Source organism: Microbacterium barkeri, assembly GCF_027921765.1.
Classification (GTDB): Bacteria; Actinomycetota; Actinomycetes; order Actinomycetales; family Microbacteriaceae; genus Microbacterium; species Microbacterium barkeri.
Genome location: NZ_BSEJ01000011.1, coordinates 1 through 110676, shown reverse-complemented (window position 1 = coordinate 110676; position 110676 = coordinate 1). Strand labels below are relative to the sequence as shown.

Here is a 110676-nt window from a genome sequence, read left to right as displayed (position 1 = left end):
CCCCTCGGCGACCCGGTCGCGGCGACGTGGGCGCAGCGCGACGACCTCGCCGTCATCGAGATGGCGACGGCCTCGGGCCTCGAGCTCGTGCCCGATGCCGAGCGCGACGCGCTGAGGGCGTCGTCGCGCGGCACGGGCGACCTGATCCGGGCCGCCCTCGGCCGCGGTGCACGCCGGCTCGTGCTCGCGGTCGGGGGATCGGCCTCCACCGACGGGGGAGCGGGCATGCTCGCGGCCCTCGGTGCGCGCCTCCTCGACGAGGAGGGGCGCGAGGTGCCGGATGGCGGTGCAGCGCTCGCGCGCGTCCGCCGCGTCGACCTGTCGGGGCTCGATCCCCGGCTCGTCGGCGCGGAGGTCGTCCTCGCGAGCGATGTCGACCATCCGCTGCTCGGGGCGCGCGGTGCGGCGCGCGTCTTCGGGCCGCAGAAGGGCGCATCGCCCGCCGACGTCGAGACCCTCGACGCCGCGCTCGCGGTGTTCGCCGACGCCCTCGAGGCCGCATCGGGCGTCGCTGCCCGCGACCTGCCCGGTGCGGGCGCGGCCGGCGGCGTCGGCTTCGGCGCTCTCGCGGCGCTGCGCGCTCGACGCCGTGCGGGCGTCGACGTCGTGCTCGACCTCACCCGTCTCGCCGACCGTCTGCGGGGGGCGGACCTCGTCGTGACGGGTGAGGGCTCGCTCGACGAGCAGAGCCTCGGGGGGAAGACGCCGCTGGGCGTCGCGCGCACGGCGGCGGCCGCGGGGGTGCCCGCCGTCGCCGTGTGCGGCCGGTCGCTCCTCGGCGAGGAGCGCTGGCGGGAGGCGGGGTTCGCCGCGTGCTACGCGACGAGCGACCGCGCCGTCGACGCGGCGGCGAGCATCCGCGACGCCGCCATCCACCTGCGCGCGATCGGCCGCGACATCGCCGCGCAGCATCTCGCGGCCGTTCCGCGAAACTGATGAGAGACCATTCGAAAGGAGCGACGATGTCGTCGCAGACCGAACACAGTGCAGAGTCGACAGCCGCCTCGACGCTTCCCCGCGAGCGCTACGACCTCGTGATCCGGGGCGAGCGGGTGCTCACGACCTCGGGCGTGCGCCCGCGCGAGGTGGGCGTGCGGGATGGCCGGATCGTGGCGCTCCAGCCGCTCGGGAACGCGCTCGAGGGCGACGAGGTCGTCGAGCTGGCAGCGGGGGAGACCCTCATCCCGGGCCTCGTCGACACCCACGTGCACGTCAACGAGCCCGGCCGGACCGAGTGGGAGGGCTTCGCATCCGCGACCCGCGCCGCGGCCGCAGGAGGCGTGACGACGATCATCGACATGCCGCTCAACAGCATCCCGCCGACGATCGACGTGCCGGCCCTCGAGGAGAAGCGCGCCGTCGCGCGCGACCAGGTGCACGTCGACGTGGGCTTCTGGGGCGGCGCCGTGCCCGGCAACACGTCGTCCCTGCGCGACCTCCACGACGACGGCGTCTTCGGGTTCAAGTGCTTCCTGCTGCACTCGGGCGTCGACGAGTTCCCGCCGCTGGACGCCGACGAGATGGAGCACGACATGCGCGAGCTCGCGTCGTTCGACTCCGTCATGCTCGTGCACGCCGAGGACTCGCGCGCCATCGACCGCGCGCCCTCGCCCGAGGGCGACGACTACGCGAAGTTCCTCGCCTCGCGCCCCCGCGGCGCCGAGAACATCGCGATCGCCGAGGTCATCGAGCGCGCCCGCTGGACGGGGGCGCGTGCGCACATCCTGCACCTGTCGTCGTCCGACGCGCTGCCGATGATCCGCTCGGCGAAGCGCGACGGCGTGCGGCTCACGGTCGAGACCTGCCCGCACTACCTGACCCTCACCGCCGAGGAGATCCCGACGGGCGGCACGCAGTACAAGTGCTGCCCGCCGATCCGCGAGGCCGGCAACCGCGAGCTGCTCTGGGAGGGCCTGCAGGACGGCACGATCGACTTCATCGTCTCGGACCACTCCCCGTCGACGCTCGACCTGAAGGACCTCGAGAACGGCGACTTCGCGGTGGCATGGGGCGGCGTCTCCTCGCTGCAGCTGGGGCTGTCGCTCGTGTGGACCGAGGCGCGTCACCGCGGCATCGACTTCGAGACCGTGGTGTCGTGGATGAGCGACCGGCCGGCGCAGTTCGCGGGACTCACCGGCAAGGGCCGCATCGCGCCCGGCTACGACGCCGACTTCGCGGTGTTCGCCGACGACGACGCGTACGTCGTCGACGTCGCGAAGCTCCACCACAAGAACCCGATCACGCCGTACGCGGGTCGCGCGCTCTCGGGTCTCGTGCGCCGCACGTACCTGCGCGGTCAGGTCGTCGACGGCAGCACCCCGCGGGGCCAGCTCCTCCGCCGCGGCATGATCGACTGACGCACGGCCGCCGGATGGCGGCTGCGGCTAACATGGCTCGACGTGCCCGTGAACCCCGCAGCCGCCATCCGACCCTCCTCGGCGACGGCGTCGTCCGCCCCGCGGATCACCGTCGCCGCGATCGCCTTCCTACGAGCGGATGGCGCGGTGCTGACCGTGCGCAAGCGCGGCACGCGCGCGTTCATGCTGCCGGGCGGGAAGCCGGAGGCGGGGGAGAGCGCGGTCGACACGGCCATCCGCGAGGTGCGCGAGGAGCTCGGGCTGGAGATCGCGCCCGCCGAACTGCGCCTGCTGGGCACCTTCGCGACCCGTGCGGCCAACGAAGCCGATCACGCGCTGCTCGCGACCGTGTTCACCACCAGGACTCCGGTCGAGCCGGTCGTGCAGGCCGAGATCGACGAGCTCCGGTGGGTCGTCCCGGTCGAGGCGGTCGACGATCCGTCGCAGGCGCCGCTCAACCGCGAGCACGTGTTCGCCCGCCTCGCCGTGCTCTGACCGCCCACCTCCTTCGCGAGACTAGCGTCGGTCGTCGAGACTGGCGTTCCCCGCACTGGTCTCGGCGACGGGCGCTGGTCTGGATGGCGGGAGGCCGCCGCGCGGGGCGGCAGCCCGCCGAACAGGGCGCCGGCAGCCCGCCGAGCGAGGCTCTGACCGCCCGCCGACTACACTCGTCCGGTGGCCAAACTCTACTTCCGCTACGGGGCGATGAACTCGGGCAAGTCCACCGCCCTCCTGCAGGCCGCGTACAACTACGAGGAGCGCGGGCAGGCCGTCCTCCTCGCCAAGCCCGCGATCGACACGAAGGGCGCCGACCAGATCGAGTCGCGCCTCGGCGTCACCCGCACGGTCGACTTCCTCATCGATGCGGATGACGATGCCGGCGAGCTCTTCGCGCGTCACCGCGAGCACGTCCGCCGCGAGGCGAGCCGCGCCCTGTTCGCAGGAGACCGTCCGCGCGACGTCGCGTGCCTGCTCATCGACGAGGCGCAGTTCCTCACGCCCGCGCAGGTCGACCAGGTGTTCCGCATCGCGGTGCTCGAGGACATCCCGGTGATGGCGTACGGCATCCGCACCGACTTCCGCACCCAGGCGTTCCCTGGCTCGCGGCGACTCCTCGAGATCGCCCACGCCCTCGAGGAGCTGAAGACGATCTGCCGCTGCGGCCGGAAGGCGCTCTTCAACGGCCGCAAGGTCGCAGGACGGTTCGTTTTCGACGGGGACCAGGTGGCCATCGACGCCGAGGGCGCCGCCGTGCGCGACGAGCACTTCGTGACCTACGAGTCGCTGTGCGGCGTCTGCTACCTCGAGGAGTCCGGCGGCGTGCTCACGCCTGCATGATGCATGTTGACGTCAACATGGCCGGAGCCGTAGCCTGAGGGCATGCGAGTACTCCTTGCCGGCGGAGCCGGATACATCGGTGCGCACACTGCGGTGGCGCTCGTCGAAGCCGGCCACGAGGTCGTGCTGCTCGACAACCTCGACAACACGAGCGACGTCGTCGCCTCGCGCATCGAGCAGATCACGGGGACGCCCGTGGCGCTCGTCGTGGGCGACGCGGCCGACGACGAGGTCGTGGGGGCGGCGTTCGCCGAGCACGGGCCGTTCGAGGCGATCATCCACTTCGCCGCGCACAAGGCGGTCGGCGAGTCGACCCAGAAGCCGCTCGAGTACTACGCGAACAACCTCGACTCGACGTTCGCGCTGCTCCGCGTGGGGCTCGCCAACGGCATCCGCTCGTTCGTCTTCTCCTCCACGGGGACCGTCTACTCGAACCCGGCCGACCTGCCGTTCCGCGAGACGGGCACGCGCGACCTCGTCGAGCTCTCGAACCCGTACTCGAAGAGCAAGCTCATCAACGAGGTCATCCTCGCTGACGTGCAGAAGGTGAACCCCGAGCTCAACGTCACGCTGCTGCGCTACTTCAACCCGGTCGGCGCGCACGAGTCCGGTCTCATCGGCGAGGACCCGCAGGGCATCCCCAACAACCTCATGCCGTTCGTCGCACGCGTGGCCGTCGGCTCGCTGCCCGAGATCAACGTCTTCGGCGACGACTACGACACCCCGGATGGCACGGGCCTGCGCGACTACATCCACGTCGTCGACCTCGCCGAGGGGCACGTCGCGGCGCTCGAGAAGGCGCAGCCCGGGCTCGCGAGCTACAACCTCGGCACGGGCCGCCCCGTGAGCGTGCTCGAGCTCATCGCGTCGTTCGAGAAGGCCGTCGGCCGCGAGCTGCCCAAGGTGATCGCGCCGCGACGCCCGGGCGACATGGCCGCGACGTACTGCGACCCGGCGAAGGCCGAGTCGGAGCTCGGATGGAAGGCGCGCTTCGGCATCGACGACATGACGTCGAGCGTCTGGAACTGGCAGCAGAAGAACCCGCGCGGCTACGCCAGCTGACGCGCCAGACGACGAAACGGCCTCCGGATGATCCGGAGGCCGTTTCGTCGTATGGCGGGCGCTCAGACGCGCACGGGGAGCGCCGGGATGAGCTCCTCGAGCTTCTCGACGGTGTCCTCCCAGCCCGTCACCGAGACGCACGCGACGCCCATCGCGAGGACGGGGTAGTCGTTGCCGTCGGCGTCGAGCCGGTCGCCGTAGAAGAGCATGTCGTCGAGGTCGATGCCGGTCTCCTCGGCGAGCTGGCGCATGCCGTAGGCCTTGTCGATGCCCTTGCGGGTGATGTCGACCGAGGTCGAGCCGCCCGAGCGCACCTCGAGGTCGGGCACGCGCGCGGCGACGGCGTCGCGCAGCGCGGACTTCTTCTCGCTCGTCGGGTCCCACGCCTTCTTGGCGTCGACGGGCGCCTCCTGGCCGAGGGCCGAGAACGTGATCTGCGAGCCGCGGTCCTCGAGGATCGGGCCCCAGGTCTGCGTCTCCCAGAAGCCGAGGCGCTTGGCCTCCTCCTCGACCGCGGCGAGGGCGCGGCGCTTCTCGTCGTCGGTGAGCTCGCGCGCGTACACCGCCGAGAAGTCGTCGCCCGTGTGGCGGAAGTACTGGGTGCCGCACGTCGGCAGGAGGTGGATGTGCGAGAGCGCCTCGGGAGCCTCGGGGAGTCGGTCGACGACCTGCATGCGGAACTGCTGGATCTGCCCGCCCGAGATGATCGCGACCTCGACACGCTCCGCGAGCGCGATGAGCAACTCGCCGATCCGCGGCTCGATGGGCGACTTCGAGGGAGCGAGGGTGTCGTCGAGGTCGAAGGCGACGAGGCGGGGCGTGGCAGGCATGTCTCTCCGGATGTCGGATGGGGCACGAACCGGACAAGCCTACGCGACACGCCCTGAGAACGCGGGGAGGGATGGTCCCGGTCGACCCGCGTAATGAAACGGCCGCTCGCGCGTCTCATGAGCAGGGGAGGGATCCGCGGACGGAAGGGGAGAGGCATGAGTGCCGATGAGATGGCCCACATCGCGTCGATCGTCGCGCTCGCCGCGTCGGCCGCCGGGGGTCTGCTCGTGCTGATCAGCGCCTTCGTCGTCGGCCGCACGCGCCGGCGCACGGCGGTGCCGCGGCGCCCGGGCGGTCGGCGCGCCTGACGCGCCACCCGAGGCCGATGGGACAGCAGAAGGGCCGGTTCCGATGGAACCGGCCCTTCTCGTGTGGTCGGGGTGACAGGATTTGAACCTGCGGCCTCGTCGTCCCGAACGACGCGCGCTACCAAGCTGCGCCACACCCCGTGGCAACCCGTCTACTCTACCCGATCCGACGCGGTGAGCCGAATCCGGCGTGTCCCCGGGAGTGCCGCGGCTTCGGCGCCGCCCCGAGGAGGACCGGGGTGCGGATGGCGGCGGTCCTGTGCCTCGGGCCGGGCGGGTGTCGACGCTGGTCGTCGCGATTCGCGGCGACTGCTGGCCCGTTCGCCCCGATCCGCGGCAGATGCCGACGGCACCTGCCGCGTTCTGCGTCCAAGCCGGCCCGATTCGCCGCGAAACGCGGGAACCGCGCACCTGCCCCCTCCACATCGTCTTCCCGGCTCTCGCCCTCGTCGATTGGCTCGTCGCGCCGGATCGTCCGAGGCTCTCGTGGCGCGAGCTGTGGGTCGTCTTCCCGTACCCGGTACTCTGGCTCGCCGTCGTCCTCGTGCGCGGTGCGGTCGACGGATGGGTTCCGTACGGGTTCCTGCTGCCGGAGCGCGGCGCGGGCTCCCTCGTGGCGCACGTCGTCGGGCTGCTGGTCGCGCTGACAGCCGCGGGCGCGCTCGTGTGGGGGATGAGCCGGATCCCTCGCGGAACCGACTCAGGCGCGCGCCGCGCGGGCTGATCAGCGGGCGCGCGGCGCGAGCGTGAGCAGCGAGACCTCCGGCGGGCACGCGAAGCGCACGGGGGAGTAGATCGAGTGCCCGAGGCCCGCGCTCACGTTGAGCGGCACGGTCCGGCCGTCGTGCGTCCAGCTCGACAGCCCCCGCGCCTGCTTCGGCGGAAGGTCGCAGTTGGAGACGAGGGCGCCGTAGAACGGCACGCGCACCTGGCCGCCGTGCGTGTGACCCGCGATGAGGACGTCGGCGCCGAGCTCCGTGAAAGCATCGAGGACGCGTCGGTACGGGGCGTGGGTCACGCCGATCGAGACCGGAGCGGATGGCAGCGCCGCGACATGCGCAGGGAGCGCATCGAGGTCATCGAGGTCGTGATGCGCGTCGCTCACACCGAACAGCTTCACGGCCGTGCCGCGCACGTCCAGAGTGGCGGCCGCGTTGTTGAGGCTCGTCCAGCCGAGCTCGTCGGCGAAGAACGCGTCGAGGGCCGCGGTGTCGAGCTTCGGCGCGGTCGTGGCCCGCTCGGATGGCCCGAGGACGTAGCGCAGGGGGTTGCGCGGAGACGGCTCGTACAGGTCGTTGGACCCGTGCACGAAGACACCGGGGACGCCGGCGAACGGCTCGAACGCCCGGCGGATGCCGGCCAGGCCTTCGCGGTGCCCGAGATTGTCACCGGTGTTGACGACGAGATCGGGGCGCAGCGATGCGAGCTTAGCCATCCACTCCTGCTTGCCCCGCTGCCACGGCGCCATGTGGGCGTCCGAGACGTGCAGGACCCGCAGGGGAGTCGCCCCCGGCTCGAGCACGCGCACGGTGTGGTGGCGCACGGTGAAGAGGTGCCGCTCGATGCCGATGCCCCAGACGGCGGCCGCGGCCCCCGCGCCCGCGAGGGCGCCGAGGGCCGCGACACCAGGACGCGACGCCACTAGTCGTCGTCCTTGTCGTTCTTCTTGTCGTCGCCTCCGCCGCCGCAGCTCTTGGCCTCGTAGTTCACGCGGATCACGGTGTTCGGATCGGCGACCGTTCCTGCTTCGGGGTCGGTCCCGGTTACCTTGCCGCTGCCGGCGTCGGAGTTCTCGGAGCAGCTGCCACGCTCGACGTTGTCGAAGCCTGCGCCGGTGATCGCCGCGAATGCGGCCTGCACCGACATGCCCGATACATCGGGAACAGACGACGCCTTGCCATCGCTCGGGAAGATCGTGACGTTGGTGCCGCCAGCGGCCTGACCCGCGCCCGGGTCCTGACGCTGGATCGTGCCCTCGGGCTGGTCGCCCGGGACGGTCTCGCCGACCGTGACACCGAAGCCGGCACCGCGGAGGATGCTCGTGGCCTCGTCGATCGACTTGCCCGTGACGTCCGGGAGGTCGACGAGCACGCGACGCGTCAGGTTCGGGTCCGGCGTCGGGAACGCGCCGCCGGGGTAATGCGCGTTGGCCGCGGCCTGGATCGGGCGGGCGAGCTCATAGCGGACGTTGTTGCCGTTGATCCCGTTGCTCCAGATCGTGCGGAGATCCGTGAGCCCCCGGGTGTTGCCGACCCAGACGGCCGTCGTGGCGGCCGTGGACGACTCGATCATCATTGTCGAGACGTTCTCGTGCGTTCCGGTCTTGCCGATGAGCTCGGTGCCGTCGCCGGGGTTCGCTGCCGCACCCGTTCCGCCGTTCATGACCGACTTGAGCGCCTCGGCCGCCGTCGCGGCGATATTGGGCTCGATGACCGGCTCGCAGCCTGTCTCGGGGACCGGCACTTCCTTGTCGTCGATGTCGGTGATCCGATCGATCGCGTGCGGCTCGCAGCGCACGCCGTTGTTGGCGATCGTCGCGTAGGCCGACGCCATGTCGATGGGCGCGATGGCCTTCGAGCCGAGGACGTCGTAGAGCACGTTCTCGTCGGTGACCGATCCGCCGTTGCCCAGGGTCACTCCGAAGCGCTCGGCGACGCGGTTGATCTCGCAGACGTCGAGCTGCTCGGCCATCGCGAGGAAGCCCGAGTTGAGCGAGTCCCTCGTGAAGCGGGTGACCGTCCCCGTGTAGCCGTTGCCGTTGGCGAAGTTGCCGATCTTCGACGTGTTGTACTGCTGGACGCCGTCGCACTTGTACTGGAAGACGCGGTTGTTGCCGTTCAGCACCTCGTTGATCGAACGGCCCTTCTCGAGCCAGTCGATGAGCGTGAAGAGCTTGTATGTCGATCCGACCGGGAATCCGTTGGCGGAGCCGTGCGCGCTGTCTGCCGCGTAGACGAGCGAGGAGTAACCCGGCTGCGTCGAGACGACCTTCTCGTCCTCGGAGAAGTTCGTGTTCTGGGCCATCGCCAGGATCCTGCCCGTGCTCGGCTCGACCGTCACGGCCGCGGCGCCGAACTCGATCCCGTCGATGTGCGACGCAGCAGTGGCCTTCATCGCCGCCTCGGCGGGCATCTGGATGTTGAAGTCGAGGGTCGTGTAGACCTTGAGCCCGCCGCGTCGCAGCGTCTCCCAGCGCTCCTCGTCGGTCTCGCCGAAGGCTGGGTCGGTGAGGATCGTCTGCTGCACGTACTTGCAGAAGTACGCGGAACCGCCGGCGGCGCTGCATCCGGTCTCACGCGGGTTGATGTTCGGTTCGATCGGCTCTTCGAGCGTTGTGTCGTACTGCTCCTGCGTGATCTTGCCATCCTGGAGGAGACGCCAGAGCACGTAGTCGCGCCGGTCACGGGTCGACTTGTAGCCGTCCTCCGCTGAATTTCGGGCGACGCCTTCCTTGTCCGTGTAGGAGCCCTCCGGCAGATCGATGCGGTAGCGGTTGGGGTTCTGCACCATCCCGGCGAGCGTTGCGGCCTGGTTCAGCGTCAGCTTCGCGGCCGTCGTGTTGAAGTAGTACTGCGCAGCGGCCTCGATGCCGTACGTCTGACCGCCGAAGTTGGCGATGTTGAGGTACCCGATGAGGATGTCGTCCTTCGAGTACTCCTGCTCGATCGAGATCGCGTAGCGCATCTCCTGGAGCTTGCGCTCGTAGCCCTCGACGCCCGTCGCGGTGATCGCGTCGTTGTAGCAGTCGAGCTGCTCCTGCGAGTTGAAGGGCGCTTCCTGCTCGCACTTCTGGATGAGCACGTTCTTGACGTACTGCTGGCTGATCGAGGAGCCGCCCTGGGTGTCGCCGCCCTGGAAGTTGTTGAGCAGGGCCCGCGTCGTGCCGATGAGGTCGATGCCGCCGTGCTCGTAGTAGCGCGGGTCCTCACTGGAGAGGAGCGCGTCGTACATCGTCTGCGAGACCTCGTCGTACGCGACCGGGATGCGGTTCTGGTCGTAGAACGACGTCAGGACGAAGTCCTTGCCGTCATTTCCCTTCGCGTAGATCGTGGTCGGCAGCATCGGCGTATCCACCTCGAGATACGCGGGCAGCTTGTCGAACATCGTGATCGCGCTCGACGCGGCCGAGCCGGCGACGGCGATCGCGGGGGTGACGGTGGCGGTGACGAGCACTCCGGCGATCGCGCTCAGGCCGACGAGGCCGAGCACACCGCCGAGAACACCGCTCGCAGTCCTTTTCGCTCCGGGCATAGGCTTGATCGTAGGGGAGTTCCCTGAACATCCCCGCCTTCGGCCATGGTCCTCGGACCGCATTCCCAGCGCCGCACACGCTCGAACGACAGGAGTTCCATGACCACGTGGGAGTACCTCACCACGCCGCTGCTCATCCACAACACGGCGGCCATCCTCAACAACTGGGGCAAGCAGGGCTGGGAGCTCGTGCAGGTCGTGCAGGGCCCCGAGGGCGGCCTCGTCGCCTACCTGAAGCGGCCGCTGACCGAGGCGGGGCCGTCGAACGCGGGCCTCGGCGCCGCGGCCGAGGCGGCGAAGCAGTTCGAGGGCGGCGCCCAGTGACGGTCAGCGCGCGGCTCGCCGAGCTCGGCATCGAGCTCCCGGGCGTCGTCGCCCCCGTGGCCGCCTACATCCCCGCGAAGGTGCACGGCGACGTCGTCCAGACGTCGGGTCAGCTGCCGATGGTCTCGGGCTCGCTCCCGCACACGGGCAAGGTCGGCGACGGCGAGGGCCTCGTCGCCGCCGACGACGCGAAGGCGCTCGCCCGCATCTGCGCGCTGAACGCGCTCGCCGCCGCGGCGGACGCGGTCGGGGGACTCGACCGCATCACCGGCGTGCTCAAGGTGACCGGGTTCGTCGCATCGGCGCCGGCCTTCACCGGCCAGCCCGGTGTCATCAACGGCGCGAGCGAGGTGCTGGGCGAGATCTTCGGTGAGGCCGGACGGCACTCGCGCTCCGCGGTCGGCGTCTCGGTGCTGCCGCTCGACGCTCCCGTCGAGGTCGAGGTGGCGTTCCTCTTCGCCTGACAGGACGACGACAGAGGCCGGGCCCCGCGGGGCCCGGCCTCTGTCGTCGTCCTACCGCACCTGGGCGGAGATCACGCTCATCACGGCGGTGTCGGCCAGTGTCGTCGTGTCGCCGACCTCGCGTCCCTCGGCCACGTCGCGCAGCAGACGGCGCATGATCTTGCCCGAGCGGGTCTTCGGCAGCTCGCCGACGATGTACACGTCGCGCGGACGCGCGATCGGGCCGATCTGCTCGCCGACCCATGCGCGCAGCTGCTGCGCGAGACCATCCGGGCCGTGCTCCTTGAGGTAGCTCTCCTTCAGGATCACGAACGCGACGACCGCCTGGCGCGTGGTTGACAAATCATGCATTACGATGTGGATGCATGGATGCGAGCCAGGAAACCGTGCCCCGCGAACAGCTCTGCGCGATCTACACCCGGATCAGCGATGACCGCGAAGGCGACGAGCTGGGCGTCCAGCGCCAGGAGGATGACTGCAGAGCGCTCGCGAAGCAGCTCGGGCTGACGATCTACCACATCTACTCCGACAATGACATCGGCGCCTCGGATCAGTCCTCGAAGCGCAAGGTCCGTGAGGACTATCTGAAGATGCTGGCTGAGGCCCGCGCTGGAACCTTTGGTCGCATCCTGGCCTACTCCAACTCCAGGATCACCCGGCGACCCCGCGAGCTTGAAGAGCTCATCGACCTCTTCAAGGAGACCGAGGCAAAGTTCGGCAAGGGCAAAGGAGTAATCGTCAATACCGTCGTCTCGGGCAATGACGATCTGTCTACGGCAGATGGCCGAATGACGGCTCGGCTCAAGGCCGGAGTGGATGCGGGCGAGGTTGAGCGGCTCGCTGAGCGGCTACAGCGGAAGAACCTTCAAAAGGCGATGCGAGGGGAGCCAGCGAAGCAACACCGTCGGCCCTTCGGCTTCGAGGATGACCAGGTGACCCATCGGACCGAGGAAGCCGCCGCGATCCGGGAAGCCGTCCAAGAGATCATCGGCGGAGCCTCGATCACCGCCATCTGCCGCAAGTGGAACCAGCAGGGGATCAAGACGACGGATGGAAAGGAATGGAAGTGGACGCCCCTCCGGCGAGTGCTCCTCGGATGGCGGAGCGCCGGAGTCCGGGTCTACCAGGGGCAACCCCTCTACGATCCCGACGGCCAACTGGTCATGGGGAGCTGGGAACCCATCATCAGCCTGGAGGAGCGTGAGGCCGCAATAGCGAAGCTTGAGGAGCGCAGTAGGAGGGGTCAGCGCGAGGGTAAGTGGCTCCTCCAAGGCCTCCTCCAGTGCGGGCTCTGTGGCCGGCGGCTCTACGGGGCCATGCAGGACAAGACGGGGAAACGGCCCAGCAGCTATACCTGCACCGGCAGCGGCACAACCCACATGGGGATTTCGGCTGAGCGAGTCGAGCACTACATCGAGCGTGTGGTGCTCCGCTATCTCCTCGATAAGGCGATCTACGGCGTTCCCAATGAGCAGCCTCAGGAGAAGAAGGTCTGGCCGCAGGAGGCACGGCTTCGGGCGGTCACCGACAAGATCGCTGAGCTGATGGCTGCCTACAACCGCGACGAGCTCGACCGTCGGTTGGTCTTCCCCGAGGTGCAACGGCTCATCAAGGAGCGAGACGAGCTGGAGCGAGATCGCGCAGCGTTCCGCGCCGAACAGCTCGCACGACCGAATCGAGTAGCCACCATCGAAGATGCTGTCGGCTGGTTCACCGGCAAGCTGGAGCGGAGCTTTGAGGAACGGCAGCAGTCGCTCCGGGAGGAGATCGACTTCGTAGTGATCTCGAAGGGGACCAAGGCCTACGGCGGGAACACTCCAGAGGTAGCCCGACAGGCCGCCGTCGAGAAGCGCGTCTCTATCGTGTGGAAGGAACCCCACTACGAATACAACGGACTGACGGCAGAGGAAGCCGTCGAGACGCCCTTCGAGCTTCCGGGTCATCTCCTCGACAGGAGCCTGTCCTAGCCCGCCTCCTCGCCCCATGCACACACTGTCGAAGGCTGGCTAGGACGGGCTGAGATCGCAGCCTAGGCGCGCTCACGGCACCAAGAGAGCCGCCACCGTGGCTCCTCGTTCGGCACCCCCGGCGGTGATTTAGTCGCGGCCAGGTGGGCCCGCTATCGATGTCGGGCCTCCCGATAGACTCGGAGCCGTGGACGATGCAGCGATGTGGACGGCGGCGTGAACGCGAACGCGCCGAAGGGGAAGAACAGCAGCCTGGCAGCTGCAAAGAAGGCCAAGGCGGATGAGTTCTACACTCAGCTGAGCGACATCGAGCGTGAGCTTCGCCACTACAAGAAGCACTTCAAGGGCAAGACGGTCTATCTAAACTGCGACGACCCTCGGGTGAGCAACTTCTTCCACTACTTCAGCTACAACTTCGAAACGCTCGGGCTCAAGAAGCTGATCGCCGCTTGTTACAAGAGCCAGGAAGTTGACCTCTTTAGCGAGAATGCCGATCCACAGGCTATCTACCTCGTCTATGAAGGCGACAAAAATGGCAGCGGTATGCCGGAGCTGGACGAGATCGGAGTCAAGCAGTTCAAGGGCGACGGCGACTTCCGGAGCGAAGAGAGCATCGAGCTGCTGAAGGAAGCAGACATCGTGGTGTCGAACCCGCCTTTCTCGCTCTTCCGCGAGTATGTGGCGCAGCTCATGGAGTATGACAAGAAGTTCGTCATCCTGGGCAACCAGAACACCCTCACAACCAAGGAGATCTTCGAGCTGGTGAGGGCCAACAAGCTCTGGCTCGGCTACAACAACGGCGACATGTCGTTCAGGGTCCCTGCTCACTATCCGCCCCGCGAAACTCGGTTCTGGATCGATGAGAATGGTCAGAAGTGGCGCAGCTTCGGCACCATGTGTTGGCTCACTAACCTGGACATCGCTAAGCGCCACGAAGATCTGCTGGTGTGGAAGAGCTACGATCCCGAGCTCTATCCGTCCTATGACAACTTCGACGGGATCGATGTGGGGAAGACTGCTGACATCCCAGCGGATTATGACGGCGTGATGGGAGTCCCTGTTGGCTTCCTGACGAAGCACAATCCGGATCAGTTCGAGATCGTCGGAATCACCAAGAGCTGGGCCAAGCTCGCCACTAAGAAGTATCCGACGCAGATCCAGGTCAGTGCCACGGGCAAACGGAGCGAGGTTGGCAAGCTCAACGATGGCGCCGTGCTTCAGGTCGACACGCCTCCCGCTCGTAAGACCCACTACATTGTGGATGGCAAGACCTACATCCAGACCTATCCTCGTATTCTTATCCGCCGCAGGAGCAATGGAGTCTCATGAAGATCACGCCGTATGAGCTGACCGTGGGCGAGCTCGCAGAAGGCTACCTGGACAACGCCGAAGGCGGCGTGGTTGCCCTCGATGGGAAGCTGGACATCCGTCCTCCCTACCAGCGCGAGTTCGTCTACAACGAGAAGCAGCGGCGTGCTGTGGTCGAGACTGCCTCCAAGGGCTTTCCGCTCAATGTGATGTATTGGGCCGTTCAGGAGGACGGAACCTTCGAGGTCATCGACGGCCAGCAGCGCACGATCTCCCTCTGTCAGTATGTGGACGGCGAGTTCGCCATGCCGCTGTTCGGCAAGCCTGAGCAGCGCTACTTCAACAACCTTCAGGTGGATGAGAAGAAGAAGCTCCTCGACTACAAGATCACCGTCTACCTCTGCGAGGGTGAGCCGAGCGAGAAGCTGGACTGGTTCAAGGTCATCAATACCGCTGGCGAGAAGCTGACCAACCAGGAGCTGCTGAACGCGATCTACAGCGGTCCCTGGGTTTCGAGCGCGAAGCAGTATTTCTCCAAGACCAACTGCCCGGCCTATCAGCTCGGCAGCAACTACATGAGCGGGACGCCCATTCGCCAGGACTACCTGGAGGATGTGATCCAGTGGATCAACGATGGCGATGTGGAAGGCTACATGGGCCTCCACAAGGACGACCCCAACGCCAGCAAGCTGTGGATCTACTTCCAGACCGTCATCGAGTGGGTGAAGGCTACCTTCCCGCACTACCGCAGCAACATGAAGGGCGTGAAGTGGGGACCGCTCTACAACAAGTTCAAGGACGAGATCATCGATGCGAACGCCCTGGAGGAGCGCGTCAGCACGCTGATTCTCGATGACGAGATCCAGAAGAAGTCCGGGATCTACGCGTATGTCCTGGACGGGGACGAGCGGCACCTCAACCTCCGATCCTTCTCGGAGAAGCAGAAGCGCGAAGCCTACGAGCGTCAGAAGGGTATCTGCCCCGCCTGCGGCAAGCACTTCGCCTTCGAGGAGATGGCTGGCGACCACATCGTGCCCTGGAGCAAGGGCGGGAAGACGGTCGCAGAGAACTGCCAGATGCTCTGCGCCTTCGACAACGGCAGCAAGGGAAACCGCTGACCGGACAGCACTCATGGATGATCTCGAAGAACAGCGGCGCAAGCGGAGACTGCGGGACGAGGTTCTGAACACACCCAACTGCCGCGAGTGTCTGCACCCGATGGCCCCCGAGCTGATCGAGGGTGAACCTGTCTGGCAGTGTGCGAACTGCGGGGCCATTCGCGAAGAGGACTGAGCCCCGCCGACCGTTCAGCTGTCGAGATTGTCCCAATCGTCGCCCAGAACCCAGCGAACCGCTGAGATCTTGCCCGAGAGGTAGCCCCAGGCCCAGTCGGACTCGACATCCTTGTCGAGGGATTCCACCCCATACTCTTGCTCGACCCGGCGCTTCTCAGCGAGCATCCCGGCTTTGATGTCCTCGGGCCAATCCAGACCGGGCACATCTTCATCTGCGGGCTTGCGGCCATACCAAAGCCGGTCAGACAGCTCCGACTCAATCGCCAGGATCTCCGACACTCTCCTCAGAGTGCTGGTGCCCACATCGTGCTTGAAGGCTAGATCGAGGTTACTCTCCACCAGCTTGAGGAGCTGCGGTTTCTCCCAGACCCTGATCCGAAAGGGTGGCCTGTTAGTCCGCGCGTAGTCGGCGATCCAGTCCTTCGCTCCGTTGGTCAAGTAGCCGGAAGCGATGAACAGAACCACCGAGGGGCGCTCGGCGTTGGCCCAGGCGATTGTGCCCTGGAGCGCGTCGGGCGGAACTCCCCGCTTGTAGTGCTTGCAGTCGATGAACCACCGTTCCTCATACTCGTGGCCATCGATGTCGCTCATCGCCTTCCGCGCCACGATGTCTCGGCCTCGGTCTGAGGGCGAGGAGGAAAGCGGGGTGCCCTTCCGCCAGTCCACATTCGAAAACCCGCTCTCGGAGACGAGATCGAAGCAGAACTCCTCGAAGTCGGTCGGAGACAGCCCCTCGAAGTCGAGCGAACCGAGAGCGAAGTCCTCGGCCTCATTCCGCTCCAGCCCGTCTCCCTCGGAATGCTCCGTGGTCTCATTCCCCATACGCCGAGTATATGGATGCCCTACCAGGCATCTGCGGCCGGTCAGCCGACGAGGAAGGCCGGGGATCGAATCGTGATCCCCGGCCTCCCAGTTGGGTCGCACACCGGCTCAAGCGGCTTCGGCGTCGATGCTCCGAGCGGCGACGAGCCCCGAGATCAGCAGTGAGGCTGTTCCCCGGGTGAGCGTGCCGAAGGTCTGCCAGAGCGCGCCGTGGCTCAGCTCCAGGAGGTCAGAGAGATAGCGGATCTGGTCGGCGGTTGCTGGCAGGTCGTAGCCCGTCTCGGCGTGCTCGACCATGAGATCCCGCTGGGCTTGGATCTCTTCAGCGGTCATGGGCTCACTCATCGCCATCACCGCCCAGGATGCTCCGGGCCGCCATTCTCTGACGCGCCGCCAGATCCCGCTGCTCGTAGGCTTCCCTGCTTTCGTATTGTCCCTCCAGAACCTTCTTCACGGTTCGTGGGGCCGTGGCGATGAGTGCTCCATCCTTCTTGCGGACAGTCCGCACAGCCTTACCGATGGCTGTGTAGCCTAAGCCGAGCTTGTGAAGCTCCTTGATCTGCTTGATCTGCTTCTCAGTGAGAGACGGCTTTCGCCCAAGCGGCACCTCCGCTTCCTTCAGGGCGTCCAGGGCGCGCTGAGTCTTCTTGACAACTTCCTCGCGGTAGTTCTCATCAACCATCGAGCGGAAGGTGATCTCGATAGACTGCGACGCTTCCCGAGCGTGGGTGAAAGTCTTGTTCTCGCGGATCACATGGAGAGTGCCGCCAGGATCGAGGATGTCCTCTACCTCAGAGAGCACCTTGCCCTTCTTGCGGCCGATGCGGTCATAGGTGTAGACCACGATCTGAGTGTTCGCAGGGTCCTGCTGGAAGAGCGGGCGAACCTTCTTCGACCACGCGCTCTCTGGATCAGTCAGGTTGGTGGAGCCAGATACACCCTTGTCCACGAAGATGGTCATCTTCGGGTCGTAGGCGAGGAGTGCCTTCCTCTGGTTCTCCACGCTCATGCTTTTGCCGTCATCTCGGCTGAGCCGGATGTAGCCGATTCTCTTGGTCATTTTCTCTTACCTCCGCGACCGTCTTTCGCTGTCCGAGGCGTTCTCGGTTTTAGTCGCAGAAGGCAATATCAAAATGGGGTGATCCAGAGGTGGTGCTCGATCTGGGGGAATAAGTCGCATTAGCCGGTATGCGACACCACCATAAGACGAAGGGCCACGATCCGCTTTGGATCGTGGCCCTGTGGTGTCGCACACCAGCTCAGCTCGCAAAGTCGGTGTCCCGGGATAGCATTCACGAACATAGACAGAGAGCAGCCGGAGGCCGAGCATGGCGCTGACCCACCACCTGAAGAACACGCAGTCGCCGGTTCGCCAGTTCCTCTACGACAGCGCTCCCCACTTCTTGCTCGCTGGCAGCCGAGGGCACCTTGGCAAAGACATCGCCCGCGAGTTCCGCTTCGATGAGCTGACTGCTCGCAAGCTCGACCTGCCCATCCCTGAGGCTGTCAAGGACAAGCGGAGCCACGCCGGCCCCATCGGAACTGCCTTCGACTACCGAGTGCGGATGATGCTCGGCGGCTTCGCCGTGGGCAACACGGTCGCTCTCAGGGGTCTCGAGCATTTCCAGCTCCACACCGAGGGCATCCGGCGCGGCAAGCACATGGCGCGGGTCCTCGATGAGGCACTGCTGATCGCTGATCAGGCGGCGCAGAGCGGGACAGACGAGGATCAGGACCGGCTCGCCATCGTTCTGGCATGGTGCGAGAGCTTCTACCGTGCAGGGATCTACGCCGTGGTCGAGGGGACCCTCGGGAAGCAGCTTCGCAAAGCAAAGAACGGCGCTGACCTCCTCGCGCTGATCGATCCGCTCATGCTTGCCGATCTCGCCGCGCTTCGAACGGGTGCGGCTGAGCAGGTCGCGGAGTGGAATAGGGCCATAGATGCGGGAGGGCGCTTCGAGCCCAACCCCGTCTTCGCTGGTAGCGCGATGGTGGGAGGCGCTGACGCCGACTGGATGATCGGCGACACTCTGATCGACTGCAAGGCAACTGAGCGGCTGACCAATCCTTGGATCAGAGACACCCTGTTCCAGCTGCTGGGCTACACGCTCCTCGACTTCGAGGATGCGCTGCGAATCCGCTGGCTCGGGATCTGGCTACCCCGCCGCCGAGCGTTCCAGAGCTGGAGCCTCGGTGAGATCCTGGAACGCCCCGCCGATGAGGCGTTGCCGGATCTTCGAGCGAGGTTCCAGCAAACGCTTCGGGAATGGCACGAGCAGATGGCGGCGGAAGCGAAGGCGCGCCGGGAGGCCTGGGCGAAGTGGCGTGAGGAGTTCGAGGCGGAGATGCAGCGCCGCGAGGAAGAGGAAGCTGCGAAGGCCGAAGAGCGAAGGGCAAAGAGGCGAGAAGCCGACCGGAAGCGCCGGGAGGCCAAGAAGGCGGAAGCCCCAGCCGGGTGAACGACAGACAGAAGGGCCACGATCCGCTGTTGATCGTGGCCCTGTGGTGTCGCACAGCTCTCAGGGGAGCGAGATCATGCCCGCCCACTCCCTCCGGTAGCTGTAGCGGCTCATTGCCGATGAGCGCTGGCTTCCGATGAGCGAGTAGCGGTCCTCGCCTCGGGGAGCGTGGCTCAGGCTGTAGAGCCGGTTGCGGATGATGATGAGTTCCAGTGGTTCGGTGATGTGCTCCACGGCTCAGCCCTCAGTAGCTAATCCGCGCTTCGCGCATGAAGCGCTCCAGCTCTGCGAGTTCCCTCAAGACCTTGTAGAGATCTGGGTATCCACTCTTGAAGTGAGGCTGCTTGAAGAGCCAGCGACAATAGGCCCGGTCCCGGGCTACCTCCTCAAGAAGGTGGCCCTTGTGCTTCCCGAAGGGCATGGTTCCAGCGGTTGAGTTTACGATTTCCATTGCTCATGAGTTCCTTGCTTCCTCCCGCCTCAGCGGGGTTGGGGTGATTACCTGGTCTACGCGTCGGCGGGCGTCAGGTCGTCCACGGCTTCCTCGTCAGGGATGGTGATGATGCCGGGAAGCTGCGAGAGTGCCTGAGCTTTCTCCTCTGCTTCCTGCGCAGCGGCTTCCTTGTCGAAGTCCTCATCAGTCTTGAACCGGATGCCCTTCACGAAGGAGGCAACGGCCTTAGCCCTGCGGATTCGCTTCTCAGGCTCATCCCAGTGATCCTGCTTCTCGGGCGTCCAAAGCGACTGTTTTCCGCTCAGAGCCTTCGGGACTCGCTTGTTCTGAAAGTGCTCAGCCCCGGCAGCCTTGAAGTTGTCGTGGGATTTCAGCATCTCCATGAACTGGCGCTGTGCCTCAGGTCGCTGATTCGATCCTCCAGCGAGCACTGAACGCTCGTAGCTCTCGTGGAGATCGAGGACCAGGCAGAAGGAGTCCTCATCCTCGATGATGAACTCGTCCCACCAGAGGCTGATGCGATCCTGGCTCGACAGCCATTCCCGCTTGGCCGCTTTCATCGCGGGAGTCTCAGGCAGGATGCGCTTGCCGTTGGCGTAGAACTTGCGGGCGCCTTCGAGCGCCCAAGCGAGAGCCGCCTTCAGGATCTCCGGGTTGTCTTCCGCTCCGTCGAGCCGAGGATCCTGCGGCTTGATGGTCAGCTCCTCGCGGCGTCCCTCACGGTGCCAGCGCGCTACCTGCTCGTCATACTCGTCCTGCGGCAGGAAGGTGTAGGGCATGGGGATGAGCTTGAGCCGCTTCCGCGTGCCTCGATCCGTTTCGCTGACCTTGAGCTTGTAGTTCGTGTTGATCAGGAAGGTTGCCTGCACATCGAAGGTTTCCTCATCCACGCCCTTGTGAGCTCCGGTCAGGCTCTTGGTCCCGGCGAGGCCCTTGGAAGCCTTCGAGTCGAGCTGGCCGTTCTTGGGAAGCTCCTCGATGGGAATGAAGCGCTTCCCCTTGACCCGGATGTTGGCGAAGGTCTTACTGTTCTGGCTGTTGAGCAGAATGTCGGAATCGATCTGCTCGGAGTAGCCGCCGAGCAACGCCTTGAACACATCCGCGAAGGTGCTCTTACCGTTATCACCATCGGCCTGGAGGAAGAATAGACCCGCAGGGTTGGGCTGGTGGCCCGTCAGAGCTGAGCCTATGAGCACCTGCATATACTCGCGAGTCTCCGGAAGGAACGCTCCCAGGATGAGTTCGAAGAGTTCGGACTTGAAAGAGGGATCAACCTCGTCGACCAGCCGGCTACCGCTCGCAGTGAAGTAGTCCTCGGGCGTGGCGGGCCGAATGGCCGTCGTCCGCAGATCAATGGCTGTGCCGTTGATGTGGAGCACATCCTTGTCAGCGTCGAAGAGATCCGCCGACCTCATCAGCCGCCCGAATGCTACGCCCGTGGCGTTCCTGCACGGCGTGAGGTTGAGGTAGCCTCCGGCCTTCGCCAGGAGTTTCTTCGCGCGCTTCTCCTGCTCCTCCTTCTCCGTCGGATCATCCTTGACGGCCTCGGCTTCAGCTCGAAGCTGTTCCTTCAATGCCGGGTAGACCTCAGCGCGATACCAGTCGAGAAGATCGCTCACGATCTCGCTTGAGTTCGTCTTCTTCCACACGCCATGCTGGGGGGAGAACCGCGCCCAGCTATTCCACTCGTTCACCGAGACCAGCTCGCCCTTCCGGGCATCCTGATAGGCGCTGGCTACCCCTCCGTCGTTGAAGAACTCGCCGGTGAGTGGCGGCAGTTCCTGCTTCTCGTTCTGGGGCACGGTCGGATCGTCCTCTCTCTGCCGGTTAGGCTTTCGTTCCAGTTCTCTCTGGATTCGGTTCTGTTCGCGGTAGTCAACGAAGAGGGCCGCGCCAGCGTTGTAGCCGTTGCGAGCATCCTTCTCAGCACAGTCGGCCTCATGGCCGGAGAGCCATGCGGCTTCGAGGACCTGGGGCAGCACATAGTCTTCCTGGTCCCAGCCAGTGATCTTCCCGATGCTGTGGGCAAGGGAAAAGATGCCAGCGTGCCGCTGTCCGTCCGGCAGGCTGCTCATCTCAGAGAGGAGCTGATCAACCATTCGGCGCTGACCATCGCTCAAGGTGGTGTCGGGATACTCCTCGGGATGCTCGCGCCTATGCTTACGGCGCGCCTCTGCCTCTCGGCGCTGCTCCTCCTGCCGAGCCTTCTCTTCGGGATCGACGATCTTGTTGGCGGCGCGGAGCTTGTCCACGAGCGCGTCCACCAGAGGCTGTGGCATCTCTGCGATCGGTAGATCTCGGCTGACCTCGTAGCGAGCGATCGAGCCGTCCGGCATCGTCCGAGTGGTCCCGGGGCCGACGACGAACTGGCCGCTGGGGAAGACATCGATGCCGGGAAGAAGGTCTGTCGCCTTGCGGATCTCCGTCTCCTGGAAGATCCGGGGTAGCTGGAAGTAGTAATGAAAGCCGCCCGTGCCAGTGGCAACGGTGAAGGTCTGGAAGTCGTTGGGGATACCGAGCTCGCTGAGCCAGTTGGCGAAGGTCTCGTTTCCATCTACTCCGTGGTGAGTGTCGATGTCCAGGACGAAGAAACCGGAACGAGTGAGGCAAACTCCGTAGCGGCCCTTGGCCTGCTTCTTGACGCCGCCTTCCCACTCACCCCAGCCGATGTAGTAGGTCTCGATCTTCTCGCCACGCTTGCGCTTCGCCGCCTTCTCTTCCGGGGTGAGCTTCACCCACTTGGGATTCCTCTCCCAGGTGCAGGGGTTCTTCTCCGCGGACTTGGCCTTACCACTCCTCTCATCGATTCGAGTGGATCCGAGGCTGTTGAGTCCGAAGAGGTGTGCTCCGTGGAGCTGCCAGGGAACGAAGGAAAGATCGCTGTTGTCGTGGGCACCGCCGTTGAAGTTCGGGCAGTTGCTGAGAGTGATGTTAGCCACAGTGGCCTCCTGTAAATGCTTGATCTGAAACGCCCCATGGTCAGCGGGGCAAAGACTCATATCAAAGCGGTCAGCGGAGGGAGCAGACATACATCGGAATGTATGTTCTGGGCAAACGAACGGCCCGGATGTGAGAGAGGATCAAGGCCTTACAGGAAGCCACTCGATCTCACATCCGGGCCGTAGAGTCTTGGGCGACCAAACCCAGACCTCTCCCCGCAGGAGCACAACTTGTATATCAAAGCGGAAGCGGTAGGGGTGGTGTCGCACACGAGCAGCAGAACTCAACGCTGTGGTGTCACACTCCGGCCAGGAATCCAGGAATGTTGAGCCAAATGTTGAGGAATGTTGAGCCATAGGCCATATGGCTCAACATCGCCAGAGCCGCGATGAGAGTGCGGCTGTAGCCCGCTCAGAAGAAGAATGTTGAGCATGTTGAGCCGAAAGCGTTGGCAAGGCTCCTACATGGGAGAGATCTGTTTGGATCTTCTCTTACTAGTCAGGTTTTGAGATATGGCTCAACATGCTCAACATTCAACCAACCAATCCTGCCAGAGCATCGATGAGATCGGGGCTGTAGCTGTGTTGAGCCATAACGGCTGCGGCTCAACATTGCTCAACTATGGCTCAACATTCTTAGCCGTGGTGTCGCACATGAGCAGCAAGGAGCCAGCCAGACACAGCGCTACCCGCCTCAGCCCGTAGATGGGAGAGGCGGGCAGGTTGTGCGATGGGCTGTTGGTAGCGCCTCAGAGGGCAGGAGCTGGCGAGTCAGAGCGGTATCTTCGTCAAGCCCAGCTCTTCGATGATGGGATCGAGCTTGCCTGTGTCCTTCATCCGGGATCGGGTAGGCACCTTGCCGTTGATCTCCCAGTTCTCCAGCCGCGTGTGGCAGACCATCCAGCCTTGGCCCGCAGACCCCTTATCCATGCAGAGAGCGATAGCATCCCGCCTGCTCATGGCAAAGAGCGCCTTCGGCCTTCTGCTGATGGACTTGTAAGCCAGGAAGATCACCGAGAGTCGGCCACCGTCCTCCAGCCATTCCTCGTAGGCCGCGTCCTCCTCTGGAGTGGTCTCTCTGGCGATCATGCTCCTGTTCCTTCGAGCCAGGCATCGTAGAGCGAGCCGTAGTCGATGCCGAGAACATGGGCGGCAAGCTCGAAGAGCGCTTCTCTGGAAGTGGAATCGTCCAGCCAACCTCTCGCGGCCATTGCGTCATAGATCCTGTGGGCGTTGGCCTGTGTCCACAGCGCGAGCGACTGGGGAGTTTCCTGCTCCACTGATTCGGCGCTGGCTTCTGCGAAGTGCAGGAATCGGAACCACAGCCGCTCCGTGGTCTCCTGGTCAGTGATCTGCATACTCATCTCGTTCTCCTCCTGTCGAAGAATCCGCCCATCTGAACGGATCTGCTGTTCTTCTACCGAGATTCCGAGCGAGTGTGCGCGCACCGACGAAAAAAGATGGGCTGATGCCGAAGCACCAGCCCATCTGCCGCGGAATCACCCGCTTTTCAGCGCGTGAGGAAATCCTGCGCGTAGGTAGTATCCGTGAGGTGAATCGCGTTGATCTTCTTCGCGACGCTCTTTCCGGCCTTGGAGATGTTGCCGTTCTTGCCGAAGAGGTCGCCGCCGAAGAAGACGAAGAGCGCGGCGAGCACGGCCATGGCCGCGAAGGTCAGGAAGCCAGCGAACTGCCGCTTCCAGAGTAGGACGAGCGCGACCACAGCGATGATGCCCACGAGCACGGGGCCGATCCAATCGCTGATGGCAGTGTTGACAAGATCGCCGAGGGCGAGGGTAGTGATTTCCATGATTCCTCCAGATGAGCCGTGCCCCTTGGGGGCACAGCTCATATCGAGGCGATAGCTGCCCGTCTCAGCCCGTCTCTCCTTCAGATCGTCGGGATGTGCGGCTCTGGGCTGTTGGCGTCGGAGATCGCAGTCTCGGGCGAGTCAACAGCGGTTGCTGCCCGTGCCGCCAGCCGCTGCGCCTTGACGGCCATGAAAGTGTCGTAGCCCTGGAGGGCACGGGCGAACTTCTCCGACTGCTTGCGCCTGTTCCAGGTCATCCTCTGCTCGTGCTCCCTCCAGCCGGGCATCCTGCGCCTCCGCTCAGCGTTGATCTCGGCTGCGTGGCTTGCTGCAGCCCGGGCCTTTGCCTGCCTGTCCATGGGTCCTCCCTTGATCGATGGAGGTTCTATCAGCGGGCGCCTGCCGATGTGTCGCACACCTGTGGGCGAGGACGGTCAACTCTGACGAGGAAAGCAGCCCCCGTGTATCGACATGCGCGCTGCACGGTTTCTGCCCGAGGTTGCGGACTACGGGCTGAGGCGCCCGCTACAGCGTCGACGAGGCCGATGCTCTGGCCTACGCGCTCGGACTGCCCTCTGGGCATCTGGAGAGGGCACAGAAAAGCCCCCGGACGAAGGGGGGTCCGGGGGCTTTCGCGGTGGTGCCGTGGAGCTGTTATATCAACGGGTGGCTACATCAGCCCGGCGTAGACGCAGGTGGAGATCCCGCCGACCAGCGACCGCTGAGTCTTGTAGAGCACCCACTTGGAAGCGTGCTCGCCGCTGGCAAAGCGGACGGCGTAGGTCGCTGAGCTTCCGAGAGGGATGACGCTTGAGCCGGTGAAGTCTGTCGTGTAGCCGCTCGGCCCCCCTGTTGTGGTTGCTGTGATCGAGCCAGGCAGCTCCTGAATCTTCCCGTCTACGAGCACCCCGTGCTCTGCGGCGCCATTGAGGCTAGTGTCAACGCTCCATCTGAACCGGATGTGCGAAGCGGAGGAGAGGGAGCAAGCGCTGGAGGCGACTATCGGCTCGGGGATCTCCGGCTCCTCCGGCTGTTCCGCCGTGCCACAGCTCTTGGCTCCGGCCATGCCCGTGAACTCTCCTTGGAAGCCCTTGGCCTGGATACAGAAGCCTCCGTCATCCAGCGCGGCATTCGCACCGTTGCCGATGAGGGGGGCGGCGATGAGGGAAAGGCCGAGAGCCACTGCACTGACGACGAGTAGGTTCCGGCGGTTGGTGTTCTTTCTCATGGTGATCTTCCTCCTGGTGTTGAGATCAGGAGGCCATATCAAAACGAGTGGTTCAGCGCAGTTAGACGAACTGCCCCGGGAAAGAGAAAGGGCACAATCCGAGAAACCGGACTGTGCCCTTCCCCCCCCAGGAGGCAAATCAAGCTGAGAATCACACAACAACCCTCAGCGCCCCATATCGCTACGGATCACCAGCCAAACCCCAAGGTGCGCGCGACCCGCTTCTGCGCTTTGGCGTCTCCAGCGCTGGCGGCGAACAGCGCGAAGAGGAAGCCCAGCACCTCCCGAGCGGACTTCTGAACGAGCCGATGGGGAAGCCGCACCAGCTGAGCGCCATCTTTGCCCGTCAGGTGCTTGACGAGCTTGTTGCCAGTCCAGCCAGCGAGCTTCAGCCCGACCCTCAGCGCCTTTGCGGTCTCTTCGAGAGCTGCCCTCACGATAGAGCGCCGCGCCTCGGCGGGCTTGCGCTGCCAGCGCGCGTTGGGTATCTCACTCAGAATCCAGCTGTTGGGCTTGTCTTCGAGCCACTTCCTACGCTTCGGATCCTTCGCCATCCGCTCGTGTGCGGCCAGCTCCTCCGCGTCCCGCTCATCCTGATAGCGGTGCCCCAGCTCAGCCCGAACAGCGCTGCGGTAGAGATGAGCATGCTTGTCCGTCGCGAGAGCCAAATGCTCGAGGGTATCCGTGGCAGTCGCCGGATTGCGAGCGACGAGGAGCCGCACATTCCAATCCGGAGAGTGCGCGAGCTGGGCGAGGATACCCGCATCGTCGGTGCTCTCCGCCAGGAAGAGATCCTTGGGGTTCGTCTGGCGTGGAGCCGGCTTCGCTCGAACAGGGGCCGAGCCCCAGCCGAGCGCGGGAAGCAGCATAGGCTCTATCCGCGTTTCGATGGCGGCTTCTTCGGGGCGCTTGGAGAGAGAGGCGCGCCAGCGCTCAGCTTCGTAGGGGGTGAGCTTGATCAGCTCGTCGCCCTTGCGCTTCCAGGTCTGGCGTCTGTGCTCAGTCCCGACCGAGAACACTCCGTCGACGACCGGGCTGACGATCTTCACCGAGCTGTGGCCGTGGTCCGACAGTTCCCCTCCACCTGCCTCAGCGATCCCGACGATGGAGGTGTGCGCGCCACCGTAGGGGCACTGCACCTGGGCCACGCACTTCATGTAGCGCTGGCGGCTCGGGGACCAGTGCAGATTAGCTTTCGCCACTGTGCTCATCACCAGCCCTCCTCTCTCAGCTCGATGATCGACTTACCCGTTCTCAGGCTTTCGCGGAGCATCGGCAGGTCAGCTTTGGTGAAGGCGGGCCAGCGCCATTCCGTAGCCTTGGGCTTCTGCTCCCTCAGCCGCTCAGCGGCCTCGATCCCCTTGGCGTGGGGGCCGAGGGAGCAAGTAGACGGGTGCGCGCATACCTCTGGCTCGGCTGCGCCTGGCCGTAGATGGAAGCTGAGGCCTTCGAGGTCTTCCGGCTTCAATGTGGTCATGGTGATCTCCTCCTTCGAGTCAGGAGGAAATATCAATCACAGTGCATCGGCGCAGATAGACGACCACTTGCGGAGGAGCGCGAGGACCTTCTCGGCTACCTCCTCATCCTCGTAGCGATACTCACCCGCCGCGCAGTAGGAGCACCGGCCCCAGCACGGATCGGGCCGCTCCCACTCCAGGAAAGCGTGGAAGCCTACCTTCTCGCCCAGGAGCGGCTGCTGTTCCATGTGCCCTCACCTCGAAGCGCACTATCGGCGGACACCATGCAACCATCGGCGCAGTTAGCGACTCGGTGAGCGCGATCCTCCTAGTCCGAGGCTGACTCCTTCCATCAACTGCTGTTGACTCGCGCTTAGGATCAAGGAGGAGACGCAACCTAAGCGTCAGCAAAAAATAAAGACCACTGGATACTGGCCGCCGCTGCTGCTCCCGCTTCTGCCGCCTTGGAAGCTCAGATTCTGGTTAGTCAGCTCATCGCCTGGAGCTGGGTAGGGCTGTTGCGTAAAGGTGCCAGTCCTTGATGGCAGCTTTCAGCACTCCACGGGCTGTAGTAGTGGAACTGGTCTCGACAGTTGGGAATGCGTCGAGCGCTGGATGAAGGTGTGCGCACACTTCCGTAGCCCACTGGGCGGGTTCGCAGTGGCAGGAGCGAAGACTGCTGTTGCAGCCTTCGGCGGGGTCTCGGAGGCCTACGGCCCGAGGGCTGGTTGGAAGCGTGCCAACAGCTTCCAGCGGGAGACCAGAGAGTGCTTACGGCCTCTGGCGAGGAGCACCGCTCCTCGGCCCGCGCAGCGCAGTCGGGATACCGAAGATGGCCAAGGTCTTCGGCTGGGAGCATCGCTCCCAGGGCACTGCCCACGGCAGGGCCTGCTTGCAGCGAAGCTGCAATGACGACGAGCGGAGCTCGGCGTCTGCTTTTCCCCCCCCCTGGAGGTCAGCGAAGCTGCCCTCCTCAACTGCCGTCTTGAACGGGAGTGGGGCGAAATATGCCCGCTCAAGAGGAGTTTGCAGCAGTATTTGCAGTTCGTTTCCTCCCGTATTGATATCCGGCGTGTGTAGTTCGCGATTTCTCTGTGATCAGTCGCAGGAGCGCGATCCTAAGCCGAATCTCACCAGGAGGAGAACGAGAAGATGACCACTACCAGCACCCACAGCACCCCCTCAAGCGTCCCAAACTTCATGGAGGACGACGAATACGAGAGCGGCGTAGCGATACAGCCCGGGACTGTAGAACAGCCTGAGAACAGCGCTCAGCCATCGGCTCAAACCGCGGAAGCGGCTCAGAAGCCCGCTGAAAGCGTAAGCATCGGCGCAGTTAGCGACTCGTCTTCCGCCGATTTCAACCCGATCTTGGCTGGCGATCTGGACGAGTTCGACGGTGAAACCACGGCTGAGTCAGAGCCGAAGGCGCCCGCTGCACCCACCGGCAAGGAGTGGAAGCAGCGTGTGGCAGCCGGTGAAGTGAAGGGCTACGAGCATCCGAATCGGGGCAAGTCCGAGGACTCTCCGACCAAGAAGAAGGCCTCGACCTACCGTAGAAAGCGGCTCGGTGAGAAGGACTTCACGGTGCTTGCGGTCCTCCTCATCCACGAGTTCCTTACCACCAAGCAGGTAGCCATCATCCGTGGCATCACCGGTTCGAGCGCTCGGAGGCTGATGCTCGGCCTCCAGGAGATCGGTGTAGTCGATCAAGAGAAGTTCCCCTACGGCCCTCAGCTCTGGTATCTCACTGGCCGTGGGCTGACCTATCTCCAGGGCGTCATGGAGATCCCCGAGGCGGCTCAGCCGCTTCACCGCAAGGGCCACTTCGACATCTCGAAGATCCGCCCCAACTTGCTCGCAGCGCAGGTGAGTGCGCAGCTCGTGGCTGGGACTGACACGATCCGACAGCACATCGCCCTGCCGCTCAGCACGGGAATCGACCTGATTCCTCATCTCATCCCCGAGTCCTACATCCGCAGCGAGTTCACGAAAGCCATTCAGAAGTCCGCTGGAAAGGGTGTCTTCGGAAACAAGGAAAAGCGAGCGAAGGCGATCCAGAAGCACTGGATGGAGCTCCGTAAGGAGACCACTGAGGACAAGGAAGCTCAGCTCCGAGAGCACCCAGAGCTGTGGATGCTCACTGGTCGCTCGGTGGTCTTCGGCGGGGAGAGCAAGCACTTCCATCCTGCCGATCTGATCCTGAATCTCCTTCCCGCCGGTCAGCTCCCGATCCATCTGGAGATCGAAACAAGCATCAAGAACGAGCACGAGATCAGAAAGATCATCACCACCTACATGGACCCGAACACCCCCAACGCTCTGGGCTCGGTGATCTACCTCACCCATGAGAAGACCATCGCGAAGCGGGTGCTGGAGATCGCTCAGGAGGTCTACGAGAAGCTGACCGACATGAAGAGCAAGCCGAAGGACCAGTGGAGGAAGCAGGCTCTCATCAAGGTTGCGCTGCTTAAGGACGCTGAGGGCAACCTCTTCTCCGGCAAAGTCTGGGATCTCTGAGAGCAAACGAACTGCACACGCTTGCGACTGAGCAGGTGCGCGCATACCAACGGCGGCGAGGAACTACCACCCTCGCCGCCGTTCTATTCTGTCTGCCTGGGTTCGCCATGTTCCTCCAGGAATCGCGACCGCTCGCATCATCATCCAGGATGGCCACTCTCAGCCCGCGGTTGCCCGTCTGAGGCTGGAGCACAGCCCAGAGGGTCAATGCCGTCGGGGCTGTAGCAGGCGCGCTCAGAACAGCCTTTCAGCGCCCTGCCGATCGGCAGATTCAGCGTGGCTTGAAGGCGTTGCCCCGGTAGAGGTCGCCCTCGACATAGGAGATCATCTCGCCCGTTCTGGAGGTTCCGAGCCAGAGATAGTCTCCCTCGCGCCAGTCAATGTGCCAGCCAGCCTTCGCGAGCGAGTCGCCGAGCGTTTCATCGGCGCCTCCAGGGAAGAAGGCCTCCCCGGAGGAGGGCGGTTCGAAGAGATCAAGGATGGCTTTCACCCCATCGAAGGTCTGCGGCTTCTCTTCCTCGATGCGGTCGAGCGTGCGCTGGTAGTGCTTCCAGTAGGCGTCCATGCGGCGACGATACGCGGACGCTAGCCAGACTCAAAACAGCAGGTCAGAACTAGTTTCCAGGAGGAGTTGACTCCTACCAGGAGTCCAATCATTGTTGGCCATGCCACACCACAACCACCGCTCGAAAGGCACCGATCATGGCAAACGCAACCGCTCCCCAGACCACCGCCGCCAAGGCCGGCGGGTTCGACCGCAAGGACATCACTCGCATGTTCGCTCGGCTCAAGCACGAGGTCGGCGGCCTCGTGGATGACGCGAACCGCTCGCGTCCCTTCTACGCCAAGAGCAAGGAGGAGGCCGTCGCCAAGCGGGACGCTGCCATCAAGGTGCTCAACGAGCTGGCCGACCGGATCGATGTGCTGAAGAAGGACTGATCGGACAGCAGGGCCGGGGATCATCCCGGCCCTTCCTACTTTCCACTCCCACCAGAAAGCAGCTCATGGAAACCCGCATCCTTCTCAACATCTCCGACAACGGCGGCTACGCCCCTGACCAGATCAACACGAGCTTCACCCTCGGCAAGCTCCTCGAAGGGCTGAACCAGGCCATCGAGACCTTCGGCGAGGATGCCGTCATCGTCCTCAGCAACGGCCAGCGCTACGGGGCTGGCTACGGCTCAATCATCGACCCCGGCTACGGGGACCTGTTCTACACCGCAGAGGACGGGGAAGACGACTGATGGGCGCGAGAGAGCGGATCCTCGCAGCGAGCTTCGCCTACCCGGCGAACTGGGACGAGATGGGGTCCTCCGAGAAAGATCTCTGGGAAGAGAACATCCTCGCCTATCTCGACCGGCGCGAGGCGGAGGAGAACTGATGGCGACCTACGACGCCACCGAAGCCCACAAGCACATCAAGCCCGAGCTGATGGACGAGTTCAAGAAGACCCTGGCCGATGCTGAAGCCCAGGGGCAAGAGGTCTACTCGGTCATCGTCGGCAACGGCGTGCCGCTCCTCTATTCGGTGAGGGACAAGGGCTGATGGACCTCCACGAGCTGCTGGAGCTGTTGAAGCAGGCCACCGATATCGCGGCCAGCTCAGCGAGCGACGGCTACGAGATCGTCCGGCCCCATCTCCACACCGCCGCCCAAGCGCTGGCGGACTTCCTCGCGGAGGGACACTGAGCCCTTTGCGCGGACCAACGCAAAGAGCCCCCGGCCATTTGGCCGGGGGCTCTTGCTCTGTCAGAGCGCTTCGCGCAGATAGTCGAAGATGATCGAGGACAACTCCCCGTGAAGTGATCCTTCCTGTTCCAGTGTTTCCACCGCTGAGACCCAGCGCTCTGCATCGATCTCCAGGCCGAGCGCCGCTTCGGCATGGGCACGGGTGATCTCCTGTCCGATTGCGGGCTCAGTCATGGAGCTGATCCGCGAACCTAGGAGCAAGCTCGTAATCGCCGTCCGCGATCTGCGCGGCGGTGAGCCCGAAGAGTTCAGCCGCTCGCGGCACTTTCTTGAAGTAGGCGCAGTCGCAGGTGTGATCGCAGTGAGCGCGCTCGGTGTCGGCAGGTTCAGCTCGAAACCCACCCATGAGAATGTCCGGGTCTTCGAGCGGGACTGTGATCTCGCAGAGGAGCGCGTGCCAGCATCCATCGATGTTCTGCTCCACTTCGGGCAGGCCGAAGTTCTCCTCGAAGAACTCGATGATCTCCTCATCTGTTGCTGCTGTAGTCATGGTGATTCCCTTTCGGCTGTCGGTTTCAGACTTCAACTGCGCCGTGAATCTCACGGTCGCCCCAATACATGACTGCCTGATCGGCAGCACGGCGAAGGTGATCCGCAGCGGCGCAGCGTAGATCCGCGGTGAGCGCTGGAGAGTCGTCCTCGAACCCAGCAAGGAACTCCCCGACGAGCCGTTCAGGCTCCTCGGTCCAGAACTTCTTGAACTTCGCTGCGCCGCCGGTCTCGTCGATCAGACGAAGCTTGCGGAAGCGCTCGCCTGCTGCACGAGCACTGCGCTTCTGTGCCTTCTTTCCCGCGCGCTTCGCGCTCTTGAGTTGCTTCTCCATCGCCGCAAGCTGCTGTCCCAGGGAGTCCTCGCCGAGTTGGTTGGCGAAGCGACCCCCGAGACCTTCCAGGAGCATCATCACAGCGAACTTGTCGTCCCTCGTTTCGGCGCCTCCGAAAATGGACTCGAGGAGGTCGAACATGAAGGCGACCGGGGATTCGGACGCCCAGGCCTGCTGGACGACGGAGTTGATCAGAGCGGTGTTCCTTGTGTTCATCATCACTTCCAATCTGTGGTCATGGGAGGGGCCGCTACTCGGTGTGAGTAGCGGCCCCGGTTCTTGCTCGCGGTTAGGCCGCTGCCTTGACTGCTGAGCCATGATGCTGCTGACACTCGCTGCCATGGACCTCTTCCCAGGTGACTTCGCCGGAGTCGAGGAGCGCCTGGACGGTAGTCGCCCGCCTCATGAGCTGCTTGAGCGTGTGAAGGATGCTCGCTTTGTAGTTGAGAAAGGCGTTCTCGGAGAAGAAGGTGTGGGCCAGGACGAGGAGGTAGCCAGGTGCATCTGCCGCATCTGGATCGTCACTGGGAACCGGAGACAAGTAGGCATCGATGAAATCCCCGGGATCGTCCTCGCTCAGGAGTCGGCGCTCTTCGCAGAGAACGAAGTAGGGCTCCAGCAGCGGGGTGGCAATCTCACAGATTGCCGAGCCGACTGCCGAGTCATAGTCGAGCGATCCATCGTGGAAGAGTTCGAGAATCCGCTCCTGGAACTCATCAGAGATCTCCTCCGGGTGAGCCCCCATGAGGTGGCGGAGCCGCTCGCAGGGAGTCGTAGCCAACCAGATCCCCTTGCGGAGCGCTCGGATCTTCCGGCTCTCTTCGGCGGTAAGTCCTTCGAGAGCAGGCCGGTTCGCGTTCTTCTTGCTCTTGCTGTTCTTCTTGTTGCGTGCTGCTTTGCCCATGGGGGCCTCCTTATTGGTTAGTGGCTCGATCGAGCCGGATTTCTGTGGGCCGGACGGAGCGTGCGCCCCGCCGAGGTCTGTGGGTAGCGAGCGCAATGCTCGCCGGGTTGTTCGCACCAACTGGTGCGGTAGTTCAAACTCTGAAGTTGTGAAAGTTCGTATCTGCCCGGATCCGTGTTTCCTCCCCGGGCGTCTGTCCGTTCCCGGCCTGACGAGAACTAATCTACGGGAACGAGTTCGAACTCTGCAAGTCTAACTTGTCAGGAACTCGCGCTGAACTCGGATTCCGAATGCCGCGAACCCCGAAAAATCAAGGAAAAACGGGGCCCGGAAGAAATTGGAGAAATATTTGGCGCTCGGCGTGTCGCGTGTTTGAACAAGGTTCTGGTGCGGGTTCAAACTCCGGTGTAGGATGGGTTCATGGCAATCGAAAAGATCATTGTGATGCGAGACGATCTCGATTCGAGCGAGATCCCCGAAGGGGGCGGCGGCGAAGTTTCCTTCGCGTTCAAGGGGCAGCGCTACGAGATGCACCTGACCACCGAGAACGAGCAGAAGCTTGCCGATGCACTTCGACCGTTCATCGAGAAGGCCCGGAAGGTGGACAGCACCAAGGAGGAAGCAAGCCACAGCGAGGGTGGGGATGAGAAGCCCTACGATCTGCGCGATGCACGCCGCTGGCTTCGCGAGCAGGGCTACGAGTTGAACCAGGTCGGCCCGCTCAAGGCAGAGTTCCGGAAGATCTACGAGGAGGCCCACGGCCTGCCGCCGTGGAAATGACCACAGGAGGCGATCTCAGCGTCGAGCACAGGAGATCGGTGTGATTGCTCGATCTCGGGATAGTGGGCGCAGGAGCGGGCAGCTACGACGAAGGGCCACGCACTCCGATGAGTGCGTGGCCCCTTTTGTGTGCCTGGCGGCGGTGGCTACTTCTTGCCCACCTTCGACTGGATCGTGCTCATGACCATCGTGTCGGCCAGAGTCGTGGTGTCACCCACCTCTCGGCCCTCCGCCACATCGCGGAGCAGCCGCCGCATGATCTTCCCCGAGCGGGTCTTCGGGAGCTCGGTCACGATGTAGATCTCCCGGGGGCGGGCAATCGCGCCGATCTGGGACGCGACCCAGGATCGCAGCTCCTGCGCCAGATCCTCGATGTTCTCGTGGGATGACAGGTAGCTTTCCTTCAACACACAATAGGCAACCACCGCCTGCCCCGTCGTCTCGTCCGAGGCGCCCACGACCGCGGCCTCCGCGGTCGCCTCGTGGGCGACGAGGGCCGACTCGATCTCCGCGGTGGAGAGGCGGTGCCCCGAGACGTTCATGACGTCGTCGACGCGGCCGAGTAGCCAGATGTCGCCGTCCTCGTCGAGGCGCGCGCCATCCCCCGCGAAGTAGTAGCCCTGCTCGGCGAACTTGTCCCAGTAGGTCTCCTTGTAGCGCTCGGGGTCGCCCCAGATGCCGCGGAGCATGCTCGGCCACGGCTCGGTGATGACGAGCAGGCCTCCGTTGCCGTTGCCGACATGCTCGGCCTTCTCGTCGACGACGTCGATCGAGATGCCGGGGAGGGGCACCTGAGCCGAGCCGGGCTTCGCCTCCGTCACGCCGGGCAGCGCTGACACCATGATCGCGCCCGTCTCGGTCTGCCACCACGTGTCCACGATGGGGGTCTTCCCGCCGCCGATGACGTCGCGGTACCAGACCCACGCCTCGGGGTTGATCGGCTCGCCGACCGAGCCGAGGACGCGCAGACTCGACAGGTCGCGCTGCTGCGGGATGACCCTGCCCTGCTTCATGAATCCCCGGATGGCCGTCGGGGCGGTGTAGAGGATGGTCACGCCGTACTTCTCGACGATGTCCCACCACCGGCCGGGTGCGGGGAACTCGGGCGTGCCCTCGTACAGCACCTGCGTCGCGCCGTTGGCGAGCGGGCCGTACGCGACGTACGTGTGCCCGGTGACCCATCCGATGTCGGCCGTGCACCAGTACACGTCGGACTCGGGGCGGAGGTCGAACACGTTCCGGTGCGTGAACGCGGCCTGCGTGAGGTAGCCGCCCGACGTGTGCAGGATGCCCTTCGGCTTCCCCGTCGTGCCCGACGTGTACAGGATGTACAGCGGGTTCTCCGACGGGAAGGCCTGCGCGGTGTGCTCGGCCGGCGCCTGCGGGACGACGTCGTGCCACCACAGGTCGCGGCCCTCGGTCCATTCGACCTCGTTCTCACCGCGCTTGACGACGAGAACGTGCTCAACGGTGAGCTGCGCGCCGTCGCCGCGGTCGGAGAGCGCCTGATCGACGGCCGGCTTGAGCGGCGACACCTTGCCCTTGCGGTAGCCGCCGTCGGCTGTGATGACGAGCTTCGCGCCGGCGTCGTCGATGCGCGAGCGCAGGCTGTCGGCGCTGAACCCGCCGAACACGACCGAGTGGATGGCGCCGATCCGCGCGACCGCGAGCATCGAGGCGATGGCCTCGGGGATCATGGGCAGGTAGATCGCGACGCGGTCGCCTGCTCCGACACCGAGGTCGGTGAGCACGTTCGCGAGGCGCTTGACCTCGTCGGTGAGCTCGGCGTAGGTGACCGTGCGGGAGTCGCCCGGCTCGCCCTCCCACAGCAGGGCCACGCGGTCGCCGTTGCCCGCCTCGACGTGGCGGTCGAGGCAGTTGTACGCGACGTTCAGCTCGCCGTCGGCGAACCACTTCGCGAACGGCGGCGTCGACCAGTCGAGCACCTGGGTGAACGGCTTCTCCCAGTGCAGCAGCTCGCGGGACTGCTCGGCCCAGAACCCCTCGCGATCCGCGGCGGCGCGCTCGTACAGGTCGGCCTTCGCGACGGCGTCCGCGGCGAACTCGGGCGACGGCGCGAATCGGCGCGTCTCGGTGAGCAGGTGGTCGATCTGGCTGGACATTCGATCGCTCCTTCGCGTGCAGGTCCTGAAGCCGCGACGCCGCGGCGCCGGCTGACGAAGCCGACCATCCGAACCTACGCCGCCGCCGGACGGGTCGGGTACCTCCGAAAGTCGGGGGTGCGCCTCAGGCCGCCCGACGCCGTGTGCCCAGGCGGCGTGTCTCGTCATGGTTCTCCACGGATGGCGCGAGTGCCCGTTCTCGAGGGCGCGGGCTCCCTAGCGTCGAGGCATGGCCGTCCCCTTCATCGTCCAGCCGCGTGGAAACCCCCGCCGCGCGCCCGGAGATGACGACGCGCAGGCCGCGCGGCGGGACGACCTGGCGGCGCGGGCGGACCTGGGGCCGCTCGCGCCGTACCTCGCCGACGACGCCGTGACCGACCTCTTCGTCAACGGGACCGCGGGGCTCTTCGTCGACCGCGGGGAGGGGCCGCGGCACGATCCGAGCTGGCGGGCGTCGGAGCGCGAGGTGCGCGACCTGGCCACCGAGCTCATCGCACGGGGCGGACGCCACATCGACGACGCGACGCCGTGCGTCGACGTGCGCCTGCCGGGCGGCATGCGCATCCACGCGGTCCTGCCGCCGGTGAGCTCGAGCGGAACGTCGCTGTCGATCCGCGTGCCCCGGCTGACCCGCGCCGACCTCGGCGACCTGTGCCGCGGCGGCGCCTTCGCCGACGACGTCCGCGCCTGGCTGGTCGAGATCGTCCGTCGGCGCGAGAACGTGCTCGTGACGGGAGCCGCGGGCACCGGCAAGACGACGCTGCTCGCGGCCATGCTCTCGCACACTCCGCCCAACGAGCGGATCGTGACGATCGAGGACGTCGCCGAGCTGCGCATCGCGCATCCGCATCACGTGTCGCTCGAGGCGCGGCAGCCGAACCTCGAGGGCGCCGGCGCGATCGGCCTCGCCCGGCTCGTGAGGGAGTCGCTGCGGATGCGCCCCGACCGGATCGTCGTGGGGGAGTGCCGCGGCGAGGAGGTCCGCGAGCTCCTCACGGCGCTCAACACGGGTCACGACGGCGGTGCGGGCACCCTGCATGCATCGGGTCTCGACGACGTGCCGGCGCGTCTCGAGGCCCTCGGCGCGCTTGCGGGCATGGACGACCACGCCGTCGCGCGCCAGGTCACGAGCGCGATCGGCTTCGTGCTGCACCTCGAGCGCGACCGCGCCGGGCAGCGTCGGCTGGCCCGCGTCGGGCGATTCGCGGATGGGCGGGGTCGGCTGGCGATCGAGGAGGTCGAGCCGTGGCGCTGAGGAGAAGGCGCCGCGACGAGCCGACCGGTCCGGTCGCGGAGACCGTCCTGCGTCTGGCCGTACTGTTGCAGGCGGGTGCATCGCCGACGACGGCATGGCGCCACCTCAGTGAGTCGGGCGACGCGGCTGCCGAGCGGATCGTCGCGCGCTCGGCCGCCGGCATGCCCCTCGTCGAGGCGATCGAGGCGGAGGCGGCGGCCGTCGAGCGCCCGCGCGATCCGGCGGCCATCCGCCTCGCCGCCGCCTGGCGCGACGTCGCAGCCGCGTGGCATGTGTCGATCGCGGTGGGCGCGCCGCTCGCCGAGAGTCTCCGCGCGATGGCAGCCGCACTTCGCGATGCGCAGGAGAGCGGCGACGATGTGCGGGTCGCGCTCGCGGAGCCCGCCGGCACCGCGCGTCTCATGGCCTGGCTGCCGCTGTTCGGCCTGCTCATCGGCGGGGCGCTCGGCTTCGACACGCTCTCCGTTCTCGTGGGCGACGCGATCGGCCTCGTCTGCCTGGGGAGCGGGCTCGCCCTCCTCCTCCTGGCTCGCATCTGGACCGGTCGCCTCGTCCGCGCGGCTCAGCCTCCGGCCGGGACACCGGGCATGACCGCCGAGCTGATGGCCATCGGACTCGCGGGCGGCGTGTCGATCGACCGCGCGACGCGGCTCGTCGACGAGGCCGCGGGCGGCCCCCGTGCTGTCGATCGCATCGAGCCCGTGCTCGCTCTGTCGCGTTCGGCAGGGGTGCCAGCGGTCGAGCTGCTCCGCGCCGCCGCCGCGCACGACCGGCACGACGCGCGCACGCAGGGCCGGATGCGCGCGGCGCGCCTCGGTTCGCGTCTGCTGCTGCCGCTCGGCGTGTGCACCCTGCCGGCGTTCCTGTGCCTCGGTGTCGCGCCGATGATGCTCAGCGTCATCCGCGCGACCCCTCTGCCCGCACTCGGCGGCTGAGCCATCGACCCCGGGAATCCATCCAGAGAGAAAGAAGGAGCACATGTCAGAGAAGCCCACCCTCCGACTCGTCGAGCTGCTCGACGACGAGACCGGAGCGTCGACGGCGGAGTACGCGATCGTCACCATGGCGGCCGTCGCGTTCGCCGGTCTGCTCGTGATGATCATGCGGTCGGGCGAGGTGCAGCAGATCCTCACCGATCTCGTGCGCCGCGCGCTCACGGTTCCGTGATGCGACGGGCGGTGCGGCGGCGACGCGGATGGCCGTGCCGCGCGAGCGAGCGCGGCTCGGTCACGGCCGAGCTCGCCGTCGCGCTGCCCGCCGTCGTGCTCGTCGCCGCGCTCGGCATCGCCGGGCTCGGTGCGGCCTCGCGCCAGGTGCAGCTCCAGGACGCCGCGGCCGACGCGGCGCGGCTCATCGCGAGGGGAGAGGAGGAGGGGCGCGCCGCCGGCATCGTCGCGGCGGTCGGCGGCGCGCTCTCGATCGCGCACCACGGCGACCTCGTGTGCGCGACGGCCGAGGCCGAGGCCCGCATCGGAGCGCTCGCCGTCCCGCTGTCCGCGTCGAGCTGCGCGCTCGCCGGAGGATGGTGATGTCGGGCACCGCGGTCGGGGCGGGCGTGGTCGCGGCAGCATGCGCGCTCGTCGTCGGGCTCGCCGCTGCGGGAGGGGCGGCGGCCGAGAGCCAGCGCATCGCGAGCGTGGCCGACGCGGCCGCGCTCGCCGCGGCCGATGCGGCGAGCGGCGCGGTCGCCGGCGACCCCTGCGGGCTTGCGGGCCAGGTGGCGGGTGCGGGCCGGGCATCCCTGGCGTCCTGTACCGTGGAGGGTCTCATCGCAACCGTCTCCGTCCAGTCCCGATACGGCGGATTCCCGGTGGCGGCCGCTGCCCGAGCGGGCCCGCCTCCCTCATGAGCCGAGGCGCTCCCCTGTGAGCGTCCGGTCGGCGCGCGATGTGTATGGTGTGCTTCGAGGAAAGGACGCCCCTTGGCATCAGGCAAGACGGCATCAGGCAAGACCGCTGCCGGCAAGACGCTCGTCATCGTCGAGTCCCCGACGAAGATGCGCTCGATCCAGAGCTATCTCGGCGACGGCTACGAGGTGCTCAGCTCGGTCGGCCACATCCGCGACCTCGCCGACAAGCGCGACATCCCCGAAAAGGACCGCGAGGCCTACGGCAAGTACTCGATCGACATCGAGCACGGCTTCGAGCCGTACTACGTCGTCAGCGATCGGAAGACGAAGACCGTCTCCGAGCTCAAGCGCGCGCTCAAGGACGCCTCCGAGCTCCTGCTCGCCACCGATGAGGACCGCGAGGGCGAGGCCATCGCGTGGCACCTCCTCGAGACGCTCAAGCCGAAGATCCCGGTCAAGCGCATGGTGTTCCACGAGATCACCAAGGACGCCATCCAGGCCGCCGTCGAGAAGACGCGCGAGCTCGATCTCGCCCTCGTCGACGCCCAGGAGACCCGGCGCATCCTCGACCGCCTCTACGGCTGGGACGTCTCCCCGGTCCTGTGGCGCAAGATCGGCAGCGGCAGCTCCGGCGCCGCGCTCAGCGCAGGACGCGTGCAGTCCGCCGCCACGCGGATGGTCGTGGACCGCGAGCGCGAGCGGATGGCGTTCGTGTCGGCCTCGTACTGGGGCATCGAGGCGACCGCGGCGCGCGCCGCCGAGAGCTTCTCGGTGCGTCTCGTGCGCGTCGACGGCGCGCCCCTCGCGGTCGGCCGCGACTTCGACGACAAGGGCCAGCTCAAGCGCGCGGTCGTCGTGCTCGACGAGGCGGGCGCACGGCAGCTCTCGACCGCGATCGACGAGACGGGAACGGCGCGCGTCACGAAGGTCGAGGCGAAGCCCGGCACACGGCGCCCCTCCGCGCCGTTCACGACGTCGACCCTCCAGCAGGAGGCCGGCCGCAAGCTCGGCATGACCGCGAAGGTCACGATGTCGGTCGCCCAGAGCCTGTACGAGCGCGGATACATCACCTATATGCGCACCGACTCGACCAACCTCAGCGCGCAGGCGATCAGCGCCGCGCGCGAGCAGGCGGTCGCGCTGTACGGCGAGAGCGCCGTGCCGCTCAAGCCGCGGTCGTACGCGTCGAAGAGCAAGAACGCGCAGGAGGCGCACGAGGCGATCCGCCCGTCGGGCGACCGCTTCCGCACCCCCAAGGAGGTCGCGGGGCAGCTCGGGCGCGACGAGCAGCGGATGTACGACCTCATCTGGAAGCGCACCATCGCGAGCCAGATGTCCGACGCGAAGTTCGAGACGACGACGGTCACGCTCGAGACCGAGGCGGATGGCCGGAAGGTCGAGTTCACGGCGTCGGGCACCGTCTACACGTTCAAGGGCTTCCTCGAGGCGTACGAGGAAGGGCGCGACGAGAAGCGCGGCGACGCCGACGAGGCGAAGGAGCAGTCGCTCCCGCGCGTCGCGGAGGGCGACGAGCTCGCGCTCTCCGACGCGACCGCGAAGGGGCACGAGACGACCCCGAAGCCGCGCTACACCGAGGCGAGCCTCGTCAAGGCGCTCGAGGAGCGCGGCATCGGGCGGCCCTCGACGTTCGCGAGCATCATCGGCGTCATCCTCGACCGCGGGTACGTCGTCAAGCGCGGTCAGGCGCTCGTCCCGACCTGGATCGCGTTCAGCGTGATCCGCCTGCTCGAAGACCACTTCTCCGAGCTCGTCGACTACGACTTCACGGCAGAGCTCGAGGACGACCTCGACGCCATCGCGCGCGGCGAGCAGCGCCGCGTCGACTGGCTGAAGTCGTTCTACTTCGGCGGGGAGGGGCATCCCGGCCTCCGCAACATCGTCGACAACCTCGGCGAGATCGACGCGCGTGCCATCAACTCCATGCCGATCACCGAGACGGCGACGCTACGGGTCGGCAAGTACGGCCCGTACCTCGAGGTCGTCGACCCTGCGAAGCCCGACGAGAAGCCGCGCATCGTGAACGTGCCGGAGGATCTCGCGCCCGACGAGCTGACGCCCGAGAAGGCACAGGAGCTCATCGATGCTCCGGTCGTGAGCGACCGGGTGCTCGGCGAGAACCCGGAGAACGGCAAGATCGTCGTCGTGAAGGACGGCCGGTACGGTCCGTATGTGCAGGAGCAGGAGCCGCCGTCGGCCGATGAGGTCGACGAGGCGACGGGCGAGGTGGCCGAGGAGCCGAAGAAGCGCGGCGCCAAGAAGGCCGCTGCGCCGAAGCCGCGCACGGCGTCGCTCTTCAAGAGCATGACGCCCGAGACGGTCGACCTCGACACCGCGCTGCGCCTGCTGTCGCTCCCGCGCGTCGTCGGCGAGGACCCGGAGAGCGGCGAGCAGATCACCGCGCAGAACGGCCGCTTCGGCCCCTATCTGAAGAAGGGCTCCGACTCGCGCTCGCTCGAGAGCGAGAGCCAGATCTTCGACATCACGCTCGAGCAGGCGCTCGAGCTCTACAAGCAGCCGAAGTACGGCGCGCGACGGGCGTCGAGCGCGCTCAAGGAGTTCGACAACGACCCCGTGAGCGGCAAGCCGATCCGCGTGCGCGACGGCCGCTTCGGGCCGTACGTGACCGACGGCGAGACGAACGCGACGATCCCGCGCGGCGAGACGGTCGACGAGATCGACTTCGAGCGCGCCAAGCAGCTGCTCGCCGACAAGCGCGCCAAGGGGCCGGTCAAGAAGCGCACGACGACGCGCAAGACGACCACGACGCGCAAGCCGGCCGCGAAGAAGAAGTGACGGTGGCGCGCGGGGTCTGGATCACGTTCGAGGGCGGCGACGGCGTCGGCAAGACGACGCAGGCGCGTCTGCTCGAGGACTGGCTCGCCGCCGAGGGGCGCACGGTCGTGCGCACGCGCGAGCCGGGCGGCAGCGACGTGGGCCAGCTCATCCGCGACATCGTCCTGCACCACCGCGGCGACATCGCGCCGCGCGCGGAGGCTCTCCTCTACGCGGCCGACCGCGCCCACCATGTGCGCGCGGTCGTCCGCCCCGCCCTCGAGCGCGGCGAGGTCGTCATCCAGGACCGCTACCTCGACTCGTCGGTCGCCTATCAGGGTGCCGGTCGCGTGCTCGACGCGGACGAGGTGCGCGATCTGTCGCTGTGGGCCGCGGAGGGGGCGCTGCCCGACGTGACCGTGCTGCTCGATCTCGACCCGGCCGCGGCGCGCGCACGGCTCGACGCCGACGACAAGCCCTTCGACCGGCTCGAGGCCGAGAAGGAGGACTTCCACCGTCGCGTGCGCGAGGCCTTCCTCGCGCTCGCGGCCGCCGAGCCCGAACGGTTCCTGGTCGTCGACGCAGCCCGCTCGCCGGAGACGCTCGCCGAGGCCATCCGCGCGCGCATCGCGCCCCTGCTCTGACCCCGCACGCGGGAGCGCGGAGGGCATTGTCGGCGGGGCTGGTTAGGCTGACGGTATGACCTCCGTCGCGGCGCCCGCTCTTCCGTGGGGGGATGTGTGGGGGCAGGACGAGGCCGTCGAGATCCTCCAGGCCGCTGCGTCGGGCGCGGGCTCGCTCGCGCACGCGTGGCTCATCACCGGTCCGCCCGGCTCCGGGCGATCGACCCTCGCGCGGGCGTTCGCCGCCGCGCTCATCGCGTCGGCGCCGGACGACACCGCGACGATGAAGCAGGTGCTCGCGGGAACGCACCCCGACCTCACCGCGCTGCGCACCGAGGGCGTCATCATCACGATCGCCCAGGCGCGCGCCCTCGTGGAGCGGTCGTACTTTTCGCCCTCGACCGGGCGGTACCGCGTGATCGTCGTCGAGGACGCCGATCGGATGACCGAGCGCACCTCGAACGTGCTCCTGAAGGCTCTCGAGGAGCCGCCGCCCGAGACCGTGTGGGTGCTCTGCGCGCCGAGCGATGCGGATCTGCTGCCGACCATCCGCTCGCGCGTGCGGCTCCTGCGCCTGCGCGAACCGGAGGTCGCCGACGTCGCCGCGCTCATCCAGGCCCGAACGGGCGTCGACGAGGCGACCGCCGAGCAGGCGGCTCGTCACGCGCAGCGCCACATCGGCATGGCGCAGCGGCTCGCGACCGACGCCGCGTCGCGCCGGCGCCGCGACGACACGCTGCGCGCCGTCATGCGGGTGCGGGGCATCGGCGACGTCGTCGAGGTCGCGGGCGAGATCGTCCAGGCCGCCACGGACGATGCCAAGGCCCTCACCGCCGAGCGCGACGAGGCAGAGCGCGCCGCCCTCCTGCGGACGGTGGGCGTCGTGGAGGGCGCCCGGATCCCGCCGGCGGTGCGCGCGCAGATCACGGCGCTCGAGGACGAGCAGCGCAAGCGCGCCACGCGCAGCCTGCGAGACGGGATCGATCGCGTCCTCACCGATCTGCAGTCCCTGTACCGCGACGTCGTGCTCCTGCAGCTCGGGCGGGAGGAGGGCCTCATCAACCTCGAGCTCCTCGACGACCTCCGAGCGCTGGCGGGCGCGTGGAAGCCCGAGCGCACGCTGGTCGTGCTCGACCACATCGCCGAGACGCGCGACGCGCTCGAGAAGAACGTGCAGCCCACGCTCGCGCTCGAGAGCCTGCTCGTCACCATCGTCAGCGGAAGGAAGACATGACCATCGCCCGTCATCCCCTCCGGAGGCGGTTCGGCCGTCTGACGGCCGTCGTCGCGGGTCTCTCGGCGGCCGCCCTTGCGCTGTCGGGCTGCCTCACCGCGCAGATCCCGGTCGAGGGGGAGGGGCAGTCGGGAACCGTCCTCGGCGCCGAGCCCGTGCTCGACGGCGTTCCCGACGAGCTGCTGCCGTTCTACGACCAGCAGCTCGAGTGGACGCCGTGCGGCGGCGACTTCCAGTGCTCGACAGTCACCGCGCCGCTCGACTGGGAGCACCCCGACGCGGGCGAGATCGAGCTCGCCGTGATCCGCCAGACCGCGCTCTCCGGGCGGGCACAGGGATCGCTGCTGACCAACCCGGGCGGTCCGGGCGGCAGTGGTGTCTCCTTCATCCGCGAGAACATCGCGTGGTCGATCGGCGACGCGCTGCAGGAGAGCTACGACGTCATCGGATGGGATCCGCGCGGCGTGGGCGCGTCGACCGCCGTCCGCTGCTTCGACGCGGATGAGATGGACGCCTACCTCTACGACATCCCGCAGGGTGAGCGCGGCTCCGCCGAGTGGGAGGCGGAGCTCGAGGAGCGCGCCGAGGCGTTCGCGAACGCGTGCGCCGAGAACAGCGACGGGCTGCTCGAGTTCATCACGACGGAGCAGTCGTCGCGCGACCTCGATCTGCTGCGCGCCGTCCTCGGCGAGACCGAGCTCGACTACCTCGGGTTCTCGTACGGCACGTTCCTCGGAGCGACCTACGCCGAGAACTTCCCGGATCGCGTCGGCCGCCTCGTGCTCGACGGGGCGATCGATCCCTCCACCTCGGGGGAGGACGTCGGGGTGACCCAGGCGGTCGGCTTCGAGAACGCCCTGCGCACCTACATGGAGGCGTGCGTGGCAGGTGACACGGGCGCAGCCTGCCCCTTCGCAGGGTCGGTCGACGACGCGATGAACGACCTCTCCGCACTGCTCGCGAGCGTCGACGCGCGCCCTCTGCCCTACGACGACGGGCGCGAGCTCGGCGCCGATGCGCTCATGACGGCCATCATCGCGGCGCTCTACAACGAGGCGAACTGGATGTACCTCACGGAGGCGCTCGCGGGGGCCCTCGAGGGCGACCCGTCGACCGCCTTCTTCCTCGCGGACTTCTACAACGGCCGCGAGAACGGCGAGTACCAGGACAACTCGACCGAGGCCTTCAACGCCTACAACTGCATGGACTACCCGGAAGACCCCGAAGAGGCGGTCGAGGAGACCGAGCGGCGGATCGCGGAGGAGGCGCCGACGATCGCGCCGTACTGGTCCGGCGCATCCGCCTGCGAGTACTGGCCCTACCCGCCGACGGGCGAGCGCGGCGAGATCTCCGCCTCCGGAGCCGCGCCCATCCTCGTCGTCGGCACGACGGGCGATCCGGCGACCCCGTACGAGTGGGCCGAGGCGCTCGCAGCCCAGCTCGAATCGGGGGTGCTGCTCACGTACGAGGGGGAGGGGCACACGGCGTACAACGGCGCGAGCGACTGCATCAACGACGCCGTGGAGGCGTTCCTCGTCGACGGCACCGTGCCCGAGGACGGGCTCGTCTGCTCCTGACCGGACTGCTCTGACGCGAAACGCCCGGCCGACGCCGTCGGTTCGCAGCACGGGCTCCGACCCGGTATGCTTGATTCTCGTGCCGCTCGGGCGGCGCGAGATCGCCACCTTAGCTCAGTCGGCAGAGCGATTCACTCGTAATGAATAGGTCGTCGGTTCGATTCCGACAGGTGGCTCCGATACAGAAGGCGCGCTCCATCCGGGGCGCGCCTTCTGCCATACCGACGGAGCCCCATGGACGCGAGCCACGTGATCGGAGCGATCACCGAGATCTTCTCGTGGATCGGCTTCGGTGCGGCGCTCGTCCTCGGTCTCATCGCGATCATCGCGCGCCTCGCGGACGGCACGTGGGTCCCCGTTCGGGCGTTCGTGCTGTCGGAGCAGGAGCCGCCGATCCTGCGCTGGTTCACGGTGGGTCACACGGTCGGGGAGGCGCCGCTCACGCCCGAGCTGCGCGCGGCCGCCGGCGATGCCGACGAGGTCGACGTCTTCACGAATCCGCAGCGCCCGGGGTCCGTGCGACTCCACCAGCACTCGCCGCTGCCCCGATTCCTCGGCTGGGGCGCGATCGCGTTCGGCGGGCTCGGGGTCGTGTCGACGATCGTGCAGCTGATCCTCGTGGCGATGCGCTGAGCCGCGCTCAGGGGCAGCGGAGCTCGCCGTCCACGAGGGCGTGGTCGACCTTGTGCGCGCCGCAGCGATGACAGGGCGTGCCCTTTCCTTCACCCACCTGCGCGGGGCCGGCCAGGCTGATCAGGGTGGTGTTGAACCACTGGTAGAAGCCACCCGCCTCACGGATGCGGGTGCGGAGGGGTGTTCGCTCGACGCGTGCGTGCATGTAATTAGTGTACTAACGAATAGACCTCGATAGGGTAGTCGGGTGACGGACCATCGCGAGGACCTGCTGAAGCTCGAGAACCAACTGTGCTTCGCGATCGTGACGGCCGCGCGCAACGTCGTGTCGATCTACCGGCCCGTGCTCGAGCCCCTCGGGCTGACGCACCCGCAGTACCTCGTGATGCTCGCCCTGTGGGAGAAGGCCCCGCGCACGCTCCGTGAGCTGTCCGCGGAGCTCGCGCTCGAGCCCGCGACCGCGTCGCCCCTCGTGAAGCGTCTCGAGGCCCAGGGTCTTGTCCGTCGCGAGCGCCGACCGGATGACGAGCGGCGGCTCGCGATCGGGCTCACGGAGGAGGGCGCCGCCCTGCGCGAGCAGGCGCTCGCCGTTCCCGAGCAGATCATGGCGCGCGTCGGCCTCGACGCGGCGCAGCTCGCGAGCATTCGGGATTCGCTCGCGCCCTTCTCGGGGAACCTGGACGCCTGACGTCGACCCGGGGGAGGCGTACGCTCGGACCATGAGCAGGGCGCTTCTCATCGTCGACGTGCAGAACGACTTCACCGAGGGCGGTGCGCTCGCGGTCGCGGGCGGCGACGCCGTGGCCGAGGGGATCACGCGGCACCTCGCCGAGCATGCGGGGGAGTACGCGGCGATCATCGCCTCGCGCGACTGGCACGATGCCGATGGCGACAACGGCGGGCACTTCGCCGTGGGCGCCGATCCCGATTTCGTCGACACGTGGCCCGTGCACTGCGTCGCGGGCACGCCAGGGGCCGACTACGATCCCGGGCTCGACACCGCCTCGGTCACACACCATGTGAAGAAGGGCCAGGGACGCCCCGCCTACTCGATGTTCGAGGGTCAGACGGATGACGGCGAGACCGTCGGCCGCATCCTCGATGCGCGCGGGATCGAGGCTGTCGACGTCGTCGGCATCGCGACCGATCACTGCGTCCGTGCGTCCGCGCTCGACGCGATCGCGCATGGCCAGCACGTCCGCATCCTCACCGGGCTCATCGCGGGGGTCGGCGCCGAGTCGTCGGAGGCGGCGCTCGCCGAACTCGAACACGCGGGAGCCGAGATCGTCTGAATCTCAGGCGGCCTCCACGGGCTGCCGCAGGATGGTCCGCCGTCGCTCGGGCGGGACCCTGCGGAAGTCGCTGAGGTAGACCTCGTGATGGCGTCCCGTCATCCGCAGGCCGTGCTGCGGGATGAACGCATCGTGCATCCGCTCGAGGACGGGCCCTTCATCGTCGAAGGAGCCCACGTGCAGCGTCTGGACGGCCCGCCCCTCGTCGAGCAGCTCCCAGCGCAGCTCCGCGAGTCGGGGCGGGTTCTTCGCCGCCGCCTTCCCGATGGCGGCGTCGACGAGGCCGGCGTCGATCCAGTCGGGTGTGCGGATGACCAGGGTCCAGTTCCACGCGGACTTGTCGCGGGCCGTCGTGAAGCTCGCCATGTCGTCGGCGCTCCAGAGGCCCTCGAGCGGCGGGACGACGTAGTCGCGTTCGAGCTCCTGCTTGCTGGCGAACTTCAGCGCGTAGGCGACGGGGTACAGGGTCTCGATCGCCTCCGCGAACGCGGGGGAGGTGTTCGGATCGCCGTGCCCGTCGACCATGAGGTATCGCGCGGGCTCGAGATCGACGATGCGGAACTCGCCCTGCCGCGCGCGGTACGCGTCGAGGGTCTTCCGCAGGTCGATCTTGTCCGCCATGCGGCTCAGCGTAGTGCCGGCCTCAGACGTACGTGCGGGCCAGTCGCAGCGCGGATGACGTGTAGCCGCCGCGGAAGAGGTGCGCATGCATGATGACGATCCCGAGCTGATGCAGCCCGATGCGCTCGCGCCATCCGTCCGCGAGCGGGGAGGCGTCGTCGTAGCCCGCGTACACGTCTTCGAGATGCGGGAAGCCGAAGACCGAGAGCGTCGCGAGGTCGGTCTCGGCATGGCCACCGTGCGCCATGGGGTCGATGAGCGCGGCGCCCGACGGGTCGTCGGCGTAGAGGACGTTCCCCGCCCACATGTCCCCGTGGACGCGTGCGACGGGACGGCCCGTCGCGCGCACGAGCGCGGGCTGCGGATGGTCGAGGGCGCCGGCTCGCAGCCGGGATGCGAGCCGGTGGAACACCGCGGCGTCGTCTTCGTCGATCACGCCGTCGTCGCGCAGGCGCCGGGCGAACACCTCCACCCGGTGCTCGGCGTAGAAGGCGCCCCACGTGTCCGCCGCTTCTGCGGCGTCCACGACGAGCGGAGTGCGCGACCGGCCCATGCTCCGCGCGCCCGAGTGCTCCGGGGGAGGGCAGCCCCACCAGGCCGCGCCCGCCGCGTGGGTGCGGGCGAGCGCGTGGCCGAATGCGCGCGCCGCCTCCGCGGACGGCGCGGCCTCGTCGATCCGCTCGAGGACCAGCCGATCGCGGTCGGCGGAGACGACCCGCGCCACGCGCGCACCGCCATCCGCCTCCGCGAGCCATCGGAGCCCGGCCGCCTCGCCGAGCAGGTCGTCGCCGTCGCGTCGTGTCTTCGTGAACGTGTCGCCCATCGAGGACGAGGGTAGCCGTCGCGGGCTGCGGTCCGACTAGCATGGGCGTCATGCAATGCCGGTGAGCCGCTTCCGCCCCCTGATCTCGCGCATCTGCGCATCTCGGAAGGACCTCCTGCATGCCCTCTCTCCCTCTGTCCGGCAAGACCGCCCTCGTCACCGGCGTCTCGCGACGACGCGGCATCGGATTCGCCGTCGCCGCGCGTCTCGCCGCACTCGGCGCGAGCGTCTTCATCCACCACTTCCGCGCGCACGACGTCGACCAGCCCTGGGGAGGGGACGACATCGAGGCGCTCACCGAGCAGCTGCGCGGCCATCTCGCTCCGGGCGCCCGCCTCGGCGACCGCGCAGCCGACCTGCGCGACCCCGCGGAGATCCCTGCCCTGCTCGACGACGCCTTCGCGCTCACCGGCGGTGTCGACATCCTCGTCTGCAATCACGCGCGCAGTGGCGGCGACGGGAGCCTGCTCGACATGACCGCGGAGCGCCTCGACGAGCACTGGCAGGCGAACGGGCGCTCGGTGCTGCTGCTCACCGCCGAGTACGCGCGTCGCATCTCGGGTGTGACGCCCGACGCCGCGCTGCGCCCGGGGGACCACGTGGGTCGGCGGGGTCCCTTCCCGGAGCCGACCGGGCGGGTGTTCTGGATGACCTCGGGCCAGATCCACGGCGCCATGCGCGGTGAGGTGGCGTACGCGACGAGCAAGGCCGCGCTCGCGGGCATCACGGCGACGGCCGCGGCCGAGCTCCTCGACGTGGGGATCGTGCTGAACACGGTCAATCCGGGGCCCGTGAACACGGGGTACCTCGACGCCGACTCGACGGACCGCGACCTGAGCGGCATCGAGGAGGCGCTCGCGCGCACCGCGTTCGGCCGCTTCGGGCGGCCGGATGATCCCGCGCACCTCATCGGATGGCTCGCCACCGACGAGGGGGCGTGGATCGTCGGGCAGGTGCTCACGAGCGACGGCGGATTCTCGCTCGGGTGAGGCGAGCGCGGCGTCGCGAGGTGGCGTCTGGTGGGCCCAGAGGGGCTCGAACCCTCGACCTACGGATTAAAAGTCCGCTGCTCTACCGACTGAGCTATAGGCCCGAGACCACTTTACGCGGACCCGGTGGTAGCTTCGGGCCATGCTCGACAGACGCACCTTCACCGACGAAGAGCAGGCGTACGCGCGCGAGTGGTTCGAGGAGACGCTCCAGGCCGCCCGCGACGTCCACACGATCGGCGAGCGCCGCGCGTCGGAGGGCATCCTCCTCGCGCTCGACCGCTGGTTCGTGCACCGGCTGCGCAGCGTCGCCGGCGAGGACACCAACCCGCTCACCGAGGTCTCGCTCGTCGTCGAGGCGATCATGTCGGACGGCGTGCTGCGCGAGCACCCGCCGATCGTCTACGACCGCTCGCGCGCCGTGCTCGGCAACGCGATCGGCGAGCATCTCACGCTCACCTTCGACGACGTCGAGCGCCTCGGCGGGGCGTTCCTGCAGGAGATCGCCGCGCGCTACTCCGCGCCGCGCTGACGGGGAAAGCCTATCCGTCCGGCATGTGCGTCGCCCCGGAGACCGGGGCGCGACCCGGGCGTAGCCTTTTCGGGATGAGTGCGGAGTTCAGCAAGCCGGTGCGCCGGCCCTCGGAGATGTTCGACCGGCTGTTCGCGGGGAGCGACCCGGCCGAGGTCTCGCGCGCGGCGCACGCGACGGCCGTCGCGCTGCTCTCGCGCGTGCGCGACGAGGCCGACGCGGATGTCGTCGAGCGGCTGATCTCGTTCACCGCGCACCACGGCATCGACGACATCGCCGAGCTGTGGTCGCAGTCGCCCGCGCGCTCGCTGCCCGGCTCGCTCTGGCGCCTCTACCTCGTCCAGCTCTCGATCCACGACGACCCGCACACGGCATCGCTGCTGTACGAGCGCGGAAGGGTCGAGCTGCACTCGGCCGATCCGGTGATCGCCGGGGCGCCGACGCCGGCGGGGCCGCAGGAGCTCGTGCGCCTCATCGACACCATCCTGCACGGCGCCTTCACGGGCGATTACGCCGTCGCGCTCGATCGCACGGCAGCGTACTGCCGGGTGGTCGCGTCCGGAGCGACGCACCTCGCCGACGATTACGAGCCGACCGAGCCGGAGCGGTCATCCGCCCTCACGACGCGGGCACTGCGCCTGTCGGCCTTCGCCGCCGATCTCGCGGTGGCGGCGCGCCTGTGGCGCCGGGACGCCCTCGAGTGACCGGGGCATGAAAAAGGCCGAGCCGCAGAAAACGCCTCTCGGCGGAAGGCCGCTCGCAGCGGCAGAATTTGGAGCCCGGGGTTACTGCGGCCCGGCCATCACAGTCTAACGGGCACCCCCTGCCGGGTATTCCCATGGGGCATTCAGCACGCGGCGCCCCTCGGGCGTGCCGGGCTGGCCGGGCGTGCCGGGCCCTGTTGCGACGTTCCCTGCCCGGCTTGCACCGGCCATCCTGCCGCCGGGGTGTGCGCCGATTCGGATCGGTGGGGCGGATGGTGTCTGCTGGGGCGGACACGCGCACACGCGCCTCACGGGTCCGATTCCGCGCACGGGCGGCCCGGGCGAGGGCGTCTCCGGATTCGGATCGGTGGGGCGGATGGTGTCGGTTGTGGTGGACACGCGCACACGCGCCTCACGGGTCCGATTCCGCGCACGGGCGGCCGGGGCGAGGGCGTCTCCGGATTCGGATCGGTGGGGCGGGGCGTGCGCCGATTCGGATCGGTGGGGCGGATGGTGTCTGCTGGGGCGGACACGCGCACACCAGCCCCAGGAGTCCGATTCCGCGCACGGGCCAGCCACACGCTGCAGGCGGGGCCGGCGCGGGCGTGCCGGGCGGTGTGCGCGCAGAGCGGCCCGCCGCCATCCGCCCGCCATGCAGAAGGGCCGGCCCCGCGGAAGCGAGACCGGCCCTTCGGGCACGGGGCGGTTCAGCCGAAGCGACCCGAGACGTAGTCCTCCGTCGCCTGCACCTGGGGCGTCGTGAAGATCTTCGTGGTGTCGTCGTACTCGATGAGCTTGCCGGGCTTGCCGGTGCCCGCGATGTTGAAGAACGCGGTCTTGTCGCTCACGCGCGACGCCTGCTGCATGTTGTGCGTGACGATGACGACCGTGTAGTCGTTCTTCAGCTCGCTGATGAGCTCCTCGATCGCGAAGGTCGAGATCGGGTCGAGGGCCGAGCAGGGCTCGTCCATGAGGATGATGTCGGGCGAGACCGCGATGGCGCGCGCGATGCACAGACGCTGCTGCTGACCGCCCGAGAGGCCCGAACCGGGCTTGTCGAGGCGGTCCTTGACCTCGTTCCAGAGGTTCGCGCCCGTGAGCGACTTCTCGACGAGGGCGTCGGCGTCGCTCTTCGAGATGCGCTTGTTGTTGAGCTTGACGCCCGCGAGCACGTTCTCGCGGATCGACATCGTGGGGAAGGGGTTCGGGCGCTGGAAGACCATGCCGACCTGGCGGCGGACGAGCACGGGGTCGACGCCCGGCCCGTAGAGGTCCTGGCCGTCGACGAGCACCTGGCCCTTGACGGAGGCACCAGGGATGACCTCGTGCATGCGGTTGAGCGTGCGGAGGAAGGTGGACTTGCCGCAGCCCGACGGGCCGATGAACGCCGTCACGGTGCGGGGCTGGATGTCGATCGAGACGCCCTCGACGGCGAGGAAGTCGCCGTAGTAGACGTTGAGGTCGTTGACTTCGATGCTCTTGGACACGGGGGTTCCTTCGTTGTGGTCGGAGAAGTCTCGGCTCAGCGGCCCGCGGTCTTCGGGGCGAAGACCTTCGCGATGAGACGCGCGACGAGGTTGAGCAGCATGACGATGAGAATGAGGGTGAGGGCGGCCGCCCACGCGCGCGCGACCGCGGCGTCGGGGCTCGTGCCCTGGTTCATGTACTGGTTGTACGCGAACACCGGCAGCGTCATCATCTGCCCGTCGAACAGGTTGGTGTTGAGGCTGAGCGTGTACCCCGCCGTGAGGAGGAGCGGTGCGGTCTCGCCGATGACGCGCGCGATCGCGAGCATGATCGTCGTCGTGATGCCGGCGATCGACGTGGGGAGGACGACCTTCACGATCGTGAGCCACTTCGGCACGCCGAGCGCGTACGAGGCCTCGCGCAGCTCGTTCGGGACGATGCGGAGGAGCTCCTCGCTTCCGCGGACGACGACCGGGATCATGAGCACCGCGAGGGCGAGTGCGCCCATGAAGCCCATCGAGATGCCCGGGCGGATGAAGAGCGCGAACACCGAGTAGATGAACAGACCGGCGACGATCGACGGGATGCCCGTCATGACGTCGACGAAGAAGGTGATCGCCCGCGCGAGCTTGCCGCGGCCGTACTCGACGAGGTAGATCGACGTCATCAGGCCGATCGGCACCGCGATCAGGGTCGCCATGAGCGTGATGAGGACCGTGCCCCAGATGGCGTGCACGATGCCGCCGCCCTCGCCGACGATGTTGCGCATCGAGTACGAGAAGAACTCGGCGTCGAAGCGCTGGATGCCGTTGACGACGACCGTCCAGAGGAGCGAGACGAGCGGGAGGAGCGCGATCACGAACGCGGTCGACACGAGCGCCGTCATCACCCGGTCGACGGCCTTGCGGCTGCTCTCGGCGATCGACGACGTGACCGCGATGAGCAGGATGTAGAGGATCATGCCGACGATGAGCGCGCCGGCGATGTTGAAGTCGGCCAGCTCGCCGCCGGCGGCGATGATGCCGAAGACGATGGAGGAGGCGACGAAGCAGCCGACGAGAAGGGCCCACGGGGCCCAGCCCGGCAGGCGTCCGGAGGTCAGGCGCGCGCTCTGCGCGGGGGCGGCGATGGCGGCCATGTCAGTTGGCTCCCGAGAACTCGGCGCGGCGCGCGACGATCCAGCGCGCGAACGCGTTGACCGCGAAGGTCACGATGAAGAGGATGAGGCCCGTCGCGATGAGCGTGTTGACGCCCGAGTCGTGCGCCTCCGGGAAGCGGAGGGCGATGTTCGCCGGGATGGGGGTCGGGTTCGTCGAGGTGAGCAGCTCGAACGTGATGGCGCCGGAGGCCGACAGGACCATCGTCACGGCCATCGTCTCGCCGAGGGCGCGCCCCAGACCGAGCATCGCCGCCGACACCATGCCGCCGCGCGCGAAGGGGAGCACGGCCATCCGCACCATCTCCCAGCGGGTGGCGCCCAGCGCGAGGGCGGCCTCCTCGTGGAGCTTCGGCGTCTGCAGGAACACCTCGCGCGAGATGGCGGTCATGATCGGGATGATCATCACGGCGAGCACGAGGGAGGCGGTGAGGATGGTGCGCCCCGTCGGGGACACCTGGCCCGAGAAGAGCGGGATCCAGCCGAGGTTCTCGTTGAGCCACGCGAAGAGGCCGACGAGCATGGGCGCGAAGACGAGGCCGCCCCACAGACCGAAGACCACGGAGGGCACCGCGGCCAGGAGGTCGATGATGTAGCCGAGGACGGCGGCCAGTCGTCGAGGCGCGTAGTGCGAGATGAAGAGCGCGATGCCGATGGCGATCGGCGCGGCCACGATGAGCGCGATCAGCGACGACCAGACGGTGCCGAAGATCAGAGGCCACACGTAGGACCAGAACGACTGGCCGCGCAGCATGTGGTTGTCGGTGGTGTCCGCCTCGAAGGCGGGGATGCTCTGGACGATCAGGAAGAGCGCGACCGCGGCGAGCACGATGAGGATGATCAGTCCGGCGCCGAGGGCCGTGCCGGAGAAGATCCGGTCTCCGAGCCGCTGCTTCGCCTTGATGGGCTCGCCCGGCGCGGGCGCTGCCGGCGGCGCTTCCTCCGCCGTCTTCTCAGAGATGCTCATGTGCTCCCAGTCCTCGGGTCATCGTGGGGGTCGTCGTCTGCGGGGCTTCGCGACAGTGCCCTCGCATCCTGCCGAGGAATCCTTCCTCGGACAAGGGCGCGAGGGCACCGTCGCTCAGCTGTCCGCCGTGAGGTTGTGTCAGTCGACCTGGATGAGGTCGATGGCCGCGAGCACCTGCTCGCGGAGGCCGTCGGAGATCGGCGCGCTGCCCGCGTTCTCGGCAGCGGCCTCCTGGCCCTCGGCGCTCGCGATGTACTCGAGGTACGCCTTGATGAGAGCGGCCTGCTCCTTGTCCTCGTACTGCTCGCAGGCGATGAGGTAGCTCACGAGAGCGATCGGGTACGCGCCGTCGGTGGCCGAAGCCGGGTCGACGTCGAAGACCAGGTCGGCCTCGCCGCGGCCCTCGACCAGCGGCGAGTTCTCGACGAGGAGCGAGGCGGCCTCCGCCGAGTAGGCGACGAACTCGCCGTCGACCTCGACGTGGACCTGGCCGAGGTCGCCGACCTGCGAGGCGTCGGCGAAGCCGATCGTGCCGTTGCCGCCGCTGATCGCCTGGATCACGCCGGACGTGCCCTGTGCGGCCTCGCCGCCCTCGAGCGGCCACTCGTCCGAGGGCTCGTCGGTCCACACGTCCGGAGCGGTCGCCTGGAGGTACGTCGTGAAGGTCTCCTGCGTGCCCGAGGGGTCGGAGCGGTGAACGGGCGTGATCGCGAGGTCGGGCAGCTCGACGTCGGGGTTCGTCGCGGCGATCGCGTCGTCGTTCCAGTTCGTGATCTCGCCCTTGAAGATGCCGGCGATCGTCGCGGCGTCGAGGTTGAGCGTGTCGATGCCCTCGAGGTTGAAGGCGACGGCGACCGGCGAGATGTAGAGCGGCACCTCGACGATGTCGTCGGTCATGCAGGCGCCGAAGCCGCCTGCGGCGACCTCGTCGTCGTCGAACGCGCGGTCGGAGCCGATGAAGGCGCTCGCGCCGGAGAGGAAGTTCTCACGACCCGTGCCCGAGCCCGTGGGCTCGTAGTTCACGGTGACGTCGGGGTTGGCGGTCTGGAACGCGGCGACCCAGGCCTCCTGCGCGGCGGTCTGCGACGAGGCGCCCGTCGCGTCGATCGTGCCGCTGAGCGCGCTGTCGCCGCCGGTGCTGCCCTCCGTCTCGGGGGTGGCTCCACCCTCGTTCGCGGCGCAGCCCGCGAGAGTGAGGGCGGCGATGGCGCCCACGGCCGCCAGGCTCGAAAGACGAGTGATCTTCACTGTGAATCCTCATTCGGTTCAGTGTCAGGGACAGCCCCGCCGGGTCGCAGGGCACGTCGTGACGCTAGGAGTGCCCGGTGAAGAGACTGCGGTGCGCAGGTGAACGGACGGTGAACGCGCCTGGACGAATGCCGAGGACGGCCGACGGCCTGACCGGCGCGGCCTCTCACGGAGCTCTACCATGCAGGGATGGCGAAGACACCCGAGCGCGAACGCGCAGCGCACAAGGCCCTCCAGGAAGCCGCGAAGGCGGTCTCGACCGCGAAGAAGGCCGCGAAGCGGCTCCCGAAGAAGGCCGCGCAGCGCCTCGAGCCCCTCATCGCCGATGCGGCCGAGATCGCCGGGACCTCGGCCAAGAGCGCATCGAAGGTGCCCAAGCGCACGGCGCGCCGGGCCGAGGAGGCCGCAGCGGCGCTGCGCTCCGCCACCGAGGCCGCGGTCCGGAAGGCCGAGGAGAAGGCGGCCGCGGAGAAGCCCGCGCCGAAGAAGAAGGACGCCGCGAAGCCCGCCGCGAAGCCTGCCGCGAAGAAGGACGCGAAGCCCGCGGCGAAGAAGGACGCGGCGAAGAAGAACACCGGGAAGAAGAAGGACGCGAAGCCCGCCGCGAAGGACGCCGCGAAGAAGAAGGACGCGAAGCGCGCGGATGGCGCGAAGGGCGATCGCAGGAAGGCAACGGAGAAGGAGAAGCGCGCAGCGGACGCGGCCAAGCGCACGGTCGTGCGACCGCCGGCGATCGCGCCGATCGAGCGGATCGTGGAGGAGATCGCCGCGGCGCCCGCCGCGCCCGCTCCACGGCGTGCGCGCCGTTCCGCCGCACCGGAGCCCGCGTCGGACGAGCTGGCCGGTCTCACGGTCCCGGCCCTGCGGGCTCGTGCTCGGGAGGCGGGCCTCTCGGGCTACTCGCGCCTGACGAAGGCCGCGCTGATCGATCTCCTGCGCCGCTGAGCCACGAGGCGGAGACACGCAGAGGGCGCCTCGGAATCCGAGGCGCCCTCTGCGTGAGGGGTCAGAACGCGTAGTCCACGACGACCGGGGCGTGATCCGTCCAGCGCTCGGCGTACGACGCGTGACGATCGACGCGGTACGTGCTGACGCGCTCCGCGAGCGGCGGCGTCGCGAGCTGGTAGTCGATGCGCCATCCGGCGTCGTTGTCGAAGGCCTGACCGCGCTGCGACCACCAAGTGTACGGGCCCGGCACCTCGCCGTGGAAGCGGCGCCCGATGTCGACCCAGCCGAGGCCCGTGCCGGTCGTGCCGTCCGCGCAGTCGACGGTCTCGCCCTCGGCGCCGAGCCAGCGGTCGAAGTAGGCGCGCTCGCGCGGCAGGAAGCCCGCCTTCTTGAGGTTGCCCTTCCAGTTCTTGATGTCGAGCTCGCGGTGGCCGACGTTGAGGTCGCCCGTCACGACCGCGAGCGCGCCGTCGGCGGCGAGCTCGGGAAGCCGGAGGTCCATCGCGTCGAGGAACGCCCACTTCTGCTCCTGCTTGGGAGTGTCGGCCTCGCCCGTGAACACGTACGCGCTGACCACCGTGAGCTTGTGACCCTCCACCTCGAAGTCGGCCTCGAGCCAGCGCCCGTTCGACTCGAGCGCGTCGTCGCCCAGGGCGATGCTCGACGCCGTCGGCTCGAGGCGGCTCGCGATCGCGACGCCCGCGCGCCCCTTCTGGAGGGCCTTGTCCTCGAGGATGTGCCATCCGGGCAGCGCCGCGTCGAGGTGCTCGCGCTCGCCGCGCACCTCCTGCAGTGTGAGGATGTCGACGTCGGCAGCATCCAGCCATCCGGCCATCCCCTTGCGGGCGGCTGCGCGGATTCCGTTGACGTTGACTGTGGCGACGCGGATCGTTCGAGACATGATCTCGACACTACCGAGGGGGTCGGACGTTTCGACTCGCTGGCGCTCGCTCAACGACCGGGGGCGGCTCGCTGCGCTCGCTGAGTGTCGACTCGCTGGCGCTCGCTCAACGTCCGGGGGCGGCTCTAGAGGACGCTGTCGCGGCCGCCCTCATGCAGGCGGCCGACGACGCCCTTGACGCGCTGCGCGTGCTCGTTCGTCGTGACGAGAAGGGCGTCGTCGGTGTCGACGACGATGAGGTTCTCGACGCCGATGACCGCGATCACGCGGTTGGTCTGCGACACGATGAGACCCGTGGACTCGTCGACGATCACCTTGTCGTTCGGCCCGAGCACGCTCATCCGCTCGCCGTCGCCGTCGGAGATGAGGTTCGACAGGCTCGCGAAGTCGCCGACGTCATCCCAGTCGAACTGGCCGGGGACGACGGCGAGGCGCCCCTTCGCGGCCGCGGGCTCCGCGACGGCGTAGTCGATCGCGATCTTCTTGAGGGTCGGCCAGACGCGTGCGACGGTCTCGTCCTTGCGCGCGGGGTCATCCCACGCATCCGCGATCTCGACGAGGCCCGCGTGCAGCTCGGGCTCGTTCGCCTTGAGCTCGTCGAGGATGACGTCGGCGCGCGAGATGAACATGCCGGCGTTCCAGAGGAACGAGCGGTCGGCGTAGTAGCGGCGGGCGGTCTCGAGGTCGGGCTTCTCGACGAACGCGTCGACCATGGCGGCCAGCGGCGCGTCGTCGATGACGAGCTCGCCGCCGGTCTTGATGTACCCGAAGCCCACGGCGGGCTCGGACGGCTGGATGCCGATCGTGCAGATGTAGCCCTCGCGCGCCACGGCGACCGCCTGGCGCACCGTGAACTCGAACACCCGCTGCCGCTTGATGACGTGGTCGGCCGCGAACGAGCCGATGATGACGTCGGGATTGCGGCGGTGCAGGATGGCCGCGGCCAGGCCGATCGCGGCGGCCGACTCGCGCGGGTCGGCTTCCACGAAGACGTTGTGCTCCGGCATGTCGGGGAGCGTGTTCTCGACCTTCGGGCCGTGCGCGCGTCCGGTCACCACGGCGATGTGCTCGCGGTCGGCCAGCGGCAGGAGCCGATCCCATGTCTCCTGGAGCAGCGAGCGGCCGGAACCGGTCAGATCGTGGAGGAACTTGGGCGTCTCCGCGCGGGACAGCGGCCACAGCCTCGAGCCCACCCCGCCTGCGGGGATGACGGCGAAGAAGTCCTTGATCGGTTCTGGCATGAGCACCAGGCTACAAGGCGTCGCCTCCGAACCCCGGGAGGCGCGGAATCACGCGGAGTAAGGGTGCCCTGACCTCTCGACGTCGAGATAGTTAGGCGATCCTCAATGGCCGCTTCGGCGCCCCTGGGAGTAGCCTGAAGGGCGATCGGCGGCAGGTCCACGAGCCGCCTCGCAGGCCCTGAGAGCAGGAGGACGATCTTGTCCGCTACCGCGCGACCGACGCCCCGGGTGTCGGAGACGACGTCGAGAACACCGAGGGGCACCCTGTACCGCGGCCGCGAGGGCATGTGGTCGTGGGTGCTGCACCGCATCACCGGCATCGCCATCTTCTTCTTCCTTCTCGTGCACGTGCTCGACACCGCGCTCATCCGCGTCTCGCCGGAGGCGTACAACGCGGTGATCGGCACGTACCAGCACCCGATCATGGGCATCGGCGAGATCGCGCTCGTCGGCGCGATCGCGTTCCACGCGTTCAACGGGCTGCGCATCATCCTCGTCGACTTCTGGTCGAAGGGCGCGAAGTACCAGCGCCAGCTCTTCTGGGGAGTCCTCGGCGTCTGGGCCGTGGTCATGGCCGGCTTCGTTCCGCGTCAGCTCATGAACGTGTTCGGCGACTTCGGAGGAGGACACTGATGACCGCCGCAGACCTCGCCGCACCCCGCTCCCCGCAGCGGCCCGCCAGCCGCGGTGTCAACCTCGAGAAGTGGGGATGGCTCTACATGCGCGTGTCGGGCGTCCTGCTCGTCGTGCTCATCTTCGGCCACCTGCTCGTGAACCTTGTGCTGCCGGAAGGCGGCGTCCACGCGCTGAACTTCGCGTTCGTCGCGGGCAAGTTCGCGTCGCCGTTCTGGCAGTGGTGGGACGTGCTCATGCTCTGGCTCGCGTTCATCCACGGCGCAAACGGCATGCGCACGATCGTCAACGACTACGTGCAGGGCAAGACCGTGCGCACCGCGCTCGTGTGGGTCATCGGCATCGTCGCCGCGCTCATGATCGTGCTCGGCACGCTCGTGGTGTTCACCTTCGACCCGTGCGCCGGCGTGTTCGGTGCGTTCGAGAACCCCGACAGCGCGCTGTTCGAGGTCTGCCAGGCTGCGGCCAACTGACAGGGATTGACGGAAGAGACGTGACGACACAGCACACCGACGCCGTGCTCAAGGACGGCGTGTACTACCACGAGTTCGACATCGTGATCGTCGGCGCCGGCGGCGCCGGCATGCGCGCGGCCATCGAGGCCGGCCCGGGCGCGAAGACCGCCGTGATCACGAAGCTGTACCCCACGCGCTCCCATACGGGAGCCGCGCAGGGCGGCATGGCCGCAGCCCTCGCGAACGTGGAGGAGGACTCCTGGGAGTGGCACACGTTCGACACGGTGAAGGGCGGCGACTACCTCGTCGACCAGGACGCCGCGGAGATCCTCGCCAAGGAGGCGATCGACGCCGTCATCGACCTCGAGAACATGGGCCTGCCGTTCAACCGCACGCCCGACGGCAAGATCGACCAGCGCCGCTTCGGCGGTCACACGGCCGAGCACGGCAAGAACCCCGTGCGCCGCGCGTGCTACGCGGCCGACCGCACGGGCCACATGATCCTGCAGACGCTGTTCCAGAACTGCGTCAAGCTCGGCATCAACTTCTTCAACGAGTTCTACGCGCTCGACCTCATCACCGTGAAGGACGCGGACGGCACGACGAAGATCGCGGGCGTCGTCGCCTACGAGCTCGCCACGGGCGACCTCCACGTCTTCCACTCCAAGGCCGTCATCTTCGCGACGGGCGGCTTCGGCAAGGTCTTCAAGACGACGTCGAACGCGCACACCCTCACGGGCGACGGCGTCGGCATCGTGTGGCGCAAGGGCCTGCCGCTCGAGGACATCGAGTTCTTCCAGTTCCACCCGACCGGCCTCGCCGGCCTCGGCATCCTGCTGACCGAGGGCGCGCGCGGCGAGGGAGCCATCCTCCGCAACGCCTCCGGCGAGCGGTTCATGGAGCGCTACGCGCCGACGATCAAGGACCTCGCCCCGCGCGACATCGTCGCGCGCTGCATGGTCAAGGAGGTCCTCGAGGGCCGCGGCGCCGGACCCAACAAGGACTACGTCTACCTCGACTGCACCCACCTGGGCGCCGAGGTGCTCGAGACGAAGCTGCCCGACATCACGGAGTTCGCGCGCACGTACCTCGGCGTCGACCCCGTCGTCGAGCCCGTGCCCGTGATGCCGACCGCGCACTACGCGATGGGCGGCATCCCGACGAACAACGACGCGCAGGTGCTCGCCGACAACACGACCGTCGTCCCCGGCCTGTACGCGGCGGGGGAGTGCGCGTGCGTGTCGGTCCACGGCGCCAACCGACTCGGCACGAACTCGCTGCTCGACATCAACGTCTTCGGCAAGCGAGCGGGCCGCCATGCGGTCGAGTACGTGAAGACCGGCGAGCTCGTCCCGCTGCCCGAGGACCCGGCGAAGGAGGTGCGCGAGCTCGTCGAGCGCATCCGCACCGCCAACGGCACCGAGCGCATCGCCGACATCCGCCGCACGCTGCAGGAGCAGATGGATGCGAACGCGCAGGTGTTCCGCACCGAGGAGACCCTGACGAACGTCATGGGCACCATCCACGACCTGCGCGAGCGCTACAAGAACATCTACGTCGACGACAAGGGCAAGCGGTTCAACACCGACCTGCTCGAGGCGATCGAGCTGGGCTTCCTGCTCGACCTCGCCGAGATCGTCGCCTACGCCGCCCGAAACCGCAAGGAGAGCCGCGGCGGCCACATGCGCGAGGACTACCCCGACCGCGACGACGAGAACTTCATGAAGCACACGATGGCCTACCTGACCGGCGACCCGCACTCGCCGGACCCGGAGGACCACATCAAGCTCGACTGGAAGCCCGTCGTGTTCACCAAGAACGAGAAGGGCGAGTTCAACTACCCGCCGATGGAGAGGAAGTACTGATGTCGACCGTCGCAGAGGCGCCCGCCGCCGAGACCGCCATCCAGTCGTACCTCGTCACGTTCATCGTCCGGCGCTTCGACCCGGAGACCGACAGCGAGCCCCGCTGGGTCGACTACGACGTCGAGATGTACCCGACCGATCGCGTGCTCGACGCGCTGCACAAGATCAAGTGGGAGGTCGACGGCTCGCTGACCTTCCGCCGTTCGTGCGCGCACGGCATCTGCGGGTCGGACGCCATGCGGATCAACGGGCGCAACCGTCTCGCATGCAAGACGCTCATCAAGGACCTCGACATCTCGAAGCCGATCTACGTCGAGGCGATCAAGGGCCTGCCGCTCGAGAAGGACCTCGTCGTCGACATGGACCCGTTCTTCGCGGCGTACCGTGACGTCCAGCCGTTCCTGCAGGCGAACAGCGCGCCCGCCAAGGGCAAGGAGCGCGTGCAGTCGATCGCCGATCGCGAGCGCTTCGACGACACCACGAAGTGCATCCTCTGCGCGGCGTGCACCTCGTCGTGCCCCGTGTTCTGGACCGACGGGCAGTACTTCGGGCCCGCCGCCATCGTGAACGCGCACCGCTTCATCTTCGACTCGCGCGACGACGAGGCGCAGGTGCGCCTCGACATCCTGAACGACAAGGAGGGCGTGTGGCGCTGCCGCACGACCTTCAACTGCACCGAGGCGTGCCCGCGTGGCATCGAGGTCACGAAGGCCATCGCCGAGGTCAAGCAGGCCATCCTCAAGGGCGGCCGCTGACCTTCGCCCGCGACGGGGCCCGGGAGTTCCCCGGGCCCCGTCGTCGTGTTTGTAACTATCGCGTTGCGGTCGCCCGGATCGTCGTTTCGCACGGTGTGAGCGAACTAGCGTGAGCATATTGGCCCCGGGTCGGTTCGGGGCCCGCACACTCTGGAGGACAGTGTGAAGACCACCAAGAAGGCTGCGCTCAGCGGTCTCGCGCTCACCGCTTCGGCGGTGCTGCTCGCCGGATGCGGGTCGGCGCCGGAGGAGACCACGGGCGGAACCGAGGTCGACAGCGACTTCCACCCCTGCCTCATCTCCGATGAGGGCGGCTGGAACGACCGCTCGTTCAACCAGTCCGCCAAGGAGGGCATGGACCGCGCGATCGAGGAGCTCGGCATCGAGGGCACCGAGATGGAGTCCACGAACGCGAACGACTACGCGCCGAACCTCGAGACGCTCGTCTCGGAGGGCTGCTCGCTCATCATCTCGGTCGGGTTCAACCTCTCGGCGGCGACGGTCGAGTCGGCGCTGGCGAACCCCGACGTCGACTACGCGATCATCGACGATTGGGCCGACAACGACTTCGACGGCGAGACGGACGCGCCGAACATCAAGCCGCTCGTGTTCGACACGGCGCAGGCCGCGTACCTCGGCGGCTACGCCGCCGCAGCCTGGTCGGCGCAGTCGGGCGTGAACAAGGTCGGCACCTTCGGCGGCGCGCAGATCCCCTCGGTCGCGGTCTTCATGGACGGCTACCAGCTCGGCGTCGAGAAGTACAACGAGGACAAGGGCGCGAACGTCGAGGTCGTCGGCTGGGACGTGGAGTCGCAGACGGGTTCGTTCACGGGCGGGTTCGAGGCGAACGATGTCGCGCGCCAGACCGCGCAGGGCATCCTCGACCAGGGCGTGGACGTCATCCTCCCGGTCGGCGGCCCGATCTACACGAGCGCGGCGGCGGCCATCCAGGACAGCGGTGACGACGTCCTCATGATCGGCGTCGACAGCGACCTCGCGGTCAAGGAGCCGGACCTCGCCGACCTCGTCTACGTGTCGATCCAGAAGGCGATCGACCAGGCCGTGTTCGACGCCACGACGACCGCGGCGACCGGCGAGTTCGACGTCGAGCCCTACGTCGGCACGCTCGAGAACGAGGGCGTGACCCTGTCGAGCTTCCACGACTTCGAGTCGCAGCTCCCCGAGGGCCTCACCGACGAGCTGGCAGCTCTGCAGGAGCAGATCATCGCCGGCGACATCGTCGTCGAGTCGCCCAACTCGCCGTAAGGCGCATCGCTCGCATCGGGGCGGCCGGGCCCGTACCGGCCGCCCCGACGCGCGCTCAACCCACTTCTGTCCACGACCATCCGCGCACGGTAGGGTGCCCACATGAAGCTCGAGCTCCGCGGAATCACGAAGCGATTCGGCAGCCTCGTCGCCAACGACCACATCGACCTGACCGTCGAGCCGGGCGAGATCCACGCCCTCCTCGGAGAGAACGGCGCCGGCAAGTCGACGCTCATGAACGTCCTGTACGGCCTCTACCAGGCCGACGAGGGGGAGATCCTCCTCGACGACGTGCCGCAGCGGTTCCGCGGGCCCGGCGACGCGATGGCGGCGGGCATCGGCATGGTGCATCAGCACTTCATGCTCATCCCGGTGTTCACCGTCGCGGAGAACGTCGCGCTGGGGCACGAGAAGGTGCGCCGCAGCGGCGCCCTCGACCTCGACGCCGCGCGCGCGGAGGTCCGTGGGGTCGCGGACCGCTTCGGATTCCACGTCGACCCTGATGCGATCGTCGAGGACCTGCCCGTGGGCGTCCAGCAGCGGGTCGAGATCATCAAGGCGCTCGCGCGCGACGCGCGCGTGCTCGTGTTCGACGAGCCCACTGCCGTGCTCACGCCGCAGGAGACCGACGAGCTCATGGCGATGATGCGGCAGCTGCGCGACGAGGGCGTCGGCATCGTGTTCATCACGCACAAGCTGCGCGAGGTGCGCGAGGTCGCCGACCGGATCACGGTCATCCGGCGCGGCAAGGTCGTGGGGGAGGCGTCGCCCACGTCGACCAACGCCGAGCTCGCCTCGCTCATGGTCGGCCGCGCTGTCGAGCTGACGGTGCACAAGGAGCCCGCTCGACCGCGGCCGGGAGGTCTCGTCGTCGAGGGGCTGCGCGTGCTCACGCCCGAGGGCGTCGTGCTCGTCGACGACGTGAGCTTCACGGTGCAGCCGGGGGAGATCCTCGCGATCGCGGGCGTGCAGGGCAACGGACAGACCGAGCTGACCGAGGCGATCATGGGCCTCGAGACCCGGGTGACCGGCTCCATCGCGCTCGACGGTCAGGAGCTCGTCGGAGCCTCCGTGCGCCGCATCCTCGACGCGGGCGTCGGATTCGTTCCCGAGGACCGGAAGATCGACGGCCTCGTGGGCGGCATGTCGATCGCGGAGAACCTCGTGCTCGACCGCTCTGACGCACCCGAATTCGTCACGGCGGGCACGCTGCGGCGGGGGGCGCTCGACGACTTCGCCCGCGAGCGCATCGAGGAGTTCGACATCCGCGCGCAGGGTCCGCTGACTCCGGCGGGCACGCTGTCGGGCGGAAACCAGCAGAAGGTCGTCGTGGCGCGCGAGATGAGCCGTGACCTCAAGGTGCTGCTCGCAGCCCAGCCCACGCGCGGCGTCGACGTCGGCTCGATCGAGTTCATCCACAGCCGGATCGTCGCCGCGCGCGACGCCGGGGTGGCCGTCATCGTCGTGTCGACCGAGCTCGACGAGGTCGTCGCGCTCGCCGACCGGATCGCGGTGATGTACCGAGGCAGGATCGTCGGCATCGTGCCGAGCGACACCCCACGCGACGTGCTCGGCCTCATGATGGCCGGTGCGCAGGAGGCAGCGGCATGAGCGAGACCACCCCGGCCCCGCAGGCGCCGCAGCCCCACACGGCGACCCCCGAGGTGCCCCGCGGCAACGCCGTGCTGCGCGACATCCTCCGCGGCAGCGTCGTCACGTCGATCCTCGCCCTCCTCGTCGCCATGGTGGTGGGCGGCATCCTCATCGCGCTCACGAACGAGGACGTCCGGACGGCGTCCGGCTACTTCTTCGCCCGGCCCGCCGACACCTTCCGCGCCATCTGGGACGCCGTCTACGGCGGATACGAGGCCCTCTTCCGCGGCGCGATCTACAACTCCCGCGCGGACGACTTCCTCACGGCCATCCGCCCGCTCACGAACACGCTCGGCAATGCGGCTCCGCTCATCGCGGCCGGTCTCGGCGTCGCGCTGGCCTTCCGGGTCGGGATGTTCAACATCGGCGCGCAGGGCCAGATCCTCTTCGGCGCCGCCTTCTCGGCGCTCATGACCTTCCGGCTCGACCTTCCCCTCGCACTCCAGCTGCCGCTCACCCTCATCGCGGGCCTCGTCGGCGGCGCGATCTGGGCCGGGATCGCGGGCATCCTGAAGGCGCGCACGGGCGCGCACGAGGTCATCCTCACGATCATGCTGAACTACATCGCCGTCTACCTCGTGGACTGGATGGTCAGCACCGCCGGCGTGCTGCAGAAGCCGGGGTCGAACCAGCCGATCTCGGCGGCCACGCCCTCGGGTGCGCTCTTCCCCGATCTCTTCGGTCCCGCGTACCCGAACCTCGACGTCGGGTTCCTGCTCGTCATCGCCGCGACGGTGTTCGTGTGGTGGCTCATCGAGCGCTCGAGCCTCGGGCTCCGCATGCGCGCGGTGGGCGAGAACCCGCACGCCGCGCGCGCAGCGGGCATCTCGGTGCAGCGGATCTACGTGTACGCGATGCTCTTCGCGGGAGGGCTCGCGGGTCTCGCGGCCATGAACCAGATCCAGGGCGCCGTCACGAGCGGCTTCGACAGCCACATCGACGCCGGCTTCGGCTTCGATGCCATCACGGTCGCGCTCCTCGGCCGCAGCCGCGCATGGGGCACGTTCGTCGCCGGTCTGCTCTTCGGCGCGCTGAAGGCCGGCAGCTACACGATGCAGGCGTCGGAGGGGATCCCGGTCGACATCGTGCTCGTCGTGCAGGCGCTCGTCGTCCTCTTCGTCGCCGCGCCGCCCCTCATCCGCACGATGTTCTTCCTGCCGAAGGACGAATCCGAGAAGAGCGCCAGGGCACGAGCCAAGGCGGCGCGGAAGGCGGTCGCACGATGACGAACACGACAGCTCCCGCTTCCGTCGAGGCGCCCACGGTCGTCCGCGTCCGGCGCCCGAAGCTCGCGATCACGCTCGGCGTGCTCACCGTTCTGCTCGCGGCCCTCTTCATCCTCGCCGCGCGAGAGGGCTGGACGACGTTCCGGCTGAGCGGCGCAGACGCCCTCATCCCGCTGGGCGAGGTGAGCATCCCGACGGCTCCGTTCGTATGGGGGACGCTCGCGCTCCTCGTGGCGCTCACGGCCTGGGCGGTGGCCGACACGCTGGCGTATCGACGCAGCCCGCTGTGGCTCTCGATCGCCTACGGCATCCTCGCCCTCTTCGGCTTCCTCACCTGGGCCGGCGCCGACGGGCTCGTGCCGGTCATCAGCCTGCTCTCCGGTGCGCTGTCGATCTCGGTGCCGATCGTCTTCGGCGCGCTCGGCGGCGTGATCGGCGAGCGCGTCGGCGTCGTCAACGTCGCGATCGAGGGCCAGCTCCTGTTCGGGGCGTTCAGCGCTGCGCTCCTGTCGAGCATCACGGGCAATCCGTTCGTCGGGCTCCTCGGCGCCATGATCGGCGGCGTGCTCGTCTCGCTCGTGCTCGCCGTCTTCGCGATCAAGTACCTCGTCGAGCAGGTCATCGTCGGCGTCGTGCTGAACGTGCTCGTGACCGGCCTCACGGGCTTCCTCTTCGGCATCCTGCTCGTGCCGAACGAGCTCGAGCTCAACCGCCCTGCGACGTTCGACCGCCTGCCCATCCCGGGCCTCGTCGAGATCCCGCTGCTGGGGCCGGTGCTCTTCAACCAGTCGTTCCTCGTGTACTTCATGTACTTCGCCGTCGCCGCGGTCGCCTGGGGTCTGTACCGCACGCGGTGGGGACTCCGCGTCCGCGCCGTCGGCGAGCACCCGCAGGCGGCGGACACCGTGGGCATCAGGGTCAACCCGATGCGCTTCTGGAACGTGAACCTCGCCGGCGCGATCGCCGGTGCGGGCGGCGCGTACTTCACGCTCGTCTCCGTCCCGCAGTTCAACGAGGAGATGACGGGCGGCCTCGGCTTCATCGCACTCGCCGCGGTCATCTTCGGACGCTGGGACCCGATCCGCGCGACGCTCGCGGCCCTGCTGTTCGGATTCGCCACCAACCTGCAGAACCTGCTCTCGGTGCTGGGCACGCCCATCCCGAGCCAGTTCATGCTCATGCTCCCCTACGTCGTGACGATCCTCGCGGTCGCCGGGTTCGTGGGGCAGTCGCGCGGCCCCGCCGCCGCCGGCAAGCCGTACATCAAGGGCTAGGAGAGATGACAGACATCGACTGGGACGAGCTGCGTGCCGTCGCGACCGACGCCATGACCCGGGCGTACGTGCCCTACTCGAAGTTCCCCGTGGGGGCGGCCGCCCTCGTGACGGATGGCCGGATCGTCGCGGGGTGCAACACCGAGAACGCGTCGTACGGCGTCGGGCTGTGCGCCGAGTGCGGCCTCATCTCGAATCTCGCCATGACCGGCGGCGGGCAGCTCGTCGCGTTCGTGTGCGTGGATCGCGAGGGCCGCACCCTCATGCCGTGCGGACGCTGCCGGCAGCTGCTGTTCGAGCACGCCCTGCCGGGCATGCTGCTCGAGACCGTGTCGGGCATCCGCAGCATCGAAGAGGTGCTGCCCGACGCGTTCGGACCCCGAGACCTGGAGGAGCGATGAGCCCCGAGCCGTTCGACGCCGTCGACGTCATCCGCGCCAAGCGCGACGGCGGCGCGGTCCCCGAGGACGCGCTGCGCTGGATGGTCGACGCCTACACGCGCGGGTACGTCTCCGACGCGCAGATGTCGGCGTTCACGATGGCCGTGCTGCTGAACGGCATGGAGCGGGACGAGATCCGCGTCATGACGGACGCGATGATCGCGTCGGGGGAGCGGATGTCGTTCGCGTCGCTCGACAAGCCGACTGCCGACAAGCACTCCACGGGCGGCGTGGGCGACAAGATCACGCTGCCCCTCGCCCCGCTCGTGGCGGCCTTCGGCATCGCCGTGCCGCAGCTCTCCGGGCGGGGGCTCGGCCACACGGGCGGCACGCTCGACAAGCTCGAGTCGATTCCCGGCTGGCGCGCCGCCCTCTCGAACGAGGAGATGCTCGCCCAGCTCGCCGACGTCGGCGCCGTGATCTGCGCCGCGGGCACCGGTCTCGCCCCCGCCGACAAGAAGCTCTACGCGCTGCGCGATGTCACCGGCACGGTCGAGGCCATCCCGCTCATCGCGTCGAGCATCATGTCGAAGAAGATCGCGGAGGGCACCGACTCGCTCGTGCTCGACGTGAAGTTCGGCACGGGCGCCTTCATGAAGGACCCCGCGCGCGCACGCGAGCTCGCCGAGACGATGGTCGCGCTCGGCACGGACTCCGGCGTGAAGACCACGGCGCTCCTCACCGACATGAACACCCCGCTCGGGCTTGCGATCGGCAATGCGAACGAGGTGCGCGAGTCGGTCGAGGTGCTCGCGGGCGGCGGCCCCGCCGACGTCGTCGAGCTCACCGTCGCGCTCGCCCGCGAGATGCTCGCGCTCGCCGGACAGCCCGACGCCGACGTCGAGGCGGCGCTCGCGGACGGCCGCGCGATGGACACCTGGCGCCGCATGATCCGCGCGCAGGACGGCGACCCCGATGCGCCCCTGCCCGTCGCACGCGAGACGCACACCGTGACGGCGAGCCGCTCGGGCGTCGTCACCCGGATGGACGCCTACGACTTCGGGATCGCCGCGTGGCGGCTCGGAGCAGGGCGCGCCCGGGCCGAGGACGCGGTCGTCCACGCGGCCGGCATCGACCTGCTCGTGAAGCCTGGCGACGCGGTCGCCGAGGGCCAGGCGCTCTTCACGCTCTCGGCGGATGACGGCGCGCGCTTCGACAGGGCGCTGGACGCTCTCGACGGCGCGTACGAGATCGGGGATACTGCTCCCGAGACCGCGCCTCTCGTGCGCGAGCGCATCACCGCCTGACCGACCGACGACATCCGGACCGCGGCCATCCCGCATCCGTCCGCACCGCACGACCCTGGAGGCCGACATGGCGAAGGACAAGACCGCTGAGCCCCGCGTGCAGGGCGTCGCGCTGCGCAGCCTGCCCAAGGTCTCGCTGCACGACCACCTCGACGGCGGCCTGCGGCCGGAGACCATCCTCGAGCTCGCGGAGGGGACGGATGTCGCGCTGCCGGCGTCGGACGCCGCGTCGCTCCAGGAGTGGTTCGCCGAGCGTGCGGACTCCGGCTCGCTCGTCGAGTACCTGAAGACCTTCGAGATCACCGTGGGCGTCATGCAGACACGCGAGGCGCTCACGCGCGTCGCGCGCGAGTTCGTCGAGGACCTCGCGGCCGACGGCGTCGTGTACGGCGAGGTGCGCTGGGCGCCCGAGCAGCACCTCGACGGCGGGCTCACGCTCGAGGAGGCCGTCGAGGCCGTGCAGGACGGCATCGAGCAGGGCGAGGACATCGTCGAGGACAGCGGGCGGAGCATCCGCGTGGGCCAGATCCTCTCCGCGATGCGCCAGGGCGACCGCGTGCAGGAGGTCGCCGAGCTCGCTGTCGCGTTCCGCCAGGACGGGGTCGTGGCGTTCGACATCGCCGGTCCTGAGGACGGCTTCCCGCCCTCGCAGCACCGTGCGGCGTTCGACTACCTCGCCGGCGAGTTCTTCCCGGTCACCGTGCACGCGGGCGAGGCCGCTGGTGTCGCGTCGATCCGGTCGGCCCTCCTCGACGGGCGCGCGCTGCGCCTGGGGCACGGCGTCGCGATCGCCCGGGACCTCGAGGTCGTCTCGCGCGAGGGCGAGGAGGTGCTCGTGCAGTTCGGCGACCTGGCGCGCTGGGTGCGGGATCGGGAGATCCCGCTGGAGCTGTCGCCCTCGTCGAACCTGCAGACCGGCGCCGTGGCCCACTGGGGGAGCCAGATCGAGGACCATCCGTTCGACCTGCTCTACCAGCTCGGCTTCTGCGTGACGGTCAACACCGACAACCGCCTCATGAGCCGCACGTCCCTCACGCGCGAGCTGGCCATCCTGCAGGCGGCCTTCGGCTACGACCTCGACGACATCGAGCAGTTCCAGCTCAACGCCGCGGCCGCGTCGTTCCTGCCGGTCGAGCAGCGCGAGGAGCTCATCGACCTCATCTCCGAGGGCTTCGCGCGGTAGGCGCCGCCCCCTGGGGCATGTCTCACTCGCCGCGGGATAGCCGACGGATATCCCGCGGCGAGTGAGACATGCTGCGCAGGGCGGGGCCTATGCGGCCTGGTGCTCCGCGACGGCCGAGCGGATGGCCGGGAACAGCGGATGGGCGGGTTCGAGACCCGTGACCTGCTGCGTAAACGCGTCGGCGTCGAGCTCGCCGAGGAGCGCCTGCAGCTGCGCGGCCTGCTCGTCGCCCTCGTCGGAGAACGCGAGGGCCGCCGAGATCGCCGCGACGAGGGCGCTCGTCGACAGGCCGCGCTCGGCAGCCTCGGCGGCGGGGCCCACGAAGCGCTCGTGGCGCGACAGCTTGCGCAGCGGCTGTCGTCCCACGCGCTTGACGGTGTCGGGCAGCGCCGGATTGCGGAACCGCTCGAGGATCGTCGCGCGGTAGGTCGCGAGCTCGTCGGCGGGGAACCCGTGCTTCGCGGCGAGCAGCGCCGACGTCTCCTCGAGAGCCGCCTCGACCGAGGCCGCGACGGCCGGGTCGGCCAGCGCCTCGGCGATCCGCTCGAAGCCTGCGCGGGCGCCGTGGTACGCGGTCGCCGCGTGCCCGGTGTTCACCGTGAAGAGCTTCCGCTCGATGTACGGCGCGAGGTCGTCGACGAAGTGCGCCCCGGGGATGCTCGGCAGGTCGCCGTCGAACGGGCCGCGCTCGATCGCCCACTCGAAGAACGGCTCGACCGTGACGTCGATGCCGCCGTCGGCCGGCTGGCCGGGGACGATCCGGTCGACGGCCGTGTTCGCGAACACGACGCGACCCTCGAGGGCGTCCCACGTGCCGCCGGCGAGCTCGACGATCTCCGCGCGGAGCTGGTCGGTCGCTCCGATCGCGTTCTCGCACGCCATGACCTGCAGCGGGGGAGCGTCGGGGTCGCGCAGCGCGATCCCGGCGAGGATGTGCGGAGCGATGAACCTCAGGATCGTCGGCCCGACGGCGGTCGTGACGACGTTGGCCGTCGCGACCTCGTCGGCCACCGCCTGCGGGTCCTCTGCGCTGTTCACCGCGCGGAACCCCGTGACCTCCCGGTCGACGCCGCCCGCGCCGACCTCGTGGACCGTGTACGCGTCGGCGGCAGCCAGCGCGTCGACGAGGGGAGCGGCGACGTCGGAGAAGACGACCTCGTACCCTCCCTCGTGCAGCAGCAGGCCGACGAAGCCGCGGCCGATGTTCCCTGCTCCGAAGTGGACGGCCTTCATCAGTCCTCCTGGTTGACGCTCTGGAAGAGCTCGAAGAGCTCCTCGGGGGTCGCGGCGGCCTTGAGGCGCGCGATCTGCGACTCGTCGCTGAACAGCTCGGCGACGTTCGACAGGATCTTCAGGTGCTCGTCGCCCTTGCCGGCGATGCCGACGACGAACGTCACCGCGTCGCCGTCCCAGTCGACCCCGCCGTCGTAGCGGACAACCGAGAGCGCCGACCCGAGAATGGCGTCCTTCGCCTCGTTCGTGCCGTGCGGGATGGCCAGCTCGTTGCCCATGAAGGTCGACACGGTCTGCTCTCGGGCCAGCATCGCGTCGAAGTACGCGCCGGTGACGGCACCTGCGCTCGCGAGGATATCGGCGGCCTCCTGGAGCGCCTCCTCCCGCGTCGCGGAGCCGGCGTGGATGCGGACGCTGCCGCGCGTGAGGACCGCGTCGTCGGCGGGGCGCGATGTGCCGCTGCCGATCGGGCCGGTCGTCGTGGGCACGGCACGCGCCTCGCGACGCGTCGTGGGCACGGCGGGCGCGTCGGCCTCCGCGGGGGCCGCCCCGCCCGATGCCTGCTCGCGCAGGAGCTCCACGACCTCGTCGTAGCGCGGCGAGTTCATGAAGTTGTCCACGGAGACGTGCACAGCGCTCTGCTCCCGCTGGCGGGCGCGGTCGGTCAGCTGCGCCTGCGTGATCACGAGGTCCGCCGTGCCGTCGAGCGACGCGATGGCCTTGTTCGTGACCGTGACGCCCTCGATGCCCGCCTGCTTGATCTTGTTGCGCAGGACGCTCGCTCCCATCGCCGACGACCCCATGCCGGCGTCGCACGCGAAGATGACCTTCTCGATCGGCCGGGTCGCGACGGCCGTGCCGCCGGCGAGGCCGCCCAGCACGCTGGACTTCCGGCCCTTGTTCGCCTCTGTGCGCGCGACGGCGTCGGCGAATCCGTCTGCGCCCGCCGCTTCGGCGGCGAGGTCGCGCTTGCGGCTTGCGCGCAGGATGACCGCGGCGATGAGGAACGTGACGGCCGCCGACAGCACGACCGCGAGGATGACCCCGAGGTAGCTGTCGCGCGCGGTCTGGATGAGGACGGCGATGATCGAGCCCGGCGCCGCGGGGGCCACGAGGCCCGAGCGGAAGAGCACGTTGGTCGCCACACCCGTCATGCCGCCGCCGATCACCGCGAGGATGAGGGCCGGCTTCATGAGCACGTACGGGAAGTACACCTCGTGGATGCCGCCGAAGAAGTGGATGATCGCTGCACCGGGAGCGGAGGCGCGAGCCGCGCCGACGCCGAAGAAGGTGAAGGCGAGGAGCAGGCCGAGGCCCACGCCCGGGTTCGCCTCGAGGAGGAAGAGGATCGACTTGCCGTCCTCCGTCGCCTGCGCGAGGCCGAGCGGCGTGAGCACGCCGTGGTTGATCGCGTTGTTGAGGAAGAACACCTTGGCCGGCTCGATGAGGATGCTCGTGAGCGGCAGCAGGTTGTTGTCGACGAGCCATCCCACGGCCCCGCCGAGGATGTTCATGAGGAAGTTCACGACCGGCGCGAGCACGTAGAACGCGAAGATCGCCGCGACGAAGCCGAAGATGCCGGCCGAGAACATGTTGACGAGCATCTCGAAGCCGGCCTTGACGCGGCCCTCCCAGAGCGCGTCGAGCTTCTTCATGATCCACGCGGCGAGCGGGCCCATGATCATCGCGCCGATGAACATGTGGATCGTCGGGATGGGGCTCTCGCCCGCGGGGAGGTCCGCGTTCTGCAGGCCGATGAGCCAGTCCGAGCCGGCGATCGCGCCGAAGGTCGCGATCGACGCGACGACCGCACCGCGCGTGTCGTAGATCATCCGACCGCCCTGCGCGGCGATGAGGATCGGCAGGAGGTAGTGGATCATCGGCCCGACGATCGAGTTGAGCGCCTCGTTGGGCGTCCACCCGACCTCGATGAAGAACGCGGTGAAGAGGCCCCATGCGATGAGCGCGGGGATGTTGGGCATGATCATGCCGGAGAGGAAGGTGCCGACCTTCTGCACTCCGACGCGAAGCGATCCGGGCGTCTTCGCCGCGGTGCGGGTGTCACTCATGGGTATCGGGCTTTCTGCTGTGGGGGATCTCAGGAGGAGACGGCGGCTCGGGCGGCGTCGCGCGCCGCCTCCGCGCTGCTCGCCGAGAGCGCGGCCTGCGCGATGCGCTGCGCGTCCTCGAGGGTGTGCTTCAGGAGCTCGGCGCGCACGTCGACGAGTGCGGGCGGGGACATCGACAGCGTCGTGGCGCCCAGGCCGACGAGGACGACCGCGAGGAGCGGGTCGGCCGCGGCCTGACCGCAGATGCCGACCGGCTTGCCGTGCTTCGCGCCGGCCCGGCCGATCTCGGCGATGAGGCGCAGCACGGCGGGGTGCCACGGGTCCTGGTACGACGACACCGTGCCGAGCATGCGGTCGGCCGCCATCGTGTACTGCACGAGGTCGTTCGTGCCCACCGAGCCGAAGTCGGTGACCTCGTACACCGCGTCCGCGAGGAGCGCGACCGACGGCACCTCGACCATGACGCCGGCCGTCTTGATGCCGTGCTCGCGCGCGATGCGCGTGAAGTACTCGGCCTCCTCGACCGTGGCCACCATGGGCGCCATGACCCAGAGATCGGCGTCGGTCGCCGCGTCGGCGTTCGCGAGCGCCGTGAGCTGGTCGCGGAGGACCTCCTCGTGGTGGCGCAGCGCGCGCAGACCGCGTCGGCCGAGCGCGGGGTTCTCCTCGCCCTCGTCGGTGAGGAACTTCAGCGGCTTGTCCGCACCCGCGTCGAGCGCGCGCACCACGACCTTCCTGCCGGGGAAGGCCTCGAGCAGCTTCGTGTACGACGCCGTCTGCGATTCGACGCTGGGCGCCTCGTCGGAGCTGAGGAACAGGAACTCGGTGCGGAAGAGCCCCACGCCCTCGGCGCCCAGCGCGACGGCCTCGGCCGCGCCATCCGGGTTGCCGAGGTTCGCGAGCAGCGGCACGGCCGTGCCGTCCGCGAGCGCACCGGGGGTGATCGGCGCGCTCGCCGCGGCGGGCCGCGCCTCCGCGCGCTCGGCCGCCGCCGCGCGCTGCTCGTCGGTCGGGTCGATCGTGACGACGCCGGCCGCCGCGTCGACGATCGCGACGGCGCCGTCGACGAGCGCATCGCTCTCGCCGGTCCCGACGATCGCCACGATGCCCTTGTCGCCCGCGAGGATCGCCGTGTGCGACGTCGGGCCGCCCTCCGTGGTCACGACCGCGAGGACCTTCTCGAGGTCGAGCAGGGCCGTGTCGGCCGGGGCGAGGTCGGGCGCGACGAGGACGAACGGATGGCCGGGGTCGGGCACGCCGGGAGCGGAGACACCGCGCAGGTGCGCGATGACGCGCTGCGCGACGTCGGCGAGGTCGGCGGCGCGCTCGCCGAGGTAGCCGCCCATCGCCTGGAGGGTCTCGGCGAACTCCGCGAAGGCCGCGTGCACGGCCCACTCGCCCGTGCTGCCCGCGTCGATGCGCGCGTGGACGCCCTCCTCGAGGGTCGGGTCCTCGGCCATCATGGCCTGGGCCTCGAGCACGTCGCGGGCCGCGCCGCCGGCGCGCTCGCCGCGGGCGTTGAGCTCCGCGGCGACGGCCGCGACCGCCGCGGCGACCGCGGCCTTCTCCTCGTCGGGGCTCTTCGCGCTCTTCTCGTCGCGCGGCGGCTCGAGGCGCGATGCCATGCGGGCGATCGGCCCCTGCGCGACGCCCTGGCCGATCCCGACGCCGCGGAGCTCGAGCATCACTCGGCGTCCGTGTCGGTCTCGAGCTGAGCCGTGAGCTGGTCGAGCACGGCCTCGGCGCCGTCGCCCTCGACCGTGAGGGTGACCTCGTCGCCCGTGTTGGCCCCGAGCGAGATGACACCGAGGATGCTCGCGGCGTTGACGGGCTTGCCGTCGCCCTTCGCGATCGTGACGGCGAGCCCCGAGTTCTTGGCGGCCTCGGCGAACAGCTTGGCGGGGCGCGCGTGCAGTCCGTGCGACGATGCGATCTTCACGGTGCGTGTGACAGCGGACATGGGTGCTCCTTGCGGTTCATTCGGATGCGGGCGCATCCGGGGCGGCGGCGGCCCGCACGAGCGCGAGCACGCGCGTGCCGTCGGTGTCGGTGAAGACGTCGTCCGGCAGCGGCACGACGGCGACCCCGCGCGGCGACGCCGCCCCGCGGATCGCGTCGAGCGATGTCGTGAGGTGCGGCCCCACGAGCACGATGTCCGCCGCGTCGAGATCGACCGGCAGCGACACCTGCGTGCCCGCGAAGGCCGACCAGGAGAGCCCGGCGGCGCGCGCAGCGCGGTTCACGCGATGCGCGACGAACGTGCTCGATGCCCCTGCACCGCACACAACCAGGATCCTCATCGACGCCTCCTGATCCTCATCCTCCCGAGGCGCGCTCGGCAGGACAACCACTCTTTCTTCCGCCCGGGCGGAAAGCGCGGGCGGCCCCACACGCCGCAGCGCGCCCGGGGCGTGCGCCCGCGCCCAGCGCGACGTGATTGACTGTCGGAGGAGGAGGTGCGCGTGTCGAGACAGCGTCAGGATCGTCTCGTCGCGATCCTCCTCAGGGACGGCGGATGGATGACGGCCGCGGCGCTCGCCGACCTCCTCGGCGTCACGCCGCGCAGCGTGCGCTCGTACGTGACCGCCGTGAACGCGCGCGTGCCCGACCATCCGGTCATCGCCTCGGGCCCCGCGGGGTATCGCGCGCACCCCACGGGCGCCGCGCTCCTGCGCGAGCGCGACCAGCCCCCGCAGAGCGCGCCGCGCGACCGCCTGCACCGGCTCATCCATGCGCTCATCGATGCGGACGACGGCCTCGACGTGTACGAGACCGCCGACGCGTTCCACGTGAGCGAGGCGACGCTCGAGTCCGACCTCGCGCGCGTGCGCGCTCTCGTCCGCGAAGGCGGCGAGCTCTCCCTCGACCGCAGCGGGCCGCGCATCGCGCTCGTCGGCACCGAGCTCGCGCGCCGCCGCCTGCTGTCGTCGCTCGCGCACGACGAGATGGAGGATGGCGCGTTCGACGTGGAGGCGCTCCGCCGGGTCGCGGGATCGACCTCGGTTCCCGCCGAGGCGTTCGGGCGGTTCAAGTCCGCCCTCGCGGCCGAGCTCGGCGACCTCGGCTACTTCGTGAACGAGTTCGCCGTCGCCGACGTCACCCTGCACGTGTCGATCGCCGTCGATCGCGCGAGCCAGGGCCGCGCGCTCGAGACGGTGCACGGCACGCCGCCCGCCGAGCAGGAGCGCCTGGCCGAGGTGGTCGGGCGCCTCGCGGAGGCGGCCCTCGGGGTGACCCTCGGGCGCGGCGACCGCATGCACCTCGCCTCGCTCCTCCTCACGCGCGTCGTCGTGCCCGGAGCCGGCGCCGTGGGCACCGCGGGCGTCGACCCGGTCGTGGACGCCGCCGTCCGCGCGGCGGTCGCCCGGGTGTCGAACGAGTACCTCGTCGCGCTCGGCCGCGACGAGTTCGTCGAGCGGCTCGCGCTGCACGTGCAGAACCTCGCGCACCGCGCCCGCGAGCAGGCGTGGTCGCGCAACCCGCTCACCCGATCGCTCAAGACGACGTACCCGATGATCTTCGAGGTCGCCGTCTCGATCGCGGGGGAGCTGTCCGAACGGCTCGGCATGTCGATCCGCGACGACGAGATCGCGTACATCGCGATGCACGTCGGCGGCGAGCTCGAGCGCGAGCGGCGCGCCGAGACCCGCCTCACCGCGACGATCGTGTGCCCGGGCTACTACGAGCTGCACGAGCTCCTCCGCTCGAGCATCACCCGCTCCCTCGGGCAGGCGGTCGAGGTCACCGAGGTCGTCACGCGCGTCGACCCCGACTGGAAGGCGATCGACACCGACCTCGTGCTGACGACGATCGAGCCGCCCACGCCGTCCGAGAGCACGGTCCGCATCCGCCCGTTCCTCACCGACGGCGACGTCGAGCGCGTCATGCAGGCCGCCGCCCGGATCCGCCGGGGCCGCCGTCTGTCGCGGCTGCGCGCCGAGCTCGAGCGCTACTTCGACGCCGGCGCCTTCGTCCGAGGCCTCGACGACGCCCTCGGCGAGGAGGGGATCATCCGCGCCCTCGGCGCGCTGCTCGTCGAGCGCGGGGTGATCGACGACGCCTACGTCGAGGGCGCGATCGAGCGCGAGCGGATGTCGTCGACCGCGTTCACCGACGCCCTCGCGGTTCCGCATGCGCTGCGGATGACGGCATCGCGCACGGCCATCGCGATCGGGATCGCCGACCCGTCGGTCGCATGGGGAGACGGGCGCGTGCAGGTGGTCGCCCTCGCCGCGTTCAGCGAGAGCGACCGCGAGGCGTTCCAGACGGTGTTCGAGCAGTTCGTCGAGGTGTTCGGCGAGCGTGAGAACGTGCAGCGGATCATCCGCCGCGGCACCGACTTCACCGGCTTCCTGGACGAGCTCGTCGCGATCATCGGCCGGTAATACTCTGCGAGCTCCGGGCGCTCAGCGCCCGGACGTTGAGCGAGCGCAGCGAGACGAAACGCAGTGAGCCGCCGCCGGTCGACTCAGCCCCGGTCGAGCGCCTCCCGCACCGCTGCGTCGAGCGCGGACAGGCGGGCAGCGGCGTCCTCGGGGGAGTCGCCGCGCACGTCGAGGTACGCCTTGAGCTTCGGCTCCGTCCCGCTCGGGCGCACGATGACGCGCGAGCCGTCGTCGAGCGTGTAGCGCAGGATGTCGCCCGACGGGCCGCCGTCTGCGGGGAGCAGGAGGTCCTCCGCGCGCGTCACGGCGCGCCCGCCGAACGCGCTGGGCGGCGACTGGCGGAGCGCATCCATGATCCGGCCGATGATCGAGATGTCGTCGACGCGGATCGAGACCTGGCCGCTCGCGAAGTGGCCGATCTCCGCGGCCAGCTCGTCGAGCATCCCGGAGATCGTCGTCCCGCGGCCGCGCGCCTCTGCCGCGAGGCCGAGGACGGCGACGGCCGCCGAGATGCCGTCCTTGTCGCGCACGGTCTCGGGGTTCACGAGGTAGCCCAGGGCCTCCTCGAAGCCGAACACGATGCCCGGGGCACGCGAGATCCACTTGAATCCGGTCAGGGTCGTGTGGAAGTCCAGTCCGTGCCGCTCGGCGATCGCTCCGAGCCCCGGCGACGACACGAGCGAGCAGGCGAGCGACGCCCCCGGCGTGCCCTCGGCGGAGCGTGCGGCCCGTGCACCCAGCAGCATCCCGATCTCGTTGCCGGTCAGCCGCCGCCATCCGTCGGGGCCCGGCACGCCGACCGCGAGCCGATCGGCGTCGGGGTCGTTCGCGAGGACGAACTCGGCGTCGTGCGCGGCTGCCGTCGCGAAGGCGAGGTCCATCGCGCCCGGCTCCTCGGGGTTCGGGAACGCGACGGTCGGGAAGGCCGCGTCGGGCGCGATCTGCTCCGCGACGACGGCCGGGGCCGGATACCCGGCGCGCGCGAGGATGCGCTCGAGCGTCTCCCACCCGACGCCGTGCATCGCCGTATAGGCCCAGCGCATCCCGGCGGCCGATGCGGGGGCCGGCGCGACCGCGGCGGTCGCGGCGACGTAGGCCTCGACGACCTCCTCGGCGGCGAGCTCGTACGCGTCGGAGCGCGGCAGGTCGGGAACGCGGACCTCGTCGGCGACGCGCTGGATGTGCGCGGCGATCTCTCGGTCGGCGGGCGAGACGATCTGCGCGCCCTCATCGGCCCCGCCGAGATAGACCTTGTACCCGTTGTCGTCGGGCGGGTTGTGGCTCGCGGTGACCATGACGCCCGCATCGGCGCCGAGGTGGCGCACCGCGAACGCGAGGACGGGCGTCGGCAGAAGGCGGGGGAGGAGGATGGCGGTCAGCCCGGCCCCCGCGAAGATCTCCGCGGAGTCGCGCGCGAACACGTCGGAGTTGCGGCGCCCGTCGTACCCGATGACGACGCGGGGCCGCGCGCCGTCCGTTGCGCGCTCGGACAGGTATGCCGCGAAGCCGGCGGCCGCCTGCGCCACGAGCACGCGGTTCATCCGCATGGGGCCCGCCCCGAGCTCTCCGCGCAGGCCGGCCGTGCCGAACGTGAGGCGCCCCGCGAAGCGGGAGGCGAGGTCTGCCGAGGCCGCGGCATCACCGCCCTCCGCGCGCGCGATGAGCCCGGACAGCTCCTCGCGGGTGACCGGGTCCGGGTCCTGCGCGAGCCAGTCGCGCGCGTGCGACAGGACGTCCATCAGAGCTTCCCCACGACCTCGGCGAGCAGAGCCGAGATCCGGCCCTCGGCCATCCGCCCCGCCTCGATGACCTCCTCGTGGCTGAGCGGATCGGGCGAGATCCCCGCGGCGAGGTTGGTGATGAGGGAGAACCCGAGGATCTCCATGCCGGCCTGGCGCGCGGCGATGGCCTCGAGGGCGGTCGACATGCCGACGATGTCGCCGCCGATCGCCTTCGCCATCTGCACCTCGGCGGGCGTCTCGTAGTGAGGGCCGCGGAACTGGCAGTAGACGCCGCTGTCGAGCGTCGGGTCGACCGAGAGCGCGATGTCGCGCAGGCGCGTCGCGTACAGGTCGGTGAGGTCGATGAACGTCGCGCCCTCGAGCGGCGAGTCGGCCGTGAGGTTGATGTGGTCGCTGATGAGCACGGGCTGGCCCGCGCTCCAGGTCTCCTTGATGCCGCCCGCGCCATTGGTGAGCACCATGACCTTCGCACCCGTCGCCGCGGCGGTGCGGACGCTGTGCACGACCCGGCGGACGCCGTGCCCTTCGTAGTAGTGCGTGCGCGCGCCGATCACGAGCACGTGCCGGCCTGCGGGCGTGCGGACGCTGCGGAGGGTTCCGACATGCCCCTCGAGCGCGGGGCGCGAGAAGCCCGTGACCTCCGTCGCCGGGATGGTCGCGACGGTCTCGCCGATGAGCTCGGCGGCCTTGCCCCAGCCGCTGCCGAGGGTCACCGCGACGTCGTGTCGCTCGACCCCCGTGAGCCGCGCGATGTCGGCCGCGGCGGCCTGGGCGACCTCGAACGGGTCGGCGGGCGGATCGAGCGGATGTGCGCCTTCCAGAGTCATGGCATGAGCATAACGACCGGTCTCCGGCCGGGGTCGTGCCGATCTCGCAGGAAGGGGGAGAATGGAGGCATGGTCTTTGATTTCGAGCGGACGCAGCGCATCGCGATTCTGGGAGGCGGCCCCGGCGGCTACGAGGCGGCCCTGGCGGGCGCTCAGCTCGGCGCCGACGTGACCCTCGTCGAGCACACGGGCGTCGGCGGGTCGGCGGTGCTGACCGACGTCGTCCCGTCGAAGACGCTCATCGCGACGGCCGACGCGGCCCAGTCGATCGCCGACGCGGGGGAGCTCGGCGTGCAGTTCTACGCGCGCGGCGAGGACGGCAAGCCGCTCAAACCCGAGGTCGCCATCAACCTCCTCGCGATCAACAAGCGCCTCCTCGCGCTCGCGGGGCAGCAGTCGGAGGACATGCGCGCGCAGCTCATCGAGGCCGGCGTCAAGATCATCTCCGGCCACGGGCGTCTCGAGGGCGATGAGGCGATCGTCGTCTCGACGGGCCCGAAGGGCACCGACTTCGACCGCGTCGAGGCCGACACGATCATCGTGTCGGTGGGCGCGTCGCCGCGCGAGCTGCCCTCGGCCAAGCCCGACGGCAAGCGCATCCTCACGTGGAAGCAGCTGTACGACCTCGAGGCCGTGCCCGAGCACCTCATCGTCGTCGGCTCCGGCGTCACGGGCGCCGAGTTCGCGTCGGCGTACATGAACCTCGGCGCGAAGGTCACGCTCGTCTCGAGCCGCGACCAGGTGCTCCCCGGCGAGGACCAGGACGCCGCGAAGGTCCTCGAGAAGGTCTTCACGCGCGGCGGCATGACGCTGCTCGCGAAGTCGCGCGCCGACAAGGTCGAGAACACGGGAGACGGCGTCACCGTCACCCTCTCCGACGGCCGCGTCGTCGAGGGCTCGCACTGCCTCATGGCGGTCGGCTCGATCCCGAACACCGCCGGCATCGGCCTCGAGGACGCGGGCGTCCAGCGCACGGAGTCGGGGCACATCCGCATCAACAAGGTGGGGCGCACGTCGGTGCCCAACGTGTACGCGGTGGGCGACTGCACGACGATGATGCCGCTCGCGTCGGTCGCGTCGATGCTCGGCCGCACCGCCGTCTTCCACGCGATGGGCGATGTGGCCATCCCCTTCGACACGCACAAGATCGCCTCCAACATCTTCACGAGCCCCGAGATCGCGACCGTCGGCTGGACGCAGCCCGCCGTCGACGAGGGCGAGGTCAGCGCGGAGGTGCACAAGCTGCCGCTCGCCTCGAATGCGCGCGCGAAGATGATGGGCGTCAAGGACGGCTTCGTGAAGCTCTACGCGCGCGAGGGATCCGGCACGATCGTCGGGGGCGTCATCGTCGCGCCCCGCGCGTCGGAGCTCATCTACCCGATCTCGATCGCGGTCGAGCGCCGTCTCACGGTGGACCAGATCGCGCGGGTGTTCGCGGCGTACCCGTCGCTCGCCGGCTCGATCACCGACGCCGCGCGCGCCCTGCACCACGTCGACCGCCGGAGCTAGCAACCTCAGGCGCCGGCGCGGCGCGCGGAAGAGCCGGCCACGGGATCGTCCCGGGCCGGCTCTTCGCATGCCGCCCTCGTGCACGCGGCTCTTCGCATGCCGCCCTCCCGCATGCCGCCCTCGTGCATGTCTCACTCGTCGTGGGTTTCGGGGTCCCATAACGACGATAAGTGAGACATGCAGAGCCGGAGGGGCGGCGAGGAGTGAGCAATCTGCGGACTTCTGACGGATGTCATTGCTCGGTCTGCTGGGTCGGCGTAGCGTGAGCGGTGTCCGGACCAGGACGGCAATGACGCCCACAAAGCGCAGCGCGAACGAGGAGGTTCCGCGATGTCGATCGCCATTCCCGCACCCCGCAGCGAGCTGGTCGAGGGGCTCGACACCCCGCTCGGCGTCCTCGCCCCCGACGGCTCCCGACGCGCGTGCCGCACGCTCGACGAGCACCTCGCCGACCTCGACGAGACCGCGCTCACCGACCTCTTCGTCGACATGTCCCTCGTGCGCCGCGTCGACGAGGAGGCCTTCGCCCTGACCCGTCAGGGCGAGCTCGTGCTGTGGCCGCCGCTGCGCGGACAGGAGGCGGCGCAGGTCGGGGCCGCGCACGCCCTCCGCGAGACGGACTTCGTCTTCGGCTCGTACCGCGAGCACGCCCTCGCCGTGCTGCGGGGCGTCGACCTCGGCGACCTGCTGCGCGTGTGGCAGGGCCACGCGCTCTCGGGCTGGGATCCCCTCGCGCATCGGATGGCCACGCCCCAGATCATCATCGGCGCGCAGACCCTGCACGCGACGGGATACGCGATGGCGGTGCGCCGCGACGGCGGCGACGACATCGCGGTCGCGTGCTTCGGCGACGGCGCGACGAGCGAGGGCGACGTGAGCGAGGCGATGGTGTTCGCGAGCTCGTTCCAGGCGCCCGTGGTGTTCCTCTGCCAGAACAACCAGTACGCGATCTCCGAGCCGGTCCGCGTGCAGTCGCACGCTGCGCTCGCGCTGCGCGCGACGGGCTTCGGGATCCCGGCCATCCGCGTCGACGGCAACGACGTGCTCGCGGTCCTCGCCGCGATGCGCGCGGCGGCCGACCGCGCGCGTCGGGGAGAGGGGCCGACGTTCGTCGAGGCGGTCACGTACCGGATGGGCCCGCACACGACGACGGACGACCCCGGCCGCTATCGGGACGCCGACGAGGTCGACGCCTGGCGCGCGAAGGACCCGATCGACCGGCTCGAGCGCCACCTCGCCTCCGTCGGGGCGCCGATCGAGCACATCCGGGAGGAGGCGCGGATCCGCTGCGACGCGATCGCCAAGGAGATGCGCGCGGCCGTCGTGAAGGGCGAGGCACCCGCCCCGGAGAGCCTCTTCGACCACGTGACCGTCACGCCCACGCGTCGGATCCGGCGCCAGCGAGCCGAGCACCTCGCATTCGCGGCGAGCATCCAGGAGGAGCGATGACGGTCGAGACCCTCAGCCTGGGCGCGGCCGTCGGGCGCGCCCTCGCGGACGCGCTCGAGGGCGACCCCGACGTTGTCCTCATGGGCGAGGACATCGGGCGGCTCGGCGGCGTCTTTCGCGTGACGGACGGACTGCAGGCGCGCTTCGGCGCGGAGCGCGTGATCGACGCGCCGCTCGCCGAGTCCGCGATCGTCGGAACCGCGGTCGGCATGGCCTACCGCGGCGCGCGACCGGTCGTCGAGATCCAGTTCGACGGCTTCGTCTTCCCCGCACTCGACCAGATCGTCACGCAGCTGTCGCGCCTGCACTACCGCACGCACGGTCGGCTGCGGATGCCCGTCACGATCCGCGTGCCGTTCGGCGGCGGGATCGGCTCGGTCGAGCACCACGCCGAGTCGCCCGAGGCGTACTTCGCGCACACGCCGGGCCTGCGCGTCGTCACGGCGTGGAGCCCGCAGGAGGCCTACTCGACGCTGCGTGCCGCGATCGCGAGCGACGACCCCGTCGTGTTCCTCGAGCCCAAGGCGCGGTACTGGTCCAAGGGGGAGGTCGACACGGCGCTCGTGCGCGACCTCGACACCGCCGAGGTGCTCGTCCGCGGACGCGACGTCACGCTCGCGGCGTACGGGGCGGTCGTGCAGACGGCGCTCGACGCCGCCCTCGCCGCCCGCGACGAGGGGATCGAGATCGAGGTCATCGACCTGCGCTCCATCTCGCCGCTCGACGTCGACACGGTCGTGGCGAGCGTCGAGCGGACCGGGCGCCTCGTCGTCGCCCACGAGGCGCCCGCCGAGGTGTCGGTGTCGAGCGAGCTCATCGCGAGCGTCGTCGAACGGGCGTTCGGGGCTCTCGAGGCGACCCCCGAGCGCGTGACCGGATACGACACGCCCTACCCGCCATCCGCTCTCGAGTCCCATTACCTGCCGAGCCTCGACCGCATCCTCGACGCGGTCGACCGCTCGCTCGGGCGCCGCTCGTCGCGGACGGGGCTCGTCCTCGAGGGGAGCGCGCGATGACCGCCGTGTTCCGCCTGCCCGACCTCGGGGAGGGCCTCACCGAGAGCGAGATCGTCGCGTGGAAGGTCTCTGAGGGCGACTCCGTCGCGCTCAACCAGGTCATCGCCGAGGTCGAGACCGCGAAGGCCGTCATCGACCTGCCGAGCCCCTACGCGGGCGTGATCCGCCGCCTGCACGCGAGCGAGGGCGAGACCGTCGAGGTCGGCGCCCCGCTCGTCGAGTACGACCTCGAGGACGCCGCAGAGGCGGCTGCCGACCCCGAGCCCGCAGAGCCCGCGGACGCCCCGCCCGCGCCATCCGCGGACGTCCCGCCCGCGCCATCCGCAGAGCCCGCGGAGCCCGAGCCATCCGAGCCGTCCGAGGAGCGGGTCGCCATGCTCGTCGGGTCGGTGCGGATGGACGGCGCGCGGCGCCCCACGCGCAGACCGCGCACGTTCGCGCAGACGCCGTTCGTGCGCGCGGAGCGGTCGCCCGCGCGCGCGTTCCCACCGGTCCGCCAGCTCGCGAAGCAGCGGGGGATCGACCTCGCCGCGGTCACGCCGACCGGCGAGGGCGGCGTCGTCACACGCGCCGACCTCGATCGCGCCGCCGCTCACCCCGCGCCGCCGACCTCGCACCGCGAGCGCCTGAGCGGGCTGCGCCGGGAGACGGCCAAGGCGATGACGGCGTCGGCGCTCTCGGTCCCGCACGCCGCGTGCTTCCTGCAGGTCGACGTCACGGAGACCCTGCGCCTCGCCCGCGACCTCGCCGCAGAGGGCGGGGCGAGCCCGACGCTCCTCTCGCTCGCCTCGCGCGCCATCGTGCTCGCGGCTCGACGCACGCCCGGCGTCAACGCGCGCTTCGACGCCGACGCGGGGGAGATCGAGTTCCATGATCGCGTGAACCTGGGCATCGCGGTGGCGACCGACCGCGGTCTCGTCGTCGCGAGCGTCGACGACGCCGAGCGTCTCGACGCCATCGCGCTCGCCGGCGCCATCGCCGAGCGCGCGGCCGCCGCGCGCGACGGCTCGATCGGGCTCGCCGCGCTCACGTCGTCGACGCTCACCGTGTCGAACGTCGGCGTCTTCGGCGTCGACGGCGGCATCCCGATCCTCACGCCCGGGCAGTCGGCGATCGTCGCCCTCGGCGCGGTGCGGCGCACGCCCTGGGAGCACGACGGCGACATCGCGCTGCGCGACGTCATGACGATCACGGTGTCGTTCGACCACCGGGTGATCGACGGCAGGGAGGCGAGCGCCTTCCTCGTCGACGTCGGGGAGATGCTCGAGCGACCGGGGCTCGCGCTCGCACGGGGGTGAGGATGGCCATGGAGCGGCTGACGACGACGGTGGACGCGGGCGGCGCGGAGGGCGCGGCGCGCGACGCGCGGATGCGCGAGCTCGTCGCCGACCTGCGCGCTCGGCTGGAGTCCGCGGCGCTCGGCGGCAGTGCCCGCGCGCGCGAGCGGCACGTCGCGCGCGGCAAGCTGCTGCCGCGCGAGCGCGTCGACCGGCTGCTCGATCCGGGCAGCCCGTTCCTCGAGCTGTCGCCGCTCGCGGCGAACGGCCTGTATGACGACGAGGCGCCCGCGGCCGGTCTCATCACCGGCATCGGCACGGTGTCGGGCCGCCGCTGCGTCGTCATCGCCAACGACGCGACGGTCAAGGGCGGCACGTACTTCCCGCTCACGGTCAAGAAGCACCTCCGCGCGCAGGAGGTCGCGCGAGAGAACCGGCTGCCGTGCATCAGCCTCGTCGACTCGGGCGGCGCATTCCTCCCGATGCAGGACGAGGTCTTCCCCGACCGCGAGCACTTCGGCCGCATCTTCTACAACCAGGCCACGATGAGTGCTGCGGGCATCCCGCAGATCGCGTGCGTCATGGGCTCTTCGACCGCGGGAGGCGCCTACGTGCCCGCCATGAGCGACGAGACCGTGATCGTGGCCGAGCAGGGGACGATCTTCCTCGGCGGCCCGCCGCTCGTCAAGGCGGCCACCGGCGAGGTCGTCTCGGCCGAGGACCTCGGCGGCGGCGAGCTGCACACGACGGTGTCGGGCGTGGCGGATCACCTCGCCGACTCCGACGAGCACGCGCTGCGCATCGTGCGCGACATCGTCGCGACGCTCCCGCCCGACCCGGCGCCGCCGTGGGAGATCGCCCCGCCCCGCGAGCCGGTCGTCGAACCCGAGACGCTCTATGCCGCCATCCCCGAGGATCTCCAGACGCCGTACGACGTGCGTGAGATCATCGCCCGCCTCGTCGACGCGAGCGCGTTCCACGAGTTCAAGGCGGGCTACGGCACGACGCTCGTGACCGGGTTCGCGCGCATCCTCGGCCACCCCGTCGGCATCGTCGCGAACCAGGGCGTTCTCTTCTCGGAGAGCGCGCTCAAGGGCGCGCACTTCGTCGAGCTGTGCGACCAGCGCGGCATCCCGCTCGTCTTCCTCCAGAACATCACGGGCTTCATGGTCGGCGCGGAGTACGAGCGCGGCGGGATCGCGAAGAACGGCGCGAAGATGGTCACCGCGGTGTCGTGCGCGCGCGTCCCGAAGCTCACCGTCGTCGTCGGAGGGTCGTTCGGAGCCGGCACCTACTCCATGTGCGGTCGCGCGTTCGACCCGCGGTTCCTCTGGCTGTGGCCCAATGCGCGGGTCTCGGTGATGGGAGGCCCCCAGGCCGCGAGCGTGCTCGCCACGGTCAAGCGCGAGCAGATCGAGGCCGACGGCGGCACCTGGTCCGACGCCGAGCAGGCCGCGTTCGAGGAGCCCATCCGCGAGCGGTACGAGCGCCAGGGGTCGCCGTACTACTCGACCGCGCGCCTGTGGGACGACGGCGTCATCGATCCCGCCGACACGCGTCGCGTGCTCGGCCTCGCCCTGGGCGTCGTCGGCCGCGCGCCCCTGCCCGACGTCCGCTACGGCGTCTTCCGGATGTGAGCGCGATGTTCGACAGGGTCCTCATCGCCAACCGCGGCGAGATCGCGCTGCGGGTCATCCGCACGCTCGATCGGCTCGGCATCGCCTCGGTCGCTGTGCACTCCGACGCCGATGCCGACGCGCCCCACGTGCGCGCGGCGACCGAGGCCATCCGCATCGGACCCGCCGATCCGCGGCGGTCGTACCTCGACATCGAGGCGGTCATCGCCGCCGCGCTCGCCGCGGGTGCGCAGGCCGTGCACCCCGGGTACGGCTTCCTGTCGGAGAACGCCGCGTTCGCGCGGGCCTGCGCGGAGGCCGGCATCGTGTTCATCGGCCCGCCGCCCGGGGCGATCGAGACGATGGGCGACAAGATCCGCGCGCGCGCCGCGGTCGAGACGCGCGGCGTGGCCACCGTGCCCGGCATCGCCGAGCCGGGGCTCGACGACGCCGCGCTCATCGCGGGGGCGGCGCGCGTCGGCTTCCCCGTGCTCGTCAAGCCGTCGGCGGGCGGGGGCGGCAAGGGGATGCACCGGGTCGACCGCCCCGAGGACCTGCCCGCGGCGCTCGCGCAGGCGCGGCGCGAGGCGGCCGGCGCGTTCGGCGACGACACCCTCTTCGTGGAGCGCTTCGTGGCCGACCCTCGGCACATCGAGGTGCAGGTGCTGGCCGACGCGCACGGCGCGATCATCCACCTGGGGGAGCGGGAGTGCTCCCTGCAGCGTCGTCACCAGAAGATCATCGAGGAGGCGCCGAGCCCGCTCCTCGACGCGGCGCAGCGCGAGGCGATCGGGCGCGCGGCGTGCGAGACGGCCCGGGCCGTCGGGTACACGGGCGCGGGGACGGTCGAGTTCATCGTGTCGGGTGCGCGCCCCGATGAGCCGTTCTTCATGGAGATGAACACGCGGCTGCAGGTCGAGCATCCCGTCACCGAGCTCGTGACCGGCGTCGACCTCGTCGAGCAGCAGCTGCGCGTCGCGGCGGGCGAGCGCCTCGCGATCGCGCAGGAGGACATGCGGATGGCCGGGCACGCGATCGAGGCGCGCGTCTACGCCGAGGATCCGTCGGCCGGGTTCCTGCCGACGGGCGGGCGGCTCATCGACGTCGCATGGCCGAGCAGCGCTCGCGTCGACGCGGGTGTCGAGGCCGGGACGGCCGTCGGCGCGCACTACGACCCCCTGCTCGCGAAGATCGCGGTCCACGCGGCGACGCGCACGGACGCCGTCGCGGGTCTGCGCGATGCGCTCGCGCAGACGCACCTGCCGGGGATCGTCACGAACCTCGGCTTGCTCCGTCGACTGCTCGAGGTGCCGGCGGTCGCGGACGGCGCCCTCGACACGGGCCTCGTCGACCGCGAGGTCGACCGCCTCGCGGCGGAGACGACGCCCGACGCGGCCTTCGCCGCGTGCGCGCTGCACGAGCTGCCGCCGACGACGGGGGCGTGGGCCGCCGACGGCTGGCGCATCGGCGGGGCGCGGGGCGCACGGCTGCGCTACGCGGACGGCGACGCCGTCGCGACCGTGTCGATCGACATCCGTGCGACGCCGTGGCGGATCTCGGTCGAACGGGATGGCGCCGCGCGCCCGGTCGCGGAGGCCGACGCCCGCGCCGTGCGGGTGCTCGAGGACCCGGGGGACCCCTCGGGCGCGCTGTGGGCGGTCGGGCCCGACGGCGACGCGCGCGTCGCCCCGTACGCCCCGCCGCGCCGGGTGCGCAGGGGAGCCGCGCCCGCCCTCGCCTCGCCCATGCCAGGGACCGTCGTGGCCGTCCACGTCGCCGACGGCGCGGAGGTCGGCGAGGGCGCGGCCGTCGCGAGCGTCGAGGCGATGAAGATGGAGCACGTCCTGCGCGCGCCGGTCGCCGGGATGGTGCGCCTCGACGTCGCGGTCGGCGAGACCGTGTCGCGCGGCCAGCAGGTCGCGCGGATCCTGCTCCCTGCGGGGGCGTCAGACGAGGAGGGGACGCCGTGAGCGCCGAGCGCCGCATCACCCAGCGCGGGCTGTGGTTCGACGAGTTCGAGACGGGAGTCGTCTACGAGCACCGGCCGGGCCGCACGATCACCGAGGCCGACGACGTGCTGTTCACCACCATGACGATGAACACGCAGGCCCTGCACCTCGACGCGCACTGGGCGGCGCAGACGGAGTTCGGCGAGCGACTCGTCAACTCGATGCTCACCCTCGCGACGATCGTCGGGATGTCGACGGGCCAGCTCACGAACGGGACGATCGTCGCGAACCTCGGGTTCACGAGCGTCGAGTTCCCCGCCCCCATGCGGCACGGGGACACCCTCTACGGCGAGACGCGCGTGCAGGAGACGCGGCCCTCGCGCTCCCGACCCGGCCAGGGGATCGTGACCCTCGAGCACATCGGCCGCAACCAGGACGGCGTCGTCGTGGCCCGCGCGGTCCGCACGGTGCTCATGCAGGGGAGGCCGCGATGAGCGTCGCGCTCGGTCCCGCTCTGCTCTTCTGCCCCGCCGACCGCGCCGACCGGTTCGCGAAGGCGGCCGAGCGCGCCGACGCGGTGGTCCTCGACCTCGAGGATGCCGTCGCGCCCGACGCGAAGGACGCCGCTCGTCGCGCGGTGGTGGAGTCCGCGCTCGACCCCGCCCGCACTCTCGTGCGGGTCAACGACGCCCGGAGCGGACAGCTCGCCGCCGACCTCGACGCCGTGCGCCGGTCGCCGTATCGCGCCGTGATGCTCGCGAAGACGGAGGCCGCCGCAGACGTCGACGCGCTCGGCGACCTCGAGGTCGTCGCGCTGTGCGAGACGGCGGCGGGCGTCGTGCGCGCCGCGGAGATCGCGGCGCACCCGCGCGTCACGGCGCTCATGTGGGGCGCGGAGGACCTCGTCGCGTCGATCGGCGGAACCTCCAGCCGCACGCAGGACGGCGCCTACCGCGCCGTCGCGATGCACGCGCGCTCGGCCATCCTGCTCGCCGCGGGAGCCTTCGGGAAGGCGGCCGTCGACGCGGTGCACCTGGACATCGGCGACCTGGACGGCTGCCGCGCCGAGGCCGAGGACGCGGCCGCGAGCGGGTTCGCCGCGAAGGCCGCCATCCATCCGTCGCACGTCGCGGCCATCCGGGCGGCGTTCGCGCCCTCGGATGCCGAGGCCGCCTGGGCGCGCCGCCTGATCGCGGAGTCCTCCGCGCACGGCGGCGTCTTCCGGTTCGAGGGCCGCATGGTCGACGAGCCGGTTCTCCGACACGCGCGCGCCATCCTCGCGCGCACCGCACGCGGGGCCACGAGCCCCGCCCCCTGAAGGGAGACGACGATGTCGCTCATCACGCCCACCCGCACCCCCGTCGACGGCACCGAGATGCTCGAGCCGGATCTGCAGGAGCTCGCGCGCACCGTGCGCGCGTTCGCCGACGACGTGGTCGCGCCCGCCGCGTACACCTACGACACCGAGCGCCGCCTCCCGCTCGAGATCATCGCCGAGATGGGGCGGATGGGGCTGTTCGGCCTGCCGCTGCCCGAGGAGTACGGCGGGCAGGGCAAGTCGTACCTGCACCTGTGCGTCGCGGTCGAGCAGCTCGCGCGCGTGGACCAGTCCATCGCGGTCACGCTCGAGGCGGGTCTCGGGCTCGGCGCGATGCCGATCTACCGCTTCGGCACCGAGGAGCAGCGCCGCGCGCACCTGCCCGCCCTCGCACGCGGCGAGGCGCTCGCCGCCTTCGGCCTCACCGAGGCCGAGGCGGGCTCCGACGCGGGGGCGACGAAGACGACCGCCACGCTCTCGGACGGCTGGTGGACGATCAACGGATCCAAGCAGTTCATCACCAACTCGGGTACGCCCATCACGAGCGTCGTGACGGTGACCGCCGTGACCGGCGAGCGCGTCGGGCGCGACGGACGGCGAGGGCCCGAGCTGTCGACGATCATCGTGCCGGTCCCGACGCCCGGGTTCACCGCGCTGCCCGCATACGACAAGGTCGGGTGGCACACGTCCGACACGCATCCGCTCGTGTTCGACGGTGTCCGCGTGCCCGAGGAGAACCTCCTGGGGGAGCGCGGCCGCGGCTTCTCGAACTTCCTCAGCGTGCTCGACGAGGGCAGGGTCGCGTTCGCGGCGCTCTGCGTGGGCGCGGCGCAGGGGTGCCTCGAGCAGGCCGTGCTGCACGCCAAGCGCCGCGTCGTCTTCGGGCGCCCGATCGGCGACAACCAGCACATCGCGTTCACGATCGCGCGGATGCAGGCCCGTGTCGCGGCGGCCCGCGCGGTCATGCACGACGCGGCTCGCCGCATCGACGCGGGGGCGCCGTTCACGACCCAGGCCTCGCTCGCGAAGCTCATCGGATCGGAGGCGGCGGTCGCCAATGCGTCGGACGCGACCCAGATCTGGGGCGGGTACGGGTTCATGAACGAGAACCCGGTCGCGCGGCACTACCGCGACGCGCGCATCCTCACGCTCGGGGAGGGCTCGACCGAGGTCCAGCTGGGGATCATCGCCCGCAGCCTCGGCTTCGACCGCGCCTTCGGCTGACCAGCCCACGCATGTCCCACGTGTTCCGGGTTCCGGGGGCGGATGGCCGGAACACGTGGGACATGCCCGGGGGAGATCAGCCGATCAGGAGGAGCTGGTGGCCCGCACCGACGGTGGCGCCGGGCGTCGCGTCGATCGAGCCGATCGTGCCGTCCTTGTGGGCGTGCAGCGGCTGCTCCATCTTCATCGCCTCGAGCACGACGACGAGGTCGCCCTTGACGACCTGCTGGCCCTCCTCGACGGCCACCTTGACGACCGTCGCCTGCATGGGCGACTTGAGGGCATCGCCCGAGGCGCCCGCGGTCGCGGTGCCGCCGCCGTGCTTGCGGCGGGACGAGGGGACGGCCGCGGGGCGGCCGGTCGCGCCGGGAGCCGTCACGACGCGGTCGGGCAGGCTGACTTCGAGCCGCTTGCCGTTCACCTCGACGACGACCGTGTGCCGGCTCTCGGCCGCGCGCGGCGTCTCGAGCTCGCCGTCCCACGCGGGGATGTCGTTCTCGAACTCGGTCTCGATCCAGCGCGTGTACACGCCGAAGACGCCGTCCTCCGCCGTGAAGGCGGGGTCGCGCACGACCTTGCGGTGGAACGGGAGCACCGTGGGCAGGCCAGCGACCTCGAACTCGTCGAGGGCGCGGCGCGAGCGCTCGAGCGCCTCCTCGCGCGTCCGGCCGGTGACGATGATCTTCGCCAGGAGCGAGTCGAACGCGCCCGAGACCTCGTCGCCCGCGGTGACGCCCGAGTCGAGGCGGATGCCCGGGCCGCCGAAGGTCTTGAACACGTGGATCGGGCCGGGCTGGGGCAGGAAGCCGCGACCGGGGTCCTCACCGTTGATGCGGAACTCGATCGAGTGGCCCTGCGGAGCCGGGTCGTCGTAGTCGATGGTGCCGCCGGCCGCGATGCGGAACTGCTCGCGGACGAGGTCGATGCCGGTGACCTCCTCGGAGACCGGATGCTCGACCTGCAGGCGGGTGTTCACCTCGAGGAACGAGATGGTGCCGTCGGCGCCCACGAGGAACTCGCACGTGCCGGCGCCCGTGTAGCCGACCTCGCGCAGGATGGCCTTGGATGCGGCGTAGAGGATGGCGTTCTGCTCGTCCGTGAGGAACGGAGCGGGGGCCTCCTCGACGAGCTTCTGGTGACGGCGCTGCAGCGAGCAGTCGCGCGTCGACACGACGACGACGTTGCCCTCGGCGTCGGCGAGGCACTGCGTCTCGACGTGGCGGGGCTTGTCGAGGTACTTCTCGACGAAGCACTCGCCGCGGCCGAAGGCCGCGATCGCCTCGCGCGTGGCCGACTCGAACATCTCCGGCACCTCGTCGAGGGTGCGCGCGACCTTGAGTCCGCGGCCGCCGCCGCCGTAGGCCGCCTTGATCGCGATCGGGAGGCCGGCCTTCTCGGCGAACGCGACGACCTCCTCGGCCGTGTCGACGGGGCCGGGCGTGCCGGGCGCGAGCGGCGCGCCGACCTTCTCGGCCACGTGGCGCGCGGTGACCTTGTCGCCGAGCGCCTCGATCGCCTCGGGCGACGGCCCGATCCAGATGAGGCCGGCGGCCTGCACGGCGCGCGCGAACGCGGCGTTCTCCGCGAGGAAGCCGTAGCCCGGGTGCACGGCGTCCGCACCGGAGCGACGGGCGACCGAGAGGATCTTCTCGATCTGCAGGTAGGTCTCGGCGCTCGTGGCGCCCTCGAGGGCATAGGCCTCGTCGGCGAGGCGCGCGTGCAGCGCATCGCGGTCCTGGTCGGCGTAGACGGCGACCGAGGCGATCCCCGAGTCGCGGGCTGCGCGGATGATGCGGACGGCGATCTCGCCGCGGTTCGCGATGAGCACCTTGGCGATATCAGGCATGCGTTCCAGACTAGTCACGGTCGGACGCCGCCTTTTGAGTGACCCTCACAAAGTGCGCGCCGAAAGGTGTGCCGTTCCCTACGACGGCAGGCGGTTCCAGAGCGACGTCCACTCGACGCCGAGCTCTCGGACGAGACGGCGGACGGTCGAGAGCGACATGCCGACGACGGTCGACGGGTCGCCCTCCACACGCTCGATGAACGCACCGCCCAGGCTGTCGACCGTGAACGCGCCGGCCACGAGGAGAGGCTCGCCGGTCGCGACGTACGCGGCGATCTCGTCGTCGCTCACGTCCGCGGCGAACGACACCGAGGCCCGCGCGGTCGCGTGCGCCTCGACCGGCTCGGTCTCCGCGCGGACGCGGATGACCGCGTGGCCCGAGTGCAGGACGCCGGTGCGGCCGCGCATGCCCTGCCAGCGCGCCGTCGCCGCCTCGGGCGTATAGGGCTTGCCGTAGATCTCCCCGTCGAGCTCGAACATGGAGTCCCCGCCGATCACGACGCCGTCGAAGCCGGGGTGGACCTGCAGGACGCGCGCGGCGACATCCGCCGCCTTGCGGCGTGCGAGGACGAGGACGTGCTCGTCGGGCGGCAGCACCCGGCCCTCGCGCTCCTCGAGCTCGGCGATCGCCGCCTCCTCGTCGACGGCGGGGGCGATCGCGAGCGGCTCGATGCCGGCCTGGTTCAGGAGCATGAGGCGCGCGGGAGACGTCGAGGCGAGGCAGACCTGCATGGCTCCACGCTAGGCGATCCGCCAGGGGCGAGGTGCGACGATGGGAGCATGCAGACGGGAGACGTCGTCGACCTCGAGGTCACGGACATCGCGCACGGAGGCGTCTTCGTGGCGCGGCACGAGGGCAGGGTCGTCTTCGTGCCCGACGCCGTCCCCGGGGAGCGCGTCCGCGCGCGGGTCGCGGAGGTCAAGAAGAGCTTCGCGCGAGCCGAGGCGCTCGAGGTGCTCGACGCGTCGGAGCATCGCCAGCCGCACATCTGGGCCGAGGCCGACATCGCCCGCGACCCCGCCGACCGGGTCGGCGGCGCCGACCTCGGTCACATCGCGCTCGCGCACCAGCGTGAGCTCAAGGCGCATGTCCTCCGCGACGCGTTCGCGCGCTTCGCGGACGAGAAGGTCGACGTGGTCGTCGCGCCCGCCGCGGACGGCGACGAGACCGAGTCGGCGGATGGCACGGGCTGGCGCACGCGCGTCGGGCTCCATGTCGACGCGGATGGCCGGATCGGCCCGTTCGCCTCGCGCAGCCATCGCGTCATCGAGGTGGCGCACCACCCGCTCGCCGTCGCGGAGATCGAGAGCGCCGCCCTCGCGCTCCAGCGCGAGAAGCCCGGCCGGGTCGACCTCGTCCGGCCGGCCGACGGGCGCGTCCGGGTCATCCGCCGCCCGGATCGCCGGCGCACGCGGGGCGCGCAGCCGGCCCCCGCCCCCGAGGTCGTGGTCGAGCGCGTCGGCGACCGCGGCTTCCAGGTCGATGCGGGCGGATTCTGGCAGGTGCACCGCCTCGCGGCGCGGACGCTGCACGCGGCGGTCGCCCGTGCCCTCGACGACATCGCGCCGCACGGCCTCGACGCCGACGCATGGCACCTCGACCTCTACGGCGGGGTGGGGCTCTTCGCCGATGCGCTCGCGTCCGCCGCGGACGGCGACGCCCGTCTCACGTCCGTCGAGTCCGCGCCCCGCGCGACCGCGCACGCGCGCGAGAACCTCGAGCGCCATCCGCGTGCCGAGGCTGTGACCGCACGCGTCGAGCGCTGGCTCGGCGCGCTCGCCGCGGACGCGGAGCCCGCAGACCGCGACGCGCTGCGGCGGGGCGTGACCCTGCTCGACCCTCCGCGTGCGGGGGCGGGCCGCGAGGTCGTCGACGCGGTCGCCGCGCTCGAGCCGTCCGCCGTCGTCTACGTCGCCTGCGACCCGGTCGCGCTCGCGCGCGACGTGGGGCTGTTCCGCGCCCACGGCTACGCGCCCGAGCGCCTGGAGGCGTTCGATCTCTTCCCGAACTCGCACCACGTGGAGGCGCTCGCGGTCCTGCGCCGCGCGTGAGCCAGCGTCGCCTGGCGATAGGCTTCTCGCCATGACACGCGTGGCCCTGATCGACGATCACGAGTCGGTTCGTCTCGGGCTCGAGGCGGCGCTGCAGCGCGACGGCCAGGAGGTCGTCTACAGCGGCGTCTCGGTCTCGGCGTATCTCGCGTGGCGGGCCGAGACGAAGGCGCCGCCCGTCGACGTCGTGCTGCTGGACCTCACCCTCGGCGACGGCGCGACCGTCACCGAGAACGTCCTGCGGCTCGCGGGCGAGTCCTCCGTGATCATCCACTCCGTCGCCGATCGTCCTGCGGCGGTCCGCGAGGCGCTCGCGGCCGGCGCGGCCGGCGTCGTGAGCAAGTCGTCGCCCCTCGAGGACGTGCTGAGCGCCGTCCACACGACCGCGGGCGGCGAGCCCCTCAACAACGTCGAGTGGGCCAGCGCCGTCGAGGGCGACCGCGAGTTCGCCGACGCGCAGCTCGCCACGCGCGAGCGCGAGGTGCTCCGGCTGTACGCGGCTGGGCTCCCGCTCAAGGCCGTCGCCGACCGCCTCGGCATCGCGTACTCGACGGCCAAGGAGAACATCACGCGCATCCGCGTGAAGTACACCGAGGTCGGGCGCCCCGCCCCGACGAAGGTGGATCTGCTGCGGCGGGCGATCGAGGACGGCATCGTCGAAGCGCCCGCGGAGGGGTGATGTCCGCGGGCGGCACGCGCGGGATCCCCTCGGGACAGGAGGCGATCGCCGAGGCCTGGACGCACGTGCTGCCGCGCCGCACGGCGACCGCCGTCGAGATCGAGCGCGGCTTCACCTCCGCACGCATCGAGCGGGTCCTGCAGATCGCCGTGGCCCTCGCGTCGGCCCTCCTCGGCGTCCAGTCGTTCCTGACCGCCATGGGGTCCGACCTCGACCCGCTCCCGCGCACGCTGCTCACGGCCACCGTGTTCGCGTCGCTCGCGGCGATGATCGCCGCGTGTCTCGCGGGCCGGTGGGCGCGCCCCGCGGCCACGGTGTTCGCCTTCCTCTTCCCGCTCTCGCTGCTGCTGTTCTGGGCGCTCCCCGAGCCGCGGTACGAGCCAGCGGGAGGCCCCTGGGTCTTCTTCCTCCTCAATGTCGCGCCGGCGGCGGCCGCCCTCGTCTTCCCCGTGGCCTGGCAGCTCGTGTGGGTCGTCGTCGTCCCGCTGCTGTTCGCGATCGTCCGGCTCTCGCGCGGCGAGTTCTCGGCCGAGCACTGGCTGACGTCGGTCTACGACGTCTCCCTCTCGTTCATCGTCGGGGGAACCGCGGTCGCGCTCATCTGGATGTTCCGCAGTCTCGCCGCGGGCGTCGACGCCGCGCGCGCCGCCGCGATCGACCAGTACTCCCGCGCCGCCTCGGCCGAGGCCGCTGAGCAGGAGCGCGTCGAGGTCGCGGCCCTCATGCACGACAGCGTGCTCGCCGCCCTCATCGCCGCGGGCCGCGCGCAGTCGGATCGCGAGCGCCAGCTCGCCGTGTCGATGGCGCGCGAGGCGCTCACGCGCCTCGCGAACGCCGAGTCCGACGAGCCAGAGGGTAGCGACGCCCCCGTGACCTCCGCCTGGATCGCCTCGGAGCTCCAGGCGCAGGCGCGAGGGCTCGGCGTCGTGCTCGCCGTGGCGGGCGACGAGCTGCCCATGCCGGGCATCCCCGGCCGCGTCGCGCGCGCGCTCGTCCTCGCGGCCACGCAGGCCGTCGCGAACTCCATCCAGCACGCGGATGGCCGCGGCCTCGCCGTGCGCCTCACCGCGCGGCACGGGCGCATCCGGATCGTCGTGTCGGATGCGGGCCGCGGCATCGATCTCGCGTCGATCCCCGCCGACCGCCTCGGCATCCGGGCGTCGATCTTCGCGCGCGTGGCGGCGGTCGGCGGCGGAGCGGCCATCGAATCCGACGAGCGCGGCACGGTCGTGACGATCACCTGGCCGGCAGGCGACGACGACAGCCTCTACCGGCGCGAGGCGGAGGAAACCCCGTGAAGGTCCGCAAGGTCCTCACGATCCTCGCCGCGGCGTTCTCGGGGTACCTCGCCGCGCGCGGCGTCTTCCCGACGCAGCCGGTCGACCGGCCGGGATTCCTCATCGCGGGCGTCGTGCTCTACCTCGGTGCGACCATCCTCGTGCTGGCCGTGCGCTCGGTCGACTCCGCGCGCCGCGACGTCGCGCGCCTGCCCGTCTGGGCGACCGCGTGCGCTCTCGCCGTGTCGGCCGCGATGCCGTGGGTCGTGACGGCCTGCGCGGACGAGAGCGCGCGGATGGCGCCGCACGTCACCTGGTACGTCGGGGGAGCGGGCGCTCTCATGACGATCGTCATGGTGCGCCGCCGCCCGATCTCGGCGTGGACGGGGATCGCGCTCCTCGGCGTGAGCAGCTCCATCCTCATGGGCATCGGGAACGCGCTCGCCTTCGGCCTCGTCGGGTCGTTCCTCTGGGTCGGGGTCGGCCAGCTCATGCAGATCTCGACCGACCGCGCCTACTCCGACACCGTGAAGCTCGCGAGCCTGCAGCAGGCGTCGGCGGCATGGCAGTCCGCGCAGCTCGTGCGCCGCCGCGAGCGGCGCGAGCGCGTGCAGTACGCCCTGCAGGTCGCGGCGCCCGTGCTCACCCAGGTGATCGCGTCGGGAGGCGCCCTCACCGACGAGCAGCGCGCTGCCGCCTGGCTCGCGGAGGGCGCGCTGCGCGACGAGCTGCGCGGGGCCCGGCTCCTCGACGACGACGTCCGGCGCGTCATCGCGACGCTCCGCGAGGGCGGCGCCGCCGTCACGGTCCTCGACGAGGGCGGACTCGACGACCTCGGCGACGACGCGCTGTCGGCCATCCGCGCCGAGCTCGCGCAGACGCTCGCCTCCGCGGATGCCGGCCGCATCATCATCCGCACCGCGCCGCATCCGGACATCGCCGTGACGATCGTGGGGCGTGCGGCCGCGGGCGGTCACTCCGACGAGGACGCGGTCGCGCTGTGGCACGAGATCCGTCGGCCCGCGGCCTCCTGAGACGGGAAAAAGGAAAGGGCCGGGGGTGATCCTTCACCCCCGGCCGTGCGGACGGTTACCCGAAAACCGTCCGCGGTGTGCCGACTCGCCATCTGCTTACCCTGGAGCGGATGGGGCGGCCAACGCACAAGCGTTTCCATATCCAGTATGGAAAACCCGCAAGCCCGTGTCTGTAGGTATTTCGGGGGACAAGAACCGGCCCCCCGAGCGGTCTCAGCCGCCGAAGCGGCCCCAGCCGCCGCGTGCGAGCGGACGGCGGAGACGACGCGACCTCGTCCACGCGTCGAACGACGGCGTGTCGTCGACGACGGCCGATGCCGCCTCCTGCGTGTAGGCCTCGGACACGACCGCGACGATGGCCGCGAGCTCCTCGTCGGTCGGGTTCCCGCGCACGACGTCGACGCGGGGGATGTCGTTCTGCTCGGACATGCGCCGTCTCCCGCTAGAGCGGGATGTTCCCGTGCTTCTTGGGCGGCAGCTCCGCGCGCTTGCCGCGGAGCGAGCGCAGAGCCTTCGCGATCGCCACGCGCGTCGCGGCCGGCTCGATGATGCCGTCGAGCTCGCCGCGCTCGGCCGCGAGGAACGGGCTCGCGACGTTGTACGTGTACTCGTTCGCGAGGCGCGTGCGGACGGCGGCGACATCCTCGCCCGCCTCCTCGGCCTTCTTGAGCTCGCCGCGGTAGAGGATGTTCACCGCGCCCTGGCCGCCCATGACCGCGATCTCGGCGGTCGGCCAGGCGAGGTTGATGTCGGCGCCGAGCTGCTTCGAGCCCATGACGATGTAGGCGCCGCCGTAGGCCTTGCGCAGGATGACCGTGACGAGCGGGACGGTGGCCTCGGCGTAGGCGTAGAGCAGCTTCGCGCCGCGGCGGATGACGCCGGTCCACTCCTGATCCGTGCCGGGCAGGTAGCCGGGCACGTCGACGAGGGTGACGATCGGGATGGAGAACGCGTCGCAGAAGCGCACGAAGCGCGACGCCTTCTCGCCCGCGTCGATGTTGAGCGTGCCCGCCATCTGCGAGGGCTGGTTCGCGATGATGCCGACCGTGCGACCCTCGACGCGGCCGAAGCCGATGACGATGTTCGGCGCGAACAGCGGCTGCACCTCGAGGAACTCGCTGTCGTCGACCGTGCGCGAGATGACCTCGTGGATGTCGTACGGCTGGTTCGGCGAGTCGGGGATGAGGGTGTTCAGCTGCCGGTCGGCGTCGGTGGTCTCGAACTCGAACGCCGACTCGTACGCCGGCGCATCCGCCATGTTGTTGTCCGGCAGGAAGCCGAGGAGGGTGCGCGCGTAGTCGAGCGCGTCGTCCTCGTCCTCGGCGAGGTAGTGGGCCACGCCCGAGCGCGTGTTGTGCGTGTAGGCGCCGCCGAGGTCCTCCATGCCGACGTCCTCGCCGGTCACGGTCTTGATGACGTCGGGGCCCGTGACGAACATCTGGCTCGTCTTGTCGACCATGATGACGAAGTCCGTGAGCGCGGGGGAGTACACCGCACCGCCCGCTGCGGGGCCCATGATGATCGAGATCTGCGGGATGACGCCCGACGCGGCGGTGTTCAGGCGGAAGATCTCCCCGTACTTGCCGAGGGCGACGACGCCCTCCTGGATGCGCGCGCCACCCGAGTCGAGGATGCCGACGATGGGCATCCCGCCGCGCAGCGCGAACTCCATGATCTTGATGATCTTCTCGCCCGCGACCTCGCCGAGGGAGCCGCCGAAGGTCGAGAAGTCCTGCGCGTAGACGGCGACCGTGCGGCCGTGGATCGTGCCGACGCCGGTCACGACCGAGTCGCCGTACGGCCGCGACCTCTCCATCCCGAACGCGGTCGTGCGGTGGCGCACGTACTCGTCGAACTCGACGAACGAGCCGTGGTCGACGAGCAGCTCGATGCGCTCGCGCGCCGTCAGCTTGTTCTTGGCGTGCTGCTTCTCCTGCGCCTTCGCCTCGGCCTGGACGACGGCCTCGTCGTAGCGGGCGCGCAGGTCGGCGATCTTGCCCTGGGTCGTGGACATGTCGGGTTCGGTCACGCGTTCCACCCTAGTCGCGGCCGCCGCGCGCGACTTGGAGGGCACACACAACGCCCGTCGTGAAGCTGTGTGGCGCGGCGACACCGCCCTCGGAGACCCGCGCGGATCAGTCGAAGAAGGCGGCAGCCGCGCGCGCCTCGTACGCGGCGTCGTCGAGCTCATCGGCGGCGACGTTGACGTGCCCGACCTTGCGACCGGGGCGCGGCTCCTTGCCGTAGGTGTGGATCTTGGCGAGCGGATGCGCCGCCATGGCCGCGGCGAAGCGGTCGGTGAGCTGCTCGCCCTGCGGGCCGCCGAGGATGTTCACCATGACGACCGCGCCCGCGGCGACGTCGGGAGCGCCGAGCGGGAGGTCGAGGACGGCGCGCAGGTGCTGCTCGAACTGACCCGTCACGGCGCCGTCCTGCGTCCAGTGCCCGCTGTTGTGCGGGCGCATCGCGAGCTCGTTGACGAGGATGCGGTCGTCGACGGTCTCGAAGAGCTCGACCGCGAGCATGCCCGTGACGCGCAGCCCCTCGGCGATCGTCTTGCCGAGGCGCGCGGCGACCTCCATGAGCTTCTCGCTCGCGTCGGGGGCGGGCGCGAGCACCTCGGCGCACACGCCGCCGCGCTGCACGGTCTCGACGACGGGGTAGGCGACCATCCCGCCGCTTGGGCGACGCGCCACCTGCTGCGCGAGCTCGCGGCGGAAGTCGACGAGCTCCTCCACGAGCAGCGCCTCGCCGTCGAAGTCGGCGAACCAGTCGGCGACGTCCTCCGGGCGCGAGACGACCTTCACGCCCTTGCCGTCGTAGCCGCCCCGCGGCGTCTTCACGACCGCGCGCCCGCCGTGGTCGTCGAGGAAGGCCTGCAGCTCGGACGGCTCGGCGACGGCGGCCCAGTCGGGCTGCGGCGCGCCGAGCTCGGCCAGGCGGCGGCGCATCACGAGCTTGTCCTGCGCGAAGCGCAGCGCGTCGGGGCCCGGGTGCACCGCGACGCCCGCGTCGACGAGCGCGTGCAGGACGTCCTGCGGCACGTGCTCGTGGTCGAAGGTGATGACGTCCACGTCCTTCGCGAACGCGAGCACGGTCTGGGCATCCCGGTAGTCGCCCACGGCGGCCTGGGCGAGTGCGGCCGACATGCCCTCCTGCTCGGCGAGCACGCTCAGCTCGATGCCCATCTCGACCGCGGGAGCGATCATCATCCTCGCGAGCTGGCCGCCGCCGATCACACCCACACGCATCGTCATGCGTCCATTTTGACGCATCGGCGGACCCGCGAACGATCAGCCGCGGGGCGCGGGCAGCTGGTGCCCGAACGAGAAGCCCTGCGATTCGCGGTGCGCCTGGATCTGGCTCATCTCGACCTGGTCGGCGAGCACCTCGTGCACGAGGCCGGCGTCGGGCACGTCCCGCAGCACGAGCGGCGCCGTGACGCCGTCGGACAGCACGAGCGTGCCCGCTCCCCACATCCGCTGCAGCACCCCGCGGCGGAGTCGGATCGAGTAGCCGCGCGTGTGCGAGAGCTCGCTGTGGTCGCGGGCGAGGAGGCCGCGCTTCGCGATCACGCGACGGGTCGTGATCGTGTACGTGCGGGTGAGCCATGCGAGCAGCGGCAGGACGGCGCCGAGCAGGACGACGGCGCCCGCCGCTGCCAGCAGCATCCAGTCCTCGAAGGGAGCCGGCAGGTTTCCGAGCAGGTAGCCCGTCGCGCCCGCCGTCGCGATGACGAGCAGCGCCGACCAGGTGAGCCGCCGGGCGTGGCCGTGCAGGCGCGCCACGAGCAGCTCGGGCGCGGGGGCGACCGGCGGCGTGGCGGGCCGACCCGCGAGTCCAGGCGTGCTCATGCCCCCATTGTCCGCGACGCGGGCAGGACTCCGCCGCGCCGCGCCGGGCCGCTCAGCGGACGTGCACGACGTCGCCGGCCGAGACCGCCACGCGGTCGCCGTCCGCGACGACAAGGCGCCCGTCGGGAGCGAGCTCGGTCGCGCGCCCCCGCAGCGTCGTCCCATCGGGGAGGGACACGGCGACGTCGCGGCCGAGCGTCGTGCACACGGCGGTCGCCGCGGCGTGCGCTCCGGACGCGACGGCGTCGCCACTCGCCCGGGCGAGACCGCGGAGCAGGTCGTCGAGTGCCGTGAGGTAGTCCGCGACGAGGGCGTCCTCGTCGCACTCCAGGCCCAGCGCGGGAAACGACGTCGCCGTCGGCACGGGGAGGTCGATCGGCTGCAGGCGCGTGTTGACCCCCGTGCCGACGATCACGGCGTCGGGGTCGGCGGTACCCTCGGCCAGCACGCCGCAGATCTTCCGGAGCTCGTCGCCCTCGTGTGCGACGAGCACATCGTTCGGCCATTTCAGGCAGACCCGGATGCCCGGGGTCTGGGCCGCGACCGCACGCTGCATCGCGACTCCCGCGACGAGGGGGATCCAGCCGCGCCCGGCGAGGGGGAGATCGGGCACCCGCACGACGACCGACAGGGCGAGGGCGGCGCCCGGAGGGGCGACCCAGCGTCGGTCGAGACGCCCGCGCCCCGCCTGCTGGTCGTGCGTGAGGAGCACCCCGAGGTGCGGCCATTCCTCGCCCTGCGCGATCGCGCGCGCGAGATCGGCGTTCGTCGACCCCGTCTGCGCGACCTCGACCATCCGCCCTGCCACCGTGCGCGTCCGCTCCCAGCTCACCCGTCGACCCTAGCCGGATGGCCCTGGCCGGCGTCGCAGCGGGGGGGGTTCCGCCCCGGCGACAGCAGGAGGATCCACCGAGGGCAGGACGGCACGGCCGAATCCGTCCTGCTCTCGGCGGATTCTCCTGCGGCGGGCCGTGGGGATGGCGACGCGGGGCAGGCCCGACGGGGGCCGCCCGGCGCCGACACCCTGTGCACAGCCGCGTGCGCTGCCGCGGGTCCGTCCACACCGCGGAGGAGTGGCGCTCGCCGGACGCTCCGCGCGGGCCAGGCTCTCCGCATGTCCCTGCGCGCACTCCTCTCCGCCCACGGCGGGTACCGCCACCGCCGCGATCTCCTCGAGTCGGGGTGGTCGCCCGATCGCCTGCGCCGTGCCGCCCGCGCCGAGGGCATCGCGCTGCTGCGCCGCTCCTGGCTCGTCCTTCCCGAGGCGCCGGCAGAGGTCCACGCCGCGGCGCGCCTCGGCGGGCGCATCACCTGCCGAAGCGCGCTCGAGCAGCACGGGCTCTGGTGCCCGCCTGGTTCGGCCGATGCGATCCACATCGCGCTCGCACCGCATGCGCGCGCCGGCGAACCCGGCGTGCGCGCGCACTGGGCGTCGCCCGTCGTCGCCGTCGCACCCCGGACCCTGCTCGATCCGATCGAGAACGTCCTTGCGTGCATCGCGGTGTGCGCGGACGGCGAAGCCGCGTTCGCCGTGTGGGAGTCGGCACTCGCGCGGACCCGGATCTCCGCCGACGCCATGGCGCGGACGAAGTGGGGCAGCGTCGCGGCCCGTGCGCTCGCCGGGGAGGCGGGAGTCCGATCCGACTCGGGCGTGGAGTCGCGGTTCGCGTACCGCTGCCGCCGCGCGGGCATCCCCTTCCGGCAGCAGGTGTGGCTCGCCGGTCGCCCCGTGGACGCCCTCATCGGCCGTCGGCTCGTCGTGCAGCTCGACGGCTTCGCCTTCCACAGCGACGCGCGTCAGCGGCGCGCCGACATCGCGCACGACCGGGCGCTCCGCCTCCTGGGCTTCACCGTCTTCCGCTTCGACTACTTCGAGGTGATGCACGACTGGGACCATGTCGAGTCCTCGCTGCGCTCGGCGATGGCGCAGGGGCTGCACCTCTGACCGCTGCGAGGGAAGGAGATCCGCGTGAGCGCAGGACGATGCCCCCGCAGTGGTCCTGCTCTCGGCGGATTCTCCTGCGCTCGCGCGGACGCCGAGGGGATGGCGGATAGCGCGGGCCCGGGGAGCGAGGCGATGTCGCTCCCGGCGATTTCCAGGGTCTCGCCCTAGCCTTGTCGGGTGCTGAACTCGTCCGAAACGCCCCTCGTCGGCGTCGTCATGGGCTCCGACTCCGACTGGCGCGTCATGGTCGACGCCTCGACCGCTCTCACCGAGCTCGGCATCCCGCACGAGGTCGAGGTGGTCTCGGCGCACCGCACGGTGGACAAGCTCATCCGCTACGGCCGCGAGGCGCGCGGCCGCGGACTCCGGGCGATCATCGCGGGAGCCGGCGGCGCGGCCCACCTGCCCGGCATGCTCGCGTCGGTCACGGCGCTTCCCGTCATCGGCGTCCCCGTGCAGCTGAAGACGCTCGACGGACTCGACTCTCTCCTGTCGATCGTCCAGATGCCGGCGGGGATCCCCGTCGCCACCGTCTCGATCAACGGCGCCAAGAACGCCGGCCTCCTCGCCGCGCGCATCCTCGGCACCGCCGATGCCGCGATCGCCGACCGCATCGAGGAGTACGCCCGCGACCTCGAGCGCCAGGTCGAGGAGAAGAACGCACGTCTGAAGGGCTCTCTGTGACGGTTGCCGCCATGGCACGCACCCGGACGCCGCTGCGATCGAGCGCTCTCGTCGAGACGCGCCCGATGCGGCACCCCGACGCGGCCGACGCGGCGCTCATGACGCGCCGCGGATGGTGGCTCGTCCTGCTCGGCTGGGTCATCCCCGGGTCCGCGCAGGTGCTCGCCGGCAGCCGCCGACTGGGCCGCTTCGGCCTGGGGGCGACCCTCCTGTCCTGGGTGCTCGTCGCGGTCGGCGCGCTCGCGCTCCTGCTCTGGCGCGACGGCGCCATGACCATCCTCCTCAACCCGCTCGTGCTGCTCGCTCTCGCGGCGATCGTCGTCGCGTACGGCGTGCTCTGGATCGTCCTGTCGATCGACACCCTGCGGCTCGTCCGGCTCGTCCGGACGCAGAGCCCCGCGCGCTTCGGCATCGCGGCGCTCGCGATCCTGCTCATGGTCGTCACGGGCGGCACGGTGGCCTACGCCGCGCCGCGCCTCGTCGCGGCCTCCAACGCGCTCGGCTCGATCTTCGCCGCGAGCGCGCCGGTCGTGCCGCCGAGCGAGGGCTACTACAACATCCTCCTGCTCGGCGCGGACTCGGGCGACGGCCGCGACTCCATGCGGTTCGACAGCATCTCGGTCGTCTCCATCAACGCATCGACCGGCGCCGTGACGATCACCGGCATCCCGCGCGAGCTGGGCGCCGCGCCGTTCAGCGACGGCAGCCCCATGCAGGCGCTCTACCCGAACGGGTTCGAGGGGCACGCCGATCCGTCGTGCGGCTGGGACGACTGGATGAACCACATCCGCCAGGCCGCCGAGATCTGCCGCGAGGACCAGGGCGCCTCGCTCTACCCCGACGCCGAGCGCCACGGCTCGTCGCCGGGCGTGGAGGCCACGAAGGACGCGGCCGAGGGCGTGACCGGCCTCGAGATCCCGTACTACGCGTTCATCGACATGAACGGCTTCGCGGCGCTCGTCGACGCGCTCGGGGGCGTCGACATCGAGGTGTCGCAGCGCCTGCCGAAGGGCGGGGGGCCCGCGTACGAGGGTCAGCCGGCCGAGGACTGGGCGATCGGATGGATCGAGCCGGGCGCGCAGCACATGGACGGCGACACCGCGCAGTGGTACGCGCGCTCCCGCTATACGACGAGCGACTGGGACCGCATGCAGCGGCAGCGGCAGCTGCAGGAGGCGATCCTCGCGCAGTTCACGCCGGAGAACGTGCTCACGCGCTTCCAGGACGTCGCACGCGCCGGCACCGCGATCGTCGAGACCGACATCCCCCAGTCGCTCCTGCCGACCTTCCTCGACCTCGCGGTCGAGGCGAAGAGCCAGGCGGTGACCTCCGTTGAGCTGACGCCCGAGGGGCCGATCGCGGTCGACCAGGAGTCGCCCGACTTCGCAGCCATCCACGCCTACCTCGAGAGCGTCCTGCACCCCGAGGAGTCGTCGGGATGACGGTGCGGCTGCGAGTCGTCCTCGACCAGCTCGCGGCACCCACCGACCCCGATCTCTCCGCGGCCGCGCGCGACCTCGCGCGCATGCTCATCGAGTCGGCGCCCTCGGGATGCGTCGTCGACGCGATCGCGCCGGCCGGAGAGCCGCTGCGCCTGGACGGCATCTCGAGCGAGAAGCGCCTCGCTCTCGCGCGCCGGGAGCTCGTCGCGGCCTGGCGGATGGGCGTGGCCGCAGGCGCCGAGGGCGGCCTCATCCACGCGCCCACGCTCCTCGCGCCCCTCGTCCGCCATGACCGGGCGAAGGACCACGCGCAGACCGTCGTCACGCTGTGGGATCTGCGCGCATGGGAGGCGCCGGGCGAGCTGCCCCGTGCGGCGGCCGCGCTCGAGCAGGCGCTCCTGAAGCGCGCGCAGAAGCACGCCGATGCGATCGTCGTGCCGACGCATGCGATCGCCGAGCGTCTCGCCGAGCATGCCGCGTTCGGTCCGCGCGTCCGGGTCGTCGCCGGTGCGCCGCCCGAGGGCTTCTCGATCCCCAGCGACGTCGACGCGCGTCGCCGCGACCTCGCGCTGCCCGCCCGCTACATCGCGGCGTCCGGAGGAGCCGCGGCGTCCGACGGCCTCGCCCGCGCGCTCGCGGCCGCCCGCGCCGTCGACGCCGATGTCGTCGTCATCGACGTGCCGGAGGGGCAGGACGGCGCGGTCCGGGAGATCGCGGACGCCGTCGGTGCCGATCCGCAGCGCGTCCGGCCGCACGGCTCGCTCGATCGGGGAGACCGCGCCGCGGTTCTCGCGCACGCCGCGGCGTTCGCGGCCGGGTCGACGCGGGCCGCGTGGCCCTGGCGCGTCGTCGAGGCGATGGCTCTCGGCACCCCCGTCGTGGCCGCCGACTGCGACGGCCACCGCGAGGTCGTCCTCGACGGAGGCGCGGTCGTCGACGGCGCCGAGATGGGCGACGCGCTCGCGGCGGCGATCGACGACGAGCGGATGGCGCTGCGCGCGCGGGATCGGTCGCGCGCGTTCTCCTGGCACAGCGCGGCGGAGAAGGTCTGGCAGCTGCATGCCGAGCTCTGACGCCGCGCGCTCGGGGCTGGCCTCCAGGTTGCCCGCGGGTGCGGCGATAGGATCGCGTGTGGCTTTTTCCCGATTGACGAGGCAGGGCGCGCACCAGTGACGACGATCGATCTGTCGGAATACGACGTCCCCGGCCGAGGTCGCGGACTCGCGGATGTGTTCCGCTGGCGGTATCTGCTCCGCCTCCTCGTGCGCAAGGGCACGGCGACGCGCTACCGCAACTCGGTGCTCGGCTGGACGTGGTCGTACGTCAAGCCCGGCATCCAGTTCCTCATGTACTTCCTCGTCGTCGGCTTCATCTTCGACGGCAACCGGGGCATCACGAACTTCCCGATCTACCTCTTCGCCGGTCTCGTCGCCGTGAACTTCTTCAACGAGGCGTTCGGCAACGCGACGACGGCCATCGTGGACAACCGCGCCCTCGTGAAGAAGATCTACCTGCCGCGCGAGCTCTTCCCGATCTCCGCGATCATCGTGGCGTTCATCCACTTCCTGCCGCAGCTGGCCATCCTCCTCGTCGTCAGCCTCATCTACGGCTGGCTGCCCACGTTCGCGGGCCTCGGTGCGATGCTCCTCGGGATGGTGCTCATCGCCGCGCTCGCGCTCGGCCTCGGCCTTTTCTTCGCGGGCATCAACGTGCGCTACCGCGACGCGCAGAACTTCGTCGAGATCATCCGCATGGTCTCGACGTGGGCATCGCCTGTGCTCTACGCGTGGACGCTCGTCGAGGAGAAGGCCACGGGCTGGATCCTCCACCTCTACATGTCGAACCCCGTGACCATCGCGGTCGAGCTGTTCCACTGGACGTTCTGGGAGCCCACCGTCCCGACGAACGCGGACGAACAGCCGCACGGGTTCCCCGAGCACTTCCTCGTGTACCTCGGGATCGCCGTCGCGCTGTGCGCGGTCATCCTCGTCATCGGCCAGCTGACGTTCCGCCGCTTCGAGCGCACCTTCGCCCAGGATCTGTGATGTCGAACACCCTCACCGTCACGTCGGCCACGAAGCCGGCGATCGTCATCGACCACGTGTCGAAGCTCTTCCTCAAGCGCAACACGCACTCCTTCAAGGAGGCGTTCATCGGCTGGATCCAGCGCAAGAAGGTCCGCAGCGACGTCTTCACGGCGCTCGACGACGTGAGCTTCCAGATCGGCGAGGGCGAGTCGGTCGCCGTCCTCGGCTTCAACGGATCCGGGAAGTCGACGACGCTCAAGCTCGTGTCGGGCGTGCTCGAACCCGACAAGGGACGCGTCTTCACGCGCGGCCGGGTCGCGGGCCTCATCGAGGTCGGCGCCGGCTTCCACCCCGAGCTCTCGGGGCGCGAGAACGTCTACCTCAACGCGGCCATCCTCGGCATGAAGCAGGACGAGATCGAGGCGCGCTTCGACGACATCGTCGCGTTCAGCGAGATCGGCGACTTCATCGACACCGAGGTGAAGCACTACTCCTCGGGCATGTTCATGCGGCTCGCCTTCGCGGTCGCGATCCACGTCGACCTCGACGTGCTCCTCGTGGACGAGGTGCTCTCGGTCGGCGACGCGCCGTTCCGCCAGAAGTGCTACGCGAAGATCGAGGAGCTCACGGCGAAGGGCGTCACGATGCTCGTCGTGAGCCACGACATGGGCACCGTGAAGCGCCTGTGCTCGCGCGGGATCTTCATCCACGAGCACAAGGTGCTCTTCGATGGCCCGATCGACGAGGCCGTCGAGCTCGTCCGCACGACGCCGCACTGATCGCGCGCGACGCCGTGCGGCCGGTCAGCGGGCGAGGCGGCGCCGCACCTTGTCGTAGCCGCGCTGGAGGACGTTGAGGCGGCCCACCTCGCGGCGCACCTCGTCGCGGATGCCGTTCTCGACCTCGACGAAGCGCCGGTCGATGAACTTCGTCAGGTAGAGCACGAGGCCGAGCCCGTGCTCGTCGACGTACGCGCGCAGCGCCTCATCGCGGATGAGCGCATCGTGCTTCTCATGATCCCCGCGCGACTCGATCACGCTGTTGCCCGCTGCGCCGTCGGCGCCGGTGCGCTGGTGCCAGTACGCGTACGGCTCGTCGGCGAGGTACTCGAGGGGACCGCGCGCGAGCACGCGCAGGTTGAAGTCCCAGTCGCCGACGACGGGGAGCCGGTCGTCGTACAGGCCCAGTTCCTCGTGGAGGCTGCGGCGGTACACGAAGCCGATCGGCACGTACCGGTTGAACAGGAGCGTGTCGGCGAGGGTCGGCACCGCGAGCTGCGGCTGGAACACCTCGCGGCGGACGGCGACGAGGCGGTCGCCCTGCTGCTCCTCCCACACGATCTCGATGCGGGACACCACGCCGCCGCGCTCGGGGTGGGCGTCGAGGTAGGCGGATGCCCGCTCGAGGAACTCGGGATGCCATGTGTCGTCGTCGTCGTGCAGGACGAGGAGCGGCGCAGAGGTCGCGAGGACCCCCGCGTTCGCGCTCACCCAGCGCCCGCGCGACGTCTCCGAGTGCACCGCGCGCACACGCGCGCGGTGCTCGTCGGGGAGCGCCGCGATGAGCGCGTCGACGACCGCGGGCTCGCCGCCGTCGTTGACGATCACGGCCTCCCACGCCGTCAGCGTCTGGCCCGTGATGCTCCGCAGCGCCCTGCGCAGGAAGTCGGGGCGGTCCTTGGTGCGGACGACGATGGCGACGCGGGGGGTCATGTCAGCGGCCCATGCCGTGGTAGGTCCAGCCGGCGTCGCGCCAGGTGGTGGGGGTGAGGATGTTGCGGCCGTCGATGACGACGGGGC

The 110676-nt window shown here is 69.5% G+C and carries 113 protein-coding genes, 3 tRNA genes and 1 pseudogene (1 of these 117 only partly in view); 68 read left to right on the top strand and 49 right to left on the bottom strand.

All coding sequences use genetic code 11. The features are described from left to right. The 5 genes from PKE79_RS12030 to galE all read left to right on the top strand — a co-directional run. Positions 1-936: the 3' portion of a glycerate kinase gene (locus PKE79_RS12030; protein ID WP_271173933.1), read on the top strand. Its footprint begins 198 nt before the window's first position; 936 of the gene's 1134 nt are visible here — the last part of the coding sequence; its start codon lies beyond the left edge, outside the window; its stop codon occupies positions 934-936. Between the two features lie 26 nt (positions 937-962). Then, complete coding sequence (gene allB, locus PKE79_RS12025; protein ID WP_271173932.1) at positions 963-2357, top strand: allantoinase AllB; 1395 nt, start codon at positions 963-965, stop codon at positions 2355-2357. Between the two features lie 42 nt (positions 2358-2399). Next, entirely contained in the window at positions 2400-2852 is a 453-nt protein-coding gene (locus PKE79_RS12020) for an NUDIX hydrolase (RefSeq protein ID WP_271173931.1), read from the top strand. 180 nt (positions 2853-3032) lie between these two features. Then, positions 3033-3695: a thymidine kinase gene (locus PKE79_RS12015; protein WP_271173930.1), complete on the top strand. Its 663-nt coding sequence runs from the start codon at positions 3033-3035 to the stop codon at positions 3693-3695. A 42-nt stretch (positions 3696-3737) separates the two neighbouring features. Further along, positions 3738-4757, top strand: a complete 1020-nt coding sequence (gene galE, locus PKE79_RS12010) for a UDP-glucose 4-epimerase GalE (RefSeq protein WP_271173929.1) — start codon at positions 3738-3740, stop codon at positions 4755-4757. A gap of 62 nt (positions 4758-4819) precedes the next feature. Here the strand turns inward: galE and PKE79_RS12005 are convergent, their stop codons facing one another. Beyond that, entirely contained in the window at positions 4820-5587 is a 768-nt protein-coding gene (locus PKE79_RS12005; protein WP_271173928.1) for an HAD-IIB family hydrolase, read from the bottom strand. A gap of 156 nt (positions 5588-5743) precedes the next feature. Here PKE79_RS12005 and PKE79_RS12000 point away from each other — a divergent pair, with 156 nt between their 5' ends. Beyond that, on the top strand, positions 5744-5896 hold the full coding sequence (locus PKE79_RS12000; RefSeq protein ID WP_271173927.1) for a hypothetical protein: 153 nt from the start codon (positions 5744-5746) through the stop codon (positions 5894-5896). Positions 5897-5960: 64 nt separating this feature from the next. On the opposite strand, the gene PKE79_RS11995 is transcribed toward PKE79_RS12000, so the two are convergent. Continuing rightward, a tRNA-Pro gene (locus tag PKE79_RS11995) sits at positions 5961-6037 on the bottom strand. A gap of 199 nt (positions 6038-6236) precedes the next feature. On the opposite strand from PKE79_RS11995, the gene PKE79_RS11990 reads away from it, so the two are divergent. After that, complete coding sequence (locus tag PKE79_RS11990) at positions 6237-6620, top strand: Pr6Pr family membrane protein (protein WP_271173926.1); 384 nt, start codon at positions 6237-6239, stop codon at positions 6618-6620. Here the strand turns inward: PKE79_RS11990 and PKE79_RS11985 are convergent, their stop codons facing one another. After that, a complete protein-coding gene (locus tag PKE79_RS11985) occupies positions 6621-7538 on the bottom strand; it encodes a metallophosphoesterase (protein ID WP_271173925.1) in 918 nt (305 codons plus the stop codon). It lies immediately after the preceding gene. Beyond that, entirely contained in the window at positions 7538-10147 is a 2610-nt protein-coding gene (locus PKE79_RS11980) for a transglycosylase domain-containing protein (protein WP_271173924.1), read from the bottom strand. The genes PKE79_RS11985 and PKE79_RS11980 overlap by 1 nt, the downstream gene beginning before the upstream one ends. A gap of 99 nt (positions 10148-10246) precedes the next feature. On the opposite strand from PKE79_RS11980, the gene sp36 reads away from it, so the two are divergent. Together sp36 and PKE79_RS11970 are read left to right on the top strand one after the other, a co-directional pair. Continuing rightward, the gene (gene sp36, locus PKE79_RS11975; protein ID WP_271173923.1) at positions 10247-10471 is read left to right on the top strand and encodes a Sp36 family protein; all 225 of its coding nucleotides are present in this window, start codon (positions 10247-10249) and stop codon (positions 10469-10471) included. Continuing rightward, a complete protein-coding gene (locus tag PKE79_RS11970; RefSeq protein WP_271173922.1) occupies positions 10468-10935 on the top strand; it encodes a RidA family protein in 468 nt (155 codons plus the stop codon). The genes sp36 and PKE79_RS11970 overlap by 4 nt, the downstream gene beginning before the upstream one ends. A gap of 51 nt (positions 10936-10986) precedes the next feature. Here the strand turns inward: PKE79_RS11970 and PKE79_RS11965 are convergent. Next, positions 10987-11271 (bottom strand): annotated as a pseudogene (locus PKE79_RS11965) (AMP-binding enzyme); the annotation flags it as partial. A 29-nt stretch (positions 11272-11300) separates the two neighbouring features. Between PKE79_RS11965 and PKE79_RS11960 the strand changes: the two are divergent. The 3 genes from PKE79_RS11960 (at position 11301) to PKE79_RS11950 (ending at position 15328) form a co-directional block, all read left to right on the top strand. Continuing rightward, positions 11301-12902, top strand: coding sequence for a recombinase family protein (locus PKE79_RS11960; protein ID WP_271173921.1), 1602 nt, complete (start codon positions 11301-11303; stop codon positions 12900-12902). Positions 12903-13118: 216 nt separating this feature from the next. Further along, positions 13119-14231, top strand: a complete 1113-nt coding sequence (locus PKE79_RS11955) for an adenine-specific methyltransferase EcoRI family protein (protein WP_271173920.1) — start codon at positions 13119-13121, stop codon at positions 14229-14231. Then, positions 14228-15328 carry a GmrSD restriction endonuclease domain-containing protein gene (locus tag PKE79_RS11950; RefSeq protein ID WP_271173919.1) on the top strand — a complete coding sequence of 367 codons (1101 nt, stop codon included), beginning with the start codon at positions 14228-14230 and terminating at the stop codon, positions 15326-15328. The genes PKE79_RS11955 and PKE79_RS11950 overlap by 4 nt, the downstream gene beginning before the upstream one ends. Before the next feature lie 189 nt (positions 15329-15517). On the opposite strand, the gene PKE79_RS11945 is transcribed toward PKE79_RS11950, so the two are convergent. The 3 genes from PKE79_RS11945 to PKE79_RS11935 all read right to left on the bottom strand — a co-directional run bounded on the left by PKE79_RS11945 (position 15518) and on the right by PKE79_RS11935 (position 17387). Continuing rightward, positions 15518-16327: a restriction endonuclease gene (locus PKE79_RS11945; RefSeq protein WP_271173918.1), complete on the bottom strand. Its 810-nt coding sequence runs from the start codon at positions 16325-16327 to the stop codon at positions 15518-15520. Positions 16328-16435: 108 nt separating this feature from the next. Beyond that, positions 16436-16660 (bottom strand): hypothetical protein, encoded by a 225-nt coding sequence (locus PKE79_RS11940; RefSeq protein ID WP_271173917.1) that lies wholly within the window; start codon positions 16658-16660, stop codon positions 16436-16438. A 4-nt stretch (positions 16661-16664) separates the two neighbouring features. Next, a complete protein-coding gene (locus PKE79_RS11935; RefSeq protein ID WP_271173916.1) occupies positions 16665-17387 on the bottom strand; it encodes a recombinase family protein in 723 nt (240 codons plus the stop codon). Between the two features lie 268 nt (positions 17388-17655). On the opposite strand from PKE79_RS11935, the gene PKE79_RS11930 reads away from it, so the two are divergent. Further along, a complete protein-coding gene (locus tag PKE79_RS11930; protein ID WP_271173915.1) occupies positions 17656-18786 on the top strand; it encodes a hypothetical protein in 1131 nt (376 codons plus the stop codon). Between the two features lie 60 nt (positions 18787-18846). On the opposite strand, the gene PKE79_RS11925 is transcribed toward PKE79_RS11930, so the two are convergent. The 10 genes from PKE79_RS11925 to PKE79_RS11880 all read right to left on the bottom strand — a co-directional run bounded on the left by PKE79_RS11925 (position 18847) and on the right by PKE79_RS11880 (position 26922). Further along, positions 18847-19020 carry a hypothetical protein gene (locus PKE79_RS11925; protein ID WP_271173914.1) on the bottom strand — a complete coding sequence of 58 codons (174 nt, stop codon included), beginning with the start codon at positions 19018-19020 and terminating at the stop codon, positions 18847-18849. A 273-nt stretch (positions 19021-19293) separates the two neighbouring features. Then, the gene (locus PKE79_RS11920) at positions 19294-22179 is read right to left on the bottom strand and encodes a bifunctional DNA primase/polymerase (protein WP_271173913.1); all 2886 of its coding nucleotides are present in this window, start codon (positions 22177-22179) and stop codon (positions 19294-19296) included. 771 nt (positions 22180-22950) lie between these two features. Further along, entirely contained in the window at positions 22951-23268 is a 318-nt protein-coding gene (locus tag PKE79_RS11915; RefSeq protein WP_271173912.1) for a hypothetical protein, read from the bottom strand. Continuing rightward, positions 23265-23543, bottom strand: coding sequence for a hypothetical protein (locus tag PKE79_RS11910; protein ID WP_271173911.1), 279 nt, complete (start codon positions 23541-23543; stop codon positions 23265-23267). The genes PKE79_RS11915 and PKE79_RS11910 overlap by 4 nt, the downstream gene beginning before the upstream one ends. A gap of 146 nt (positions 23544-23689) precedes the next feature. Next, positions 23690-23989 carry a hypothetical protein gene (locus PKE79_RS11905; protein ID WP_271173910.1) on the bottom strand — a complete coding sequence of 100 codons (300 nt, stop codon included), beginning with the start codon at positions 23987-23989 and terminating at the stop codon, positions 23690-23692. An 80-nt stretch (positions 23990-24069) separates the two neighbouring features. Continuing rightward, positions 24070-24246, bottom strand: coding sequence for a hypothetical protein (locus PKE79_RS11900; RefSeq protein ID WP_271173909.1), 177 nt, complete (start codon positions 24244-24246; stop codon positions 24070-24072). Positions 24247-24659: 413 nt separating this feature from the next. Next, positions 24660-25217 (bottom strand): hypothetical protein, encoded by a 558-nt coding sequence (locus PKE79_RS11895; RefSeq protein ID WP_271173908.1) that lies wholly within the window; start codon positions 25215-25217, stop codon positions 24660-24662. Positions 25218-25405: 188 nt separating this feature from the next. After that, a complete protein-coding gene (locus PKE79_RS11890; RefSeq protein ID WP_271173907.1) occupies positions 25406-26428 on the bottom strand; it encodes a hypothetical protein in 1023 nt (340 codons plus the stop codon). Continuing rightward, a complete protein-coding gene (locus PKE79_RS11885) occupies positions 26428-26694 on the bottom strand; it encodes a hypothetical protein (RefSeq protein WP_271173906.1) in 267 nt (88 codons plus the stop codon). Before PKE79_RS11885 ends, PKE79_RS11890 begins: the two co-directional genes overlap by 1 nt. A 36-nt stretch (positions 26695-26730) precedes the next feature. Continuing rightward, a complete protein-coding gene (locus PKE79_RS11880; RefSeq protein ID WP_271173905.1) occupies positions 26731-26922 on the bottom strand; it encodes a hypothetical protein in 192 nt (63 codons plus the stop codon). A gap of 904 nt (positions 26923-27826) precedes the next feature. Here PKE79_RS11880 and PKE79_RS11875 point away from each other — a divergent pair. Beyond that, positions 27827-29194 carry a hypothetical protein gene (locus PKE79_RS11875; RefSeq protein WP_271173904.1) on the top strand — a complete coding sequence of 456 codons (1368 nt, stop codon included), beginning with the start codon at positions 27827-27829 and terminating at the stop codon, positions 29192-29194. 271 nt (positions 29195-29465) lie between these two features. Here PKE79_RS11875 and PKE79_RS11870 read toward each other — a convergent pair whose 3' ends face one another. Continuing rightward, positions 29466-29759, bottom strand: a complete 294-nt coding sequence (locus PKE79_RS11870; protein ID WP_271173903.1) for a hypothetical protein — start codon at positions 29757-29759, stop codon at positions 29466-29468. A 137-nt stretch (positions 29760-29896) separates the two neighbouring features. Here PKE79_RS11870 and PKE79_RS11865 point away from each other — a divergent pair, with 137 nt between their 5' ends. From PKE79_RS11865 to PKE79_RS11845, 5 genes are all read left to right on the top strand, one after another. Continuing rightward, on the top strand, positions 29897-30133 hold the full coding sequence (locus PKE79_RS11865; protein WP_271173902.1) for a hypothetical protein: 237 nt from the start codon (positions 29897-29899) through the stop codon (positions 30131-30133). Positions 30134-30198: 65 nt separating this feature from the next. Continuing rightward, complete coding sequence (locus PKE79_RS11860; RefSeq protein WP_271173901.1) at positions 30199-30438, top strand: hypothetical protein; 240 nt, start codon at positions 30199-30201, stop codon at positions 30436-30438. Continuing rightward, positions 30438-30575, top strand: a complete 138-nt coding sequence (locus PKE79_RS11855; protein WP_271173900.1) for a hypothetical protein — start codon at positions 30438-30440, stop codon at positions 30573-30575. The genes PKE79_RS11860 and PKE79_RS11855 overlap by 1 nt, the downstream gene beginning before the upstream one ends. Continuing rightward, entirely contained in the window at positions 30575-30739 is a 165-nt protein-coding gene (locus PKE79_RS11850; RefSeq protein ID WP_271173899.1) for a hypothetical protein, read from the top strand. Before PKE79_RS11855 ends, PKE79_RS11850 begins: the two co-directional genes overlap by 1 nt. Continuing rightward, complete coding sequence (locus tag PKE79_RS11845; protein WP_271173898.1) at positions 30739-30882, top strand: hypothetical protein; 144 nt, start codon at positions 30739-30741, stop codon at positions 30880-30882. The genes PKE79_RS11850 and PKE79_RS11845 overlap by 1 nt, the downstream gene beginning before the upstream one ends. A gap of 60 nt (positions 30883-30942) precedes the next feature. Here the strand turns inward: PKE79_RS11845 and PKE79_RS11840 are convergent, their stop codons facing one another. From PKE79_RS11840 to PKE79_RS11825, 4 genes are all read right to left on the bottom strand, one after another. Then, positions 30943-31116, bottom strand: a complete 174-nt coding sequence (locus tag PKE79_RS11840; RefSeq protein WP_271173897.1) for a hypothetical protein — start codon at positions 31114-31116, stop codon at positions 30943-30945. Continuing rightward, complete coding sequence (locus PKE79_RS11835) at positions 31109-31432, bottom strand: hypothetical protein (protein WP_271173896.1); 324 nt, start codon at positions 31430-31432, stop codon at positions 31109-31111. The genes PKE79_RS11840 and PKE79_RS11835 overlap by 8 nt, the downstream gene beginning before the upstream one ends. Before the next feature lie 25 nt (positions 31433-31457). Then, positions 31458-31988, bottom strand: a complete 531-nt coding sequence (locus PKE79_RS11830) for a hypothetical protein (RefSeq protein ID WP_271173895.1) — start codon at positions 31986-31988, stop codon at positions 31458-31460. Positions 31989-32055: 67 nt separating this feature from the next. Next, a complete protein-coding gene (locus tag PKE79_RS11825; RefSeq protein WP_271173894.1) occupies positions 32056-32670 on the bottom strand; it encodes a hypothetical protein in 615 nt (204 codons plus the stop codon). Positions 32671-33090: 420 nt separating this feature from the next. Here PKE79_RS11825 and PKE79_RS11820 point away from each other — a divergent pair, with 420 nt between their 5' ends. Then, positions 33091-33450 carry an Lsr2 dimerization domain-containing protein gene (locus PKE79_RS11820; protein ID WP_271173893.1) on the top strand — a complete coding sequence of 120 codons (360 nt, stop codon included), beginning with the start codon at positions 33091-33093 and terminating at the stop codon, positions 33448-33450. Positions 33451-33596: 146 nt separating this feature from the next. On the opposite strand, the gene acs is transcribed toward PKE79_RS11820, so the two are convergent. After that, positions 33597-35573 carry an acetate--CoA ligase gene (gene acs / locus PKE79_RS11815; protein WP_271173892.1) on the bottom strand — a complete coding sequence of 659 codons (1977 nt, stop codon included), beginning with the start codon at positions 35571-35573 and terminating at the stop codon, positions 33597-33599. 229 nt (positions 35574-35802) lie between these two features. On the opposite strand from acs, the gene PKE79_RS11810 reads away from it, so the two are divergent. The 11 genes from PKE79_RS11810 (at position 35803) to PKE79_RS11760 (ending at position 45537) form a co-directional block, all read left to right on the top strand. Further along, complete coding sequence (locus PKE79_RS11810; protein WP_271173891.1) at positions 35803-36828, top strand: TadA family conjugal transfer-associated ATPase; 1026 nt, start codon at positions 35803-35805, stop codon at positions 36826-36828. Further along, positions 36819-37763 carry a type II secretion system F family protein gene (locus PKE79_RS11805; protein WP_309299974.1) on the top strand — a complete coding sequence of 315 codons (945 nt, stop codon included), beginning with the start codon at positions 36819-36821 and terminating at the stop codon, positions 37761-37763. The genes PKE79_RS11810 and PKE79_RS11805 overlap by 10 nt, the downstream gene beginning before the upstream one ends. 43 nt (positions 37764-37806) lie before the next feature. Next, positions 37807-37995, top strand: coding sequence for a DUF4244 domain-containing protein (locus PKE79_RS11800; RefSeq protein ID WP_271173890.1), 189 nt, complete (start codon positions 37807-37809; stop codon positions 37993-37995). Next, positions 37995-38357 carry a TadE family type IV pilus minor pilin gene (locus PKE79_RS11795; protein ID WP_271173889.1) on the top strand — a complete coding sequence of 121 codons (363 nt, stop codon included), beginning with the start codon at positions 37995-37997 and terminating at the stop codon, positions 38355-38357. Before PKE79_RS11800 ends, PKE79_RS11795 begins: the two co-directional genes overlap by 1 nt. Next, positions 38357-38677, top strand: a complete 321-nt coding sequence (locus PKE79_RS11790; protein WP_271173888.1) for an Rv3654c family TadE-like protein — start codon at positions 38357-38359, stop codon at positions 38675-38677. Before PKE79_RS11795 ends, PKE79_RS11790 begins: the two co-directional genes overlap by 1 nt. A 72-nt stretch (positions 38678-38749) precedes the next feature. After that, entirely contained in the window at positions 38750-41491 is a 2742-nt protein-coding gene (gene topA / locus PKE79_RS11785) for a type I DNA topoisomerase (RefSeq protein WP_271173887.1), read from the top strand. 2 nt (positions 41492-41493) lie between these two features. Beyond that, positions 41494-42114 (top strand): dTMP kinase, encoded by a 621-nt coding sequence (tmk, locus tag PKE79_RS11780; protein ID WP_271173886.1) that lies wholly within the window; start codon positions 41494-41496, stop codon positions 42112-42114. 55 nt (positions 42115-42169) lie between these two features. Then, positions 42170-43327 carry a DNA polymerase III subunit delta' gene (locus PKE79_RS11775; protein WP_271173885.1) on the top strand — a complete coding sequence of 386 codons (1158 nt, stop codon included), beginning with the start codon at positions 42170-42172 and terminating at the stop codon, positions 43325-43327. Further along, a complete protein-coding gene (locus tag PKE79_RS11770) occupies positions 43324-44904 on the top strand; it encodes an alpha/beta hydrolase (RefSeq protein ID WP_271173884.1) in 1581 nt (526 codons plus the stop codon). Before PKE79_RS11775 ends, PKE79_RS11770 begins: the two co-directional genes overlap by 4 nt. Before the next feature lie 103 nt (positions 44905-45007). Further along, positions 45008-45080: transfer RNA gene (locus PKE79_RS11765), tRNA-Thr, on the top strand. 58 nt (positions 45081-45138) lie between these two features. Beyond that, entirely contained in the window at positions 45139-45537 is a 399-nt protein-coding gene (locus PKE79_RS11760) for a hypothetical protein (RefSeq protein WP_271173883.1), read from the top strand. 7 nt (positions 45538-45544) lie between these two features. Here PKE79_RS11760 and PKE79_RS11755 read toward each other — a convergent pair whose 3' ends face one another. Beyond that, a complete protein-coding gene (locus PKE79_RS11755; protein ID WP_271173882.1) occupies positions 45545-45742 on the bottom strand; it encodes a hypothetical protein in 198 nt (65 codons plus the stop codon). A gap of 42 nt (positions 45743-45784) precedes the next feature. On the opposite strand from PKE79_RS11755, the gene PKE79_RS11750 reads away from it, so the two are divergent. Both PKE79_RS11750 and PKE79_RS11745 read left to right on the top strand, forming a co-directional pair. Continuing rightward, a complete protein-coding gene (locus PKE79_RS11750) occupies positions 45785-46225 on the top strand; it encodes a MarR family winged helix-turn-helix transcriptional regulator (RefSeq protein ID WP_271173881.1) in 441 nt (146 codons plus the stop codon). 31 nt (positions 46226-46256) lie between these two features. Further along, positions 46257-46829: an isochorismatase family protein gene (locus PKE79_RS11745; RefSeq protein ID WP_271173880.1), complete on the top strand. Its 573-nt coding sequence runs from the start codon at positions 46257-46259 to the stop codon at positions 46827-46829. 3 nt (positions 46830-46832) lie between these two features. Here PKE79_RS11745 and PKE79_RS11740 read toward each other — a convergent pair whose 3' ends face one another. Continuing rightward, positions 46833-47450: a GyrI-like domain-containing protein gene (locus PKE79_RS11740; RefSeq protein WP_271173879.1), complete on the bottom strand. Its 618-nt coding sequence runs from the start codon at positions 47448-47450 to the stop codon at positions 46833-46835. 22 nt (positions 47451-47472) lie between these two features. After that, positions 47473-48273, bottom strand: a complete 801-nt coding sequence (locus tag PKE79_RS11735) for a fructosamine kinase family protein (RefSeq protein ID WP_271173878.1) — start codon at positions 48271-48273, stop codon at positions 47473-47475. Between the two features lie 119 nt (positions 48274-48392). Between PKE79_RS11735 and PKE79_RS11730 the strand changes: the two genes are divergently transcribed. Then, positions 48393-49262, top strand: coding sequence for an SDR family oxidoreductase (locus PKE79_RS11730; protein ID WP_271173877.1), 870 nt, complete (start codon positions 48393-48395; stop codon positions 49260-49262). A 28-nt stretch (positions 49263-49290) separates the two neighbouring features. On the opposite strand, the gene PKE79_RS11725 is transcribed toward PKE79_RS11730, so the two are convergent. Further along, a tRNA-Lys gene (locus PKE79_RS11725) sits at positions 49291-49366 on the bottom strand. Between the two features lie 38 nt (positions 49367-49404). Between PKE79_RS11725 and PKE79_RS11720 the strand changes: the two genes are divergently transcribed. Both PKE79_RS11720 and PKE79_RS11715 read left to right on the top strand, forming a co-directional pair. Continuing rightward, a complete protein-coding gene (locus PKE79_RS11720; RefSeq protein WP_271173876.1) occupies positions 49405-49794 on the top strand; it encodes a hypothetical protein in 390 nt (129 codons plus the stop codon). A gap of 74 nt (positions 49795-49868) precedes the next feature. Beyond that, entirely contained in the window at positions 49869-50498 is a 630-nt protein-coding gene (locus tag PKE79_RS11715; RefSeq protein WP_271173875.1) for a DNA-directed RNA polymerase subunit beta, read from the top strand. Between the two features lie 707 nt (positions 50499-51205). Here the strand turns inward: PKE79_RS11715 and pstB are convergent. From pstB to PKE79_RS11695, 4 genes are all read right to left on the bottom strand, one after another. Beyond that, entirely contained in the window at positions 51206-51985 is a 780-nt protein-coding gene (gene pstB, locus PKE79_RS11710; protein ID WP_271173874.1) for a phosphate ABC transporter ATP-binding protein PstB, read from the bottom strand. A 35-nt stretch (positions 51986-52020) separates the two neighbouring features. Then, the gene (pstA, locus tag PKE79_RS11705; protein ID WP_271173873.1) at positions 52021-53103 is read right to left on the bottom strand and encodes a phosphate ABC transporter permease PstA; all 1083 of its coding nucleotides are present in this window, start codon (positions 53101-53103) and stop codon (positions 52021-52023) included. 1 nt (position 53104) lies between these two features. Beyond that, positions 53105-54088 carry a phosphate ABC transporter permease subunit PstC gene (gene pstC, locus PKE79_RS11700; protein ID WP_271173872.1) on the bottom strand — a complete coding sequence of 328 codons (984 nt, stop codon included), beginning with the start codon at positions 54086-54088 and terminating at the stop codon, positions 53105-53107. Positions 54089-54226: 138 nt separating this feature from the next. Next, positions 54227-55336 (bottom strand): phosphate ABC transporter substrate-binding protein PstS, encoded by a 1110-nt coding sequence (locus tag PKE79_RS11695; RefSeq protein WP_271173871.1) that lies wholly within the window; start codon positions 55334-55336, stop codon positions 54227-54229. 189 nt (positions 55337-55525) lie between these two features. Here PKE79_RS11695 and PKE79_RS11690 point away from each other — a divergent pair, with 189 nt between their 5' ends. Then, entirely contained in the window at positions 55526-56281 is a 756-nt protein-coding gene (locus PKE79_RS11690) for a hypothetical protein (RefSeq protein ID WP_271173870.1), read from the top strand. 61 nt (positions 56282-56342) lie between these two features. On the opposite strand, the gene PKE79_RS11685 is transcribed toward PKE79_RS11690, so the two are convergent. After that, a complete protein-coding gene (locus tag PKE79_RS11685) occupies positions 56343-57185 on the bottom strand; it encodes an exodeoxyribonuclease III (protein WP_271173869.1) in 843 nt (280 codons plus the stop codon). 125 nt (positions 57186-57310) lie between these two features. Next, positions 57311-58426: a mannose-1-phosphate guanylyltransferase gene (locus tag PKE79_RS11680; RefSeq protein WP_271173868.1), complete on the bottom strand. Its 1116-nt coding sequence runs from the start codon at positions 58424-58426 to the stop codon at positions 57311-57313. 198 nt (positions 58427-58624) lie between these two features. Between PKE79_RS11680 and sdhC the strand changes: the two genes are divergently transcribed. The 11 genes from sdhC (at position 58625) to PKE79_RS11625 (ending at position 70423) form a co-directional block, all read left to right on the top strand. Next, on the top strand, positions 58625-59059 hold the full coding sequence (gene sdhC / locus PKE79_RS11675) for a succinate dehydrogenase, cytochrome b556 subunit (RefSeq protein WP_271173867.1): 435 nt from the start codon (positions 58625-58627) through the stop codon (positions 59057-59059). Then, a complete protein-coding gene (gene sdhD / locus PKE79_RS11670; RefSeq protein WP_271173866.1) occupies positions 59059-59532 on the top strand; it encodes a succinate dehydrogenase, hydrophobic membrane anchor protein in 474 nt (157 codons plus the stop codon). The genes sdhC and sdhD overlap by 1 nt, the downstream gene beginning before the upstream one ends. A gap of 20 nt (positions 59533-59552) precedes the next feature. Beyond that, complete coding sequence (gene sdhA / locus PKE79_RS11665; RefSeq protein WP_271173865.1) at positions 59553-61379, top strand: succinate dehydrogenase flavoprotein subunit; 1827 nt, start codon at positions 59553-59555, stop codon at positions 61377-61379. Continuing rightward, entirely contained in the window at positions 61379-62134 is a 756-nt protein-coding gene (locus PKE79_RS11660) for a succinate dehydrogenase iron-sulfur subunit (protein ID WP_271173864.1), read from the top strand. The genes sdhA and PKE79_RS11660 overlap by 1 nt, the downstream gene beginning before the upstream one ends. Positions 62135-62296: 162 nt before the next feature. Further along, positions 62297-63400 carry a BMP family lipoprotein gene (locus PKE79_RS11655; RefSeq protein WP_271173863.1) on the top strand — a complete coding sequence of 368 codons (1104 nt, stop codon included), beginning with the start codon at positions 62297-62299 and terminating at the stop codon, positions 63398-63400. Between the two features lie 102 nt (positions 63401-63502). After that, positions 63503-65011 carry an ABC transporter ATP-binding protein gene (locus PKE79_RS11650; protein WP_271173862.1) on the top strand — a complete coding sequence of 503 codons (1509 nt, stop codon included), beginning with the start codon at positions 63503-63505 and terminating at the stop codon, positions 65009-65011. Further along, positions 65008-66279: an ABC transporter permease gene (locus PKE79_RS11645; RefSeq protein WP_271173861.1), complete on the top strand. Its 1272-nt coding sequence runs from the start codon at positions 65008-65010 to the stop codon at positions 66277-66279. Before PKE79_RS11650 ends, PKE79_RS11645 begins: the two co-directional genes overlap by 4 nt. Further along, positions 66276-67553, top strand: coding sequence for an ABC transporter permease (locus tag PKE79_RS11640; protein ID WP_271173860.1), 1278 nt, complete (start codon positions 66276-66278; stop codon positions 67551-67553). Before PKE79_RS11645 ends, PKE79_RS11640 begins: the two co-directional genes overlap by 4 nt. Before the next feature lie 5 nt (positions 67554-67558). Next, positions 67559-67954, top strand: a complete 396-nt coding sequence (locus tag PKE79_RS11635; protein ID WP_271173859.1) for a cytidine deaminase — start codon at positions 67559-67561, stop codon at positions 67952-67954. Further along, positions 67951-69240: a thymidine phosphorylase gene (locus tag PKE79_RS11630; RefSeq protein ID WP_271173858.1), complete on the top strand. Its 1290-nt coding sequence runs from the start codon at positions 67951-67953 to the stop codon at positions 69238-69240. Before PKE79_RS11635 ends, PKE79_RS11630 begins: the two co-directional genes overlap by 4 nt. A 67-nt stretch (positions 69241-69307) precedes the next feature. Then, positions 69308-70423 carry an adenosine deaminase gene (locus tag PKE79_RS11625; RefSeq protein WP_271173857.1) on the top strand — a complete coding sequence of 372 codons (1116 nt, stop codon included), beginning with the start codon at positions 69308-69310 and terminating at the stop codon, positions 70421-70423. 87 nt (positions 70424-70510) lie between these two features. Here PKE79_RS11625 and PKE79_RS11620 read toward each other — a convergent pair whose 3' ends face one another. Genes PKE79_RS11620 through PKE79_RS11600 form a run of 5 tightly spaced genes read right to left on the bottom strand, consistent with a single transcriptional unit; the run spans position 70511 to position 76025 of the window. Continuing rightward, a complete protein-coding gene (locus PKE79_RS11620) occupies positions 70511-71656 on the bottom strand; it encodes a mannitol-1-phosphate 5-dehydrogenase (protein WP_271173856.1) in 1146 nt (381 codons plus the stop codon). Beyond that, on the bottom strand, positions 71656-73725 hold the full coding sequence (locus PKE79_RS11615) for a PTS mannitol transporter subunit IICBA (RefSeq protein ID WP_271173855.1): 2070 nt from the start codon (positions 73723-73725) through the stop codon (positions 71656-71658). Before PKE79_RS11615 ends, PKE79_RS11620 begins: the two co-directional genes overlap by 1 nt. A 29-nt stretch (positions 73726-73754) precedes the next feature. Then, the gene (ptsP, locus tag PKE79_RS11610) at positions 73755-75410 is read right to left on the bottom strand and encodes a phosphoenolpyruvate--protein phosphotransferase (RefSeq protein WP_271173854.1); all 1656 of its coding nucleotides are present in this window, start codon (positions 75408-75410) and stop codon (positions 73755-73757) included. Beyond that, the gene (locus PKE79_RS11605; RefSeq protein ID WP_271173853.1) at positions 75410-75685 is read right to left on the bottom strand and encodes an HPr family phosphocarrier protein; all 276 of its coding nucleotides are present in this window, start codon (positions 75683-75685) and stop codon (positions 75410-75412) included. Before PKE79_RS11605 ends, ptsP begins: the two co-directional genes overlap by 1 nt. A gap of 16 nt (positions 75686-75701) precedes the next feature. After that, positions 75702-76025 (bottom strand): PTS sugar transporter subunit IIB, encoded by a 324-nt coding sequence (locus PKE79_RS11600; RefSeq protein ID WP_271173852.1) that lies wholly within the window; start codon positions 76023-76025, stop codon positions 75702-75704. Positions 76026-76187: 162 nt separating this feature from the next. Here PKE79_RS11600 and PKE79_RS11595 point away from each other — a divergent pair, with 162 nt between their 5' ends. Further along, positions 76188-78110, top strand: coding sequence for a BglG family transcription antiterminator (locus PKE79_RS11595; protein WP_271173851.1), 1923 nt, complete (start codon positions 76188-76190; stop codon positions 78108-78110). Between the two features lie 83 nt (positions 78111-78193). On the opposite strand, the gene PKE79_RS11590 is transcribed toward PKE79_RS11595, so the two are convergent. Continuing rightward, positions 78194-79849: a phospho-sugar mutase gene (locus PKE79_RS11590; protein WP_271173850.1), complete on the bottom strand. Its 1656-nt coding sequence runs from the start codon at positions 79847-79849 to the stop codon at positions 78194-78196. Continuing rightward, a complete protein-coding gene (locus tag PKE79_RS11585; RefSeq protein WP_271173849.1) occupies positions 79849-80679 on the bottom strand; it encodes a purine-nucleoside phosphorylase in 831 nt (276 codons plus the stop codon). The genes PKE79_RS11590 and PKE79_RS11585 overlap by 1 nt, the downstream gene beginning before the upstream one ends. 69 nt (positions 80680-80748) lie before the next feature. Between PKE79_RS11585 and PKE79_RS11580 the strand changes: the two genes are divergently transcribed. The 9 genes from PKE79_RS11580 to PKE79_RS11540 all read left to right on the top strand — a co-directional run bounded on the left by PKE79_RS11580 (position 80749) and on the right by PKE79_RS11540 (position 92037). After that, positions 80749-82188, top strand: coding sequence for an NAD(P)H-quinone dehydrogenase (locus PKE79_RS11580; RefSeq protein WP_271173848.1), 1440 nt, complete (start codon positions 80749-80751; stop codon positions 82186-82188). A gap of 330 nt (positions 82189-82518) precedes the next feature. Beyond that, a complete protein-coding gene (gene pdhA, locus PKE79_RS11575; protein ID WP_271173847.1) occupies positions 82519-83637 on the top strand; it encodes a pyruvate dehydrogenase (acetyl-transferring) E1 component subunit alpha in 1119 nt (372 codons plus the stop codon). Beyond that, a complete protein-coding gene (locus PKE79_RS11570) occupies positions 83634-84653 on the top strand; it encodes an alpha-ketoacid dehydrogenase subunit beta (protein WP_271173846.1) in 1020 nt (339 codons plus the stop codon). Before pdhA ends, PKE79_RS11570 begins: the two co-directional genes overlap by 4 nt. Beyond that, entirely contained in the window at positions 84650-85951 is a 1302-nt protein-coding gene (locus tag PKE79_RS11565; RefSeq protein ID WP_271173845.1) for a dihydrolipoamide acetyltransferase family protein, read from the top strand. The genes PKE79_RS11570 and PKE79_RS11565 overlap by 4 nt, the downstream gene beginning before the upstream one ends. Positions 85952-85959: 8 nt before the next feature. Then, complete coding sequence (locus PKE79_RS11560) at positions 85960-87567, top strand: carboxyl transferase domain-containing protein (RefSeq protein WP_271173844.1); 1608 nt, start codon at positions 85960-85962, stop codon at positions 87565-87567. 5 nt (positions 87568-87572) lie between these two features. Further along, on the top strand, positions 87573-89516 hold the full coding sequence (locus PKE79_RS11555) for an ATP-binding protein (RefSeq protein WP_271173843.1): 1944 nt from the start codon (positions 87573-87575) through the stop codon (positions 89514-89516). Next, positions 89513-89989, top strand: coding sequence for a MaoC family dehydratase (locus PKE79_RS11550; RefSeq protein WP_271173842.1), 477 nt, complete (start codon positions 89513-89515; stop codon positions 89987-89989). Before PKE79_RS11555 ends, PKE79_RS11550 begins: the two co-directional genes overlap by 4 nt. Further along, the gene (locus PKE79_RS11545) at positions 89986-90813 is read left to right on the top strand and encodes an HpcH/HpaI aldolase/citrate lyase family protein (RefSeq protein ID WP_271173841.1); all 828 of its coding nucleotides are present in this window, start codon (positions 89986-89988) and stop codon (positions 90811-90813) included. The genes PKE79_RS11550 and PKE79_RS11545 overlap by 4 nt, the downstream gene beginning before the upstream one ends. Positions 90814-90870: 57 nt before the next feature. Continuing rightward, on the top strand, positions 90871-92037 hold the full coding sequence (locus PKE79_RS11540; RefSeq protein WP_271173957.1) for an acyl-CoA dehydrogenase family protein: 1167 nt from the start codon (positions 90871-90873) through the stop codon (positions 92035-92037). A gap of 76 nt (positions 92038-92113) precedes the next feature. On the opposite strand, the gene PKE79_RS11535 is transcribed toward PKE79_RS11540, so the two are convergent. Next, positions 92114-93883, bottom strand: coding sequence for an acetyl/propionyl/methylcrotonyl-CoA carboxylase subunit alpha (locus tag PKE79_RS11535; protein ID WP_271173840.1), 1770 nt, complete (start codon positions 93881-93883; stop codon positions 92114-92116). Positions 93884-93961: 78 nt separating this feature from the next. Further along, a complete protein-coding gene (locus PKE79_RS11530; RefSeq protein ID WP_271173839.1) occupies positions 93962-94615 on the bottom strand; it encodes a Maf family protein in 654 nt (217 codons plus the stop codon). A 48-nt stretch (positions 94616-94663) separates the two neighbouring features. On the opposite strand from PKE79_RS11530, the gene PKE79_RS11525 reads away from it, so the two are divergent. From PKE79_RS11525 to PKE79_RS11510, 4 genes are read left to right on the top strand one after another with little or no spacing between them, the layout of a single operon-like run. Further along, positions 94664-95935 carry a class I SAM-dependent RNA methyltransferase gene (locus PKE79_RS11525; RefSeq protein WP_271173838.1) on the top strand — a complete coding sequence of 424 codons (1272 nt, stop codon included), beginning with the start codon at positions 94664-94666 and terminating at the stop codon, positions 95933-95935. Between the two features lie 31 nt (positions 95936-95966). Further along, on the top strand, positions 95967-96614 hold the full coding sequence (locus PKE79_RS11520; protein ID WP_271173837.1) for a response regulator transcription factor: 648 nt from the start codon (positions 95967-95969) through the stop codon (positions 96612-96614). Beyond that, positions 96614-97912: a sensor histidine kinase gene (locus tag PKE79_RS11515; RefSeq protein ID WP_271173836.1), complete on the top strand. Its 1299-nt coding sequence runs from the start codon at positions 96614-96616 to the stop codon at positions 97910-97912. The genes PKE79_RS11520 and PKE79_RS11515 overlap by 1 nt, the downstream gene beginning before the upstream one ends. Further along, a complete protein-coding gene (locus PKE79_RS11510) occupies positions 97909-98925 on the top strand; it encodes a hypothetical protein (protein WP_271173835.1) in 1017 nt (338 codons plus the stop codon). The genes PKE79_RS11515 and PKE79_RS11510 overlap by 4 nt, the downstream gene beginning before the upstream one ends. Before the next feature lie 213 nt (positions 98926-99138). On the opposite strand, the gene PKE79_RS11505 is transcribed toward PKE79_RS11510, so the two are convergent. The 5 genes from PKE79_RS11505 to PKE79_RS11485 all read right to left on the bottom strand — a co-directional run bounded on the left by PKE79_RS11505 (position 99139) and on the right by PKE79_RS11485 (position 103611). Beyond that, positions 99139-99354, bottom strand: coding sequence for an acyl-CoA carboxylase subunit epsilon (locus tag PKE79_RS11505; protein WP_271173834.1), 216 nt, complete (start codon positions 99352-99354; stop codon positions 99139-99141). A gap of 13 nt (positions 99355-99367) precedes the next feature. Further along, positions 99368-100939 carry an acyl-CoA carboxylase subunit beta gene (locus tag PKE79_RS11500; RefSeq protein ID WP_271173956.1) on the bottom strand — a complete coding sequence of 524 codons (1572 nt, stop codon included), beginning with the start codon at positions 100937-100939 and terminating at the stop codon, positions 99368-99370. A 121-nt stretch (positions 100940-101060) separates the two neighbouring features. Beyond that, positions 101061-102182: a 5-(carboxyamino)imidazole ribonucleotide synthase gene (locus PKE79_RS11495; protein WP_271173833.1), complete on the bottom strand. Its 1122-nt coding sequence runs from the start codon at positions 102180-102182 to the stop codon at positions 101061-101063. A gap of 36 nt (positions 102183-102218) precedes the next feature. After that, the gene (locus PKE79_RS11490) at positions 102219-102779 is read right to left on the bottom strand and encodes a PH domain-containing protein (RefSeq protein WP_271173832.1); all 561 of its coding nucleotides are present in this window, start codon (positions 102777-102779) and stop codon (positions 102219-102221) included. Between the two features lie 52 nt (positions 102780-102831). Next, positions 102832-103611 carry a biotin--[acetyl-CoA-carboxylase] ligase gene (locus PKE79_RS11485; RefSeq protein ID WP_271173831.1) on the bottom strand — a complete coding sequence of 260 codons (780 nt, stop codon included), beginning with the start codon at positions 103609-103611 and terminating at the stop codon, positions 102832-102834. A 282-nt stretch (positions 103612-103893) separates the two neighbouring features. Between PKE79_RS11485 and PKE79_RS11480 the strand changes: the two genes are divergently transcribed. The 6 genes from PKE79_RS11480 (at position 103894) to PKE79_RS11455 (ending at position 109656) form a co-directional block, all read left to right on the top strand. Next, positions 103894-104724, top strand: coding sequence for an endonuclease domain-containing protein (locus tag PKE79_RS11480; RefSeq protein WP_271173830.1), 831 nt, complete (start codon positions 103894-103896; stop codon positions 104722-104724). Positions 104725-104940: 216 nt separating this feature from the next. After that, a complete protein-coding gene (gene purE, locus PKE79_RS11475; RefSeq protein WP_271173955.1) occupies positions 104941-105408 on the top strand; it encodes a 5-(carboxyamino)imidazole ribonucleotide mutase in 468 nt (155 codons plus the stop codon). A gap of 11 nt (positions 105409-105419) precedes the next feature. Further along, positions 105420-106850 (top strand): LCP family protein, encoded by a 1431-nt coding sequence (locus PKE79_RS11470; protein ID WP_271173829.1) that lies wholly within the window; start codon positions 105420-105422, stop codon positions 106848-106850. Further along, positions 106847-107923: a glycosyltransferase gene (locus PKE79_RS11465; RefSeq protein WP_271173828.1), complete on the top strand. Its 1077-nt coding sequence runs from the start codon at positions 106847-106849 to the stop codon at positions 107921-107923. The genes PKE79_RS11470 and PKE79_RS11465 overlap by 4 nt, the downstream gene beginning before the upstream one ends. Before the next feature lie 96 nt (positions 107924-108019). Further along, the gene (locus PKE79_RS11460) at positions 108020-108895 is read left to right on the top strand and encodes an ABC transporter permease (protein WP_271173827.1); all 876 of its coding nucleotides are present in this window, start codon (positions 108020-108022) and stop codon (positions 108893-108895) included. After that, positions 108895-109656, top strand: coding sequence for an ABC transporter ATP-binding protein (locus PKE79_RS11455; protein ID WP_271173826.1), 762 nt, complete (start codon positions 108895-108897; stop codon positions 109654-109656). The genes PKE79_RS11460 and PKE79_RS11455 overlap by 1 nt, the downstream gene beginning before the upstream one ends. 24 nt (positions 109657-109680) lie before the next feature. Here the strand turns inward: PKE79_RS11455 and PKE79_RS11450 are convergent, their stop codons facing one another. After that, positions 109681-110589, bottom strand: a complete 909-nt coding sequence (locus PKE79_RS11450; RefSeq protein ID WP_271173825.1) for a glycosyltransferase family 2 protein — start codon at positions 110587-110589, stop codon at positions 109681-109683. Positions 110590-110676 lie beyond the last annotated feature (87 nt).

Bases quoted from the DNA above. Each gene is read 5' to 3' on its own strand.
- PKE79_RS11650 (WP_271173862.1), top strand. From the start codon at position 63,503: ATGAAGCTCGAGCTCCGCGGAATCACGAAGCGATTCGGCAGCCTCGTC.
- PKE79_RS11450 (WP_271173825.1), bottom strand. From the start codon at position 110,589: ATGACCCCCCGCGTCGCCATCGTCGTCCGCACCAAGGACCGCCCCGAC.
- PKE79_RS11535 (WP_271173840.1), bottom strand. From the start codon at position 93,883: ATGCCTGATATCGCCAAGGTGCTCATCGCGAACCGCGGCGAGATCGCC.
- PKE79_RS11625 (WP_271173857.1), top strand. From the start codon at position 69,308: ATGGCGAAGGACAAGACCGCTGAGCCCCGCGTGCAGGGCGTCGCGCTG.
- PKE79_RS11730 (WP_271173877.1), top strand. From the start codon at position 48,393: ATGCCCTCTCTCCCTCTGTCCGGCAAGACCGCCCTCGTCACCGGCGTC.
- PKE79_RS11455 (WP_271173826.1), top strand. From the start codon at position 108,895: ATGTCGAACACCCTCACCGTCACGTCGGCCACGAAGCCGGCGATCGTC.
- PKE79_RS11525 (WP_271173838.1), top strand. From the start codon at position 94,664: ATGCAGACGGGAGACGTCGTCGACCTCGAGGTCACGGACATCGCGCAC.
- PKE79_RS11505 (WP_271173834.1), bottom strand. From the start codon at position 99,354: ATGTCCGAGCAGAACGACATCCCCCGCGTCGACGTCGTGCGCGGGAAC.
- PKE79_RS11515 (WP_271173836.1), top strand. From the start codon at position 96,614: ATGTCCGCGGGCGGCACGCGCGGGATCCCCTCGGGACAGGAGGCGATC.
- PKE79_RS11720 (WP_271173876.1), top strand. From the start codon at position 49,405: ATGCTCGACAGACGCACCTTCACCGACGAAGAGCAGGCGTACGCGCGC.
- PKE79_RS11470 (WP_271173829.1), top strand. From the start codon at position 105,420: ATGGCACGCACCCGGACGCCGCTGCGATCGAGCGCTCTCGTCGAGACG.
- PKE79_RS11630 (WP_271173858.1), top strand. From the start codon at position 67,951: ATGAGCCCCGAGCCGTTCGACGCCGTCGACGTCATCCGCGCCAAGCGC.
- acs (WP_271173892.1), bottom strand. From the start codon at position 35,573: ATGTCCAGCCAGATCGACCACCTGCTCACCGAGACGCGCCGATTCGCG.
- PKE79_RS11915 (WP_271173912.1), bottom strand. From the start codon at position 23,268: ATGATCGCCAGAGAGACCACTCCAGAGGAGGACGCGGCCTACGAGGAA.
- PKE79_RS11865 (WP_271173902.1), top strand. From the start codon at position 29,897: ATGGCAAACGCAACCGCTCCCCAGACCACCGCCGCCAAGGCCGGCGGG.
- PKE79_RS11840 (WP_271173897.1), bottom strand. From the start codon at position 31,116: ATGACTGAGCCCGCAATCGGACAGGAGATCACCCGTGCCCATGCCGAA.
- PKE79_RS11835 (WP_271173896.1), bottom strand. From the start codon at position 31,432: ATGACTACAGCAGCAACAGATGAGGAGATCATCGAGTTCTTCGAGGAG.
- PKE79_RS11940 (WP_271173917.1), bottom strand. From the start codon at position 16,660: ATGACCGCTGAAGAGATCCAAGCCCAGCGGGATCTCATGGTCGAGCAC.
- PKE79_RS11660 (WP_271173864.1), top strand. From the start codon at position 61,379: ATGTCGACCGTCGCAGAGGCGCCCGCCGCCGAGACCGCCATCCAGTCG.
- PKE79_RS11740 (WP_271173879.1), bottom strand. From the start codon at position 47,450: ATGGCGGACAAGATCGACCTGCGGAAGACCCTCGACGCGTACCGCGCG.
- PKE79_RS11565 (WP_271173845.1), top strand. From the start codon at position 84,650: ATGACCGCCGTGTTCCGCCTGCCCGACCTCGGGGAGGGCCTCACCGAG.
- PKE79_RS11590 (WP_271173850.1), bottom strand. From the start codon at position 79,849: ATGGACGTCCTGTCGCACGCGCGCGACTGGCTCGCGCAGGACCCGGAC.
- PKE79_RS11795 (WP_271173889.1), top strand. From the start codon at position 37,995: ATGCGACGGGCGGTGCGGCGGCGACGCGGATGGCCGTGCCGCGCGAGC.
- PKE79_RS11890 (WP_271173907.1), bottom strand. From the start codon at position 26,428: ATGAGCACAGTGGCGAAAGCTAATCTGCACTGGTCCCCGAGCCGCCAG.
- PKE79_RS11960 (WP_271173921.1), top strand. From the start codon at position 11,301: ATGGATGCGAGCCAGGAAACCGTGCCCCGCGAACAGCTCTGCGCGATC.
- PKE79_RS11500 (WP_271173956.1), bottom strand. From the start codon at position 100,939: ATGTCCACGACCCAGGGCAAGATCGCCGACCTGCGCGCCCGCTACGAC.
- pstA (WP_271173873.1), bottom strand. From the start codon at position 53,103: ATGGCCGCCATCGCCGCCCCCGCGCAGAGCGCGCGCCTGACCTCCGGA.
- PKE79_RS11860 (WP_271173901.1), top strand. From the start codon at position 30,199: ATGGAAACCCGCATCCTTCTCAACATCTCCGACAACGGCGGCTACGCC.
- PKE79_RS11580 (WP_271173848.1), top strand. From the start codon at position 80,749: ATGGTCTTTGATTTCGAGCGGACGCAGCGCATCGCGATTCTGGGAGGC.
- PKE79_RS11715 (WP_271173875.1), top strand. From the start codon at position 49,869: ATGAGTGCGGAGTTCAGCAAGCCGGTGCGCCGGCCCTCGGAGATGTTC.
- PKE79_RS11560 (WP_271173844.1), top strand. From the start codon at position 85,960: ATGGAGCGGCTGACGACGACGGTGGACGCGGGCGGCGCGGAGGGCGCG.
- PKE79_RS11875 (WP_271173904.1), top strand. From the start codon at position 27,827: ATGACCACTACCAGCACCCACAGCACCCCCTCAAGCGTCCCAAACTTC.
- ptsP (WP_271173854.1), bottom strand. From the start codon at position 75,410: ATGCTCGAGCTCCGCGGCGTCGGGATCGGCCAGGGCGTCGCGCAGGGG.
- PKE79_RS11880 (WP_271173905.1), bottom strand. From the start codon at position 26,922: ATGGAACAGCAGCCGCTCCTGGGCGAGAAGGTAGGCTTCCACGCTTTC.
- PKE79_RS11945 (WP_271173918.1), bottom strand. From the start codon at position 16,327: ATGGGGAATGAGACCACGGAGCATTCCGAGGGAGACGGGCTGGAGCGG.
- PKE79_RS11775 (WP_271173885.1), top strand. From the start codon at position 42,170: ATGACCTCCGTCGCGGCGCCCGCTCTTCCGTGGGGGGATGTGTGGGGG.
- PKE79_RS11465 (WP_271173828.1), top strand. From the start codon at position 106,847: ATGACGGTGCGGCTGCGAGTCGTCCTCGACCAGCTCGCGGCACCCACC.
- PKE79_RS11540 (WP_271173957.1), top strand. From the start codon at position 90,871: ATGCTCGAGCCGGATCTGCAGGAGCTCGCGCGCACCGTGCGCGCGTTC.
- PKE79_RS12005 (WP_271173928.1), bottom strand. From the start codon at position 5,587: ATGCCTGCCACGCCCCGCCTCGTCGCCTTCGACCTCGACGACACCCTC.
- PKE79_RS11490 (WP_271173832.1), bottom strand. From the start codon at position 102,779: ATGAGCACGCCTGGACTCGCGGGTCGGCCCGCCACGCCGCCGGTCGCC.
- PKE79_RS11615 (WP_271173855.1), bottom strand. From the start codon at position 73,725: ATGAGTGACACCCGCACCGCGGCGAAGACGCCCGGATCGCTTCGCGTC.
- pstC (WP_271173872.1), bottom strand. From the start codon at position 54,088: ATGAGCATCTCTGAGAAGACGGCGGAGGAAGCGCCGCCGGCAGCGCCC.
- PKE79_RS11810 (WP_271173891.1), top strand. From the start codon at position 35,803: ATGGCCGTCCCCTTCATCGTCCAGCCGCGTGGAAACCCCCGCCGCGCG.
- PKE79_RS11770 (WP_271173884.1), top strand. From the start codon at position 43,324: ATGACCATCGCCCGTCATCCCCTCCGGAGGCGGTTCGGCCGTCTGACG.
- PKE79_RS11690 (WP_271173870.1), top strand. From the start codon at position 55,526: ATGGCGAAGACACCCGAGCGCGAACGCGCAGCGCACAAGGCCCTCCAG.
- PKE79_RS11685 (WP_271173869.1), bottom strand. From the start codon at position 57,185: ATGTCTCGAACGATCCGCGTCGCCACAGTCAACGTCAACGGAATCCGC.
- PKE79_RS11495 (WP_271173833.1), bottom strand. From the start codon at position 102,182: ATGACGATGCGTGTGGGTGTGATCGGCGGCGGCCAGCTCGCGAGGATG.
- PKE79_RS11570 (WP_271173846.1), top strand. From the start codon at position 83,634: ATGACGGTCGAGACCCTCAGCCTGGGCGCGGCCGTCGGGCGCGCCCTC.
- PKE79_RS11735 (WP_271173878.1), bottom strand. From the start codon at position 48,273: ATGGGCGACACGTTCACGAAGACACGACGCGACGGCGACGACCTGCTC.
- PKE79_RS11800 (WP_271173890.1), top strand. From the start codon at position 37,807: ATGTCAGAGAAGCCCACCCTCCGACTCGTCGAGCTGCTCGACGACGAG.
- PKE79_RS11850 (WP_271173899.1), top strand. From the start codon at position 30,575: ATGGCGACCTACGACGCCACCGAAGCCCACAAGCACATCAAGCCCGAG.
- PKE79_RS11885 (WP_271173906.1), bottom strand. From the start codon at position 26,694: ATGACCACATTGAAGCCGGAAGACCTCGAAGGCCTCAGCTTCCATCTA.
- PKE79_RS11605 (WP_271173853.1), bottom strand. From the start codon at position 75,685: ATGTCCGCTGTCACACGCACCGTGAAGATCGCATCGTCGCACGGACTG.
- PKE79_RS11530 (WP_271173839.1), bottom strand. From the start codon at position 94,615: ATGCAGGTCTGCCTCGCCTCGACGTCTCCCGCGCGCCTCATGCTCCTG.
- PKE79_RS11905 (WP_271173910.1), bottom strand. From the start codon at position 23,989: ATGGAAATCACTACCCTCGCCCTCGGCGATCTTGTCAACACTGCCATC.
- PKE79_RS11855 (WP_271173900.1), top strand. From the start codon at position 30,438: ATGGGCGCGAGAGAGCGGATCCTCGCAGCGAGCTTCGCCTACCCGGCG.
- PKE79_RS11755 (WP_271173882.1), bottom strand. From the start codon at position 45,742: ATGCACGCACGCGTCGAGCGAACACCCCTCCGCACCCGCATCCGTGAG.
- PKE79_RS11870 (WP_271173903.1), bottom strand. From the start codon at position 29,759: ATGGACGCCTACTGGAAGCACTACCAGCGCACGCTCGACCGCATCGAG.
- PKE79_RS11825 (WP_271173894.1), bottom strand. From the start codon at position 32,670: ATGGGCAAAGCAGCACGCAACAAGAAGAACAGCAAGAGCAAGAAGAAC.
- sp36 (WP_271173923.1), top strand. From the start codon at position 10,247: ATGACCACGTGGGAGTACCTCACCACGCCGCTGCTCATCCACAACACG.
- PKE79_RS11585 (WP_271173849.1), bottom strand. From the start codon at position 80,679: ATGACTCTGGAAGGCGCACATCCGCTCGATCCGCCCGCCGACCCGTTC.
- PKE79_RS11520 (WP_271173837.1), top strand. From the start codon at position 95,967: ATGACACGCGTGGCCCTGATCGACGATCACGAGTCGGTTCGTCTCGGG.
- PKE79_RS11950 (WP_271173919.1), top strand. From the start codon at position 14,228: ATGAAGATCACGCCGTATGAGCTGACCGTGGGCGAGCTCGCAGAAGGC.
- galE (WP_271173929.1), top strand. From the start codon at position 3,738: ATGCGAGTACTCCTTGCCGGCGGAGCCGGATACATCGGTGCGCACACT.
- PKE79_RS11680 (WP_271173868.1), bottom strand. From the start codon at position 58,426: ATGCCAGAACCGATCAAGGACTTCTTCGCCGTCATCCCCGCAGGCGGG.
- PKE79_RS11635 (WP_271173859.1), top strand. From the start codon at position 67,559: ATGACAGACATCGACTGGGACGAGCTGCGTGCCGTCGCGACCGACGCC.
- sdhD (WP_271173866.1), top strand. From the start codon at position 59,059: ATGACCGCCGCAGACCTCGCCGCACCCCGCTCCCCGCAGCGGCCCGCC.
- PKE79_RS11555 (WP_271173843.1), top strand. From the start codon at position 87,573: ATGTTCGACAGGGTCCTCATCGCCAACCGCGGCGAGATCGCGCTGCGG.
- PKE79_RS11545 (WP_271173841.1), top strand. From the start codon at position 89,986: ATGAGCGTCGCGCTCGGTCCCGCTCTGCTCTTCTGCCCCGCCGACCGC.
- PKE79_RS11620 (WP_271173856.1), bottom strand. From the start codon at position 71,656: ATGAAGGCCGTCCACTTCGGAGCAGGGAACATCGGCCGCGGCTTCGTC.
- PKE79_RS11930 (WP_271173915.1), top strand. From the start codon at position 17,656: ATGGCGCTGACCCACCACCTGAAGAACACGCAGTCGCCGGTTCGCCAG.
- PKE79_RS11790 (WP_271173888.1), top strand. From the start codon at position 38,357: ATGTCGGGCACCGCGGTCGGGGCGGGCGTGGTCGCGGCAGCATGCGCG.
- PKE79_RS11980 (WP_271173924.1), bottom strand. From the start codon at position 10,147: ATGCCCGGAGCGAAAAGGACTGCGAGCGGTGTTCTCGGCGGTGTGCTC.
- PKE79_RS11600 (WP_271173852.1), bottom strand. From the start codon at position 76,025: ATGAGGATCCTGGTTGTGTGCGGTGCAGGGGCATCGAGCACGTTCGTC.
- PKE79_RS11820 (WP_271173893.1), top strand. From the start codon at position 33,091: ATGGCAATCGAAAAGATCATTGTGATGCGAGACGATCTCGATTCGAGC.
- PKE79_RS11935 (WP_271173916.1), bottom strand. From the start codon at position 17,387: ATGACCAAGAGAATCGGCTACATCCGGCTCAGCCGAGATGACGGCAAA.
- PKE79_RS11900 (WP_271173909.1), bottom strand. From the start codon at position 24,246: ATGACCTGGAACAGGCGCAAGCAGTCGGAGAAGTTCGCCCGTGCCCTC.
- PKE79_RS11640 (WP_271173860.1), top strand. From the start codon at position 66,276: ATGACGAACACGACAGCTCCCGCTTCCGTCGAGGCGCCCACGGTCGTC.
- PKE79_RS11845 (WP_271173898.1), top strand. From the start codon at position 30,739: ATGGACCTCCACGAGCTGCTGGAGCTGTTGAAGCAGGCCACCGATATC.
- PKE79_RS11480 (WP_271173830.1), top strand. From the start codon at position 103,894: ATGTCCCTGCGCGCACTCCTCTCCGCCCACGGCGGGTACCGCCACCGC.
- PKE79_RS11910 (WP_271173911.1), bottom strand. From the start codon at position 23,543: ATGAGTATGCAGATCACTGACCAGGAGACCACGGAGCGGCTGTGGTTC.
- PKE79_RS11745 (WP_271173880.1), top strand. From the start codon at position 46,257: ATGAGCAGGGCGCTTCTCATCGTCGACGTGCAGAACGACTTCACCGAG.
- allB (WP_271173932.1), top strand. From the start codon at position 963: ATGTCGTCGCAGACCGAACACAGTGCAGAGTCGACAGCCGCCTCGACG.
- PKE79_RS11760 (WP_271173883.1), top strand. From the start codon at position 45,139: ATGGACGCGAGCCACGTGATCGGAGCGATCACCGAGATCTTCTCGTGG.
- purE (WP_271173955.1), top strand. From the start codon at position 104,941: ATGGGCTCCGACTCCGACTGGCGCGTCATGGTCGACGCCTCGACCGCT.
- PKE79_RS11990 (WP_271173926.1), top strand. From the start codon at position 6,237: ATGCCGACGGCACCTGCCGCGTTCTGCGTCCAAGCCGGCCCGATTCGC.
- PKE79_RS11895 (WP_271173908.1), bottom strand. From the start codon at position 25,217: ATGAGAAAGAACACCAACCGCCGGAACCTACTCGTCGTCAGTGCAGTG.
- pdhA (WP_271173847.1), top strand. From the start codon at position 82,519: ATGTCGATCGCCATTCCCGCACCCCGCAGCGAGCTGGTCGAGGGGCTC.
- PKE79_RS12000 (WP_271173927.1), top strand. From the start codon at position 5,744: ATGAGTGCCGATGAGATGGCCCACATCGCGTCGATCGTCGCGCTCGCC.
- PKE79_RS11645 (WP_271173861.1), top strand. From the start codon at position 65,008: ATGAGCGAGACCACCCCGGCCCCGCAGGCGCCGCAGCCCCACACGGCG.